Source organism: Frateuria sp. GZRe12 (assembly GCF_051900535.1).
Classification (GTDB): domain Bacteria; phylum Pseudomonadota; class Gammaproteobacteria; order Xanthomonadales; family Rhodanobacteraceae; genus Frateuria_A.
Window position 1 is genome coordinate 57672 of record NZ_JBHZGI010000007.1, and the last position, 109443, is coordinate 167114.

Sequence of the window (109443 nt, forward strand, 5' to 3'; positions counted from 1 at the left end):
ACATCGCCACCCACTACGCCTTGCTCGCTCCGAAACCCGGCGGTTCGGCCGATGCCAGCTCGCGCGGCGCACGACTGTTTCTCACCGGCGATCCCGATCGCGGCATCCCGCCCTGCCAGGGCTGCCATGGCAGCGATGCGCTCGGCCCCCGCGTGCAGCCCGTCCGCTCGCCTCACCCGCCCTGGTCGACCATCCCGCGCCTGCGCGGGCAGTCGGCGATCTACCTGACGAAACGACTGACCGACTTCCGCAACGGTGTGCATCCGGGCAGCAGCAACACGCGGATCATGGAAGGCGTCGCCAGGACGCTGGGCGACGACGACATGCAGGCGCTGGCGGCCTACCTTTCCAGCCTGTGAGTCACGCGTCACCCTCCGTCGCCGTCCAAGCCGCTAGTCTTCCGCCGGTCTGACGCGAAGCCGGAGGCTTCGGAATGAAAAAGAACCAGCGGCTACGGCAGCTCAGCGTTGCCCAGCGCCTGGCGCTCTTCCTCGTGCTGGTGCTGTTGCCACTGGTCGCGTTGAGCGTGGTCAGCGTGGCCGTGCTCAACGAGCAGGAGGCAGGCTTCAGCGAATCGGTCGAAGAGTCGGTGACCATGCTGTTGCCGCTGAGCACGCTCGAACACTATCTGCAGCGCGCGCTGGTCGACGAACTGGAGGAACAGTCGGGCCAGTCCTCGCCCAACTTCGCGGCGCTGGCGGACACGATCGACAAGACCTTCGCCAGTATCGAGTCGGTCGACCAGGGCACGGCCATCGCCCCGGAGGTCGGCGAGGCCGAACAGGCCTGGGTCAGCGCCCGTCCCTCGGTGCGTCGGTTGATCGAGCAGGTCAGGCCGTTGGCCCCCGGGCAGGCCGATGCGATCGCCGACGCCCGCGCCCGGGCAGAACTGCAGGCGGCCATCGACGAGATCGCCACGGCCCGGCGGCAGCTCACGGCCGTGGTCAAGGCGCGCTATCTGCGCGCGATCGCCCAGCGTCACCAGCAGTTGCGCTGGTTGGTGGCCGGCTGGGCGTTGACGCTTATCGCCGCCGCGCTGATGGCGGCCGCGCTGGTGCGTTCGCTGCTGCGGCCGATCCACGAGCTGGGCCGCGCCGCGCGCAGCATGGGCGAGGGCGTCCCCGGCGTGCGCGCGCCGGTCACAGGCAGCGACGAGCTGACGCTCCTGGCCGAGCGCTTCAACGAGATGGCCGCCTACTGGGAGGCCTCGCGCCAGAGCCTGCTGACCGAAGCGGCGCAGGACCCGCTGACCGGCGTGCTCAATCGCCGCGGCATCCTGGCTGCGCTGGAAGCGGACCTCGCCACGCATGCCCGCGAGCAGGCGCCGCTCAGCCTGTTCATGATCGACCTGGACCGCTTCAAGGCCATCAACGACCAGTTCGGGCACAGCGCGGGCGACCGCGCGCTGGTGTGGGTGGCGACGCGCCTTCGCGAGATGCTGCGCGAGGGCGACCGGCTGGGCCGCTACGGTGGCGACGAGTTCCTGATGGTGCTTCCGCGCACCACGCTGGCACAGGCCGGGGAGATCGCTGGCCGCATCGAGGCCAGCCTGAACGAAGCCGCCGCGCGCGAGTCGGCCCGGCCCGGCGCCAGCATCGGCATCGGTGCTGCTCCCGAACACGGCTGGGCCGCCGCGGCGCTGATGGAAGCGGCCGACCGCATGCTCTACGCCCACAAGGGCCAGCGACGCACGGATGCGGGTGCGGGCTTGCGGCCAACCTCTGCCGCCGGCTGAGGGCGCTAATCTGCGCGCACCCTTGTCGCCTTCCTCCGCCCCATGACGGATTTCCAGGTCCAGACCCTGCTCAGCACGCCGCTGGTCGACGTGCACGACGTGGTCTGTGCAGGCACCTGTCGACACCGGGGCGAGGTCGAGCGCGCCAGCCGCACGCACCTGGTCTTTCCCTATCGCGGCACCTACGTGCGCCATGTCGGCAATGACGACGCGGTAGCCGATGCCAGCCAGGTGCTGTTCTTCAACGCGGGCGAGGACTACCAGGTCAGCCATCCCAATCCGGGCGGCGATGCCAGCTTGTCGATGACCCTGGACGAGGTGCTGCTGCGCGAGATCGCGCCGGCCGAACTGGTGTTCCCGGAGGAGCCGCTGCGTTTCCGCGAAACGCGCCTGCGCATCGATCCACGCGCGCAGGCGCTGGTGGCGCTGCTGCGCCATTCGCTGCGCGAGGGCGTCGCCGAGCCGCTGGAGGGCGAAAGCCTGACGCTGACCCTGGTGCACCGCGCCCTCGCGCCGCGCACCACCCACGCGGCCGCTTCCAGCCACGGCCGCCAGCGTCTGGTCGACCGCGCCAAGCTGGTGCTCTCGCGCGACCTGGCGCGCCGCTGGTCGCTGGCCGAGGTGGCGGCGGAAGTCGGCGTGTCGGCGGTCTACCTCACCCAGAGCTTCCGCCAGGTCGAGGGCGTGCCGCTGTACCGCTACCAGTTGCGCCTGCGGCTGGCGCGCGCGCTGGACCTGCTGCGTGACTACGACGACCTCGCCGCGCTGGGCGTGGACCTGGGCTTCTCCAGCCACAGCCACTTCAGCGCCGCGTTCCAGAAGATGTACGGGCGCACGCCCAGCGAGTTCCGGCAGATCGCGCTGCATCGCTGATCGCTAAAGTTTTCGACAGCATCCGGAACCCGCGCGGGGTCTACTGATCACGCCCACCCCGGGCGACACCCGCCTTCGATCCGCAACGCCCGTGCAAGAGCGTGCGGCTCGCGCGAAAACGAATGCCGAGGGTGTTCCACCAATGGCTAGGAGGATCTGACATGAGCGAGCGAACCTGCGCCGCGTGCGATTACCCGCTGGACGAAAGCGCCATCCAGGTGCGGATCGGCGGACAGACCGTCGAGGTCTGCTGCGACGACTGTGCCGTCAAGCTGAAGGAGGCGCACGCCTCCGCGATGGCGTCGAAGCCGGCGTGATGCCGGCCCCCGAACCGTACCGTCCGGACGTGGCGGTGCGGTTCCGTTTCCCACGCACGCCGGCTGCAAAACCTTCTGCATCGCCGCGTGCGACCCCGATGGAGTGACAGATGACTTCGCAGAACGACAAGGCCCGGCTGTTCCATTCCCTGCACGTTAAAGGCCAGCCGCTGGTGCTCTTCAACGCCTGGGATGCCGGCAGCGCGCGCGTGGTGGCCGAAGCCGGCGCCGCGGCGATCGCCACCGGCAGTTGGTCGGTCGCGGGCGCCAACGGCTTCGAGGACGGCGAGCGCATGCCGTTCCCGCTCGCCCTGGACAACCTGCGCCGCATCGTCGGCGCGGTCGCGCAACCGGTGACCATCGACCTGGAGAGCGGCTACGGCGAGACGCCCGGCGAGGTGGGCGCCACCGTCGCCGCGGCGCTGCGTGCCGGGGCGGTCGGTTGCAATCTGGAGGACAGTTTTCCGGCGAACGGCCGCCTGCGCGACACGGCCGCGCAAGTCGAGCGTCTGGCCGCCGCGCGTGCGGCCGCTGACGAGGCGGGCGTGGCGATGTTCATCAACGCTCGCACGGACGTGTTTTTCCAGAAGCCGGCCGACGCGCACGACATGGCGATGGTCGAGGAAGCGTTGCAGCGCGCCCGCGCCTATGCCGATGCCGGCGCGAGCGGGTTGTTCGTCCCCGGCGTGGTTGCCGAGCCGCTGATCGCGCGCCTCGCCGAAGCCTCGCCGCTGCCGGTCAACGTCATGGTGATGCCCGGTGTACCTGGGCGTGCGCGGCTGGCCGAGTCAGGCGTGGCGCGCATCAGCCACGGTCCCGGTCCCTGGCGCGGCGCGATGCAGTGGCTGGCCGAGGCGGCCAGGGCCGCCATGGCATGACGTTCCGCCTGGGTGCGCATCAGTCCACCGTTTCCTGTCGGACATCGGTGGACTGAAGCCCGCCCTACGGCGCCAGCGCGGGGCGAGCAGCCATTGGGCTGTCCACCCTCGGTACCTGCGCATCCGATGCCGCCAGCCGACGGGCCAGTTGCTGTGCGGCCACGCGGATCTCCGCCATGGCGCTGCACTCCCACAGGTTGCCCCGCAGCAGCGCGCCGATCGCGTACAACCCGACCTGCAGCTCACCGCGGGCGTTGAGCAGTTGCCCGTCCGGATGCGCGGCCACGCCCAGCTGCAGCGGGTCCGGCGTGGCCAGTCCATCGCGCAGCAGTCGCGAAAGCAGCGTGTGCTCGGTGAACGCGACGGCGGTGTCCAGCCCGGTGGCCTGGATCACCAGGTCCGCGCCAAGCGTGTCCAACTGCTGCGTGGCGCGGTGGCGCACGCGGACCTGCAGCGGCCCGTGCCCGTCGACGCCGAGCACGCGCGCCGCATGTACCTGCAGCCGGCCTTGTTCGAGCATCGCGTCCAGCGCCCTGGCGGAGGCCGGGGCGACGCGATGGCGCGCCGCTTCCCACAGCCAGCGCAGGTGGCGCAGGAACTGCCGCCGTTGTTTCGCCTCCAGCCGCCGCCACAGGCGCGCGTTGATCGGGCGCATGCCGTCGAGCAGGCTGCGCCAGTCCGTGTCGGGCGCGCCTTCGATGGCCGCGTGCACGTGCCTGAGCATGGCGAGCGGGGTCTCGCAGGCAAGCAGGGCGGTGTTGAGCGCCGACTGCCGCGCGTACGGCGCCGACGGCCGCGCAGTGTGCTCAAACGGAAACTGTCCGTGGCGGGACAGCGCCACCAGTTCGGCGTCCGGCCAGCGCTCGGCGGCGGACAGCAGCGTGTCGACGGCGGTCAGGCCGGTACCGATCACCAGCACGCGGCGCGGCGCCGGTTCCCGCCGCGCCATGCGCCAGGGGTCGAGCACATAGGCGCCGCTCTGCAGTGCCTCGCGCGTGACCGCCTTCAGCGGTCGCGGCGCCAGCGCACCCATCGCCAGCACGACCGCGTCGGCCTTGATCAGCACGCCGCTGGCCAGGCGCACCGCATAGCCGCCGTCGCACAACGGCTCGATCTGGACCGCGTCCTCACCGTGGATCTGGAAGCGCCGGTCTTGCTGCAGGGCCTGGTCGGCGCAAGCGCGAACCTGTGCCTCGATGAAGTCGCCGAACAGCCCGCGCGGGAGGAAATCGTCGCCGCCCACGCCGTCGACCTGCTGCGCGGCGAACCGCAGGAACTCGCCGTCGCTGCCGGCGAACAGGCCTATTGCGTGCGCACGCACGTTGAGCAGGTGCCGGTCGCTGCCGGCGGCATAGGCCACGCCCCGTCCGGCCACCGTGCGGTCGCCGGTGATCCAGTGCACGCGCGCGCCGCGTCGCAGCAGCTCGCCGAAAAGCGAGGCGCCCGCAGCGCCGCCGCCAATGATCGCAATGTCAGCCATACGCACTCCTGTCGGGGACGACCCGGCAGCGCCCTGCCTCGGGGCAGGGCGGGAAGGGTGGGGGGATGGGATAAGACGGCCCGACCTGGCGGTCAGGCGCGGCGGGCAGGGCGCTCCGTGGATGCCGTGCGATGCGTGGTCTGCATGGGGCTCACCTGCGGCCGGTAGGTTGGCTGCCACTCGAACACAGCATCCGTTAAGGAACGGCTAGGGCCCCGCAAGTATCGGGTTTGTCAGGGCGAGCACGAAACGTAGACGAAAGGCGTGACCGCCCCGTGGGTAGGGTGAACTTCAGCCCACCATCCGGCCCCGAAGTACCAGCCTCATCGACTACGCCGGGCGCAGCGCGTCGGGCTTCTCGCCGCCGCGACGTCGTGCGCCGGATGCTGGCCGCCCCTGCACAGGGAGCCCGAGGCCATGAACAGACAGCGCAACCCTGACGAATCCGGACGACGCGAAGCGCGCCCCGGCGCGGGCGCCGACCATCCGGCCGACGAACCGGCACGCGCCGGCGAAAACGGCGGTGACGTACGGCGCGACCGCCTGGATACCATCGAGTGGGCAGACGACCGCACACGGGCGCTCGATCGCCACGCCGGCATGGAGGAAACGCCGATCGAGGACCTGATGGACGGTGGCGAGACCGACGCGGATTACCGCGCCGAAGCGAGAAAGGCGACGCCCACGCTTGATCCGGAAAGCGAGCGCGGGGACGAAGGCGCCTAGTGCGCCGGCGAGGCTTCCGCCGCGGCCATCGACTGGCGCGGCCGGAGCAGCAATCCCCCCAGCAGCGCAGCCAATACCGCGAAACCGGTCCCGGCCAGGAACGCGGCGCGATAGCCTGAATTGAGCGCGGCCGCCTGCGCGAGACCGGCGTCCAGCGCCGTTCCGGTGCGCGCCGCCGCGAGGCTGGCAAGCACCGCCAGGCCGAGCGCGCCGCCCATCATGAAGGCGGTGTTGACGATGCCCGAGGCCAGTCCCGAATCGCGCGGCTCAACGTCGTTCATCGCCGCCAGCAGTACCGGGTTGAAGGCGATGCCCGCGCCCAGGCCGAGGAGCACCATGCCCGGCAGCACGTCGACGAGAAAATGCCCGTCGGCCGGTGCGCGCGCGAACAGTGCCAGCCCGATCGCCGCGACCAGCAGGCCGCCGGCCAGCGGACGGCGGATGCCGAAGCGCATCACGATGCGCGCCGAAAGCCCCAGCGAGCACGCAGCCATCACAAGGTTGCCGGGCAGGAACGCCAGGCCGACTTCCATCGGCCCGTAGCCCAGCACCAGTTGCAGGTACAGCGCGGACAGGAAGAACCACGCGAACATCGCGCCGGCCCACAGCACGCCGACCACGTTGGCGATCGCCAGGTTGCGAAGGCGGAACAGCGTCAGCGGCACCAGCGGCGCGCGCACGCGCGTCTCGATGAAAAGGAACAGCACGAAAAGCCCCGCCGCCACCGCGAGCATGCCCAGTGTGCGCGCCGACAGCCAGCCGGCCAGATTACCGTCGACGATCGCGTAAACCGCCAGGATCAGTGCCGCGGTAATGGCGAGTGCGCCGCCGACGTCGAGGTGGCGCACGTCGCTGCTGCCGTGCACCGCCGGCAGCAGCCTGATCGAGGCGACGAACACCGCCAGGCCGATCGGCAGGTTGACCAGGAACACCCAGTGCCAGCTCAGCGTGCTCACCAGCAAGCCGCCGAGCAGCACGCCCACGCTGCCGCCGCCGGCACAGACGAAGCCATACACGCCCATCGCCTTGGCCCGCTCGGCCGGCTCGGTGAACAGGTCCATGATCAGCGACAGCGCCACCGCGGTGACGACCGCGCCGCCCAGGCCCTGGATGCCGCGCGCGATCACCAGCCACTCGCGCGAGCCAGCCATGCCGCAAGCCAGCGAGGCGGCGGTGAACAACACCAGGCCCAGCAGGAACAGCTTGCGGTGTCCGAACAGATCGCCCAGCCGGCCGCCCAGCAGCAGGAAGCCGCCGTAGGTCAGCACGTAGGCGTTCACCACCCAGGCGAGCGTGGCCTCGGAGAAGCCGAGGTCGGCGCGGATCGAGGGGAGCGCCACGTTCACGATGGTGGTATCCAGCACGATCATCAGCACGCCCAGGCAAAGCACGGTGAGGGCGAGCCAGCGGCCGTCGCGGGCGTGGGAGGTCGGGGTCGGCATGTTCAAGCGGGAGCTCCTTGGCGGACGCGAAGCATGGCAGGGATTGCCGGGTTTCATCAGCTGCCATGACGACGATTTGCCAGCGCCCGGATCGACAACCGACCGCCCGGTCAGGGGCATGCGAGAATTCCCCGCATGAACCTGCTAGCCATCGAAACCAGCACCGAAGCCTGCTCCGTCGCCCTCGTGCACGGGCAGGAAGTGATCGCCCGCAGCGAACTGGCCCCGCGCCGCCACGCCGAACTCGCGTTGCCCATGGCCGACGCGCTGCTCGCCGAAGCGGGCCTGGGACGACACGCGCTGGACGCGATCGCGGTCGGCCGTGGCCCTGGCGCATTCACCGGCGTGCGGCTGGGCGTGGCGCTCGCGCAGGGCATGGCGCTGGCGCTGGACCGGCCGGTGGTGCCGGTGTCCTCGCTGGCCGCGCTGGCGCTGGAGGCGCCGGAGGACGAGGCGACGATCCTGGCCGTGATCGACGCGCGCATGGGCGAGATCTATGCCGCCTGCTATCGCCGCGACGGCAACGGGGGCCTGGTGGCGCTGGACGAGGAGCGCGTCTGCGCGCCCGATGCCCTGGTGGTCCCGCAAGCCGAGGCGTGGAACGTGGTCGGCAGCGGCTGGACCACGTACCCGGACCTGGTTGGCGGACACCTCACCGGCGAGCTGAAACACGCCGACGGCGAGCGCTATCCGCAGGCCCGCCACGTCGCCGAACTGGCCGTGCGCGCGTTCCAGGCCGGTGGTGCCGTCTCGCCGGAACTGGCCCTGCCGGTATATTTGCGCGACAAGGTGGCGCTGACGCTGGCGGAGCAGGGCAAGGCATAAAGACCCTTCCCGCGGTCGCTCTAAAGCCGCCCGATCGCCAGCTGCACCAGCAGGCTGCTCACCGCCACCGCGACCCACACGCCGAACCCCAGCAGGATCGGCCGCGGCCCGCTGGAAATCATCCTGCGCAGGTTGGCCGAAAGCCCGATCGCGGTCAGCGCCGTGATGATCAGGAACTCCGCCAGCCGATGGATCAGCGGCTGCGCCGCCACCGGCACCAGCCCCGCCGTGCGCAACGCCGAGGCGACCAGGAACCACAGGATGAACCAGGGAAAGATGCGCTTGAGGCTGAAGTCCGCCGCGCCTTTCTTTTTCTCTCGCATCGCCACCATCACCGCCAGCGTGATGCACACCGGGATGATCAGCGTGGCACGGGTGAGCTTGACGATGGTGGCGTAGTCGCCGGCCGCGTGGCTGTAGCTGTAGCCGGCCGCGACCACCGAGGAGGTGTCGTTGATCGCCGTGCCCGCCCACAGTCCGAACCCGAGGTCGGACAGGTGCATCAGGTGTCCCAGCAGCGGGAACAGCAGCACCGCCACCACGTTGAACAGGAAGATGGTCGAGATCGCGAACGCAGTGTCGTGCTCGTCCGGCTTGATGATCGGCGTCACCGCCGCGATCGCCGAGCCACCGCAGATCGCCGTGCCGACGCCGATCAGCACTTTCAGCTGGTCGTGCACGCCGAGCAGCCGGCCCAGGCCCCACGCCGCCACGAACGCCGCGCTCATCGTGATCAGCGTCACCGACAGCGATTCGAGGCCCGTCTTCGCCACCTGGTCGAGGCTGAGCCCGAAACCCAGCGCGATAATCGACCATTGCAGCACCTGCTTGCCGGCAAACTGGATGCCCGGCGTGAAGCGCGCGCCGGGCGACAGCGTATTGCGCACCAGGATGCCGAGCACGATGCCGATCACCGGCCCGCCGACCAGCGGCGCCAGATGACCCAGCCACAGCGCTACCAGCGCGATGGCGAGCGCGAGGCCCAGGCCGGGCAGGCGGACGGACAGGGTCGGTGCGGGTGTGGCGGCGGCGCTCATCGCAAGCTCGAGTGGGGCGAGATCCGCCCATTGTCCCGGCACATCACCATCAGCAAAACTTTGCATGATTGATGGCTGGTATAAGCTTCACTGAATGCTCAATATCACGCCCCGCCAGCTCGACGTGTTCGTACAGACCGCGCTGCACGGCAGCCTGCGCGCGGCCGCCGAGCGCGTGCACCTTACCCAGCCGGCCGCGAGCATGGCACTGGCGGAGCTGGAGCGGCAGCTCGGCGCGCCGCTGTTCGACCGCGAACGCGGGCGGCTGCACCTCAACGCACGCGGACGCGAACTGCTGCCGCGCGCGCAGGAACTGCTCGAGCGGCACTCGGAACTCGCCCGCTTCGGGCAGGGCGATGCGCAGGCACTGGCGGGCGAACTGCGCATCGGCGCGAGCAACACGGTCGGCAACTACCTGGTTGGCGAACTGCTCGGCGGCTTCGTGCGCGCGCAGCCGCAGGTGGCGATCCGGCTGCGCGTGGCCAATACCGACACCATCGCCTCGCAACTGCTCGACCATGCGCTCGACGTCGGCTGCGTGGAGGGTCCGGTCGCGCATCCGCAACTGGAGCTCAGGCCCTGGCGCGAGGACCGGCTGCGCGTGTGCGCGGCGCCGGAGCATCCGCTGGCGCGCAAGCGTGCGCTCCGGCCGGCGGATTTCGCCGGCGCCCGCTGGGTGTTGCGTGAACCCGGCTCGGCTACCCGCGCCACCACCGAGCGTGTTCTCGCGCAACTGCCGCCGGGCGAGACGGTGCTGGAGCTCGACCAGATCGAAGCGATCAAGCAGGCCGTCGCCGCCGGCCTCGGCATCGCCTGCCTGCCGGAAGTGGCGCTGGTCGATGCGCTGGCGACCGGACGGCTGGTGGTGCTGAAGACGCCGTTTCTCGATCTCAGGCGCATGCTCTCGCTGCTGCTGCATCGGCGGAAATACCGCGGCGCGCTGCTCGAAGCCTTCCTGCAGACCGTCACCTAGGTGGGCTCAATCCCACCCTGCGAGGCGGGCAGCTTGCCGGCAGGTTCACCCCGCCGGCGCTAGCGTCCGCTGGCTATGCCAACGCGTTCCGCCAGCAAACCCTTCGGCGTCCCGCTTGCCAAACCGGTGGACGAGGTGCCGGCAGGCACCCTCGCCACGTTGCGGCGCCGAGCGCGCGACTGCCACGCCTGTCCGCTGTGGCGCTACGGCACGCAGACGGTGTTCGGGCAAGGCCCGGCTTCGGCGCGGGTGATGTTGATCGGCGAACAACCCGGACTGCACGAGGACCGCGAAGGCGTGCCGTTCGTCGGACCCGCCGGGCAACTGCTCGATCGCGCGCTGGGCGAAGCGGGGCTGGACCGCACCGCCTTGTACCTGACCAACACGGTCAAGCACTTCAAGTACGAGACGCGCGGCACGGCCAAGCTGCACAAGCGCGCCAATGCCGCCGAGCAGGCCGCCTGCCGCATGTGGCTGGCGGCCGAGCTGCTGCGGGTGAAGCCGAAGCTGTTGGTGGGCCTGGGCGCCATGGCGGCGCAGACGATGTTCGGCAACGCCTTCCGCATCACCCGCGAGCGCGGCGTGTGGCGGCCGTTGGGCGAAGGCGCGCAGGGACTTGCAACCTGGCATCCGTCGGCCGTTCTGCGCATGCCGGAGGAAGACAAGCGGCACCAGGCGTTCGACGAACTGGTCGCGGATCTGCGGGCGGTCGCCGGAGCGCTCGGAAAGCTGGCGTAAGGTGGGCTTCGGCCCATCGCACGCAGCCTCAATGGAAATCCCGCGAGCGCACGTCCAGCTCCCCCAGCAACGGCGTGAAGTCTTCCAGGGTGTGCGCGATCAGGTGCTGCACGCCGTGCTGGTTTTCCAGGTGGCCCTCCACCGCCAGCAACCGTGAAGCGAGCAGCACGCGGCGCTGGCGCTGCGCGACGCGGTTCCAGACCACCACGTTGACCATGCCGTGTTCGTCTTCCAGGGTCAGGAAGATCACGCCGCTGGCGGTGCCCGGCTGCTGGCGCAGGGTGACCAGGCCGGCGAAGCGTACCGGCCGGCCACTGGGCAGGGCCGGCAGTTCGTTGGAAGCACGGCAGCGCCGCGCGCGCAGGCGCGCACGCAGGAAATCCAGCGGGTGACGGCCGAGCGTGGTGCCGGTCAGCGCGTAGTCGGCTCGCAGGTCTTCGCCCGGCGTGGGCAGGGGCAGCACGACGGCATCGGCTTCGGGCGAGGCGCCGGGAAACAGCGGCAACTGGGGTTCCACCCCGGCGATCGTCCAGCGAGCACGATGGCGGTGGCCGGCCAGCGCGCGCAGCGCGCCGGCGTCGGCGAGCAGCGTCTGGGCGCGCCGATCCAGGTTCGCGCGAGCGCACAGGTCGGCCACGTCGTGGAAAGGACGCTGCGAACGGACGTGCACGATCGCGTGCGCTACCGGCTCGGAAAAGCCGCGGATCAGGCGCAGGCCCATGCGGATCGCCGGCTGCAGACGCGAGTCGCGCTCGGGCTCCAGCGTGCAGTCCCACGCACTGTGGCGCACGTCGACGGGCAGCGTGCGGATGCCGTGGCGGCGCGCGTCCTGCAGGATCTGGTCAGGCGAATAGAAGCCCATCGGCGCGGAGTTGATCACCGCGCAGGCGAACGCGGCCGGCTCATGGCACTTCAGCCAGCAACTGACGTAGGCGATCAGCGCGAAGCTGGCCGCGTGCGATTCGGGAAAGCCGTAGCTGCCAAAGCCCTTGATCTGCTCGAACAGGCGCTCGGCAAAGGCCGCATCGTGGCCCCGCTCGAGCATGCCCTTGATGAGTTTCTGGCGGTGGTGCTCCAGGCCGCCGTGGCGTTTCCACGCGGCCATCGAGCGGCGCAGCTCATCCGCTTCGCCAGGGGTGTAGCCGGCCGCGTCCACCGCGATCTGCATCACCTGTTCCTGGAACAGCGGCACGCCCAGCGTGCGCTTGAGCGCGTTCTCGAGCGCCTTGCTGGGGTACTCGACCGCCTCCTCGCCGGTACGGCGGCGCAGGTAGGGATGCACCATGTCGCCCTGGATCGGGCCGGGGCGCACGATCGCCACCTCGATCACCAGGTCGTAGAAGCACGCCGGCTTCATCCTCGGCAGCATCGCCATCTGCGCGCGCGACTCGATCTGGAACACGCCGACGGTGTCGGCACGGCCGATCATCTCGTAGGTGGCGTGATCGGTCGGATCGCGGTTGAGGCTGGCCATGCTGTGCTCGCCGCGACCATGCTCGCGCAGCAGTTCGAAGGTCTTGCGCACGGCGGTGAGCATGCCCAGCGCGAGGCAGTCGACCTTGAGCATGCCCAGCGTGTCCAGGTCGTCCTTGTTCCACTGGATCACGGTGCGGTCGTCCATCGCGGTGTTTTCCACCGGCACCAGCGTGGACAGCGGATGCTCGGAGATCACGAAGCCGCCCGGGTGCTGCGAGAGGTGCCGGGGAAAGCCGATCAGCTGCGCGGTCAGCGCGACCACCTGGTGCAGCAGCGGCGAGTCCGGGTCGAAGCCGCGCTCGCGCAGGCGGTCGGGCAGCGGCACCTCGCCGCTCCAGCGGTCGAGCGTGGTGGCCAGTTCGCCGGCGAGTTCCGGAGGCAGGCCCAGCGCGCGGGCCACGTCGCGGATGGCGCCGCGGCCGCGGTATTCGGTCGCCACCGCCGTGAGCGCGGCGCGATCTCGGCCATAACGCCGGAACACGTACTGCAACACTTCCTCGCGGCGTTCGTGCTCGAAGTCCACGTCGATATCCGGCGGCTCGTCGCGCTCCATCGAGATGAAGCGTTCGAACAGGAGTTCCATCGTGGATGGATCCACTTCGGTGATGCCCAGCACGAAGCACACGATCGAATTGGCCGCCGAACCGCGGCCCTGGCAGAGGATGCCGACCGAGCGCGCGTAGCGCACGATGTCGTGCACGGTGAGGAAGTAGGACTCGTAGCGCTTGGTGCCGATCAGGGCGAGCTCATGCTCGATCTGGCGGCGTGCCTTGTCCGGCATGCCCCCCGGCCAGCGCCAGCGGGCGCCGTCCTCGACCAGCCGGCGCAGCCAGGTGGCCGGGGTGTGGCCTTCGGGCACCAGTTCGCGCGGATAGGTGTAGGTGAGTTCGTCCAGCCTGAAGGTGCAGCGCCGCGCGATGGCGATGCCCTCGGCCAGCAGTTCGGACGGATAGATGGCCGAGAGGGCACGACGCGTGCGCAGGTGGCGCTCGCCGTTTGGGAACAGCCGGTGGCCGGCCTGCGCCACGGTGGTGTGGAGGCGGACCGCGGTCATCACGTCCTGCAGCGGGCGCCGGGCGCGCACGTGCATGTGCGCGTCGCCGGTGGCGACCAGCGGCAGGCCGAGGCGTCCGCCGACGGCGCGCAGGTCCGCCAGGCGCGCATCGTCGTCGGGACCCCGGTGCAGCTCGACCGCGAGCCAGCAGCGATCGGGGAATCGCGCCTTGAGCCACGCGCCTTCGGATGCGTCAGGCTCCGCGCCCGGCAGCCACAGTGCGAGCAGGCCTTCGGTTTCGCCCAGATCCTCGCGCAAGGATTCATAGCTGCCCTTGGGAGTGCGGCGGCGCGCGGTGGTGATGAGCTGGCACAGCCGTGCGTAGCCTTGCTGGTTCTCGACCAGCAGCACGCACTTCGGTCCGTCGGCGAACTGGAACTCGCTGCCGACGATCAGCTTGATGCCGGTTTCGCGTGAGGCTTCCAGGGCGCGCACGATCCCGGCGAGAGTGCATTCGTCGGTGATGGCGAGGGCGCTGTAGCCCTGTTGTTTCGCGCGTTCGAACAGTTCGATCGCCAGCGAAGCCCCGCGCTGGAAGCTGAAGGCGGAGAGGCAGTGGAGTTCGGCGTAGTCGGGGAAGGTCACTGTCGCCCTCCTCTTACGCATCGCAAAGACAAGGCCTGAGGCGAACCCCGGCCCCTCACCCCGGCCCTCTCCCCCATCCTTGATCGAGACCGGGGGAGAGCGAGCAAAGACGTGTTCATGCGAACCACCCATGCAACATGAAGCCTTCGCGCTCGCCGACCGGGCAGTAGGCCCAGGCGCGCTGGCCTGCGGAGGTTTCGACCACGTAGTAGTCGCGCCGCACGTCGCCGTCCCACCAGCCGCTTTCGACGCGCTCGGGACCGGCCAGGATGCGCAGCTCGCGATCGCGCAGCGGGATCGGTTGGGGCAGCAGCCAGCCGGGGCGGGGCAATGGCGGGGCGCCGGCGCTCTCGCCATGGTCGCGCCAGGCGCGCTCGGGGCGGTGGTCGGCGTGGATCGAAAGGCCGTGCACGGCGTCGTCGCCCAGGCGCGCGCGCAGGCGTTCACGCAGTTGTTCCCACGGCACCGCCTGCTGCGGGCGCACGTCGAACAGATCGCGGCCGGCCGGCACGAACGGCGGCAGTTCGCGCGCGATCAGTTGCAGGGCGCGCACCGGCGCAGCCAGTTGCACCAGATCGAGACGGCCGCGGGCCAGTTCGAACAGCATGCCGGCGTCGCGTTCGGGGGCCAGCAGGCCGACCGGCACTTCGGTGGCGGCGCTGCGCTCGTGTTCCAGTCGCAGCACGAAGCGCTGCACCCCGCCGTCGCGACCGGCGAGATACGCCGCAAGGTCGCCGGTCATGCGGCGCAGCGGGAACAGCAATTGTCCCGTGGCGCCGACTTCGTAGTTGAACTCGATGCGCGATTCGAAATGATCCGGCGGCTGGTAGCAGTCCAGCGGCGTGGCGAGCGCGCCGGTGAGGCGGTCGAGCTGGTCGAGGGTGTCGGTGCCCACGCGCCGGCCCAGTGCCGCGCGCGGCAACGCGTAGACCTGGGCGAGCCGGCGCAGGCCCATGCGGCGCAGGCTGTCGGCCGCCTCCGGCGGAAGTCCCGCGCGTTCCACCGGCAATTGGCCGAGGGCTTGATTCAGCGGTGCATCGCGGGTGATCGCCAGGCCGTCGTGCACGCCGGCCAGCGCGCGCGCGGCCCACGGATTGGGCGCGAGCGCGATGCGGTGGCGGAAGCCGAGCGCGACCAGGTCCTCGCGCAGCAGCGCTTCCATCCGAGGCCATGGCCCGAACAGGCGGAAGCTCGCTTCCACTTCGATCAACAGCGAGGCCGGCATCTGCCGGCTGACCTGCGCGCCGTAGCGGTAGGCCCAGGCGGCGAGGAAGTCGTGCCAGCGCGTGGTTTCGGCCGGATCGTGCTCGACCACGGCGAAACGCGCGCAGATCGCCTGCGCGGTGGCCAACGGCAGGCCCGCGCGCAGGCCCTGCGCCTTCGCCGCGGCGTTGACCGCGCGCAGCACGCGCCGCTGCACCGGGCCATCGACCAGCACCAGCGGTTCGTCCGGACTGGCGTGGCGGCGCAGCACGCCGTCCAGTGCCAGCTGCGGCAACAGGATGCAGGCCCACAACATGCCGTGGGCCTCAGGCGCGATCCGCGACAGTCGCGGCGGGACTGTCCGGTATCGGTTCGGGAGGCGCGCCGGTCGGCAGCGGCCAGGGCAGCGGCTGCGCCGGCGGGTTGCCGCCCCGGCACTTGAGCACGCGCAGGCGCGCGGGACGGGTTTCCAGCACCAGGCGCAGCGCCGCGGGCGAGGCGTGGGCCGCCGCCGATGCAGGGCGCATCGCGATGCCGAGGCACTGACCGGTTTCCGCTGCCAATTGCAGGCGGCGCAGCGTGCGGTCGTCGGCCTGGTGCGGCCAGCACAGTACGGCGGCGCAGGCGGCCGAGCGCAGGCATTGTTCGGTCACCCACGGCACGTCGCGCGCTTCGGCGCGAATGACCTGAAGGCGGTCGAGGCGCACGCCGGCGTTGGCCCAGGCGGCGGGGAAGGGCAGGTAGGGCGGGGCGACCAGCGCGATCCGCCCGCCGGCCTGCGTCAGGCGCGCGAGCGTGGGCCACAGCAGGCCGAGTTCGCCGATACCGTCGAGCGGCAGCAGCACTTCGCTCAGCGCGCCTTCGGGCCAGCCGCCGCTGGGCAGCGCGGCGTCAAGCAGCGGGAAACCGGTCGACTGGCGCGAAGGCGCGCGCGCCTGCGGCTGGCCGCGCCAGAGGCGGCGGGCGTCGAACAGGTGATCGAGGGCGACCACGTTGCTCATGGGCACGCGGCTCCATGATGGGCCTCAGCCCACCAGGGACATACGGCGTGGAGGGATGAAGCCAGCCTTGCCGCACGGTTCATGGCGATGATGGTGTTCATGATGGTGTTACTTCGCTTCGAGCGGGGTGCGAGGCCAGCCTTGGCCCCTCACCCCAGCCCTCTCCCCGAAGGGGAGAGGGAGCAGTGCGCAGGCGTTCATCAGCCTGGCCTCACCAGCCCCGCGAACAGACCTTCGATGGCGAAGTCGGTGGCGCGCGGGTCCACCTCGATCGGGGCATAGGCCGGGTTGCGCGGCAGCAGGCGGATATGGCCGTCCCTGTGCTCGAAACGCTTGACGGTGAACTCGCCCTCCAGTCGCGCCACCACGGTCTGGCCGTGGCGCGCCTCGGGCGTGCGGTGCACGCCGATCAGGTCGCCGGGGAGGATGCCGTCGAGCAGCATCGATTCGCCCACCACTTCCAGCAGGTAATCCGGCTTGAGGTGGAACAGCGAAGCATCCAGCGCGACTTCGCGGCGCACCTCGGCGTCCGATCCGATCGGCCGGCCCGCCGCCACGCGGCCGAGCAGCGGCACGGCGAGTGTGGATACCGGCTCGCTGCGACGCAGGCGGATGCCGCGTGCCTGGCCTGGCACCAGTTCGATGTGGCCCTCGCGCGCCAGCGCTTCCAGGTGCATCCGCGCCGAGCGGTTCTGCTTCAGGCCCAGCGCGGCCGCGATCTGCAGCTGCGACGGCGGATAGCCGTGCGCCGCGATGTGTTCTCGCAGGTAGGCGAGCAGGGCTTGGCGAATGGGGGTCAAGGTCATGGTACTAATATTAGTACATCGGGGAAGGTCGCGGCAGGGGGATGCTTTTGGCATCATTTCGTGAAGGGGAATCCGGCGGTTTGCCGAAAGCGTGAAGTCCCGGGGGACAGCGATGCGTCCGCGAAGGACTTCAGGCGTGTGGGGGAAGCACATGGTGTCCGCTTTGCTGCTGGGCGTTGGCTTGCTGCTGGGTGTGCCCGCGACGGGCGCCAGCGTGCCGGCCTCCGCTCCCGCCGGGGCGGCCCCGAACAGGGTCTTGCCGACGCCGCAGTTCCGCCGCTACGGCAGCGCCGATGGCCTGCCCAGCAGCCTGGTCTATACCGCGGTGCAGGCACCGGACGGCACCATGTGGTTCGGCACCAAGAACGGCATCGCGCGTTTCGACGGCGTGGAATTCCGCAATTTCCGCCATGTTTCCGGCGACCCCGATTCACTGGCCGGCAACGGCATCTCCTCGCTGCTGATCGACAAACAGGGACGGTTGTGGGCCGCCGGCCTGGATGCGGGCCTGAACCGGCTGGATGCCGCCAGCGGCAAGTTCAGGCACTGGAAGCACGATCCGGCCGATCCCGGTAGTTTGGTCAGCGAGAAAGTCTGGACGCTGGCGCAGACGGCCGATGGCAGCCTCTGGGTGGGCACCCGCTTCGGGCTGGACCGCATGCGCGCGGATGGCAGCTTCGAGCACGTCGTCAATCCCTTGCTCGGTCCGGCGCCGACGGACTTCGGCGAAGTGGCCGCGCTTTACGTCGATCCCCATCAGCGCCTGTGGGCCAGCAGCGCCCATGGCCTGTTCCGCCGCGATGCCGACGGCAGCTGGCACCAGGTGCTCCCGGCCGACCCGGCGCAGACGGTCGACGCCTGGCGCATCGACGGCAACGGGGAAGAGGTGCGAGTCGCCACCGTGCGCGGGCTGCTGGTGATCGGGGCCGACGGCCGCGCGCACCGTTTCGTCCGCGACGCCCTGCCGGACACCAACGTGATGGTCAGCACCCGCGACCACGCCGGACGTTTGTGGATCGGCACCCAGCGGGGCCTGTTCCTGCAGGAACGGCCGGACGGTCCGGTCCTGCCGGTGATGAACCGCCCCGTGCTCTACGGCAACCTGCCCGGCACCTGGGTGTGGCAGCTTTACGTCGACCGCGAAGGCGGCCTGTGGGTAACCACGCTGGACGGTGGCGTGGCTTATCTGGCGCCGGGCTGGTACAGCTTCAGCCGCTACACGCACGTACCGGACAATCCGGCCAGCCTGCGCGATTCGGTGGCAACCACCATGGCGCGCGGCCGCGATGGCCGGCACATCTGGGTCGGCGAGCGCGACGGGCGTGTGGACCGGCTCGATCCGTACACCGGCGCAGTCGAACACGTGCTGTCCGACCTGCACGGCGACGTGCTCGGCATGACCGAAGGCGAGGGCGGCCGCCTGTGGGTCGCGGTGCAGGGGACGCTCTACCGCACCCAGGGCTCGCACGCCGTCGCGGTCGACCCAGAAGGCCAGATGTTCCGTCGCCCGCTGGAGGTCGAACCCGGCCCGGACCATCGCCTGTACGTACGCACTTTCCGCGAAGGCCTTTTCCGCGTGGATCCGGACACGCTCGCCGTGAGCCGCGTGCCGATGCACCAGGCCGACGACAAGATGCTGTGGGGCGCGCAGATGACGCTCGACGACCGTGGCACGTTCTACTACGCCAGCGAAGGCGGGCTGATGCAGCTCGATCCCACGCACAGCTTCTTCGAGCCGGTACCGGGCGGTCCCACCGGCATCTCGGTGGAAGCTTTCAGCTTCTCCCCCGATGGCCTCTGGCTGGCCACGCCAGACGGCCTGGAGCAGTACCGCTACCACGACAAAGGACTGGCGCTGGTGCGCCACGTGGACATGGCGCATGGCTGGCCCTCGGTCGGCGCGGTCGACATGCGCGTGGATGCGCGGGGGCGGGTGTGGATCTTCGGTACCGATGGTCTGTGGCGCTTCGATCCGGATTCGGGCCGCTTCCGTTCCTTCGGCTTGCAGGATGGCCTTAGCAACACCGAATTCTTCCGCGGGTTCGCCTTGATGCCCGACGGCAACCTCTATGCGCCGACGCTCGGCGGCGTGGTCGCCTTCAATCCCGATCGCGTGTGCGAACAGGCCACCGTGCCGCAGCTGGCGCTGACTCGCGTGCGGGTTCGTCGACATGGCCAGTTGACCGACCTTCCGCTGGGCCCGGGCCCGGTCGAGGTGGACTGGCGCGACCGCGAGCTGGGCGTGGAGGCGCGGGTGTTTTCCTTCGTCGATCCGTCCGCCAACCGCTACCGCTTCCGGCTCGACGGCCTGGACAGTGGCTGGGTCGACGTCGATAGCCGTGGCGAGCGCGATTTCGCCGGACTGGCCGCGGGCGATTACACCTTGCGCGTGATGGCGGTCGGCGCCGGAGGCGCCTGGGCGCACCTTGCCGCGCCGCTGCGCATCCGCGTCGAGGCGCCGCCGTGGGCTCGCTGGTGGGCCTGGCTGACCTACGCGATCACCCTGGGGCTGGTCGTGTGGACGGCGCTGCGGGTGTGGCGCCGGCGCATCGCGCAGCGCCATCGCATCGCACTGTCCGAGCAGCAGCGCTGCCTGGCCGAGGAAGCCAGCGCGGCCAAGACCCAGTTCCTGGCCACCCTGAGCCACGAGATCCGCACGCCGATGACCGGCGTGATGGGCATGGCCGAACTGCTGCTGACCACGCCGCTCAAACCCGAGCAGCGCGACTACACCCTGGCCATGCAGCGCTCCGGCGGGATGCTTCTCAAGCTGCTCAACGACGCGCTCGACCTTGCGCGCATCGAGGCCGGCCGGCTCGATCTCGAACTCGCGCCGTTCGATCCGCGCCAGCTGGTCGAAGACGTGGCGCAACTGCAGCTGGGCCATGCCCAGGCCAAGCGCCTCTCGCTCGCCGTGGAGCTGGCCGACGACCTGCCGCCCAAGGTCGTTGGCGACGCCGTGCGCATCAAGCAGGTGCTGCTCAACCTCACCCACAACGCACTGAAGTTCACCGAATACGGCAGCGTGAAGCTGTGCGCGCAGCGCTATGCCGACGGCCTGGTCTTCAGCATCGCCGACACCGGTCCCGGCATTCCCGACGCGGCGCAGGCACGCCTGTTCCAGCGCTTCGAACAGGTCGACGGTCCGCAGCGACGCGCCGGCAGCGGCCTGGGACTGGCGATATGCCGCGAGCTGGTCGGCATGATGGGCGGCGATATCGAACTGGAGTCGCGCGTGGCCCAGGGCACGACCTTCCGCGTGCGCCTGCCGTTGCAACCGCCCGAAGGCGCCGTCGGCGCGATCGCCGCCGCGCACGCACCGATCGGCCGCTCGCTGCACGTGCTGCTGGTGGAAGACGACGCCATCGTCGCGGCTGTGATCCGCGGCCAGCTCGAACGCCAGCGCCACCGCGTCTGCTACGTCGCCAACGGCCTGGGCGCGCTCGCCGAACTGGACCAGTCGCGCTTCGACGCGATGCTGCTGGACCTGGACCTCCCCGGCGTCGACGGCTTCCAGGTCGCGCGCCTGATCCGCCAGCGCGAAGAACCGGGCCTGCGCATTCCCATCGTCGCCGTCACCGCCCGCTCCGGCGGTGACGAGGAGGCGCGTGCACGCGAAGCGGGGATGGATGCGTTCCTGCGCAAGCCGTTCAGCGGCGAGGATTTGGCGGAATTGTTCGTCGAACTCGTGCCGCAATCGGACGTGCCTGCAACCACGGCGATCGATCCGGCCTGATCAGGTAGACAAGTGCCGGGGAACAAAAAAACCCGCAGGCATGACCTGCGGGCTTTTTTGTTTTGCTGGTGGCCGGGGACGGAATCGAACCGCCGACACGGGGATTTTCAATCCCCTGCTCTACCAACTGAGCTACCCGGCCGGGAAGAGGTTCCACGCATGGATGCGTGCTACGTGGAGCCGCGCATTTAAGCGGATGCGAACGCGGGCGTCAAGGCTCGCCGGGGGCGACGTAGCCGGCGGGTTGGGCCACCTCGCCGCCGAAGAAGTACTTCTCCATCTGCTCGCCGAGGAACTGGCGGGTCTTCGCTTCCAGCGGATTCAGGCGGTATTCGTTGATGAGCATGGTCTGGTGGGCGAGCCATTGCTGCCACGCCTGCCGCGAGACGTTTTCGTAGACGCGCTGGCCGAGCGGGCCGGGCCAGGGGGCGAAGTCGAGGCCTTCGGCGTCGATGCCGAGTTTGGTGCAGTGGACGGTGCGGGACATGTGCTTTTCCGGTGTTGCTCAGATGTCGTTCGCGCTGAGCGTAGCTTGCGCGGCAAGCGGAGTCGAAGCGTACGCGATGTGGCGCTCTTTCGACCTCGTCCTGCGGCCTTGCCCAGGACGAACGATTTTCGGTGGTGCGGCTCACTACGAGCGTTGTGGTTCGTGCGCCAGCGATTCCAGCAAGGTGCGCACCGGGGCGGGCAGGCCAAGGTCTGGCCATGCGTCGCGGGCGTACCAGCGCAGTCCCGCATTATCGGCGATGGCGGGGTGGGCTGTCGCGCCGTCGAACAGCAGCGGCTCGATGTTGAGGCGGTAGTGGCTGAAGACGTGGACGAAGGGCGTGAGCGGCTGCGCGTCGTCCAGTTGCGCGTGGGTCTGCGCCAGGCGCCAGGCCGCGTCGTGGTCGGCGGCCTCGGGCAGGCTCCACAGGCCCGACCACACGCCGGTCGGGCCGCGCCGTTCGAGCAGCACGCAACCTTGCGCATCGCGCAGTACCAGCATCGTCGTGGCGCGCGTGGGCAGCGTCCTGCCGGGTTTGGCTGTAGGCAGTTGCGCAGTGCGGCCGTCGCGACGGGCGACGCAGGTTTCGGTCAGCGGGCAGGCCAGGCAGAGCGGGCGCGAGCGGGCGCAGACGGTCGCGCCCAAGTCCATGATGGCCTGCGTGTAGTCGGCGACGCGCTCGTGCGGCGTGTGCGCCTTGGCGCGTTCCCACAACTGCTTCTCGACGGCACTCTGGCCGGGATGGCCTTCTATGCCGTGGTAGCGGGTGAGCACGCGCTTGACGTTGCCGTCCAGGATCGGGAAGCGCAGGCCGTGCGCCTGGGCGAGGATCGCGCCGGCGGTGGAGCGGCCGATGCCCGGCAACGCGGCGAGCGCGTCGAAGTCGCGCGGCAGTTCGCCGTCGTGGCGTTCCACGCACAGCTGCGCGGCGCGATGCAGGAATCGTGCGCGGCGGTAGTAGCCCAGGCCGGACCACAAGGCGAGGACGCGGTCTTCGTCCGCGGCGGCGAGGTCGGGCAGGGTGGGCAGCGCGTCGGTGAAGCGCAGGAAATAGGGGATGACGGTGGCGACCTGGGTCTGCTGCAGCATCACTTCGGACAGCCATACGCGGTAGGCGTCACGGCGTCCGTCCGTGGCCGCCTGCCAAGGCAGGTCGTGGCGGCCGTGGCGGTCGAACCAGGGCAGCAGGTCGGCGGCGAGGGTGGAACTCATCGGGCGTCGCTGCTGGCCGATGCCGCGGGCGTGCCGGCGCTCGATGCCGCGGCGGGCGTGAGTTCCAGTTGCAGGCCTTCGACGTGTACGCCGGCCACGTCCAGCGTGGCCGCATCCACGCGGCCACTGCCGGGTGGCACGCCGAGCCGCGGACCTTCCTCGTCGCCGATATGCGACCACCAGCGCGCCACGCCCAGTGGCGGCAAACGCAGGTCGAGATGGTTGCCGGGGCCGTCGAGCTTGAGCGCCAGCAGCAGCGGGTCACTCTGGTTAGCCGGGGTCAGCTGCAGCGAGATGTCGTAGCGGCCGGCGTCGGCCTGGTCGAGGGATCCGGCGAGCGTGGCCGCGGCATCGGCGGCGCCGTGCCAGTGCGCCTCGCCAGTCAGATCCATCGCCAGCGTGACGCCACGTGTGAAGTCCAGATCGATGTCGTTGAGCTGCAGCGCGTTGCCCTGGATGCGTGGCGTGGCGGTCAGGCGTAACTGCATCGGCGTGCCGCCGGCATCCTTGGCCGAGATCACCAGCGGGAACGGCTGGCCGGAAAGCAGGTGGCCGGCATCGAGCGAGAAGTCGCGCAGCAGCAGCTGGTTGCCGCTGACGATCGTGCCGCGCGCGATACGCACGCCGGTGTCGATGCGCGGGATGTTGGGCGCGCCGGCGCCGCCGGAAGGCAGACTGGACAGCCAGGCCTGCAGTGCATCCAGGTCCACGCGCGGCGCGTCGATCTCCAGCCGCGAGATCACCGTCGGTCCGCCGAACAGCGTGCTCCAGGGCAACGCGAGCCGACCGTTGGCGGCCAGCAGGATCGGCATGCTGGCGCCCTGCGCGGTGAGCGTGAGCCCTTCCAGCTCAAGCGCCGGCCGCGGGAACAGGGTGGGACTGGCCGGGTTGGCCAGGCTCAGTTCCAGCCCGGCCTGGTGCGCCTGTTCCTGCAGCATGGCGGTGAAGCGCTCCGGCTGCAGCAGCAGGTAGACAGTCACCAGCGACGCGACCAGGCCGGCAACGAGGATGCCGGCGAGGCTGAGCAGCGCGATGCGCAGGCGCCGCGTCATAGCCGCTCAGGCTCGGGCCAGCGTGGCCGGCAGCAGGCCGTCGACGAAGGCGCGCGCGTCGAACTGGCGCAGGTCCGTGGCGCTCTCGCCCAGGCCGACGAAGCGGATCGGCAGGCCGAACTCGCGTGCCAGCGCGAACATCACGCCACCCTTGGCGGTGCCGTCCAGTTTTGTCACCACTAGGCCGGTCACGCCCACGATCTGCTGGAACTGGCGCAGCTGGCTGATCGCGTTCTGGCCGGTGGTGCCGTCGATCACCATCAGCACCTCGTGCGGTGCGTCGGGGTCGATCTTCTTGAGTACGCGGGCGATCTTGGACAACTCGTCCATCAGCCCGCCCTGGGTGTGCAGGCGGCCGGCGGTGTCGGCGATCAGCACGTCGGCGCTGCGCGAGCGGGCCGCCTGCAGCGCATCGAAGATCACGCTGGCCGAATCGGCGTCCTGGCCCTGCGCGATCACCGGGACGTTGTTGCGTTCGCCCCAGGTCTTCAGCTGCGCCACGGCGGCAGCTCGGAAGGTGTCGCCCGCGGCGAGCAGCACCTGGCGACCTTCATCGCGCCAGCGGCGTGCGAGCTTGCCGATCGTCGTGGTCTTGCCCACGCCGTTGATGCCCACGGTCAGCACCACGAACGGCTTGCGACCGGCGATCTCGAGCGGTTGCTCCACCGGCACCAGCATCGCCACCAATGCCTCGCGCAGCGCCGCCAGCAGTGCGTCGGCATCGGCGAACTCGCGCTTGTGCATGCGCTTGCGAAGGCCCTCGACCAGCGTGGTGCTGGCTTCCACGCCGACGTCGGCAGTGATCAGCAGGGTTTCGAGGTCGTCGAGCAGGTCGTCGTCGAGCTTGGGGTGGCGTACGAACAGCGAGCTCAAGCCCTTGGCGAAGCCGCTGCCGGAAAGGCGCTCGCGCCAACCGCGCTTGGTCGGAGCGGGCTCCGGAGCGGTCGCTGGGGGCGGCGGTTCGTCGACGATCGCCGGCTCGGCGGGGGCGAGTTCGGCGCGGGCTTCGTCCAGCACCGGGCTGGCGTTGTCCATGGCGGCGGCGTCGGTGGTGTGCTCGTCGGCCGGTGGCGTCTGGCCTTGCTCGGCCGGTTGCTCCGAAGTCGTTTCGGTGGGTTTCTTCTTCCAGAATTTGAGCATTGCGGCGGCGTTTCCAAGACAATGCGCGGATGCTATCACCCGCTACCAGACTGGCCGCTGAGGGCCACCCGCACCTGCGTTTTCGCTGCGCGGGAACGATTTTCGCCGCGTGTAGGACGGCGCGCGCGCACAGGGTGCGCTCATGCAGGGGAATGCGGGCGTGACGGGCCGCATCCGCATCATCGGTGGCCGCTTGCGCAATTCGCGCCTGGATGTGCCCGAGCTGCCCGGGCTGCGGCCGACGCCGGAGCGCGTGCGCGAGACGCTGTTCAACTGGCTGGCGCCGGTCATCGGAGGCGTGCAGGCGTTGGACCTGTGCGCCGGCACCGGGGCGCTCGGGATCGAGGCGCTCTCGCGCGGAGCCGCTTCGGTGCGCTTCGTCGAACGCGACGCCCGCGCGGCCAAGGCCCTGCGCGAGAACCTGGCGCGGCTGAAGACGGAGGGCACGGTGACCGTTGCCGATGCGGCGGCTTTCCTGGAGGGCGCGCCCGTTGCGTTCGGACTGGTGTTCCTGGACCCGCCGTTCGCCGCGGACCTGTGGACGCTGCTCGCGCAGCGGCTGGAGACGGGGGGCTGGTTGACCGCGCAGGCCTGGATCTACGTCGAGTCCCCACGCGATCAGGTAACTTCGCTGCCGTCCAACTGGGCACTGCACCGCGAGGGCCGGGCGGGCGAAGTGCGCCATGCGCTCTATCGCCGCTGCGCGGAGCTTCCGTTAAGCTAATCGCCACCTTTGCGCCGCAGCCCCCACGTGAACAAAGTTCCGGTGAACAAGCGCCTGGCCGTGTATCCGGGCACCTTCGACCCGATCACCAACGGCCATGCCGACCTGGTGTCGCGCGCCGCGCCGCTGTTCGAGCGCGTGGTGGTGGCGGTGGCGGAGAGTTCCGGCAAAGGCCCGGGCTTCAGCCTGGACGAGCGCATCACGCTGGCGCGACTGGCGCTGGCCGACCTCCCGAACGTGGAGGTGCGCGGGTTCAACTGCCTGCTGGCCGATTTCGTCGGCGAGGTGGGCGCGGGGGTGATCATCCGCGGCCTGCGCGCGGTGTCCGACTTCGAATACGAGTTCCAGCTGGCGAGCATGAATCGCCATCTGATCCCGCAGGCGGAGACGCTGTTCCTCACGCCCGCGGAGCAGTACAGCTTCATTTCCTCCTCGCTGGTGCGCGAGATCGGTCGCCTTGGTGGCGACATCTCCAGTTTCGTGCATCCGGCGGTCCAACAGGCCATGCGGCAGCGCTGGCGCAAGTAAGGATGTCCCGCTCCATTTGACGCACCCTGCGTAGAATGGATCAGGACATCTTCGAATCCACTCACAGGGAGACACCCATGCGTAAGTTCCTGATCGCCGCAACCCTCGTCCTCGCCGGCACCCTGGCCCTGTCCGCCTGCAACAACCAGGACGAGAGCCAGCAGAACACCCAGCAGGCTGCCGCTCCCAAGCCGACCAACCCGAACGATGCCCAGGCGTGGAACGCCTACCTGGGCCAGATCGTGCAGAACAACATGCAGGGCATGACCGCCGAGCGTCCGTACGCCTACCTGGTGCCGGCCGGTGACGACGAGGACGCCAAGGCCAAGTACGACCGCCAGCTGACGAACGTGCAGGACGTCATCGCCCGCGGCGTGCTGCCGGGCAACCTGCTGGCCTTCGCCGGCCCGAACTCGGCCAAGACCGCCGATTTCATCATCGCCGCCTTCGCAGGCGCCAAGCCCGGTACCTTCAAGGACGTGATCGTGCTGTTCATCGGCGACCAGGCGGACAAGGACCGTGTGACGACCGCGCTGCAGGCGACCGGTGCGACGGTGCGCTTCGTCGCCATGTAAGCAGCTCGCGCGAACGCGCTCGATGCGCCCGCGATGCCGGAAGGCATCGCGGGCGTTTTCGTTTGCGGGCTCCCGTGGGTGGGCTGGAGTCCACCCGCGCTTGCCGCGGGAACGTATCGCCCGGGTAAGGATGGTCGCTCCGCGCTACCATTGACGCCATGTCCCTGAAGATCCTCGACACCTGCGTCAACTGCGACGTCTGCGAGCCCGCGTGCCCCAACAAGGCAATCTCGATGGGCGAGGACTACTACATCATCGATCCGGCCCTGTGCACCGAGTGCGTGGGCCATCACGACGAGCCGCAATGCATGGTCGTCTGCCCTGTCGAGTGCATCATCATCGATGCCGACCTGGGCGAGACGCGCGAGCAGCTCGAACTGAAATACCGCCAGTTGATGGCCAAGGAGACCACGGCATGAGTTTGTCCCCGCGTTGGCGAGTCCTTTTGCTGAGCCTGCTGCTGACCAGTACCGCCGCCTTCGCAACGGACCCGCCCGCCCGGGCGACGCCTGCCAGTTCCGCCCCCGCGCTGGCGCAGAAACCTGGCCACGCCGCCATCGCCAGCGCCAACTTCCTGGCCACCAACGCCGGGCTGGACGTGCTCGCCAAGGGTGGCAACGCGTTCGACGCGGCCGTGGCGGTGGCTTCCACGCTGTCGGTCGTCGAGCCGGAGAGCTCGGGGCTGGGCGGCGGTTTCATGGCCGTGCTGCGGCGGGCCTCGGATGGGCGCGAGGTGTTCATCGATGCGCGCGAGGTCGCGCCGGCGGCGGTCGATCCGAAGGATTACGTCAATGCGGATGGCTCGCCCAACCGCGACGCCGCGCTGACCGGCCCGCTCTCGGCGGGCATCCCCGGTGAACCGGCGGGCCTGGCCTGGTTGTCCGCGCACTACGGCAAACTGCCGCTGTCAGCCTCGCTGGCCCCGGCGATCCGCACCGCGCGCGACGGCTTCCAACCCGACAGCCGCCTGCGCAACGCCATCGCCGAGCGCGCCGACGACCTCAAGCGCTGGCCAGCCTCGGCCGCCAAGTATCTCGTCGACGGCAAGACCCCGGCGGAGGGCGTGATCTGGCGCGACCCCGACCAGGCGCGCACCCTCGAGATCCTCGCCCGGCAGGGCCGTGACGGTTTCTACCAGGGTGAGGTGGCGAAGAAGCTGGTGGCCGCCGTGCGCGCGGCCGGCGGCAACTGGTCCGAGGCGGACCTGGCTGGCTACCGCGTCAAGGAACGCGCGCCGATCAGCGTCGACTATCGCGGCTACCGCATCGTCACCGCGCCGCCGCCGTCTTCCGGGGGCGTGGCGATCGCCGAGATCCTCAACATCCTGCGCGGCGTGGACATGGACAAGCTCGACCGCGCCCATCGCGTGCATTACGTGGTGGAGGCGATGCGTCGTGCCTTCCGCGACCACAACGATTACCTCGGCGACCCGGACTTCGTGAAGATGCCGCTGGACATGCTGCTGTCGCCGTACTACGCCGACGGCCTGCGCCAGAGCATCCTGCCCGATCGCGCCACGCCTTCCTCGATGCTGCCGCACACCGGCGCATCCGATCCGGGCCCGCACACCACGCATTTCTCGATCATCGACAAGGACGGCAACATGATCGCCGTCACCTCGACGGTGAACTACACGCTCGGTTCCACCTTCGTCGCCGCCGGCACCGGCATCCTGCTCAACGACGAGATGGACGACTTCGCGCTGGTGCCCGGCAAGCCCAATGTGTACGGCCTGCTCGGCAGCGCGGCCAATGCGCCGGTCGGCGGCAAGCGAATGCTCTCCTCGATGTCGCCCAGCCTGGTCATCGGGCCCGACCGCACCGCCGTCATCGGCTCGCCCGGCGGTTCCACCATCATCACCCAGGTGCTCGAAGGCATCCTCGCCTTCATCGACGGCAAGGACGCGGGCGCCATCGTGGCGCAGAAGCGCTTCCACCATCAGTTCATGCCCGACCGCGTGGACGTGGAGCAGGGCGTGTTCGACCCGGCCACCGCGCGCGAGCTCGAGTGCATGGGCTACACCCTGCACCCGCGCGATCCCTGGGGCTTCATGAACGTGGTGACCTGGGACCATCGCAGCAATACGCTGCAGGCGGCCAGCGATCCGCGGCGGCCTTCGGGCCTGGGCAAGGTGCAGTAGGAGCCTGCGCCGGCGGCGCGGCCAAGGGCGACCCCCGTCGCACCGTTGCGCGCGCCGGCCGCGTGTCCCAGAGTCGCGGCGCAGTGCGGGGAGACAGCCCCGGTCCCCCTGCGTAAAATCGGGCCATTCTTTGACAGGGGCGACGTGTCATGCAGCTGTGGTCCCTTGAGGGCAACACCCAGAAACTCGACGGCGGCGCGATGTTCGGCAACGCGCCGCGGGCCATGTGGGCGCGCTGGATCGAGCCGGACGCGGAAAACCGTATCCCGCTGGCCTGCCGCTGCCTGCTGGTGAAAGACCTGGACGGCCGCAACGTGCTGTTCGAAACCGGCATCGGCGCCTTCTTCGAGCCAAAGCTGCGCGAGCGCTACGGCGTGGTCGAGGACCGCCACGTGCTGCTGGAGTCGCTGGCCCAGGCTGGTCTTTCCCACGAGGACATCGACGCGGTCGTACTCTCGCACCTGCACTTCGACCACGCCGGCGGCCTGCTGGCGCCATGGACCGAGGGCCAGCCGCCGCGCCTGCTGTTCCCCAACGCCACCTTCCTGGTCGGTGCCGAACACTGGCGCCGCGCGCAGTCGCCGCACCCGCGCGACCGCGCCTCGTTCATTCCGGAACTGGCCGGGCTGCTGGAGGCCAGCGGTCGGCTGGAACTGGTCGAAGGGCCGTATTCGAAGGCGCTGGGCAAGTCGGTGCGCTTCCATTTCTCCGACGGCCATACCCCGGGGCTGATGCTGGCCGAAGTCGGTGGCGTGGTGTTCTGCGCCGACCTGATCCCCGGTCGCCCGTGGGTGCACCTGCCAATCACCATGGGCTACGACCGCGCGCCGGAAACCCTGATCGATGAGAAGCGCGCGTTCCTCGAAGACAAGCTCGCCCGGGGCGTGCGGCTGTTCTTCACCCACGACCACGCCTGCGCGCTGGCCCAGGTGACCCGCGACGACCGCGGCCGCTTCGGCACGACCGCGGAAAAGGCGAGCCTGCACGGCGAACCTGCCGGGGCGGTGGGGTGAGGCGGCCACTGCGCGTCGGCACGCGGGCCTTGCTGCTGCGCGGCGGCGGCGCGGTGCTGCTCATCGCCGGCCTGGGGCTGGCGGCGGTCACCGAGCGCGGCCTGCTGGTCCATCATCTGGCCGCCGTGCGCCACGGTGGCGACGTGGTCCAGGCGGGCTCGCGCGGGCCGCAGCCGGGGCAACACGGCAGCATGGTGCTGGTCTCGGGCACACCCGAAGTGATCGAGGCGCCGCACGACGCGGACTTCAACCTCACCGTACCCACGCCGCTGCTGTCCCGCCGCGTGGAGATGTTCCAGTGGCGGGAGGTGCACGTGGGCAGCGACGTGCATTACGAGCTGGACTGGTCGGACGAATTGCAGGACACCGGCAAGTTCGAGCAACCACGGGGACACGCCAACCCCGGGACGATGCCGCTGCGCAGCCAGCGATTCATGGCGGGGAAGGTGCAGGTGGGCGGCTTCACGCTGGGGCCGTTGCTGCTGCGCGCGCTGCCGGGCACGCAGGTGGTGGCCCCGGATCCCTCGCGCCTGCCGGCGAACCTGGCCGCCAGCTTCAGCCTGTACCACGATTACCTCACCACCAGCGTCGATCCCGGTTCGCCGCGGCTGGGCGACGTGCGGGTGAGCTGGCAGGCGGTGCCGGTGCAGCCGGTGACGATCTTCGCCCGCGTGGATGGCGACCGGCTGGTGCGCGCCAGCCAGGCGGACGACCAGGGTTTCCAGGTGCAGGTGGGCGAGCGTTCGCTCAGCGACGTGCTGCCCGATGTGCCCGATCCACCGGAATTCACCCTCGCCCGCCGTGCTGGCGCGATCCTGCTTGCCGCGCTGGGCGCCTTCCTGCTGCTGTGGGAGCGTAGACGGCACATCGGCGACGTGGCGCTGGCGCTGGCGGTGGGCGTGACGGCGATCGGCGCGGTGTCCTGTGCTTCCTGGCTCGGCGGGGAGTGGTCGCCCGTGCTGAGCTGGCTCGCCGTGACGGCAGCTGGCGTGCTGGTGGTGGTCGTGCTCCACCGGCGGATGGCCAGGGTCTGATTCCGGGCGGTATTTCCTGTTGCGGCTGACGTTTGGTCAGCCGCTGCGCCCCAAGGCTCACCTGTTGGCACCCTCTCCCGGCGGGAGAGGGGTTTGAACGAGTCGTCCCGGGGACGCCTTCGACTCGGGCGCCGCACGCCCCTGTTCGGTGCGGACGGGATTTACGCGCGCGGATCCAGCGTAAACGGAAGTCGAAGTCCCGTTACGCCGCGGCGGCTGGCGCCTTGGGCTCGGCGAAGGCATAGACCTGGTCCGCCCACTGGGTGGCTTCCAGGTAGATGCCGGCCATGCGCTGGATCTGCGCGGGCTGGGCCTGGACGCTCAGGTGGCCGGCTTCCCAGGCGTGGATCTGCTCCAGCAGCGGACCAAACGGGCCGCGGTTGCCGATCAGCGCCTCGCGGATCTCCGGCACCAGCGGCAGTTGCTCCAGCACGAACTCCATCGGCGCGCACATCAGCGTGTCCAGCAGCGAGAACAGGCCGACGGTGAAGGCCATTTCCTTCTGCGGACGGGGCATGTGCGAGGCCAGCTGTTCGCACATGTGCGCGCGGATCAGCGCGGTGCGCAGCAGTTCCGGCGGACGGTCGTCCATGCCGCCGAGCGACATGGTGTAGATCCAGTTGCGCATGCGGGTGACGCCGAAGAAGATCGCCGCCTGCTGCACGGACTTCAGCTGCTTGGGAAGGCCGAAATAGGCCGAGTTCACGCAGCTCAGCAGCTTGTACGAAAGGATCGCGTCGTTGCGGATGATGTCGCCCAGTTCCACCGGACCGGGGCTGTTTTCCTGCAACTCGCGCATCAGGCGCAGCATCGACAGGCGGTTGGCCGAAAGCACCGGCACTTCCACCTGGTCGGGGATCAGCAGGTAACGGCCCTGGATCGCCTGCAGCGGCAGCTCCAGGCAGCGGTGGTAGGTGGCGTGGTCGTCGACGTGGCCGGCGATCACCCAGATGCCGCGTTCGTGCAGGTACTGGGCGCGCTCGCGCAGCTGCTCGGGCGTCAGTGCCCGGGCGTCCAGCCGCACGAACTGCACGATCTGAAGAAGCGACTCGAAGGCGACCGATCCGTGAAGATCGATGGCGCCGGCGTCCAACATCAACAGGCAGCCGCGCTGGGCCATCTTGTTGAGCCGGTCCATCAGCTCGGCGTCATCGGCCATCGCCGGCTGCAGCACCACGCCGAAGCGCGGCTGGTGCAGCAGGACGTCGGTCTGGTCCAGCAGCAGTTCGCGCGAGAGGGTGAGGAAAGTGCGGTTGCCGCGCACCAGGCGGGTGAGCGCGCCATCGGCCAGGGTCGAGAGCACGCGCTGCATCAGCGTCTGCTCGTCGCCGGCGTGGCGGTGGAACATGACTTCGTAGGCGAACAGCTCGCGTTTCTGGTCCAGCATCGGCACCCGTACCACCGGCAGCGGGATGTCGCGGTTGCCGGCAAGGCGGGACTGGGCGGAAGCGGTGGCGGTATCGCTCATGTCTTGATCTGCTCGCGGGCTATCCCGCCTGGGGTGGATCGCCACCGGCCTTGCGGCGCGGTGTCCGTAAGGCTCTCTCTTTCGGTCAGACCGAGCCCAGGTGGTGCGAGCGCAAGGCCGTGCGCACTTCGCCACCGGGTCCGTACACACTGCGCACGTCGCCGCCCTGGCCGCTCAGCACGGCCAGCGCCTCGCGCACCTGCGCCAGCCGCTGGCTGACCAGGCTGCCGTTGCGCTGGTTCATTTCCTGGCACCCGCGGATCACCTCGAGTACGTCGCGCCAGCGCGGTTCGACCCGGGCGGCTGCGCTCGGCTCGAGCTTGAGCATCTGCACGCGTTCGGCATCGAGCTCTTCCAGCCGCTGCATCAGCGCCTGCTTGCGTGCGCCGGCGCGGTCCAGCGCGGCCGCGTCGGCGGCGACGAGCGCGTCGCGTTCGGCGACCAGCGAGGCGGAAAGCTCGGTGGCGGCCCGATGCAGGTCCTCCACCACCGCGTCCAGCGCGGCCTCGAGCTCGTGGTGCAGCAGCTTGCCCATGGCGTTCGGTTACGGCTTCGCCGGTCCGGCGATCTGCGCGTCGAGCGCGATCATCTTGTCGGCGATGGCGGCCGGATTGACCTGGTAGCTGCCATCGGCGATCGCCTGGCGGATCTTCTCCACCCGCTTGGTATCGATCGCGGCCTGGCCGTCCACCTTGGCGGCGTCCTGCAGCGCGCGCGCCGAGTCGGTCAGGCGGACGCTGTCGTCCTTGCCCGACACGGTGGCGGGGGCGTCGGTCGCGGCATTGCCGTTGCCGGCCGCCGTGCCGTTGGCCTGGTTGCCCGGTGCCTGGGGCAGGAGCGGCAAGCCGTTGTTGGAAATGGTCGTGTTCATCGGTCCTTCTCGAGTCGGTTAGGCCCTGTCCCTTGGGGAATCGGCCGGGCTGGAGAAAACTTTAGTGTCTTGGGGAACATGGATTTTCGGCGACCGTTCTAAGGTAACGCCACGACCACGCCGGGGCCGCGCACGATGGCGTCCACGACGCGGCCGGAGCTGCCGTTGCGCACCCGCAGGCGGGCGCCCGAGTCGCCGCTGCCCAGGGCCACGCCCTCGGCGCGCACCGCGATCCCGTCCAGTTCGGCGAGCAATTGCACGTGATCGCCCGCGCGCACGGTCTGCCGTCCGCCCAGCGCCCCGGGGGTAAGCACGTTGCCGGAGGCGACCGGGCGCGACAGGCTGCGCTCGGCGACCTGGTCGAGGCTGGCGACATAACCGTAGGGCAGGCGGGTGACGTCGCGCTCCTCGGCGTGCACGTCGGTCGCCACGATGCCGTCGCCACGGATCAGCGGGCGATTGGCCACCAGTACCTGGCGCCAGACTTTCAGCGTCACCGGCACGCGCAGGGTCCAGCCATCCGCGACCGGGCAGCGCATCACGACGCTCAGCCTGGGCGTCATGCGCAGTCCGCCGGGGAGGCTGGCGGCCAGTGGCACGGCACAGTCGGCGACGTGCAGGCGCGGATCCAGCGCTTCGGACTTCACCTCGACCCGGCTACCGGGCGCGGCGTACTGCTGTGCGACGAAGCGTTCGGCCTGGGCGCGCAGATCCGCTTCCGACAGCGGCGCGGCAAGGGCCGGCAGGGCCGTCCCGAGCAGCGCGAGCAGCAGGCAGCGGCGCGCCAGGGTCATCAGGCGGTAGCCAGCAACGCGGCGAGGTGGGTGACTACCGCCTCGCGTTCGGACTCCAGCTGCTGGCTCAGCTGCTGGGCCTGTTCGATCTGTCCATTGCAGAGCAGGCCGACGAAGGCGTTGCCATGCTCGGACAGCCGCGCGCCCGCCTCGCTGAGCGCGCTGGCGGCCGGCTGGTCCGGATGTTGCGCGGCGAGCCGGCGCACGGTGCGCTCCAGCGCATCGGTGTCGAACCAGCGCCGGTCCAGCGCGCCCGGTTCGAGCAGCGCCAGCTCGGTTGCCTGGCGCAGACCCTGCGCCGATTCGCGCACCGCGAGGCTCAGGCTGGCGGGGTCGTTACCGGCTTCCTGTTCCAGCCAGCCGAGCGCCAGGCGATGGGCCAGCAACGCGGCGCGGCTGAGCGCCTCGCTCTGCCGGCGCGCCTCGGTACTGCGCCTCTGCAACGCGCCGAGCGCCGCCTGCGCCGCGGCGGCGCGGGCCTGCTGCACGTCCTGGCCCTGCCGAAGCTGCGCGACCTTCTCGCTGGCGCTGGAAAGCGCCTCGGCGCTCCTGCCCATGGCGCTGTTGGCCTGGCTGACGCCGGACTGTGCGTGCTCCAGGCGCTGCATGCCCTGCTGCACGTCCACGTCCAACTGGCGGGAGAAATCCCCGATGGAGCCGGTGACCGTCTCGATCTCGGTGGTGGCCTGGGTGGTCTTTTCGGCCAGTTGCTTGACCTCGTCGGCGACCACCGCGAAACCGCGGCCAGCTTCGCCCGCGCGGGCGGCCTCGATGGCAGCGTTCAGCGCGACCAGATTGGTCTGGTGGGCGATCTCCTGCACCGCGCCGGTGAGCTTGCGGATCTGCCCGACCTGCTCGGCCAGGCGCGCCTGGTTGCGGTTCATCGCCGACAGCGCGCTGCGCAGGAGGCGCAACTGGCCATCCAGCTCGCTCACGCCGGCGCTGCCGGTCTGGCGGGCCTGCTCGACCTGCGCCAAGCCGTTGGCGACCTGCTGCAGGGCCGTCGAGATTCCGGCGCTGGCGTCCGTCAAGCGGCCGACGCCATCGCGGCTTTCCTGGGTGGCCTTGTCCAGCGCGGACTGCTCGCGCCCCAGGACCTGCGCGGCGGCCAGCACCAGTCCCTGCTGCTCCAGGGTCTGCAGCGCCAGCGCGGACGGCTGGCCGGCGTCGAGACGGGCCAGCAGCGGGGCCAGCGCGCGGGCGACCGCCGGATGCTGGTTCGACAACTGTTCGAGGCGGGCCTCGTCGCCAGCGGCGGCCGCTTGGACCAGCGCGGCCAGGGACTGGCTACGGATCAGGCTCATGTGGATTGCGGTTCCTGCGGATGAATGTTCAGGACATCGTCTGGATGCGTCGAAACTTGAACAAGCAATGCATGTGCCACCGGCGCTTGTGCGCGTCATCCGGAAAAACATGGCGCAGCCGGGCGGTTGCGGGCCGAACCTCAAGAGCCGGGCCAGGCCGCCGATACGCAGGGGCTAGTCCTTACTTTGCTGGAGACACGCATGGCCGGCGCGCTGCTGGAAAACGTCGAACGCCAGACCCGCCTGGCCGGGCACAACCGGGTGGCGATGCTGCTGTTCCGGCTGGGCGATGCGCAGCTGTTCGGCATCAACGTGTTCAAGGTGCGCGAGGTTCTGCGCCGCCCGCCACTGGAACGCATGCCGGGCGCACACGCGCTGATCGCCGGTAGCTGCGACTACCGCGGGCAGACCATCCCGGTCATCGACCTGGCCGCCGCGCTGGGTTATCCGGCGCTGGTCGACGAGCCGTCCGCGCACCTGATGGTCACCGAGTTCAGCCGCACGGTGCAGGGCTTCCTGGTATCCGATCTGAAGAACATGGTCCATTGCGAGGGCGAGTCGCTGGTCGCGCCCAGTCCCGCGCTGGGCTTCGGCCCGCGCGTCAACGCGGTGACCCGGATCAACGGCGCGCTGGTGGCGGTAGTGGACGTGGAACACGTGCTGGCGAGCATCGACGGCGCGCCGGGCGAGCTGTCCACCCAGATGCAGCGCGCTGCCGGCGCCCACACGCTGCGCCCGCGCCGCGTGCTGGTGGCGGACGATTCGGTGGTCGCGCGCCGCCGCCTGATCAGCATCTTCCAGCAGATGAACATCGAGTGCGTGGTGGCCCAGGACGGCCGCGAGGCGCTCGATCGGCTGAACGAGCTGGCCGCGGCACCGCCGGGGGAGGGCGTCAACCTGGTGGTATCGGACATCGAGATGCCGCGGCTGGACGGTTATGCGCTGACCCGCGCGATCCGCGAGACACCCACATTGCGGCGGCTCAAGGTCGTACTGCACAGCTCGCTGAGCGGCCTGTTCAACGAGGCGATGGTGCGCGAGGTCAACGCCGACCGCTTCATCGCCAAGTTCCAGCCGGACCTGCTGGCCCAGGCGGTGATCGACCTGCTGCCCGAGGAAGACCTCGCGTAGGGTCCGTCAGGCCTGCGCTTCCGGCGGCCTGATGGCGCGCAAAAGCCCGCCCTGAAGGGCCGTCGGAAAACCGACTCCGCGGCGGAGGCGACATCCCGCCGCCCCGCGTAAAGCCAGCCACGGCAAGGCTTTGCGCCCCCATGGCACACAACTTGCCTCAAGCCCCGTGCGGACGAATCGACCGCGCGGAGGCAAGCGATGAGCCAACCCATCGACAACCTGTTCGGCATGCACACCGGCGCGCTCGCGCTGTGGCAGCGCCGTACCGAGGTGCTGGCCAGCAACCTGGCCAACGCCGACACGCCCGGCTACCTCGCCCGCGACGTCGACTTCCGCAAGGCACTGGCCGCCGCCGGCGGCAATAACGACGGCAGCCTGCCGCTGGCCGCGCCGACCCAGGGCCAGATCGATCCGGTGGCGCAGGCGCGCGACACGCTGTCCTACCGCGTGCCGACCCAGCCGAGCATGGACGGCAACACCGTCGACGCACAGCAGGAGCAGGCCGCCTTCGCCGCCAACAGCGTCCACTACCAGGCAAGCATGGCCTTCATCACCGCGCAGATCCGCATGCTGCGGACCGCCATCACCGGAGGCCAGGGCTGATGTCGCTGTTCAACATCTTCAACGTCGCCGGCTCCGGCATGGCGGCGCAGTCCACCCGGCTCAACACCGTGGCCAGCAACCTGGCCAACGCCGACAGCGTGGCGAGTACGCCCGATGCCGCCTACCGCGCCAAGGAGCCGCTGTTCGCCGCGATCCGCAACGGCCTGGACGGCCAGCCGGCCGAAGCCGGCAGCGAGGGCGTCAAGGTGCTCGGCGTCACCGAGAGTCCGAATGCCATCACCAGCCGCTACGAGCCGGGCAACCCGCTGGCCGATGCCGACGGCTACGTCTACCAGAGCAACGTCAACCCGGTGGACGAGCTGGTCAACATGATTTCCGCCTCGCGTTCGTACCAGAACAACGTCGAGGTGATGAACACCGCGCGCCAGCTGATGCAGAAGACGCTGGACCTCGGGAAATAAGGAACGGCCATGAGCGACCTCGCGATCAATTCCAGCAATGCCGCCGGTGCCGCCGGGGCACTTGGCCAGACCAAGACCCTAAGCCAGGCCGACTTCCTGAGCCTCTTGATCCAGCAGATGCGCAACCAGGATCCGACCCAGCCGATGGATTCCTCGCAGATGGTGAGCCAGCTGGCACAGATCAACCAGGTCTCGGCCACGCAGAACCTGCAGACCTCCTTCGACGCGCTGTCGCAGTCGATGCAGGGCAACCAGTTGCTGCAGGCCTCCAGCATGGTAGGGCGCAACGTGACCGTGCCTTCGGCGGTCGGGCGCCTGCAGGGCGGCAGTCTCGATGGCGCGGTGAACGTGCCCGATGGCGGCGGCCGCACGCTGGTGCAGATCGTGGACAACGCCGGCGACGTGGTGCGCACGATCGACCTGGGCACGCAGACCGCGGGCCTTGCCGACTTCCACTGGGACGGCACCGGGAACGACGGCCAGCCGCTGCCCCCGGGCACCTACGGACTGGCCGCGCAGACCGGCAATACCGCGGTGGCCACCTATGTCACCGGCAAGGTCGCCGGCGTGGGCATGACCGGCGCCGACGGCGCCTACCTGGACGTGGACGGTTTCGGCGGCGTGCTGCTGAGCCAGGTCGCGCGCGTCAACTGACACATCCATTCACGGACATCACACCCGTACAGGGGAAACAACGATGGCTTTCAATATCGCGCTGAGCGGCCTGAACGCGGCTTCCAAGGACCTGGAAGTCACCGCCAACAACATCGCCAACACCGGCACCACCGGCTTCAAGGGCTCGCGCGCCGAGTTCGCCGAGTTGTACAACTCGGCCGGCCGCAACCTCTCGGCGACGTCCATCGGCAGCGGCGTGCGGCTCGCCGACGTGGCGCAGCAATTCGCCGCCGGCAACGTGGAGAACACCGGCAACAGCCTGGACTTCGCCATCAGCGGCGATGGCTTCTTCACCATGCGCGACGGCAAGGGTTACTCCTACACCCGCGCCGGCGCCTTCCAGCAGGACAACAACGGCTACGTGGTCAACGCCAGCGGCCAGCACCTGCAGGTGTTCCCGCCGGCCGGCAATGGCTTCGACACCAGCACGCTGGTCGACCTTCAGATGACGACGGCGCAGAGCGCGGCCAAGGCCACCAGCAACGTGGAGATGTCGCTCAATCTGCCGTCCGACGCGACGGTGCCGACCACCGCGCCGTTCAGCCCGACCGATGCGCTCAGCTACAACCAGGCCACACCGTTCACCGCCTACGATTCGCTCGGCGCCACCCACAACGGCACCGTGTACTACGTCAAGGGCGCGGCGCCGAACAGCTGGAATGCCTACCTGTACGTCGACGGCGTATCCGCCGGCGCGCCGCAGGCGCTCTCCTTCACCAGCAGCGGCGCGCTCGCGACGCCGGCCGGCGGCAAGCTCAACTACCCCGCGCTGTCGGTCAGCCCCGGCGCCGCCCCGATGACGCTGTCGATCGACGTCAACAAGGCCACCCAGTTCGGCAATGCCTACGCGCTGAGCTCGATCAACCAGGACGGCTACCCGAGCGGCACGCTTTCGGGCATCGACGTGTCCAGCGAAGGCGTGGTGCAGGCCAAGTATTCCAACGGCCAGGCCATCTCGCTCGGCCAGCTGGCCCTGGCCAACTTCAACAACCTCAATGGCCTGCGCCAGCTGGACAACACCGGCTGGGCGGCCTCGTTCGACTCGGGCACCGCGACCATGGGCGTGGCCGGGCAGGGCACCTTCGGCGCGGTGCAGTCCGGTGCGCTGGAGGCGTCCAACACCGCCGACCTCACGGCCCAGCTGGTGAACATGATCAAGGCGCAACGCAACTACCAGGCGAACGCGCAGGTGATCTCCACCGACGACAAGCTGACCCAGACCATCATCAACATCCGCAACTGACGCTGACGTCCGAGGCCTAAGCAATGGATCGTTCGCTTTACGTCGCCATGACCGGCGCCACGCAGATGATGCGGGCGCAGACGGAAGTGGCGCACAACCTGGCCAACGCCGACACGGTCGGCTTCAAGGCGCAGATGTCGGCCTTCCAGGCGCTGCCGGTGCAGGGCCCGGGCATGCCCACGCGGATCAACGGCGTGGCGCAGGGCGAGGGCGTGGACCTTCGCGGCGGCGCCGAGATCCAGACCGGCCGTGAGCTCGACGTTGCGGTACAGGGCGACGGATGGCTCGCGGTGCAGGCCGCCGACGGCAGCGAAGCCTACACCCGCGCCGGCAACCTGCAGCTCACCGCCGACGGCCTGCTGACCGATTCGCGCGGCAACCTGGTGCTCGGCGACGGCGGCCCGATCAGCCTGCCGCCGGCCACGCAGGTGAGCATCGGCAACGACGGCACCGTGTCGGTGGTACCGACGGGCCAGGGCCCGGAAACGATCGCCTCGGTCGGCCGCCTGAAACTCGTCAACCCGCCGGCGAACCAGCTCGCGCTGGGCAGCGACGGCCTGATGCACCTGGCCGGCGGCGCCACCGCGCCGAGCGATCCGGCGGTGGGCATCAAATCCGGCGTGCTCGAGTCGAGCAACGTCAACCCGTCGCAGACGCTGGTGCAGATGATCGAGCTCTCGCGCCAGTACGAACTCCAGGTCAAGGCGATCAAGAACGCCGACGACAACGCGCAGTCGGCGACCCGCCTGCTGTCGCTCACCTGATTTACTAGGAGACAACCATGTTCTCTTCCCTGTGGGTCGCCAAGACCGGCCTCGATGCGCAGCAGACGCGCATGGACGTGGTCTCGCACAACCTCGCCAACGCCAACACCACCGGCTTCAAGAGCTCGCGCGCCTCGTTCCAGGACCTGGTCTACCAGAACCTGCGCCAGCCCGGCGGCCAGACCACCGAGCAGACCAACGCCCCGTCCGGCCTGATGCTGGGCACCGGCGTGCGCGTGGTCGGCAACGAGAAGCTGTTCACCCAGGGCAACATCGAGCAGACCGGCAATTCGCTGGACCTGGCGATCCAGGGCCGCGGCTTCCTGCAGGTGACCCAGCCCGACGGCACCATCGCCTACACCCGCGACGGCTCGCTGCACATGGACCAGAACGGCCAGGTGGTCACCGCCAACGGCTACGCGGTCGATCCGGCGATCACCATCCCGGCCAACGCCCAGTCGATCACCATCGGCAGCGACGGCACGGTCAGCATCACGCTGCCCGGCCAGGCCGCGCCGCAGCAGGTCGGCACCGTGCAGCTGGCCGACTTCATCAATCCGGCCGGCCTGCAGCCCAACGGCGACAACCTCTACTTGGAAACCGCCTCGTCGGGCTCGCCGCAGATCGGCCAGCCGGGCCTGAACGGCCTGGGCACGCTGGCGCAGGGCGCGCTGGAAAGCTCGAACGTCAACGTGGTCGAGCAAATGGTCGACATGATCGAGACGCAGCGGACCTACGAGATGAACTCCAAGGCCATCTCCGCCGCCGACCAGATGCTGCAGTTCCTCACCAACAAGACCTGAGCGCGATTGCGATGTCACTGTTCCGCCTCTCCACCGCCGCCCTCGCGCTGGCATTGCTTGCCGGTTGCATGGCCATGCCCGCGCGCGACGACGGCCAGTGGGCGCCGACCCCGCCGATGCAGCCGGAGGTCGCCGCCGCGCCTGCCGACGGCGCGATCTACCACGACAACCAGAACATGGAACTGTTCTCCGATGCGCGCGCGCATCGGGTGGGCGACATCCTCACCATCGTGCTGGTGGAAAGCACCCAGGCCAGCAAGAAGGCCAGCACCAGCACCAGCAAGAAGGACAAGGCCGACGTCGCCGCGCCCACCATCATGGGCAAGGACCTGACCATCAACGGCAACCCGCTGAGCGTGGGGCTGGACAGCGAACGCAACTTCGACGGCAGCGGCTCGTCCAGCCAGTCCAACCAGCTCACCGGCCAGATCACGGTCACCGTGGCGCAGCGGCTGTCCAACGGCAACCTCATCGTGCGCGGCGAGAAGTGGCTGACGATCAACCAGGGCCAGGAGCTGGTGCGCATCGCCGGCATCGTGCGCCCGCAGGACATCGGCCAGGACAACACCGTGCCCTCGACCCGCGTCGCCGACGCGCGCATCAGCTACACCGGCCGCGGCACGCTGGCCGACGCCAACACGCAAGGGTGGCTGTCGCGCTTCTTCAATTCCAAGTGGATGCCGTTCTGATGAAGGCCCAGCTGCCCGTCCCGCCCGAGTCGATGGAGGAAACCCCCGAGGTTTCCGCGATCCCGGCGCTTTCCCCCAACGGCGAGCCGTACGACCACTCGCGCGCCCAGGAAACCCGACGCACCGCGCTCAGCTGCGCACTGCAGCGCTGGCGCAGCTTCGGCCTGCACGTGGTGGCCGCGCTGGTGGCGATGCTCGCCTGTGCGCCGCTGCACGCGGACAAGATCCGCGACCTGGCTTCGGTCGGCGGCGTGCGTTCCAACCAGCTGATCGGCTACGGCCTGGTCGTGGGTCTCGACGGCAGCGGCGACCAGACCACGCAGGCGCCGTTCACCACGCAAAGCCTGGAGAACATGCTCCAGCAGTTCGGCATTACCGTCCCGCCGAACGCGCGCCCGCAGCTCAAGAACGCGGCGGCGGTGACCATCACCGCCGAGCTGCCGCCGTTCGCCAAGCCCGGTCAGGCCATCGACGTCACCGTCGCCTCGATCGGCAACGCCAAGAGCCTGCGTGGCGGCGAACTGCTGATGTCGCCCCTGCGCGGCGCCGACGGCAACGTCTACGCGATCGCGCAGGGCAGCGTGGTGGTCGGCGGCATCAGCGCGCAGGGCAAGAGCGGCTCCAGCGTGCAGGTGAACATTTCCGCCAGCGGCCGCATTCCCAACGGCGCCTCGGTGGAGCGCAGCGTGCCCAGCGCGTTCAGTGGCGCAGGCGACCTGATGCTCAACCTCAACACCCCTGACTTCACCACCGCCGCGCGCGTGGCGCAGGCGGTCAACACCGCCTTCGGCGCGGGCACCGCCACCCCGGTCGACGGCGGCACCATTTCCGTGCGTGGCCCGCAGGATCCGGCGCAGAAAGTCGCCTGGCTCGGCATGATCCAGAACCTGGACGTCACTCCCGGCGATGCCCCGGCGCGCGTGGTGGTCAATTCGCGCACCGGCACCGTGGTGATTGGCTCGGACGTCAAGGTCACCGCCGCCGCGGTGGCGCACGGGGCGATCCAGGTCACCATCAGCGAGCAGCCGCTGGTCAGCCAGCCGCAGCCGTTCTCGCGCGGCCAGACCGCGGTGGTGCCCAGCTCCGACGTGCAGGTCAGCGAGGACGGCGCGCACATGTTCAAGTTCGGCCCGGGCGTGAGCCTGGACACGATCGTGCGCGCGGTGAACCAGGTCGGCGCAGGTCCCAGCGACCTGATCTCGATCCTGCAGGCGCTCAAGCAGGCTGGCGCGCTTCATGCAGAGCTCGTGGTGATCTAGCGACACGCGACGGAAACATGACGCCCGCCAACGCCTCCCTGCCGGCACTCGACACCTGGACCGACCTGTCCGGGTTCAACCAGCTGCGCGCGCAGGCCAAGGGCGACGACAAGGCGGCGCTGCCGAAGGTCGCCAAGCAGTTCGAGGCAATCTTCACCCAGATGATGTTGAAGTCGATGCGCGAGGCGAATGCCAGCTTCGGCGACAACGACGTCGGCGACAGCCAGCAGGGCAAGGCCTACCGCGACCTGTTCGACCAGCAGCTTTCGCTCTCGCTCTCGCAGGGCAACATCGGCCTGGGCATCGCGCGCATGCTGGTGCGCCAGCTCGGCGGCAAGGATGCCGAGCCCAAGCCCGCGCCGACGACGGACAACAAGGCGCTGCTCGCCAGCGTCGCCGCCGGCGCGCTGCCGGGCACCGCGGCCGCCAGCCTGTTCGGGCCCCTTGCCGCGGGCGCCGAGGCCGGTACCCGCGCGCTGCTGCACCTGGGCGAAAGCGTGGCCGGGCAGGGCGACGGCCTGCTGCCGCTCACCGCCGATGCGAACGCGGCGCCGGACTGGCGCGCCACGCTCGGCCAGCTGGCCCAGGGCGCGGTCAATGTGGCCAGCAAGTTCATCCCGGGCGATCCGGCCGGGTTCGTGCGCGCCATGGCGCCGCACGCCCAGGCCGCGGCCGACAAGCTCGGTGTCTCGGTGCGCGCGCTGCTGGCGCAGGCCGCGCTGGAAACCGGCTGGGGCAAGCACCTGCCGCACCGGCACGACGGCTCCAGCAGTTTCAACCTGTTCGGCATCAAGGCCGGCGGCAGCTGGGACGGCGACAAAGTCAGCGTGCCGACGCTCGAGTACGAAGGCGGCGTGGCGGTGCGCAAGCGCGACAACTTCCGCGCCTACGACAACCCCTCCGAAGCTTTCGCCGACTACGCCCGCATGCTGGCGGACAACCCGCGCTACGCCCACGCGCTGGGAAAAGGCGAGAACATCGCCGGCTTCGCGCATGCGCTGAGCCGCGGCGGCTACGCGACCGATCCGTCCTACGCGGCCAAGCTCACCACCATCGCCAACAGCCCGCAGATGCGCGAAGCACTGGCGGCGCTGGATGCCGGGACGCTCAAGTGATGCGTCAAACGGCCGTCACAGCGGGCATGACCCATGCCCTGATTCCGTCGCGCGGTCTCATGCGGGGCCGCACGTCGCGGCCCGCGGCCCGTCCGCGCGCCAACCATCCGGGAAACCCTCATGGCTGACCTGCTTTCCACCGGCGTCTCCGGCCTGCTCGCCGCCCAGGTAGGCCTGAGCACCACCGGCCACAACGTGTCCAACGCCAACACCGACGGCTACAGCCGCCAGCAGGTGAGCTTCGCCGCGCGCGCGCCGCAGGCGCAAGGGCAGTACTACGTGGGCACCGGCGTGGATACGCAGGCCGTGCAGCGCGCCTACAGCCAGTACCTCAACACGGCGCTGTGGTCGGCCTCTTCCTCCAAGGGACGCGCGGACGCCTACCAGGCGCTCACCGACCAGCTCAACAACCAGCTTTCGGGCAGCAGCAACCTGCAGGCCTCGCTGGACACCTTCTTTGGTGCGGTGCAGGACATGGCCAACGCGCCAGCCGATGCCTCCGCGCGCGGCGTGCTGCTGGCCCGCGCCGGTGCGCTGGCAAGCACCTTCCGTGCGCTGTCCGGCCAGTTCGGCAGCCTCGATGGCCAGGTGCAGCGCCAGCTCACCGACACCGTCGCCTCGATCAACAGCGACAGCGCCGCGATCGCCAGGCTCAACGAACGCATCCGCTCTTCCACCGGCGCGCAGCCCTCGGACCTGCTCGACCAGCGCGACGCGCTGATCAAGAAGCTCTCCGGCGAAGTAGGCATCAGCGTGGCGACGCAGAACGACGGCACGCTGAGCGTATTCGTCGGCAACGGCCAGGCGCTGGTCAGCGGCACGCAGTCCTACGAACTGGGCACCGCGCCGAACGCCTACGACGCGACCCGGCTGGAAGTGGTCGACAAGGGCACCGGCGCGGTACTGAGTGGACGCATCGGCGGCGGCACGCTGGGCGCGCTGCTGGACTTCCGCGGCAACGTGCTCGACCCGGCGCAGAACCAGCTCGGCCGCGCCGCGCTGGCGATGGCCGACGCGTTCAACGCCCAGCACGCGCAGGGCGTGGACCTCAACGGCCAGCTCGGCGGCGATTTCTTCACCGTCGCCGGTCCGGCCGTGCAGGCCGCCAGCGGCAACGCCGGCAGCGCTACGCTTTCGGCGGGCATCGCCGACCTCGGCGCGCTGGGCAGCCAGGATTACACGCTGTCCTTCGACGGCACGGCCTGGAACCTGCGCGACGGCAGCGGCGCCGCGGTGACGATGAGCGGCACCGGCACCGCGGCCGATCCCTTCCTGGCCGGGGGCTTGAGCTTCGTGGTCGGCGGCGGCGCGGCCAGCGCGGGCGACAGCTTCCGCATCCAGCCCACCCGCAACGCGGCCGGCAGCATGGCCGTCGCGATCACCGATCCGAACAAGATCGCCGCCGCCGTCCCGCTCCTTGGCAGCGCGGCCAGCGCCAACACCGGCAGCGCGGGCGTGGGTGCGCTCACGGTGGTCGACGGCACCGATTCCAACCTGTTCACCACGTCCAGCATCGTGTTTTCCTCGCCCACGTCCTACAGCATCGACGGCGGAGCGGCGCAGACCTTCACCGCCGGCACGCCGATCGTGCACAACGGCTGGAGCCTGACCCTGGATGGCGCGCCGGCCGCGGGGGACACCTTTGGCGTCAAGACAAACGCGAACGCGCGGGGCGACAACGCCAACGCGCTCAAGCTCGGCGCGGTCGCCAACCTGGGCGTGCTCGATGGCGGCGCCACCAGCGTCGGTCGCGCCTATGGCCAACTGGTCGGCCAGGTCGGCAGCGCCGGTTCGCTCGCCGACGACGCAGCCAAGACGCAGACCGCCGTCTACAACCAGGCCATGGCATCGCAGCAGAGCGTCAGCGGCGTGAACATGGACGAGGAGGCGGCCAACCTGGTGCGCTTCCAGCAGGCCTACCAGGCGTCCGCGCAGATCATCACCGCCGCCAACACCGTGTTCAACGCTCTGCTGGGCGCGTTCAAGTAAAGGATCGGGGTCATGCGAGTCTCCACCAACTGGATGCAGCAGCAGTCGGTCAACACCATGATGGAGCGGCAGGGCGACCTGTCCGACATCCAGACCCAGATGGGCACCGGCAAGCGCATCAACCAGCCCTCCGACGATCCGGTCGGCGCCGCACGCGCGGTCGAGCTCACGCACCTGGACGCCGACACCGCGCAGTACCAGCGCAACATCACCTCGGCCAACGCGCGGCTGGGCCTGGAAGACCAGACCCTGTCGTCGGTGAGCAACGTGCTGGACCGCATCCGCACGCTGACCCTGGAGGGCATGAACGGCACCCAGACCGACGAGTCGCGTACCGACATCGCCGCCGAAATGGTCCAGTTGCGCAGCCAGTTGATGGGCATCGCCAACAGCAAAGATTCCCAGGGCGACTACATCTTCGCCGGCAACCGCACCGGCGCGGCGCCATTCGTGTCGCAGGCCGGCGGCGTGAGCTACGTGGGCGACGAAGGCCAGCGCATGGTCGCGGCCGGGCCCGGCCTGCAGGTCGCCACCGGCGATCCGGGCAGCACCATCTTCATGGATGTCCCCACCGGCAACGGCACGTTCGTCGTCGACGCCACCGCCGGCAATACCGGCACCGCGGTGGCCGGCGCGACCAGCGTGACCGACGCCAGCGTGTGGGACGGCGGTACCTACCAGATCAGTTTCACCGCGCCGGATGCGTATGAAGTGCGCGACAGCGGCGGCACGCTGGTGGCGAGCGGCGCCTACGACACGCAGAAGGGCGGCATGGTGGCCTTCAACGGCGTGCAGGTGGCGCTGTCCGGAGCGCCGGCGGCAGGCGACAGCTTCACGGTCGCGCCCTCCTCGACGCAGAGCGTGTTCGCCACGATGGACGCGATCATCGCCAGCTTCACCCAGACCAACAGTGGCGGCACCGACGCGCAGAACGCGCTCAACGGCCAGCTCGCCAACCTCGACCAGTCGATCGGCTCGCTGACCCGCGCACGCGCGGCGGTCGGCGCGCGCATGAACGCGCTGGACCAGCAGCAGGCGCTCAACGACGACCTGACGCTGCAGTACAAGACCGCGTTGTCGGACGTGCAGGATCTCAACTACTACGACGCGGTAAGCAAGCTCAGCCTGCAGAGTTCCGCGCTGCAGGCTGCGCAGCAGACTTTCAGCAAGCTGCAGAACCTTTCGTTGTTCAACTACATCAAGTAAATCGCCAGGCCCTGCGCGAAAAGCACGGCTCTTCGCCTTCACTCGCAAAAAAAACCATTGACCTGCTCAAGTTTCCATGATCGACGTCGAAACAGGCTCTGAGGCGGCGGTGTACCAACCGGCATCCCGCTGACAACCACCGCCGACAAACGGCAACGACCCGATACGGAGCAAATCCCATGGTCATGAGCGTTCTCACCAACATCAGCTCGCTGAATGCCCAGAACAATCTGGCGAAGTCGCAGAGCAAGCTGTCCACCGCCATCGCCCGCCTGTCTTCCGGCATGCGCATCAACAGCGCCAAGGACGACGCCGCCGGCCTCGCGATCGCCACGCGCTTCACCACCCAGATCAATGGCCTGAACCAGGCCGTGCGCAACGCCAACGACGGTATCTCGCTGTCGCAGACCACCGAGTCGGCGCTGGACGAAGTCACCAACAACCTGCAGCGCATCCGCGAGCTGGCCGTGCAGTCGGCCAACGCGACCAACTCCGAGAACGACCGCTCCGCCCTCGACGCCGAAGTGCAGCAGCGCCTGGCGGAAGTGACCCGCATCTCGCAGCAGACCACCTTCAACGGCCGCCACGTGCTTGACGGTTCGTTCGGCCAGGCCGCCTTCCAGGTCGGCGCGAACGTCGGCGAGACCATCTCGGTCGACCTGACCAAGGGCACCCGCGCGGCCGACATCGGTGCGGTCGCCACGCAGGCCAGTGACGTCAGCGGCGCGTTCGCCACCGCCGGCACGGCCGCGACCGCCTCCGTGGCCACGGCCGCCAACGGCAGCGGCGTCGACTTCAGCTCGACGAACAAGGACTTCACCATCGACGGCAACGCGGTCTCGCTGACCACGGCCTATGCCGACCAGGCCGCGATGGTCACTGACATCCAGTCGCAGTTGGATGCCAGCGCCTCCGGTGCCTACACCGTCGCCGCCAGCGGTGCCGACGGCTTCACCATCACCACGACCGCGACCGGCACCGCCAGCGCGATTACGGTGGCTGGTACGGACGCTGCTTTCATCACCGGCAACACCTCCGGCGCCGACGCCGTCGCCTCGACGGCCTCGACTCTGACCCTCGCCGCTGGCGACTTCAGCATCAACGGCACCGCCATCACCGGCACCTTCAAGGATGCCAAGTCGCTGGTCGACTCGATCAACAGCTCGGGCATCAGCGGCGTGTCGGCCTACATCGACGACGCCGGCAAGCTGGCGATCGACTCGCAGGACGACCTGGTCCTGGCCGGCGCCAACACGACGCTCGGCTTCACGGCCGGCACCACGACCGCCTCGGGCGACCTGACCACGGCGAACGTCAAGACCGTCGCCGGCGCGAACGAGACGATCAACCGCATCGACTCGGCCCTGCAGTCGATCAGCTCGATCCGCAGCGACCTCGGCGCGGTGCAGAACCGCTTCGATTCGACGATCGCCAACCTGCAGACCATCTCGCAGAACCTCGACTCGTCGCGCAGCCAGATCCAGGACGCCGACTTCGCGGCCGAAACGGCCAACATGTCCAGCGCGAACATCCTGCAGCAGGCCGGTGTCTCGGTGCTGGCGCAGGCCAACTCCACCACGCAGAGCGTGCTGAAGCTGCTGCAGTAACAGCGGCGACAACCCAAGGGAGGCGGCCGTGGCGACACGGCCGCCTTCCCCTTAAAAGGATTCCAAGACCATGGCCATAACCGTCGGTTCCACCAGTTCCTCCAGCGCGCTGTTCTCCGCCGCCGGCATCGGATCCGGACTCGACGTCGAAACCCTGGTCGGCCAGCTGGTGGCGGCGAAGAAGAAGCCCCAGCAGGACCAGATCGACAACCAGACGCAAAAGGCGCAGACGCAGATCTCGGCCCTGGGCCAGGTCAGCGCCGCGCTTGCGGCACTGAAGTCGGCGCTCAGCCCCCTGAGCGACGGCAGCGCCCTGGCGGCGCACTCGGTCGCCATCGGCGACAGCGACGTGCTGTCGACTACCGCTCGTACCGACGCCGTGAACGGCACCTACAAGATCGACGTGACCAAGCTCGCCGGCGCCATGAAGGCGTCGTCCGGCGCGTTCGCAGACAGCGATGCGACGGTTGGTACCGGCACGCTGACGATTGCCGTCGGCGACAAGCAGATGAGCCTGGACATCGATTCGGCGCACGCCTCGCTCGCGCAGATCCGCGACGCGATCAACAAGTCCCCGGACAACCCCGGCGTCAGCGCCACCATCGTGACCGGCACCGACGGCGCGCACCTGGTGCTGCGCGGCACCCGTACCGGTACGGACAACGGCTTCAGCGTCAGCGCGAGTGGTGGCGACGGTGGCTTGGCCGCGCTCAGCTACGATCCGAACGCGGCCTCCGGCAACGGCTTCACTGTCATCGACCCGGCGCAGGACGCCGAATACACCATCGACGGTCTGCCCGGCCACAGCGCCGGCAACAGCATCAGCACGGCGATCGACGGCCTGACGCTCAATCTGACGGCCGAAGGCACCAGCACCGTCACGATCAGCAGCGACACCGCCAAGGCCACCAGCGCGGTCACCAACCTGGTCAACACGTACAACAGCTTCGTCGGCATCTACAAGAACCTGACCCTCTACGACGCGGCCACGGAAACGTCCGGCGCGCTGATCGGCGACGCCACGCTCAACAGCATCAAGAGCACGCTGGCCGCGGTCATGGGCGGCGTCGCCAACGGCGGCACGCTGAGCGACATCGGCGTGACCCTGCAGCTGGATGGCACGCTGAGCCTGGACAGCGGCAAACTGAGTGGTGCCCTTTCCGGTGGCGGCGCGGCGGTTGCTTCGCTGTTCGGTGGCGATGGCGGCCTCGGCAGCAAGCTCGGCAGTGCGCTGGACAAGTGGGTCGGCAGCGACGGCATCCTGGAAACCCGCGCCGACAACCTCAACAAGCAGCTTTCCGACCTGGACGACCGCCAGAGCGAGCTCGACAGCCGCATGCAGGCGCTCACCACGCGCTACACGCGCCAGTTCAGCACGCTCGACACGCTGCTGACCAAGCTCAACAGCACCAGCAGCTACCTCACCCAGCAATTCGACGCGCTCACCGCGGCGAACAAGAACAAGTAAGTCGGAGGAAACCCCACCATGGCATTCGGACAGGGCGCCAACGCCTACCAGCAGGTCCGCTCGCACGGCGGCGTCGAATCGGCCGATCCGCACGGCCTGATCACGCTGCTCATGGACGGCGCGCTGGAGCGCCTGGTCACCGCGCGTGGCCACATGCAGCGCGGCGAGATCGCGCCCAAGGGCGAAGTGATCGGCCGCGTCATCGAGATCATCGGCGGCCTGCGCGACGCGCTCGACCCGAAGGTCGAGAGCCCGCTGGTCGGCCAGCTCGATGCGCTCTACGACTACATGGGCCGCCGCCTGCTGCACGCGAACCTGCGCAACGACGTGGCCGCGCTCGACGAGGTCAGCGCCCTGCTGCAGAAAGTCCGCAACAGCTGGGTGATGGTGCCGATGGAGGCACGCCGCCCCGCCGGCGCCGCTGCATGAACGAAGCGCGGCCGCTCGCGATGGCTCTGGCGCTGACCCGCGCCATGCTCGAGGCCGCCCGCGCAGGCGAGTGGGAACAACTGGTCGCGCTGGAGGCCGAGCGCCACCCGCTGGTGATGCGACCGGTGGCGCAGGACGAGGACAGCGTGCGCCAGCTGGGTGAATTGCTGGCGATCGATCGCGAGTTGAACGCGCTGGTCACCCAGGCCCGCGACCAGGCCGGCGAGCAATGGCAGGCCGGGCAGGATCGCGCGCGCGCGATCGCGGCCTACGGCGGCTAGCGCTCGGCTTCCTCTCTCCTGCGGGGGAGAGGGCTGAGGGGCCAAGGCTTGCGGGAACAACCGGGAGCACGTGGCGCCCTCTCCCCACCGGGGAGAGGGATGGGGTGAGGGGCCAAGGCTTGCGGGAAGATCCTTACGAGCCAGATCAGGTCTAGTTGTCGGGACGAACATCAGGTGGGCTCGGACAGGGCTCCCCGCGAGCCCGGCCCCTCACCCCAACCCTCTCCCCCGGCTTCCATCAAAGATGAGGGAGAGGGGGCGAACGTCGTCCTGCGGACGGCTTCATCTCATAAGAGCCGGCCCGCAGTTTGCATATTCACCGCCGATGAAAGCCTCCGTCGGAGAAACGACATGACCGCCAGCGCCTGGAACGAGTTCGAGCAGCGCCTTGCCTGCGAGGACAGTTGGCACGCGGACAGCCAGGCGCTTGCCTGGCCGCTGCCGGAGGGACTCGCCCAGCGACTGGCCGAGCGAAACACCGCCGCGCTCGCTTCGGTCGCGGCACTGGAGGAACGGCGCGCCGAAAGCGCTGACGACGACAGTCCGGTCATGCAGGAACTGTCGAGGCTGGATGCCAAGCTCAATGCGTTGATCGACATGGTCAACCGCCTGGCGATGCCCGCCGAAACGCTGCCGCCCCGCCAGTCCTTGCGCTTCAACGCGATCGGGGCGGTGTTGCCCGCGGCGATGGTGCCCGCGGGGGACGCCTTGCTCCTGCGCCTGCGTTTCGACGCCTGCCCGGGCGTACCGCTGGAGCTGCCCGCGCACATCGAACGCCGCTTCGCCGACGGCGGCGCATTCGTCGCCTTCCAGGCACTGGGCGATGGCGTCGCCGCGTCACTCGAAAGGTTCGTGTTTCGTCAACACCGACGCAAAGTGGCAGGTGCGCGTCAGTCCGCCCCGTGAGTGAAGGTCGGCACGACGTGAAGCGGTGCGCGGGTCACGCGTGAAGCACTTCACACTTTCGCGAGGTCGCGCGTCGTCCGTTTGACGGTCGCCGACGTCGCGGTGTCGTGGCGTGTCACTCCTTCGACGGGCGCGTGGCGCCAGCAAACCGTCGCCGCTGCGCGGTTCTCGCCTAACACCCTTTCGACACAATCTTCACATGTGACGCATTAGGGCCATCCGCCCGTCCGCGGACAGCCGCAACGGCCGCCTGCGCTGGCCTTCTTCTTGCTCCCTCCCTCGCGTGACCGGTGACGGAAAGCCGGCGGACCAAGAAGTACGAACACTGCAGGACAGCCGGCGGTTCGTCGTTCAAAGCGTCAAGTGGAGGGCATACATATGAGCAAGGTCGATTTCCTGGTGATCGAGTCGAACGAGGCGCGCGCCGAGTCCATCCTGTCGGCGCTGCACTTTCTCGGTTACCACCCGCAGCGGGGCGAGGATTGCACCGCGGTGGAGGAATCGACCCACGCCTGGCGCGCCGTCTACGTCGGTACGGTCGAGGACGCTTCGGAAGCCGAGCGCCAGTTCGCGCTGCTGGGCGACGCCGCCAGCCACGTGCCGGTGCTGCTGGCCAGCGACTCGGCCTGGGCCGCTCGCCTGTGCGCTGCGAGCTCGCCCTTCGCCGCCCGCGTGGGGATGGTCGAGTTCCCCCTGCGCTACGAGCAGCTGGCCGAGGTGATGCGCAGCCTGTACGCGCGCTTGCTCGGCGGCCGTCGCGGCGAGCTGCGCTTCGTCGGCGAGTCCGCGCCGATGCGCCGCGTCAACGCGCTGATCCGCCAGGTCGCGCCATTCGATTCGTCCGTGCTGGTGCTGGGCGAGTCCGGCACCGGCAAGGAAATGGTCGCGCGCACCATCCACGAGTGTTCGCCGCGTCGCGACAAGCCGTTCGTGGCGATCAACTGCGGCGCGATCCCGGCCGAGCTGCTGGAGAGCGAGCTCTTCGGTCACGAGAAAGGCGCCTTCACCGGCGCGATCAGCACCCGCAAGGGCCGCTTCGAGATGGCCGAGGGCGGCACGCTGTTCCTGGACGAGATCGGCGACATGAGCCTGACCATGCAGGTCAAGCTGTTGCGCGTGCTGCAGGAGCGCGTGTACGAGCGCGTCGGCGGCACCAAGAGCCAGCGCTGCGACGTGCGCATCATCGCCGCCACCCATCGCAACCTGGAGCAGGCCATCGCCAACGGCCAGTTCCGCGAGGACCTGTTCTATCGCCTGTCCGTGTTCCCGCTGGAAATGCCCGCGCTGCGCGAGCACCTGGACGACCTGCCGGTGCTGATCGGCGAATTCAACCAGCGCCTGGCCCGCCGCGGCCTGGGCAGCGTGCGCTTCTCTGCCGGCGCGGTGAATGCGCTGCATCAGTACGGCTGGCCGGGCAACGTGCGCGAGCTGTGCAACCTGGTCGAGCGCCTCGCGATCCTCTACCCGCACGGCGAGATCCGCGCCAGCGATCTGCCGGAGAAGTACCGCGGCCGCCAGGCCGTGGAGGAAGCGCAGGGCGCCTCGCTGCTGGCGCTGATGGATGGCGCGCCGATGCCGGCGTCGATGGCCGCCGCCGTGGCGGTGTCGCCCGACGCGACGCTGCTGCCCGAGGGCGGGCTGGACCTCAAGGACCATCTGGCCGACATCGAAGTGGGCCTGATCCGCCAGGCGCTGGACGTCACCGGCGGCGTGGTCGCCCACGCGGCCAAGCTGCTGCACATGCAGCGCACCACGCTGGTGGAAAAGCTGCGCAAGTACGGCCTGCAGAACAGCCTGGCTGCGTAAGACGGGGAGCGGGGAACGACGGCCGCGCGTCGGTTCGTCGACCCCGTATTACCCAACACCCGCTTCCGCCTGGCCACTGCCCGCGACGCACTCCGCCTGAACTGCACGCTCCCGTTCCCTGTTCCCTCCTCGTGGCACGCCTCGTGCAGTCACACCTCCGAACCCCGCCACGCGCCGGAAACCCGACATGAGCACGATCGACGTCAACAACCTGCTCGCCCAGATGCGCCAGATCTCAAGCCAGGTGCGTCCGGCGGAGAGCGCGCTGAAGGCGGCGCCAGCGGCGAAGGCGGACTTCGGTGCGCTGCTGAAGGAGTCGATCGGCAGCGTCGGCCAGAGCCAGCAGCAGGCGGGCCAGATGGCGGCGGCATTCGAGCGCGGCGATCCGGGCGCGGACCTGGGCCGCACGATGGTGGCGATCCAGAAGGCCGACCTCTCGCTGCGCACGATGACCGAAGTGCGCAACAAGCTGGTCGATGCCTACAAGGAAATCATGAACATGCCGGTGTAAGCGCCGGCACCACGTTCTCCCCTTTTGCTTTACGGATGATTCGCTCCCATGGCTGACAACGCCATCGCCACCACCGACAGCTCTGCCAGCCGCTTCGACCTCAAGCAGCTCGCGCGCAGCCCCGCCTCGCGCCAGTTGCTGCTGCTGGTCGGCATGGCCGCGGCCGTCGCGCTGGGCGTGGCGGTGGTGCTGTGGTCGCGCGGGCCCAACTGGGGCCTGCTCTACGCCGGCCTGGGCCAGCAGGACGCCGCCGCGATCACCCAGGCGCTGCAGTCGACCAATACCCCCTACCAGCTCGGCAACGACGGCAGCTCGATCATGGTGCCGGCCTCGGACCTCGCCGCGGTGCGCCTGCGCCTGGCCGGGCAGGGGCTGCCGCAGGGCACCGCAACGAACACCGTGCCGCAGGCCGATTCGCCGTTCGGCATGAGCGATCTGGCCGAGCGCACGCGCTACCAGCAGATGCTGGAGACCGACCTGGGCAACACCATCGGCAGCCTGCAGGGCGTGCGCGCCGCGCGCGTGCACCTGGCGCTGTCCAAGCCGTCCGCCTTTATCCGCGACAGCCGCGAGGCCAGCGCCTCGGTGCTGGTCACGCTCTATCCGGGTCGGCAACTGGACGCAAGCCAGGTGGCGGCGATCGTGCACCTGGTCGCCGCCTCGGTACCCGACCTGGACGCCAGGCAGGTGTCGGTGATCGACCAGCAGGGCCAGCTGCTCACCGGCAGCGATCCGGACAGCGCGGCCGCGGTCGGCGACAGCCGCCTGCGCCTGGCCACGCGGATCGAAAACAGCTACGCGCAGCGCATCGAGGAACTGCTCACGCCGCTGGTCGGCCCCGGCAAGGTGCACGCGCAGGTCTCGGTGGACCTGGACTTCAGCGCCACCGAAAAGGCCAGCGAAACCTTCGACCACGAACACCCGGCCCTGCGCAGCGAACAGACCAGCAGCGAACACCACGCCGACGGCACGGCCGCCGACGGTGGCGTGCCCGGCGCGCTCAGCAACCAGCCGCCGGTCATGGCCGCGCAGCCGACCGCGGCCAATCCCAACGCCGGCGGCAAGGCCGCCGTAGCGCCGGCCACCGCCACCGCGCAGACCAACACCGGCGACAGCTCCTCCAGCGCCACCCGCAACTACGAACTGGACCGCACCATCAGCCACACCAGCGATCCGGCCGGACGGCTGGCGCGCCTGAGCGTGGCGGTGGTGGTCGACAACAAGACCGTGAGCGGCCCCAAGGGCGACGCCAGCGTGCCGTTCACGCCGCAGGAACTGGACCACCTCACCCAGCTGGCCAAGAACGCGGTCGGCTTCGACCAGGCCCGCGGCGACAGCGTGAGCGTCATCAACCAGGCTTTCCGTACCGCCCCGGCCGCCGACGCGCCCGAGCAACTGCCGCTGTGGCAGCGCCCCGGCGCGCTGGACCTGATCAAGCAGGCCATCGGCGTGCTGATCGCGTTGATCGTCGCTTTCGGTCTCCTGCGCCCGCTGCTCAAGGGGCTGATGCGCAGCGCGCCGCAACCGGCACTGGCCGGCGCCGGCCGCGTGCCTACGGTTTCCGTGCGGATTGCCGATGACGATGACGAGGGGAACCGGCTGTCGGGTCCACAGGTGATCGGATATGAGCAGAAAGTGGGCCTGGCCCGACGCATGGTCAGCGACAACCCCAAGCAGGTGGCGCAAGTGGTCAGGAACTGGGTCGGCGAGGATGGCGGCTAAGCGTCGATGAAACAGGAACCGCAAATCACCGGTGCGCAGCGCGCCGCGATCCTGCTGCTCACCCTGGGCGAGCAGGACGCCGCCGAGGTGCTCAAGCATCTGTCCGCGCGCGACGTGCAGGCGGTCGGCCAGGCCATGGCCGTGCTGACCAGCGTGTCGCGCGAACAGGTCGACAAGGTGCTCACCCGGCTGCACGACGACATGGGCTCGCAGACCGCGCTCGGCGTCGGCACCGAGGACTACATCCGCAAGATCCTCACCAACGCGCTGGGCGAGACCAAGGCGGGCAACCTGATCGACCGCATCCTGCTGGGCCGTTCCAGCAAGGGGCTTGAATCGCTCAAATGGATGGAAGGTCGCGCCATCGCCGAGATGGTTGGCCAGGAACATCCGCAGATCATCGCGCTGGTGCTGGCGCACCTGGAACACGACCAGGCCGCCGAAGTGCTCGGCTACCTGCCGGGACGCACGCGCTCGGACGCGATCATGCGCATCGCCACGCTCGATGGCGTGCAGCCGCACGCGCTCAACGAGCTGGACGAAATCATGGAGCGCCAGTTCTCCGGCAACACCAACAAATTGAAGTCCGCCAGCGTGGGTGGCCTCAAGGCCGCGGCCAACATCCTCAACGCGATGGAATCGAGCCGCGAGGCCGAGCTGATGGCCGCCATCCGCAGCCACGACCCCGGCCTGGGCAGCAAGATCGAAGACCTGATGTTCGTCTTCGACGACCTGGTGGAACTGGACGACCGCTCGATGCAGGCGCTGCTGCGCGAAGTGCCCTCGCCGCGCCTGATCGTGGCGCTCAAGGGCGCCGAGCCGTCGATCCGCGAAAAGATGTTCGCCAACATGTCCAAGCGCGCCGCCGACATGCTGCGCGACGACCTGGAAGTGGCCGGGCCCGTGCGCGTGTCCGAGGTGGACGCCGCGCAGAAGGAAATCCTCGGCATCGCCCGGCGACTGGCCGACGCCGGCCAGATCACCCTCGGCGGCTCGGATGACCTGGTCTGATGAGCGCCGTCCTCAACCGCGATGCGGTGGCCGGCTACCAGCGCTGGGAGCCGCCGCAGATGGGCGACGTGCCGGCGCAGGCTCCGGCCGAGCCGGCGAACCATCCCACGGTCAGTGACCTGGAGACGCTCCAGCAGCAGGCACGTGAGGAAGGCCATGCGGCCGGCCTCGCCCAAGGCCTCGCCGAGGCGCGCGCGCAGGGGCGCGAGCGCATCGCACGGCTGGAGGCGATCTGCGCCCAGGCGGCGCGTCCGCTCGAAGCGCTCGATACCGCGGTGGAACAGGAGCTGGCGCAACTGGCCCTGCTCGTCGCGCGCCGCGTGATCGCCGCCGAACTGGCAACCCGGCCGGACCTGATCGTGCAGGCCGTGCGCCAGGCCGCCGCCGCGCTGCCCGCCGCCACGCGCGAGCTGCGCGTGCGCCTGCATCCGGACGATCTGGCGCTGGTGCGCGAGCTGGAGGCGGCCGAGACGCACTGGCAACTGGTGGCCGATCCCGCCCTCAAGCGCGGCGACTGCCTGCTCGAAAGCGAACGATCGCGGCTCGATGCGCGGCTGGAGTCGCGCCTTGCCGTGATGATCGACGCCGTGCTGGGTGACGAGACCGGCGCATGAGCCCCCGACGCCAGCCGCTTTCCAGCAAAGAGCCCGCGGCATGAACGGCTGGTCGCAGCAGATCGCCCGCCGCCGCCAGCGCGCACAGGCAGCCCACACGCTCACGGTCGAAGGCCGCCTGCGGCGCGTGGTCGGCCTCACGCTCGAGGCCGAAGGCTGCGAAGCCGCGCTCGGCGCGCGCTGCCTGGTCGACACCGCCGACGGCAGCCAGCTCGACACCGAGGTGGTCGGCTTCGCCGACGAGCGCCTGCTGCTGATGCCTGTCGGCGAGATGCACGGCGTGCTGCCCAACGCCCGGGTGCGCCCGCTCAGCGATGCCGGCGGACTGCCGGTGGGCGCCGGGCTGCTCGGCCGCGTGATCGGCGCCGACGGCGTGCCGCTCGATGGCATGGGCCCACTGGACACCGGCGAACACGCCGCGCTCAAGGCCGAACCGATCAACCCGATGGCGCGCAAGCCTATCGACACGCCGCTGGACACTGGCGTGCGCGCGATCAACGCGCTGCTCACCGTCGGCCGCGGCCAGCGCCTGGGGCTGTTCGCCGGCTCCGGTGTGGGCAAGTCCACGCTGCTGGGCATGATGACCAAGTACACCGATGCCGACGTCGTGGTCGTCGGCCTGATCGGCGAGCGCGGCCGCGAGGTGAAGGAATTCGTCGAGCATACGCTGGGCGAGGAAGGTCGCCGCCGCGCGGTGATCGTCGCCGCCCCGGCCGACGCGCCGCCGCTCAAGCGCCTGCGCGGCGCGCAGTACGCCACCGCGATCGCCGAGTGGTTCCGCGACCGCGGCCAGCGCGTGCTGCTGCTGATGGATTCGCTCACCCGCTACGCCCAGGCACAGCGCGAGATCGCGCTGGCGATCGGCGAGCCGCCGGCAACCAAGGGTTATCCGCCGTCGGTGTTCGCGATGCTGCCGGCGCTGGTCGAACGCGCCGGCAACGACGCCGGGGGTGTCGGCTCGATCACCGCCTTCTACACCGTGCTGACCGAAGGCGACGATTACCGCCATGATCCGATCGCCGACGCGGCGCGCGCGATCCTGGACGGCCACATCGTGCTCTCGCGCGACCTGGCCGAGGCCGGCCACTACCCGGCGATCGACATCGAGGCGTCGATCAGCCGCGTGATGCCGGCGGTCACCGCCCGCGAGCACCAGCGCGCCGCGCAGCGTTTCCGCCAGGTCTATTCGGCCTACCGCCAGCAGCGCGACCTGATCGCGGTGGGCGCCTACCAGAAGGGATCCGACCCGCAGGTCGACCAGGCCATCGTGATGTGGCCCCGCCTGCGCGCGTTCCTGCAGCAGGAAGTGGACGAACCGATGAGCCTCGCCGACGGCATCGCCGCCCTTAACGCCCTGGCCGCCGAGGCCACGCAGTGAGCAAGCGCGCCGACCGCCTGCAGCCGGCCGCCGACCAGGCCAAACAGCGCAGCGAAGATGCGGTACTGAAGCTCGCCGAGCAGCAGCAGCGGCTGGCCAAGGCCGAGCGCCAGCTTGCCGAACTGCGCGGCTACCGCCAGGAGTACGCCAGCCCCGGCGTCGGGGGTTTGACGGCCGTTGCGCTGATGAACCGCCAGCAATTCGTCGAGCGCATCGACCGCGCGATCGACCAGCAGGTGCTGGAGATCGAACGCCAGCGCCAGTTGCTCGACCAGATGCGCGGGTCCTGGCGCGACGCGCATGCCCGCGAAGCCGCGCTGGACAACGTGATCGACCGTTACCGCGAGCAGGAACGCAAGAGCGAGGAGCGCCGCGAGCAGAACGACATCGACGAGCGCATGCAGCATCGGCGACCCGCCCGATAGGCCTTGGCGCGAAGTTTGCTGGCCTGACTCGACGCATGCCGTTTGAAGCCTTGATGAGGAAGTGCCCATGAGCGCGACCACCGCCGCCGTGAACCCCGTCCAGCCGGCTCCGCCGCCGGCCCGCCCTGCCGCGGACCCCTCCGCCCGGTCGGACGACAGCCGCTTCGACCGCCACCTGGACGCCGCCCGCCAGCAGCACGGCCAGTCGCAGGACAAGCCGGCGCAGGACGATGGCAAGCATGAGGTGGCCACGGCCAAGGGTTCACCGAAGACCGACACCGACAAGCAAAAGCCCGCCGACGCAAGCGCGAAGGACCAGGGCGACCCGGACGCCGCCGCGTTGGCCGCGGCCATGCTCGCGCTGATCGGCCAGGCCGCGCCGGCCAAGCCGCTCGCCGCGGCCGGCATGGTGGCGCATGCGGCGACCAAAGCCATCGCCGATGGCACCGCCGCCAAGGCACCGGCCGCGCTGATGTTGCTCGCCAACACCGCGGCCGCGGCGGCGACGGCCAAGCCAGCGATCAACCTCGACGCCAATGCGTTGGCGCCGATGCTGGCCAGGCCGGCCGAGCAGAAGGACGCGTCGATCGATGTCGCGCAGCTGGGCAGCCTGTCCGCCAACCCGGTGCCGGTGCCCGACGCCGGCACGACCGCGGCGCCGGCGCACAACCTCAACCTCGCCAGTCCCGCCGGCACGCCCGCGTTCGCGCAGGAACTGGGCCAGCACGTGGTCTGGCTTGGCCAGCAGGACGTCAAGCAGGCGCGCATCCGTTTGCATCCGGAAGATCTCGGCACGCTCGACGTCAAGGTCAGCCTGAACCATGACCGCGTCGACGTGAGCTTCGCCGTGCAGCATCCGGCGGCCGTGCACGTCGTGCAGCAGACCCTGCCGCAGCTGGACGCCCTGCTGGCGCAGCATGGCCTGGCGCTGGGCCAGGCCGACGTCGGCCAGCGCCAGCAGCAGGGCGAAGGTGGTCGCGGTGGCGAGACGGCGGGGGCGATCGGAGAGATCGACGCCGAACCGGCCGCGATGGCCAGCATGCCGGTGGCCGCGCTCGGGATGCTCGATACCTTCGCCTGACGGGGATATCCCCTCGACTCCGGCCTGCGGCCTGCGCCCACGGTGAACCGGGTTTAGGGCGTCCCTTCCCGCAACATTCCCATCCCGTTCGCGCCGGGCGCAGCGGGCAGCGCGGACGTCGAAACGCCTCCCTCGAACCCCACGGCCGAATCCTCTGCCGCCGGGCGAACTGCCGTCAGGCGGGTGAGGGTTCGGGCGGCAAGGGCGCATCGGCGCCATCGAACCCCTCCCTGACCACTCTCCCGATGGGCGAGGGGCTCAGTTCATGTGCCCCGCACATTCCGTTCGCGCCGAGCGCGAATGCACTGCGCCGGAATCGCAGCGCCCCCTTGCCCCGCCGGTTTCCAGACACCCGTCGTGATCGCGACGCGGCCGATCCCCGGCACGCGTCAAGAAAGCGCCGCGCCTGCCGCAAACCAAGCAGGGCCAAGCCCTTCCGCCGTGGCACGCGGATTGCAACGAGGTCCCTGCAAGGTGGCGCCCCCGGGAGCCAACAAGAAAAACAACACCGAGGTTTTGAGGCATGGCAATTACGGAAGAAGAAGCGGTAGCGGTGGCGGCGCCGAAGAAAAAGCGCTCGCTGCTGGTCATTGGCCTGGTGGTGGCGCTGCTGGCGGTGTCCGGCGCGTGCGCGTACCTGTTCGTATCGCACGGGCAGCACAAATCCGCCACGGCGGCGACCGGCAAGGACGCCGGCGACGCCCAGCCGGCCAAGGTCCAGCCCGAATACTTCCTGCCGCTGGATCCGGCCTTCGTCGTCAACTTCCGCGACGACGACGCCATGCGCTACCTGCAGGTCGGCGTGACCCTGATGTCGCACGACCAGGCCGCGCTGGACACCGTCAAGGGTGTCGACCCGGTCGTGCGCAACGCGCTGGTGATGCTTTTCAGCCGGCAGAGCTACTCGATCCTCAGCGACCCCATCGGCAAGCAGAAGCTGCAGGCCGATGCGCTTGAGGCCGTGCGCAAGATCGTCGCGGCGCGCACCGGCAAGCCCGGCATCGACGCGTTGTACTTCACCAGCTTCGTGATGCAGTGAGGCCCTGAGCGCCCATGAGCGATCTTCTTTCCCAGGACGAAATCGACGCGCTGCTCGACGGCGTCACCGGCGGCAGCGTCGCCACCGGCGAGGACGAGCCGCCGCCGACCGAGGCGGTGCAGTCCTACGACTTCACCCAGCAGGACCGCATCGTGCGCGGCCGCCTGCCGACGCTGGAGATGGTCAACGACCGCTTCGCGCGCTTCTTCCGCCTGGGCGTGTTCAACGTCCTGCGCAAGAGCTGCGAGGTGTCGGTACTCGGCGTGAAGATGGTGAAGTTCGCCGAGTACGTGCACAGCCTGGCGGTGCCGAGCAACCTCAACCTGGTCAAGATCAAGCCGCTGCGCGGTACCGCGCTGGTGGTGTTCGAGCCGCGGCTGGTGTTCACCGTGATCGACAACTTCTTCGGCGGCGACGGTCGCTTCCACGCGCGCATCGAGGGTCGCGATTTCAGTGCGATCGAGAACCGCGTGATCCAGATCATGCTGACCGAGTTGTTCGCCGCCATGAGCGAGGCGTGGAACCCGGTGCTGCCGCTGGAGTTCGAGTACATGAACTCCGAGATCAACCCGCAGTTCGCCAACATCGTCAGCCCGACGGAGACGGTGGTGATCTCGCGCTTCCACGTCGAGCTCGATGGCGGTGGCGGCGAGATCCACCTGACCCTGCCGTACGCGATGGTCGAACCGATCCGCACGCTGCTCGACGCCGGCGTGCAGAGCGACCTGGCCGACCGCGACGACCGTTTCACCGAGCACCTGCACGAGGAAGTGCTCGACGCCGAGGTCGAGATCAGCTCGCTGCTGATCGAGGCGCAGCTGTCCATCGGGGATTTCCTGGGCCTGCGCCCGGGCGACGTGATCCCGGTGACGCTGCCCGAGCTTTGCACCGTCTTCGCCGAAGACGTGCCGGTGTTCCGTGGCCGCTACGGCCAGGCCAACGGCCACACGGCGATCCAGTTCCAGGCCCAGGTCGGCCGGCGCGAAAGGCGCGCGGCCGGCGAATTCATCGAGAAGAAAAGCGCATGAACGCCAACGACGCCGCGGTCGCCGACCGCATCGACCCCGACACCCTGGCCGGCTTCGCCAGCGAAACCGGTGACGTCAACCTGGACATGATCCTGGACGTGCCGGTGACGCTGGCCATGGAGGTCGGCCGCACCAAGATCAGCATCCGCAACCTGCTGCAGTTGAACCAGGGTTCGGTGGTGGAGCTGGACCGCGCCGCCGGCGAACCGCTGGACGTGTTCGTCAACGGCACCCTGGTCGCGCACGGCGAGGTCGTGGTGATCAACGAGAAGTTCGGCATCCGACTGACCGACGTGGTCAGCCCGGCCGAGCGCGTGCGCAAGCTGCGTTGATCCGATGCTCGCGCTGATCTTCGCCGCGCCCGCCGCCACGTCCGACATCAACGTCGGCGGGGAGTTGTTGCGGGTGCTCTTGAGTCTCGCCGCGGTGATCGCGCTGATCTTCGTGGCCGGCTGGATGAGCCGCCGCCTGCAGGCACGCACGCTGCCGGGTGGCCGGCGCCTGCGCTGCGTGGAGACGATGTCGGTGGGCGCGCGCGAGCGCGTGCTGCTGATCGACGCCGACGGCAAGCGCCTGCTGGTCGGCGTGGGGCAGGGCGGCCTGCGCACGCTGCACGTGTACGAAGGCGCGGCTCCGGCCGACGCCAACCCGCCGGCACCGCTGCCGGCCGCTCCCAACTTCGCGCAGCTGCTGTCGCGCTGGAAAGGTAAGTCGTGAAATTGTTTTCGTTCCGTGGCGCGCGCTGGGTGCTCGCGCTGATGCTGATGCTGTTGCCGCTGTTCGCCGTCGCCGAACCGCAGGCGGCGCCCGCGCCGGCCGCGCCCGCGCTGAGCATGCCGGCCAGCCCCGCGATGCCGGGTGGCATCCCCGTGCTGACCGTGCACGACGCGCCCGGCGGCGCGAAGAACTGGACGCTGTCGCTGCAGTTGCTGGGCCTGATGACGGTCCTGACGCTGCTGCCGGCGATTCTGCTGATGATGACCTCGTTCACGCGGATCATCATCGTGCTCGGCTTCCTGCGCCAGGCGCTGGGTACGCAGTCGACGCCGCCCAACCAGGTGCTGCTCGGGCTGGCGCTGTTCCTGACGATGTTCGTGATGGGCCCGGTGTTCAACAAGGCCTACAGCGATGGCGTCAAGCCGTACATGGACGGCCAGATGACCGCCGAGCAGGCGCTGCCCGCCGCCAGTGCGCCGTTCAAGCGCTTCATGCTGGACCAGACCCGCGACGCCGACCTGCAGCTGTTCACCCAGCTGGCCAAGGAGAAGCCCTACGCCGGCAAGGACGACGTGCCTTTCCGCGTGGCGATGCCTGCGTTCCTGACCTCGGAACTGAAGACCGCGTTCCAGATGGGCTTCCTGCTGTTCATCCCGTTCCTGATCATCGACCTGGTGGTCGCCAGCGTGCTGATGTCGATGGGCATGATGATGGTCTCGCCGATGATCATCTCGCTGCCGTTCAAGATCATGCTGTTCGTGCTGGTGGATGGGTGGACGCTGTTGATCGGGACGCTGGCGGGGAGCTTCTACACGTGACCCCGGAATCCGTCATTCAATTCGGCCAGCACGCCCTCTACATCGCGATCCTGGTCGCCGCGCCATTGCTGCTCACCGCGCTCGCGGTGGGCCTGCTGGTCGGCGTGATCCAGGCGGCCACGCAGATCAACGAGATGACCCTCTCGTTCATTCCCAAGCTGATCGCCATGGCGGTGGTCGCGCTGATCACCGGCCCGTGGATGCTGCGCACGCTGGTGCAGTTCACGCGGCAACTGATCGAGGGGCTGCCCGGTGCAGTCAAGTAAGGGGGCAGTGAAATGACCACGGTGGACCTCGCCCAGCTGGAGAACTGGCTGGGCGGCCTGCTGTGGGCGCTGGGCCGCGTCGGCGGCCTGTGCCTGATCGCGCCGGTTCTGGGCTCCGGCGTGATTCCCGCACGCATCCGCGTCGGGCTGGTGGTGATGCTCACGCTGGTGCTGGCGCCGCTCGCGCCGGCGGCGGTCGATCCGCTGAGTGCGGCGGGCGTGGCGACCATGGTCAGCCAGATCCTGATCGGCGCCTCGGTCGGCTTCGTGCTCAAGCTGGTGTTCGAGGCGGTGGCGTTCGGCGGCGAGCTGGTGGGGCAGGGCATGAGCCTGGGCTTCGCCGAGGTGGTCAACCCGGGCGGCGGCGGCAGCACGCCGGTGCTGAGCCAGTTCTACATGGTGCTGGTGACCTTGCTGTTCCTGGCGCTGAACGGCCACCTGCGGCTGATCCAGCTGCTGGCCGACAGCTTCCAGACGCTTCCGCCCGGACCCGTCGCGATCAATGCCGAAGGCCTGCACGCGGTGGTGCTGTTCGGCACGCATCTGTTCGCCGGCGCGGTGCGCGTGGCGCTGCCGGCGGTCACGGCGCTGCTGGTGGTGAACATCGGTTTCGCCGCGATCAGCCGCGCGGCACCGTCGATGAACCTGTTCGCGGTCGGCTTCCCGATCACCCTGTGCCTGGGTTCGATCGCGTTGTGGTTGGGCCTGCGCGCGTTGCCGGGCGCGTTCGAGACACTCCAGGACAGCGCGTGGTCGCTGATGCAGCAACTGGTCGGAGGCTGATCCATGGCCGAGAACGACGACCAGGAACGCACAGAACAACCCTCGGAAAAACGCCTTAAGGAAGCCCGCGAGAAAGGCGACGTCCCCCGATCGCGCGACCTTTCCGGCGCGCTGGTGGTGCTGGCCGGCGTGGCGGCGCTGCTCTCCGGCAGCGAAGGCGCGATGGCGCATGCCCGGACGATCTACAGCCTGGGGCTTTCCTACAGTCGCGACGCGCTTTTCTCCGACGCTCTGCCCGCCCGCGTGCTCGGCATGGCGGTGCGCGAGGCGCTGATGCTGTTCATGCCGGTGGCCGTGGCGACCGTGCTGGCGGCTTTCGCGGGCCCGATGCTGCTCGGCGGCATCAGCTTCAGCGGCCAGGCGTTGCAGCCGAAATTCGATCGGCTCAACCCGGTCGCCGGCCTGGGCCGTCTGGTTTCCATGCGCGGGCTGGTCGAGCTGGTCAAGTCGCTGGTCAAGCTGCTCTTCATCGGTGGCGCGCTGGCGCTGCTGCTCAAACACTCGGTGGACGAGCTGCAGGCGCTGGGCCGTGCGGACGTCGCGCTCGGCGTGGCGCGCGCGATGTCGCTGCTGGGTCGCTCGGCGCTGCTGTTCGGTGCGCTGCTGGCGCTGATCGGCGGCGCGGATGCCCTCTACCAGAAGTTCGACCACGCCAAGCGCCTGCGCATGACCCGCCAGGAGCTCAAGGACGAGGCCAAGGAGACCGAGGGCAACCCCGAGCTCAAGGGCCGCATCCGCCAGGTGCAGTTCGAGATGTCGCGCCGCCGGATGATGCAGGAGCTGCCCAAGGCGGACGTCATCGTCACCAATCCGACCCACTTCGCCGTGGCGCTCAAGTACGACGAGAACGGTACCGGCGCGCCACGCGTGATCGCCAAGGGCGTGGACGTGCTGGCCCAGCAGATCCGCCTGGTGGCCAGCGGCCACCGCATCCCGATGGTCGAGGCCCCGCCGCTGGCACGCGCCTTGTATGCCACTACCTCGCTGGGCCGGGAAATCCCGGTCTCGCTGTACGTGGCGGTGGCCCAGATCCTGGCCTACGTCTACCAGCTGAAGCAGGCGACGGCACGTGGCGACGAGCCGCCGCCGGCGCCGCAGCCCCAGGTCGATCCGGACCTGATGGGCCCTTACAAGATCTAAGGGGAACACCGCATGGCCGCCGCTGGCGCAATGGAAAGTCTCAAGCAGCTCGGGCGCCGTGGCGTCGGCGCGCCGGTGGTCATGCTGGCGATGCTGGCGATGGTCATGCTGCCGATGCCGCCGTTCCTGCTGGACATGCTGTTCAGCTTCAACATCGCGCTGTCGCTCGTCATTTTGTTGGCGGTGATCTACGTCATGCGGCCGCTGGAATTCGCCGCTTTTCCGACGGTCGTGCTGATGGCGACGCTTTTACGTCTCGCCCTGAACATCGCCTCGACCCGCGTGGTGCTGCTGCACGGCCACGACGGCCCGGGGGCGGCCGGCAAGGTGATCGAGGCGTTCGGCGAGTTCGTGATCGGCGGCAACTTCGCCGTCGGCCTGGTGGTGTTCGCGATCCTGACCATCATCAACTTCGTGGTGGTCACCAAGGGCGCCACCCGCGTGTCGGAAGTGACCGCCCGCTTCACCCTGGACGCGATGCCCGGCAAGCAGATGGCGATCGACGCCGACCTCAACGCCGGCCTGCTCACCCAGGAGCAGGCCCGCGAGCGCCGCCAGGAAGTGCGCGAGGAAGCGGACTTCTACGGCTCGATGGACGGTGCGTCCAAGTTCGTCCGCGGCGACGCCACCGCCGGCATCCTGATCCTCTTCATCAACATCATCGGCGGCTTCTTCGTCGGCATGTTCCAGCACGGGCTGGGCGCCGGCGAATCAGCCAAGACCTACACGCTGCTGACCATCGGCGACGGCCTGGTCGCGCAGGTGCCGGCGCTGATGCTCTCGATCGCCACCGCGGTGATCGTCACCCGCGTGTCCAAGTCGCAGGACATGGGCAAGCAGGTGATCGGCCAGGTGTTCGGCCAGCCGCGCGCGCTGGCGGTGGCCGGCGCGGTGCTGGGCGTGATGGGCCTGATCCCGGGCATGCCGAACCTCGCCTTCCTGCTGCTGGGCGGTTGCTGCGGCGGTGCGGCCTACCTGATGATCAAGCGCGAGCGCGAGACGAAGGAAAAGCTGGCCGAGGCGATTGCCGAGCCGGCCGCCGCGCCTGCCATTCCCGCCGAGCGCATGGAACTGGGCTGGGACGACGTCGCCAGCGTCGATCCGCTGGGCCTGGAGGTCGGCTACCGGCTGATCCCGCTGGTGGATACCCACCAGGGCGGCGAGCTGATGGGCCGGATCAAGTCGGTGCGGCGCAAGCTCTCGCAGGAATTCGGCTTCCTGGTGCCCGCGGTTCACATCCGCGACAACCTGGACCTGGGGCCCAACACCTACCGCGTCACCCTGATGGGCGTGCCGATGGGCGAGGCCGAGGTGCACAGCGAGCGTCTGATGGCGATCAACCCCGGCCGCGTGCACGGGCCGCTGCAGGGCATCCAGACCAAGGACCCGGCGTTCGGCCTGGAAGCGGTGTGGATCGAACAAGGCCAGCGCGAGATGGCGCAGAGCCTGGGCTACACCGTGGTCGACCCGGCCACCGTGGTGGCCACGCACCTGTCGCACATCCTGCAGACCCACGCGCACGAACTGATCAGCCACCAGGACGTGCAGCAGCTGCTCGACCGCCTGGCGCAGACCGCGCCCAAGCTGGTCGAGGACCTCGTCCCCAAGCGCATGGCGCTGGGCGTGGTGGTCAAGGTGCTGCAGAACCTGCTGGCCGAGCGCGTGCCGATCCGCAACATGCGCACCATCGTCGAAACCTTGGCGGAGCACGCGGGCCAGAGTCAGGATCCCGGCATGCTCACCGCCGCCGTGCGCGTCGCGCTGGGCCGGCAGATCGTGCAGGAGATCACGGGACTGGGCACCGAGGTGCCGGTCATCACGCTGGCGCCGGAGCTCGAGCAGATCCTCATGAACTCGCTCTCCGGCGGTGGCGTGGCTGGCGCGGCGGTCGAGCCGGGCCTGGCCGACCGCCTGCAGCAGAGCGTCGCCGACGCCGCGCGCCGCCAGGAAATGAGCGGCGAAGCGGCCGTATTGCTGGTCGCGCCGCAGCTTCGTCCCTGGCTCGCGCGCTTCACCCGCCACGTGGCACAGAACCTGCACGTACTGGCCTACAACGAGGTGCCGGACAACCGCAGGGTGCGGCTGGTCCAGGCGCTGGGACGTTAAAGGCCGGGAGACGGGCATCGTGATTCGCCAGTTGCACATGCAGACAGCGCTAGGCCTTCGGGCCGCCGCGGCGATGGACACGATGGCCGCCACCCGCTTGCGGAGCAGGCAATGAAGATCAAACGTTTCGTGGCGCCGGACATGCGCCAGGCGATGCGCGAAGTGCGCGAGGAGCAGGGGCCCGATGCGGTGATCCTGTCCACGCGCAAGCTCGACGAAGGTATCGAAATCATCGCCGCCGTCGATTACGACGAGGCGCTGGTGCGTGAGGCGGCGCGCCATGGCGCGACCCCCGTGCCGGCCGCCGAGCCGCCGGCATTGCCGCCGCGCGCTGCCGCGGTGCCGCCGCCGGTGCGCGAGGCGCGCGTCGAAACGCTGGCGCCCGCCAATCGTCCGACACCGATCGAGAGCGCCCCGAAGGTCGCGGCCTTGATCGCGCCGGAGGAGAGAGAGCCGAAGCCGGTGCGTGCCGAAGCGCGCGCTCCGCACGTCGCGCCGCGCGCCCAGGCCGAAGGCCTGGTCCAGGCAAAGGCGCCACCGTCGCAACCGCAGCAGGCTTCCGAGGCTCCGGCCGAGCCGGCGGTCCATCCGCTGATCGAGCGCGCCGCGCAGGACACGGTGCGCATGCGCGCCGAGCTGTCCAGCCTGCGCGAGATGCTCGAGATGCAGCTCTCCAGCCTCGCCTGGAACGACATGGAACGCCGCCAGCCGATGCACACCCGCGTGCTGCGCGAACTGACCCGGCTCGGCATCGATGCCGACGTCGCCCGCGCGCTGGCCGATGAACTGCCGCCGCAGATGACGCCCGAACAGGCGCGCTACCTGCCGCTGGGCATGCTGAGCCGTGGCATCGCCGTCAGCGGCCGCGGCCGCTCGGACGAAGCCGGCGTCACCGCGCTGGTCGGCCCGACCGGCGTGGGCAAGACCACGACGCTGGCCAAGCTGGCCGCGCGCGCGGTGGTGCGCCACGGCGCCTCGCAGGTCGCGCTGGTGAGCACCGACCACTACCGCATCGGCGCCGCCGCGCAGCTGGAGCACTACGGTCGCCTGCTCGGCGTGCGGGTGTATCCGGCCTACGACGCGCAGAGCCTGCGCCAGGTACTGGAACTGCTGAAGGGCTGCCACACCGTGCTGGTCGACACCGCCGGCCTGGCCGGCAACGACCCGCGGCTGGCCGAACAACTGGAGGCACTGGGCGAGGCCGGCGAGCTGCGTGTCTGCCTGGTGCTGGCCGCCAATGCGCAGGCGCAGTCGCTCGAGGAAGCCGTGCGCGCCTACCTGCCGGCCAAGCCGCACGCGGCGATCCTGACCAAACTCGATGAGGCGCCCAGCCTCGGCGGCGCACTGTCGGTGCTGATCCGCCACCAGCTGGCGCTGGACTACACCACCGACGGCCAGCGCGTGCCCGAGGACATCGCTGCCGCCGATGCACGCCTCTTGGTGTGCCGCGCCGCGCAGGCGCTCAAGGGCAATGCGCCGGCCGCGGACGAGGCGGTGCTGGCCGAGCGTTTCGGGACGATGGTGGCCCAGGCATGAGCGGAATCCTTGCAATGAATCAGGCGTGGGGCTTGAAAGACATGTTCAACGCGATCACGGGCGAGCGCGACAGCGCGCCGCCCGCACCGCACCGGCCGCACCAGGCGGCCAACGCAGGCGCGCCGCGCCGCCGCTGCCGCGCGATCGCGGTGGCCGGCGGCAAGGGCGGGGTGGGCAAGACCACCGTGGCGGTCAACCTGGGCATGAGCCTGGCGATGGCCGGGCGCGAGGTCATGCTGCTGGACGCCGACATGGGCCTGGCCAACGTCGACGTGCTGCTCGGCCTGGCGCCCTCGCGCCACCTGGGCCACCTGCTGGACGGCACGGCCACGCTGGAAGAATTGGTACTGGACGCCCCGCACGGGCTGAAGGTTATCCCCGGCGGCTCCGGCGCGCGGCGCCTGGCGCAGCTGGGCAACGGCGAGCATGCCGCGGTGATCCGCGCGTTCGACGAGTTGCCGCGGCCGCCCGACTACCTGCTGGTCGACACCGCCGCGGGCCTGTCGGACAACGTGGCGATGTTCGCCGCGGCGGCCGACGACGTGGTGCTGGTGGTCTGCGACGAGCCGGCCTCGCTCACCGACGCCTACGCGTTGATCAAGGTCCTCTCCCGCGACTTCGGCGTGCGTCGCTTCCGCTTCGTCGCCAACCTGGTGCGCAACCTGGGCGAGGCCCGCGCGCTGCACCAGAAGCTGGCCAAGGTCAGCGACCGCTTCCTGGACGTGGTGCTGGACTTCATGGGTTTCGTGCCGCAGGACGAGCGGCTCAAGCAGGCCATCCGGCGCCAGAACGCGGTGGTGGACATGTGGCCGGCGGCGCGTTCGTCGCAGGCATTCAAGCAATTGGCAGGTGCGGTCGATAACTGGGAGGAACCCGCGCGCGCGGGCCTGGACCGCATCGCATTTTTCGGTGGCCAGGCCGTGACGGCGTCGGGGTGGTGACATGAGCGTGGCATCGGAATATCTCCAGCTGCAAAAACAGAGTGCAGATGAGTTGGTGCGCCAGCACGCGCCACTGGTGCGTCGTATTGCCTATCACCTGATGGGTCGTCTTCCCCCCAGCGTGGACGTGGGCGACCTGATCCAGTCCGGCATGATCGGCCTCCTCGAGGCCGCGCGGCACTACGCCACCGACCGCGCCGCCAGCTTCGAGACCTACGCCGGCATCCGCATCCGCGGGGCCATGCTGGACGAACTGCGCAAGACCGACTGGACCCCGCGCTCGGTGCATCGCAAGGTGCGCGAAGTCGCCGAGGTGGTGCGCCAGATCGAGATCGAGACCGGCGCCGACGCCGAAGATGCCGAAGTCATCAAGCGCCTCGGCGTGAGCGCGGAGGACTATCACCAGATCCTCGCAGACGCCGCCAGCGCGCGCCTGCTCAGCCTCACCGCGCCGGACGACGGCGACGGCGCGCCGGCTTTCGACGTGGTCGACCAGGGGGCCTTGGGGCCGGCCGAGAGCATCGAGCAGGAGGGCCTGCGCCAGGCTTTGATCGACGGCATCTCCGGCCTGCCCGAGCGCGAGCAGCTGGTCATGTCGCTGTACTACGAGCAGGAATTGAACCTCAAGGAAATCGGCGCCGTGCTCGGCGTGACCGAGTCGCGCGTGTGCCAGATCCATGGCCAGGCGATCGTGCGGCTGCGTGCGCGCATGGGCGACTGGCGCGACGGCGTGCAGGGGGAGCCGGAAACCGGCACCCGCAAGGGCAAGGGCCGCCGCGCTTCCTCCGACCGTTCCGTCTCCCGCTGACCCCTTCGACTTCCGACCCTTCGATCCCCATTCCCTACCAGAGGAACCAATGGACAAGAACATGAAAATCCTCGTGGTGGACGATTTCTCCACCATGCGGCGCATCGTCAGGAACCTGCTGGTGGAGCTGGGCTTCACCAACACGCTGATCCAGGAAGCCGACGACGGCAACAACGCGCTGACCATGCTCAAGAGCCAGCCGTTCGACATGGTCGTGACCGACTGGAACATGCCCAACATGACCGGCATCGACCTGCTGCGCGCGATCCGCGCCGAGCCCTCGCTCAAGGGCCTGCCGGTGCTGATGGTCACGGCGGAGAACAACCGCGACCAGATCATCGCCGCGGCCCAGGCGGGCGTGAACGGCTACATCGTCAAGCCGTTCAACGCGGTCACGCTGAAGGAGAAGCTCACCAAGATCTTCGAGCGCCTCGCCGCCGCGGGGGCCAGCGCATGAGCGCCGTGCTTTCCACCTTCGACGAAACCGCGCTGCCGCAGGAGCTGCAGAACCTGCTCAACAGCGAAGACGGCGCCGCGTTCGAGCACGCGCTCGATGCACTGGTGCGCCAGCGCGAGCAGCACCTGTTCCGCGCGCTGGGCCTGCTCGCGCGCGACCTGCATGGCGCGGTCAGCCGGCTCGGCAACGACCTGGCGCACGAAGGCGTGCCGGGCAGGGTCGCCGACGTGCGCAAACATCTGAACGACGTGCTGGAGATGAGCGCCCAGGCGGCCCATCGCAGCATCGATTTCGCCGAACGCATGAGCCCCGAGGCCGACGCGCTGGCGCAGAGCGCCGAACAGGTGCTCGCCTCGGCCGCCCCGTACGATCCGGTCGCGGACCTGGCGCGCCAGGCCGGCAACTTCGCCGGCGCCTGCCGCGAAGGCCTCAACGACATGGTGATGGCGCAGTCCTGGCAGGACCTCTCCGGCCAGCGCATCAAGAAGGTGGTCAATTTCATCGAGTCGGTGGAGTCGTCGCTGCTGGAGCTGGTCCGCCTGACCGGCGCGCTGTCCGGGCGCGAGCCGCCGCCGGTGGTGGAGAAGATCTCCGGCCAGGACGAGGCGGACCGGCTGCTCAGCGAATTCGGCTTCTGAGCGCGGCGGGATGAGCATGGATCCCTCGCTCGACGCCGAACTGCGCGACGATTTCCTGGTCGAGGCCGGGGAACTGGTCGAGCGCCTGTCGGAACAGCTGGTCGAGCTGGAGGCCAGCCCGCGCGACGCCGACCTGCTCAACGCGGTGTTCCGCGCGTTCCACACGGTCAAGGGTGGCGCGGGTTTCCTCGCCATCGAGCCGATGGTGCAGCTGTGCCATCACGCCGAGGACCTGCTCAACGTCGCCCGCAACGGCGCGCTGGTGCTCGATTCGGCCAGGATGGATGCGCTGCTGGAAGCGCTGGACCTGCTCAACGCGATGATGGATGCGCTGCGTGGCGGCGCCGCGATGGCCATGCCGCCGCCGGCGCTGCTCAAGCGGCTGACGCCGGGCGCCGTGGCGCCCGCACCTGCACCCGCCCCGGTGGCGGCGCCGGCCCCCGCGCCGGCCGACGGCAGCATCGACGACAGCGAATTCGAAGCGCTCCTGGACAGCCTGTACGGCACGGCGGCACCAGGCACGGTCGCGCCGGCGCCTCCGGCGCCTGCGACCATCAACGACGACGAGTTCGAGGCGCTGCTGGACAACCTGCACGGCACGGGAGCGCCCGGCGCCACCGCCGCGCCGGCACCGAGCACGACCATCGGGGACGACGAGTTCGAGGCACTGCTCGACAACCTGCACGGCAAGGGCGGCACGCCCGGCGCCGCGCAGACGCCGGCTTCGGTACCGGCCCCGGCGCCCGCTCCGGCACCGGCACCGGCCCGTGCCGCCGCGCCCGCCGAGACCAGCGTGCGTGTCGACACGGGCCGGCTCGACGCGCTGGTCAATCGTGCCGGCGAACTGGTGCTGGTCCGCAATCGCCTGCAGAGCCTGGCCCAGAAGAGCGGCGACGAAATGCTGGCGCAGGCCGCGGCTGAACTGGACCGGGTCGCCGACGAGATGCAGGGCGCGGTGCTGTCCATGCGCATGCAGCCGGTCGGCCGCCTGTTCCAGCGCTTTCCGCGCATCGTGCGCGACCTCGCCCGCCAATTGGGCAAGGAAGTGGACCTGGTCACCGAAGGCGAGGGCACCGATCTGGATCGCAGCCTGGTCGAGGCGCTCGCCGATCCTCTGATCCACCTGTTGCGCAACGCACTGGACCACGGGCTGGAGATGCCCGAGGAGCGCGTCAAGGTCGGCAAGTCGCGTCGCGGCAAGGTGCGCCTGTCCGCCAGCCAGCGCGGCGAGCGCATCGTCATCGCGGTGAGCGACGACGGCCACGGCATGAACCCCGAAGTGCTCAAGCGCAAGGCGGTCGAGAAGGGCGTGATCGACGAGGCCCAGGCCGCGCGCCTGAGCGAGAACGAGTGCTACGAGCTGATTTTCCGCCCGGGCTTTTCCACCGCCGCGCAGATTTCCGACATCTCCGGCCGCGGCGTCGGCATGGACGTGGTCAAGACGCGCGTGGCCGAACTAGGTGGCACCCTGCAGGTGCGCTCGAAGCTCGGCCAGGGCAGCGAATTGCAGCTGACCGTGCCGCTGACCCTGGCGATCCTGCGCGTGCTGATGGTGCGCGTGGGGCCGCGCCTGTTCGCGCTGCCGCTGTCCAACGTGGAGGAAGTGTTCGAACTGTCGGCCGGCCAGGACCGCATGCTCGATGGCCGGCTGGTCGCCAACCACCGCGGCCGGGCCTTGCCGCTGGGCGATCTGGCCGGTTGGGCCGGCGTGGTCGGCGCGGCGCCGCGCCACGTGGTGGTGCTGCACATCGGCCACCAGCGCATCGGCTGCCTGGTGCACGAGGTGCTCGGCCGCGAGGACGTCATGGCAAAGCCGCTGGGCCCGTTGTTCGAGGGCCTGCCGGGCATCGCCGGCGCCACTGTCACCGGCGACGGTGCCCTGGCGCTGGTGCTGGACCTGGCCGGGCTGGCCGACGACGGCGGGCAGCTCCTGCCGTCACTGAGGGCGGCGGGCTGACATGGACGTGGTGAGCCTCGTCGGCACGATCCTGGCCTTCCTGGTCATCATCGTCGGCACCATCCTCAAAGGCTCCACGGTCGGCGCGCTGGTCAATCCCGCCGCGTTCGTGATCGTCTTCGCCGGCACCATCGCCGCCCTGATGGTGCAGACGCCCGGCAGCGTGCTCAAGCGCGCGCTGGGCATGTTGCCGATGGTCTACCGCCCACCGGTGTTCCAGCCCTCGGACCTGATCGCCCGGATCATCGGCTGGAGCGAGATCTCCCGCCGGCAGGGCCTGCTCGGCCTCGAGCCGAGGATCGACGAGGAAAGCGACGGCTTCGTGCGCAAGGGCCTGCAGATGCTGGTCGACGGCGGCGAACCTGACGCGATCCGAGGCGTGCTGGAGGTCGAGATGGAGGCGCGCGAGCACAACGAGCTGGTCGCGGCCAAGGTGTTCGAGAACGCCGGCATCTACTCGCCCACCATGGGCATCATCGGCGCCGTGATGGGGTTGATGGCGGTGATGCAGAACCTCGCCGATCCCAGCAAGCTGGGTCACGGCATCGCCGCGGCTTTTGTCGCCACCATCTACGGCGTGGCGCTGGCCAACCTCCTCATGCTGCCGATGTCCGCGCGACTGAAGGGCCTGGTGCGCAAGCAGACGCAGATGCGCGAGATCCTCGTCGAGGGCCTGGTGTCGATCGCCGAAGGGGACAACCCGCGGCAGATCGAGGCCAAGCTGCAGGGGTATCTGTCGTGAAAAAAAAGCACCACCACGAGGACCACGTCAACCACGAGGCCTGGGCGATCCCCTACGCCGACCTGATGACGCTGCTGCTTGCCTTCTTCGTGGTGATGTACGCGGTGTCGGTCGTCAACGAGGGCAAGTACCGCGTGATGTCCGAGTCGATCATCGAGGCGTTCAACGGCTCCAGCCACGTCATCGCGCCGATGCCGGCACAGAATGCGAAGCCGCACAACGTCGATCCGGCCATCGCCGCGCCACGGGGCCAGCCCGGCGCGGCCGTCGCGCCGGTGGCCGTACCGATCCCGTTGCGCCCGGCGCCGCGGCGGATGATCGCCGAACGCGCCCCGCACGAGACCCTGCGCGACGTGCAGGCCGCGCAGGAAGCGCAGCGCCAGGCCAACCTCACGCGCATCCAGCACGAGGTGGAAAAGGCGCTGCAGCCGCTGATCGACAGGCAGCAGGTCGTCGTGCGCCGCACGGCCAACTGGCTGGAGATCGAGATCCGTACCGACATCCTGTTTCCCAGCGGCGTGGCGCAGCTCTCGCACCAGGCCGATGCGGTGCTTAGCAGCCTGGGCGGCATCCTGGCGCCGTTCGGCAACCCCTTGCGCATCGAGGGCTACACCGACGACAAGCCGATCAACACGGCCGTCTTTCCGTCCAACTGGGAATTGTCTGCCGCCCGCGCCGCCAGCGTGGCGCGGCTGTTCACCGAGCACGGGGTGAGCCCCTCGCGGCTTGGGATCATCGGCTGGGGCCAGTTCCGCCCGGCGGCCGACAACGTCACCGTCGAAGGCCGCAACCGCAACCGCCGCGTCCTGGTCGTGGTGCTGAGCGACCATGCCACGCCCACGCGCTATTCCGGCGACGCAGACCGGCTCGGTCAGCTTGCCGATGTCGTGCCGCCCGTCGAAGCGCCCGCAACACCCCTCCCGCCGGGCGCGGGATTGGCCAGGGCCGGTGCCGCGGAAAGCGCGGCCAAGGCCGCGGTCCACATCGTCGAGCCGCCACTGATCGTCACGCCCGGGCACGGCAAATGAGCCGCGCCGCCACCACCATGAAAACCAAGCCATGAATGCTCCGGCCAACCCGAACACCCAGCACTGGCTCACCTTCCAACTGGACGGCCAGGCCTATGCCGCGCCGCTGGCCCAGGTAAGCGAGGTGATCCGCGTCGGCGAGGTGACGCCGGTTCCCGGCGCCGCTTCGGACCTGCTCGGCATCCGCCATCTGCGCGGACGCGTGGTGCCGGTGCTGGACGGCCGCCGCCGGCTCGGCCTGCCGGCGCGCGATGGCGACACCGACAGCGTGCGCGTGGTGATGCTCAACCATGCCAGCCATGCGGTCGGCCTGCGCGTGGATGCGGTGGGCGAGTTGCTGTTGCCGGGCGCCGATACGGTCGCACCGCCGCCGCCGGGTCGTGCGGCGCGGGTGGACGATCCGGTCATCGGCGTGCTGCCCTGGAAGGGTGGCTTCGTCGCGTTGCTGGACGTGCGCCGGCTGTGCCGGTTGCCGGAGGCGGATGCGGCGTGAGTGCGGGCTTGCCGCAAGGCTGCCCGCAGGGGAAGGTGCCGACCTGGCCTGATCAGTCCGGCTCTTTGGGCACCTCGCCGTAGCCTGCCGCCTGAAGTTCTTCGCGCGTGGTCAGCGCCGACAGCGCCAGCTTCATGCCCGGCCGGATGTTGGCGGCGACGAAGTTCTGGTGCCCCAGCGCCTGCCCGCACACCACCATGTCCACGTTGGCCTTGTGCAGTTGGCTGAGCAAGCCGGCGTTCGGGTTGGGATGTCCGAACTTCCTCTGGTAGGCCGCGTCCGACAGCGCGAGGTCGACGCCTTGTCCGTAGAACAGCACGACCACGTGCACCTTGTCGTTGGGCACGCCCGCCAGCGCATAGAGGTTCAGCAGCTTGGCCGCGGTATGCAGACGCCGGTTGACCTCGCCGTGGCTGGGTTCGTCGCTGTCGATGTCGATGTACAGGCGATGGTCGGCCCGGGTCGAGGGCATCAGCGCGTCCGAGCCCACCGGCAACACGCCACCGGCGCCGTGGATGCGCGGGTAGGTGAGGCGTGGGTCGGGGCGCGGGCGCGAGACCGTGAAGGCAACGGCCGCGGCACAGGCGACCAGCAGCAGGACGAGGCCGCTCCAGGCCAGCATGCGGCGGATCGGCGAAGGGGCGAGATCATCGTCGGACATGGTGGTCGCTTTGCTTTGGGACATCCCTGAGTGGTCTCCTCCGCCGGGTCGCCCCGGCTCGCAAGATGCGCCAGTCAGTGTAGAAGCGGCGCGTGAAGTGGCAGGCAAGAAGCAGGGCCCGCATGGGTGGTTGTGACGCCGTGCACACTGCGCGGCCGGTCGCTCAATGCGCCGGTTGCGCGCCCAGCAGGTGGCCGTTGACGCGCTGGCCATACAGCGACATCGGCGTGTCGTGGAAGGCCTTGCGCGTGGCAGCCAGGTCGCCGGTGAAGCGCGGATCCTGCGGGCGCTCGTGCGCATCCATGAACATCGCCACGTCCCAGGCTTCCTGGTCGCTCAGGCTACCGCCGCGGCTGAGCGGCATGTTCGCCTTGATGAACGCGCTGGCCTTGTCCAGCTCGTGCATGCCGGCGCCCCAATTGAACGAGTCCGGTCCCCACAGCGGCGGGAAAACGTAGTCGCCGGCAACCTTCTGGCCCTGGCCATTCGCGCCGTGGCAGAGCGCGCAGTCGCGCTGGAACACCGCCTGGCCGCGCGCGTAGTCCGGTGTCCTTGCCGGCGCCGGAACCTTGGGGTAACCGGCGCCCGCGAGCTCCACGCCGTGCGGCGCGCCTTGCGCCATCCAGGACGAATAGGTTTCCAGCGCGAGCATGACCTTGTCGTCCAGCGGCGGGGCCTTGCCGTTCATGCTGTACCTGAAGCAGCCCTGCAGGCGTTCGCCGTAGCTGTTCACATGGTGGTTCTTCTTGCGGTACTGCGGATACATGCCATAGGCCGCCCAAAGCGGGGCCGCATCGGCGAGCCGTCCCGCATCCAGATGACAGTTGACGCAGGCGAGCCCGTTGCCGACGAAGGCTGGCGCGTTCCTTCGCGTGTGCAGGAAGATTTCGCGGCCCAGCCGGACCATGTCGCCGTACGGCCCTTGCGGGATCGCCGATTCGGGCGGCGGCGCGAAGGCCGGTGGCCTGGTCGATGGCGCCGTGGCTTCGGCGGCGTGCGCGTCCATCGGACCGCGATCGGCGCATCCGCCGAGCGCGAGCGTGGCCAACAGCAGCAGGCAGAGGCGCTTGCTCATCGTCCGTCGCCCCCGGCCGGCAGCGGTTGCGCGGCGAACCATTTCGCCACCGCGGCGATGTCGGCGGCGCTCAGCGCACGGCTCAGGTGCTGCATCAGCTGCAGCGGATCGTTGCGCCGCGTGCCCTGCTGCCAGGCTTTGAGCTGCGCCTCGATGTAGCTTGCCGGCTGTCCGGCCAGCGGCGGGAAATGCGTGCCCACGCCGACGCCTCCGGGCCCATGGCATTGCTCGCAGGCCGGTACCCGTTGCGACCAGCGCCCGCGCGTGGCGAGCGTCGCGCCCAGGTCGTTCGCCGCCGGCTGCGACGCGGCCGGGACGGCCGGCACGGGCAGGCCGCTGTAGTAGGTGCCGATCGCCTGCCGCTCCTCGTCGGACAGGGCACGCGCGATCGGTTGCATCACGGCGTTGGCGCGAGTGCCGGCGGCGTAGTCGGCCAGTTGCCTGGCGACATAGCTGGCATCCAGCCCTGCCAGGCGTGGAAAGGCCGCCGCTGCCTGGCCGGCGCCGTCCGCGCCATGGCAGGACTGGCACGGCGGTGCGCCATGGCCGTTGCCCCGGCTGACGAGTTCCTGCACCGACGCGGCATGCACCAGCAGTGGCCATGCCCCCGCGAGCAGCGCGCTCCCCAGCACGCGCCTGGTCAATCCCCTGCGCACTCTCGCACCCCCGACATCCCGATCGTTCCCGCGGGCAGGCAGTCCCCCCGGTTCCAAGGACGTGAGGAATAGCGAGAGCCGCGTGCAGAAAACGTCAGCAGCCTGGACAGTGGCCGCCCGGCTGTGCGCGAGCATTGGCCCCGGCCGACGGTGCGAAAGCAAGGTCGCGAGGGCGGTACGGTGTGACATTGCCGCGAAGGAACTGACTTGTCGCGGCGCAGCGAAGGGCGGGCTCGGCCTGCCGCAGGCTCAGGCGGAGGACTCGTCGCTCGCGTCGTACACGCTCGCCAGCACTGCGGCGGCGGCGGCGTAAAGCAGCACCGGCACATCCTCGCGCAGCCGCAGGGCGGCCAGCACCGCGGCGATCTGCGGATCATGGTGCAGCGGCAGGCCCAGTGCGCGGGCGCGGGCCAGCAGCAGGTCGAGCGCTTCGGGCGGCATCGGCGCCGGCTTGGCCTCCGGACCGGCCAGGCGCAGGGTGACGCGTCGCTGCGGCGGCGGCAGGCCGGTGCTCATGCGGTGGCCTTCAGCAACAGGGCGCTGGCGTGGCTGCGGCCTTGCGGCAAGCCGGTCTGGCAGCTCAGCTGCTCCAGCTGCAGGCCGCTGGCGGCCAGGCGCTGGCGCAGCGGGGTGAACTGGCGTTCCAGCCGTTCGGTGGTGGCGCTGCGCTCGGCCCACAGGCGCACGTTCAAATGCAGGTCGCGCAGTTGCAGTTCGCCCTGCAGCGGCCCGAGCGCGGGCAGGTCGATGGCGAAGCCCAGGGTCCATGTGCCGGCGCCGGTCTCGGCGTCCTGGCCCTGTTCGAGATGCAACTGCAGCACGTCGCGTCCGTCGGGACCCTGCAGCGGGATGTCGATCATCCAGGCCTGCGCGCCGGCGGCGTCCAGCTGGGCGATTTCCAGCCGCGCGAGCGCGGCGTGCACGTCGCCGCGCAGGCGGCCGAGCAACTGGTTGACGTCCTCGTCCGCGGGCGGGTCGGCGAACGGCATGGCCAACGGCGCGCGCGGCTGGGCCTGCAGGCCGCGCTGGCGCAGCGGCGGCGGCGTGTCGGCATGACTGGACGGCACGTGGGCCGGCAGGCGCGGTTGCCGGTCGAGCAGCGCGGCCAGGCGCAGCAGTACGGCCTTGAAGTCTTCGTCGCCCAGCGGCATCGGGTTGCTGCGCGGGCGCGCCAGTTGCGATTCCAGGAACAGGCCGCTGCGGGCGATCGCCTCGCGCAGGCCTTCCGGGCGGCTGATGTCCTGCGGCGTGCGCACGCCCTGGTCGAGGAGCGCCAGCGCGGCGCGCACGGCCGGTGGCAGCTGCCGCACCACCGGCCGCTGCGCGAGTGCACCGAGCGTGGCCAGCAGCGGAGCGTAGCCGTTCTGTTGCGGCAGGCGTTCGCGCAGCGCCTGTTGCACGCGCGGATCGGTGGCGGCGCCGGTAAGGATCTCCAGCAGCGGCGGGTTGCCCATGGCGAGCACGCGCACCTGGAATTGCGAGGGCAGCGGGATGCCCAGCGGGTCGGTTTCGACCGTGAGTGCGCCGATCTGCAGCACCATCCGGCCCTGGTCGCCCATGCCCAGCGGACGCGCGGGCAGCACCGCGCCCACGCGCCAGCTCTCCGACGCGGCACCGGTGGCGGCACCCGCCCAGGTCATCGCAGCGAGGCTGGTGGGTTGGATGATCACGCGGGTCTCCTGCCTGCCGGCCGGGCGGTTTGGCCGGTTCCGTGCAGTCGGTAAAGGAATCGGCGGGATAGACGATAACTTGAGTGCGCGGCCCGGTACGTCCTGCAGAGGCGACCGCCGTCCCGGAAATGCCGCTAAAGCCGTCGCCGCTCGCGCCGATAAGCCTCTGGCAGGGGCCCGGTACGACGCGGAGGTAAGCATGGGCAGCAAACGAGAGCTCAAACAGCCCAGAACGGTCGAAATCGGTTTGCCGGCCGACTGCCGCATGGCGGCGCAGTCGGCCTTGCTGGCCGATCTGCTGGGCGCGCTGGACGCACCATCGACGCAGATAGACGGCAGTGCCGTCGAGCGCGTGGACACGGCCGCGCTGCAGCTGCTGACGTTGTTCCGTCGCGAGGCGCTCTCGCGCGGCTGCGAGGTGAGCTGGCGGGGCGCGAGCAGGACATTGTGCGAGGCGGCGGACACGCTGGGCCTCGTCAAGGCACTTGATCTACCGGTCGCCGCGGCGGCCTGAAACAACTGAGGAAAGACGATGGCAAAGATTCTTGCGGTGGACGATTCGGCGTCGATGCGCGGCATGGTGGCCTACACCCTGCGCGGCGCCGGACACGAGGTGACCGAGGCGGAAAACGGCCAGCTCGCGCTGGACGCCGCGGCCGCCAGCGGGTTCGACCTGGTGCTGGCGGACGTCAACATGCCGGTGATGGACGGCATCAGCATGGTGCGCGAGCTGCGCACGCGCCCGGCCTACAAGGGCGTGCCGATCCTGATGCTGACCACCGAGTCGCACACGGACAAGAAGATGGAAGGCAAGGCCGCCGGCGCCACCGGGTGGCTGGTCAAGCCGTTCGATCCGGACCAGCTGCTGGCCACGGTCAAGCGCGTGCTCGGCTAAAGCCGCGGAGAAACACCCATGAGCAACGCGGGCCTGGCGCAGTTCCAACAAGTATTCATCGAGGAGAGCCTGGAAGGGCTCGACACAATGGAATCCTCGCTGCTCGCGCTGGACGAGGGCGGCGACGGGGAACTGGTGCACACCATCTTCCGCGCGGCGCACTCGATCAAGGGCGGCGCGGCCACCTTCGGCTTCCCGGAGATGGCCTCGTTCACCCATGAGGCCGAGTCGCTGCTGGACGAGGTGCGCGGCGGCAAGCGGGCGATCGACAAGCCGATCGTCGAGCTGTTGCTGCGCTCGGTGGATTGCCTGCGTGGCATGTTCGACCGCGCCAGGGCCGGCCAGCCATTGAACGACACCGTTTCCGACGGCGTGCGTGGCGAACTGGCGGCAATGATGGGCCGCGAGGCGCCCGCGCAGGCGGGCCCGGCCCGCCGTGCCGGCGACCAGGCCGAGGCCTGGACGATCCGTTTCCAGCCGCACGCGGGCATGCTCGCGGGCGGCAACGATCCGCTGCGGCTGATCCGCGAGCTGGCCGGGCTGGGCGAACTCGCCATCGAGGCCGACCTCTCGCGCCTGCCGGCGCTGGCCAAGCTGGACCCGTCCGAATGCCACCTGGGCTGGAACATCGAGCTCAAGGCCCCGGTCAAGCGCGAGGACATCGCGGCGGTGTTCGACTGGGTCGAAGGCGAGTGCGACCTGACCATCGAGGCCATGCCGAGCGCGGTGGTGGCGCCCGCCGCGGCCCCGGCGCCTGCCCCGGCGAACATCGCCGATGCGGCTGCCGCGCGTGGCACGCGCGAGGCGAGCGCCGAATCGAGTTCCGTGCGCGTGGCGATCGACAAGATCGACAGCATGATCAACCTGGTGGGCGAGCTGGTGATCACCCAGTCCATGCTCGACACCTTCCGCGAGGATTTCGACCCGGCCCGGCTGCCGTTGCTGCAGCAGGGCCTGGTCCAGCTTGCCCGCCATGCGCGCGAGCTGCAGGAAAGCGTGATGGGCATCCGCATGCTGCCCATCGCCTCGGTGTTCAACCGCTTCCCGCGGCTGGTGCGCGACCTGAGCCAGAAGCTGGGCAAGCAGGTGAAGCTGGAGCTGCACGGCGAGCAGACCGAACTGGACAAGACCGTGCTGGAAAAGATCGGCGACCCGATGGTGCATCTGGTGCGCAACGCGATCGACCACGGCCTGGAAATGCCCGACAAGCGCCGTGCCGCCGGCAAGCACGAGATGGGCACGCTCAAGCTCGACGCCTTCCATCGCGGCGGCAACATCGTGGTGGAGGTGTCCGACGACGGCGCCGGCCTCAACCGCGAGGCGATCGTGAACAAGGCGATCGAGCGCGGCCTGATCGCCAGCGGCGAAGGCCTGAGCGAGGAGGCGGTCGGCGAGCTGATCTTCCAGCCGGGCTTCTCCACCGCCGCCGTCACCACCGACCTTTCCGGCCGCGGCGTGGGCATGGACGTGGTCCGCCGCAACGTTTCGGACCTCGGCGGCACGGTGACCATCCGCAGCAAGCCGGGGCAGGGCAGCGTGTTCACCATCACCCTGCCGCTCACGCTCGCGATCATCGACGGCCTCACCGCCGCGGTGGGCCAGGAGCGCTACATCGTGCCGCTGGTGTCGATCGTCGAATCGGTGCAGCTCAAGCCCGAGGCGCTCAAGACCGTGGTCGGCGGCGGCGAGTTGTTCCGCTTCCGCGGCGAATACCTGCCGGTATTGCGCCTGCACGAACTGTTCGGCTGCGACGGTGCCAAGCGGTCGATCGAAGATGGGCTGCTGATCGTGGTCGAGGGCGACGGTTCCCGCGTGGGGCTGTTCGTCGACGGCCTGGTCGGGCAGCAGCAGGCGGTGGTCAAGTCGCTGGAAGCGAACTACCGCCGCGTGCAGGGCGTCTCCGGCGCAACCATCCTGGCCGATGGCGCGGTGGCGCTGATCGTCGACATCGCCGGCTTGGTGCGCCTGCACAGCCGCCGCAAAGCCGCCTGACCCCCGGATTTCCCGTAGGGCGCCCTTGGGCGCGACCGCGATGCCACGCAGGCATGTTGGTCGCGCCAAGGGCGCTCCTGTGTCCGGAAACCGCGACGCGCGCACGTTCCTCTGCTCAAGAACCCCGCCCGGCAGCCGATAGACCCTTGTCTCGGTATCTCACCGCGGAAACGCAAATGAACCATCCAGCGAACCCCGCCGCCCCGGAAACGGCCGCAGCGGTCCAGTACCTCACCGTGAACCTCGCGCACGAGGAATACGCGATCGACATCCTGGCCGTGCGCGAGATCCGCGGCTGGACGCCGGTCACGCGCATTCCCCAGGCGCCGCACTACGTGCTCGGCGTGCTCAACCTGCGCGGCGCCATCGTGCCGGTGCTGGACCTGCGCCTGCGCTTCGGCCTTGCGCGCGAGGAGTACACGGCGACTACCGTCACGGTGATCGTCACCGTCGCCGAGCGCCTTTTCGGCGTGATCGTCGATGCCGTCTCCGACGTGCTGGACGTTAGCCCGGACCAGGTGCGCCCGGTGCCGGACATGGGCACCACCGTGGACACCGAATACCTGAAGGGACTGACCGCCGTCGAGGAGCGCATGGTGCTGCTCCTGGACGTGGACAAACTGCTGCAACCGCAGGACGCGCAGATGCTGGAAGCCGCCTTGCCCGCGGCCAATGACGTTAAAGCCGTGGCCTGACAGGAACCACCGATGAAAATGCCCAAGTTCAAGTTCAAGATTCCCTCCCTCACCGTGCGCGGCCGGCTGCGCCTGGTCATGGGCATGCTGATGCTGATGCTGGTCGGTGGTGCCGTGATCGGCATCGGCTCGATGCAGCTGCAGAACGAAAGCATGCGCGCGACCTACGAGAACGAGATCGTTCCCGCCCAGATCGTGGCGCAGTTGCAGCAGAGCTCGCTGTTGTCCTTCATCGTGCTGGGCGAGGCGGGCAACCTGGTCGGCAAGCCGGCGCTCAAGCAGAAGCTGACCGAATTCGGCGAGCACCAGGCGAACGTGGTCAAGTACAAGAAGATGCTCGAGGGCTTCCCCAAGAGCGAGGCGATCGCCAAGCAGTACAAGGACTACCTGTCGACCAACGAGGACTACCAGAGCGCCAAGAAGGACATGCTGGACGCGCTCAACCAGAACGACACCGGGGCGCTGGACGTGCTCGACATGGAAGTGCGCCCGTTGCTGATGCTGCGCCAGCAATCGCTGGCGAAGCTGGCCGACCTGCAGCGCGCTGAAGCGCAAGGCATCTACGAGACGCAGGTCGGCCGCTTCAAGCTGATCCGCGCGATCAGCATCGGCGCACTTGTCGCCGGTCTGCTGATCGCCGCCTGGATGGCGCTTTCGCTCAGCCGCTCGATCGTCGGCACGCTGGCCTATGCCGGCCGGGTTGCCCGCGAGATCGCCCAGGGCAAGCTTGGTCACGCCATCGAGGTCAAGCGCAACGACGAGCTGGGCCAGTTGCTGGAAGCCTTCCGCACCATGGACGAGCGCCTGTCGGCGATCGTGGGCGAGGTTCGCCACGGCTCCGGCGCGGTGAGCACCGCCGCGCAGCAGATCGCCCGCGGCAACGACGATCTTTCGCAGCGTACGCAGGAACAGGCGTCCAGCCTGGAGGAAACCGCCTCCTCGATGGAGGAGATGACCTCCACCGTGAAGCAGAACGCCGAGAACGCCAGCCACGCCAACCAGCTGGCCCGCGGCGCCCGCGAGCAGGCCGAGCGTGGCGGTGAGGTGGCTTCGCAGGCGGTCGTGGCGATGAAGGAGATCAACGCCTCCAGCCGCAAGATTTCCGACATCGTCAGCCTGATCGACGAGATCGCCTTCCAGACCAACCTGCTCTCGCTCAACGCGGCCGTGGAAGCGGCGCGCGCCGGCGAGCAGGGCCGCGGCTTCGCGGTGGTCGCCACCGAGGTGCGCAACCTGGCGCAGCGCTCGGCCGGCGCGGCCAAGGAGATCAAGGCGCTGATCAACGACAGCGCGGAGAAGGTCAAGGCCGGTTCCGACCTGGTCGACCAGTCGGGCAAGGCGCTCGCCGAGATCGTCGACAGCGTCAAGAAGGTCACCGACATCGTGGCCGAGATCGCCGCGGCCAGCCAGGAGCAGTCCGCCGGCATCGACCAGGTCAACCACGCCGTGCTGCAGATGGACGAGATGACCCAGCAGAACGCCGCGCTGGTGGAGGAGGCCGCCGCGGCCGCCCGCGCCATGCAGGAGCAGGCGGGCGAGCTGTCGCGCCAGGTCGCGTTCTTCCGCCTCGAGGGCGACGCCGCGCCGGCGCCCGCGCCGGTGAAGCCGCAGTCGTCCGTGGTCGCCGAGGCCGAGGCGGTGTTCGCCGCCGTGCGCAACACGCCGCCGGTGCGCGCCATGCGCTCGGCCGAACCGGCCGCGGTGGCTGCCGACGCGGGCGTGTGGAAGGAGTTCTGAGCGATGAACGCGGTCGCCAGCCAGGACCATGCGACGGCCGGCCTCACCGGCCCCGCGCTCGGCGATGACGAGTTCCAGTTCCTGCGCACGTTTGTCTACCAGCACTGCGGCATCGCGCTCAGCGAGCAGAAACACCAGCTGGTGCAGGGACGCCTGGTGCGTCGCCTGCGCGCGCTGGGCCTGAAGGGCTTCGATGCCTACTGCCAGCTGCTGCGCACCGACCCCGACAGCGAGCTGGGCGAGCTGGCCAGCGCGATCAGCACCAACGTGACGGCGTTCTTCCGCGAGGTGCATCACTTCGAGGCGCTGACGAACGAGATGCTGCCGCGCTGGCTGGAGCAGAAGCGTCGCGAAGGCGACCGCCTGCGCATCTGGTCGGCCGGCTGTTCCAGCGGCGAGGAGCCCTATTCGCTGGCGATGGTGCTGGCCGAAGCGCTGGAACGCTGCGGCCGCAGCATCGACGCGAAGATCCTGGCTACCGATCTTTCGCCCGCGGCGCTGGCCGCGGCACAGAAGGGCGTCTATTCCATCGAACGGCTGGAAGGCGTCAGCGCCGAACGCCGCCATCGCTGGTTCCTGCGCGGCGAGGGTGAGTACGCCGGACTGGCCTGCGTGCACCCGAAGCTGCGCGAGCTGGTCACCATCGCGCCGCTCAACCTGCTGCACGACTGGCCGATGCAGGGGCCGTTCGACGCGATCTTCTGCCGCAACGTGGTGATCTATTTCGACCAGCCGACCAAGCAGAAGCTGTTCCGCCGCTTCGCGCGGCTGCTGCCCGCGGGTGGCCCGCTGTTCCTGGGCCATTCCGAATCCATGCACGGTCTCTCCGACGAATTCGAACTGATCGGCCGCACCATCTATCGGAAAAAGACTGCATGACCCAGGTCGTCGCGAGGCTGCCCCTGGGCCAGGCCGTCGCACCCGCTTTACCCGGTTTCGAGCATCTGCGCAGGTTCTGGGACCCGACCCACCAGTGCGTCACCGCGAAGGTGTTGCCCGGCGAGTTCTACGTGTGCACGCAGGAGGAAATGATTTCCACCGTGCTGGGTTCGTGCATCGCCGCCTGCATCCGCGACCGCCGCCGGCGCGTCGGCGGCATGAACCACTTCATGCTGCCCGAGCCGGTGGGCGAGCGCGACGGCTGGTCGGCCGCGGTCGGCCGCGCGGCGCGCTACGGCTCCGACGCGATGGAGCAGTTGATCAACGCCATCCTCAAGGCCGGGGGCCATCGCGAGGACCTGGAGGTCAAGGTCTTCGGTGGCGGCCGCGTGCTGGCGCAGATGACCGACGTCGGCCGGCGCAACATCGAATTCATCCAGCGCTACCTCGCCACCGAAAAACTCGAGGTGGCCGCCTCCGACCTCGGCGACGTGTATCCGCGCCAGGTCCAGTACTTCCCGGCCAGCGGCAGGGTGCGCGTGCGCCAGCTGCGCGGCACGCGCGACGCGGCGCTGGTCGACGGCGAGCGTGGCTACCTCAAGCGTTTGGCAAACGATCCGATAAAGGGAGAGGTGGAGCTGTTCTGACCTCCGGTGGCGCTGGGCCGTGGGGGCGCGGCATCCGCCGTCCGGCGGCGCCCACTTCCGGTGCAGACGGATCAACGCCCTCACGACCCAGCGCCATCGCTCCACTTCATTCACAGGCAAGCTTCGAGACATAACGGCATGGACAAGGTGCGAGTTCTGGTAGTCGACGATTCCGCACTGGTGCGCAAGCTCCTGTCCTCCATGCTTGCCTCCGATCCGCAGATCGAGGTGGTCGGCACCGCCGCCGATCCGCTGATCGCGCGCGACAAGATCAAGCAGTTGAACCCGGACGTGCTCACGCTCGACGTCGAGATGCCGCGCATGGACGGGCTGACCTTCCTGGAAAACCTGATGCGCCTGCGGCCGATGCCGGTGGTGATGGTGTCCTCGCTGACCGAGCAGGGCGCCGATATCACCCTGCGTGCGCTGGAACTGGGCGCGGTGGATTTCTTCACCAAGCCGTCCAGCGACTTGGCGAACGTATTCGCCGCCAGCGCGCAGGACATCTGCGCCAAGGTGAAGACCGCCGCGCGCGCGAAGCCCCGCGCGCGCGCCACCGTGCGCAAGCTGGACGTGGCGCCGCGGCTGTCGGCCGACGCCGTGCTCCCGCTGTCGCAATCGGCCGGCACGCGCGGCGGCAGCCCGATCATCGCGATCGGGGCGTCTACCGGCGGTACCGAGGCGATCCGCGCCGTGCTGGAGGCGATGCCGCCGGATGCGCCGCCCATCGTCATCACCCAGCACATCCCCGCCGCCTTCAGCGGTCCGTTCGCCACGCGCATGGACAACTGCTCGGCGATGCGCGTGTGCGAGGCGCGCGACGGCCAGCCGATCCAGCAGGGCCACGCCTACATCGCGCCGGGCTCGCAGCACCTGCTGGTGATGTGGGACGGCGCCAAGTATGTCTGCCGCCTGCACGACGGTCCGCCGGTGAACCGGCACAAGCCCAGTGTCGACGTGCTGTTCCGCTCGATGGCGGCCAGCGTCGGCAAGGCCGCGGTCGCCGCGCTGCTCACCGGCATGGGCGACGACGGTGCGCGAGGGCTGCTGGAGCTGTCCCAGGCCGGTGCCGCGACGCTGGTGCAGGACGAAGAAAGCTCGGTGGTGTGGGGCATGCCCGGCGCCGCCTGGAAACTCGGCGCCGCCCGCGAAGCGCTACCGCTGGACCAGATTGCCGCGCGCCTGCTGAAGCTGGCGCGCCAACCCCTCGACAGCGCCCCGCGCGTCGCCGCCCTTTGAATGCGGACGAACCCATGAACACCATCCTCTCCTTCTTCCATACCCGCCACCTGGTCGGCTTCTCGGCCAGCGCCGTGGCGCTCCTGGTCAGCCTGCTCTGGCATCCGGCCTGGCTCGCGCCGGTGCTGGTGATCGCGCTGGCCGCCGCCTGGATCGTCGAGGCCCGCCGCAGCGCGGCCGCCGTCGAGGCGGTCGTGCCGGAGGCGGTCGATTCCACGCCCGTGCGCGAGGCGCTGGAAGACGTGCGCAGCGCGCTGGTCGACGAACTGGGCCACGCTACCCGCGAACTGCACCAGGGCCTGGACCTGCTGCGCGACGCGGTGCAGGAACTGGGCGGCGGCTTCGACGGCCTGTCGCAGAAGACCGGCCTGCAGCAGTCGCTGCTCAAGCAGATCATCGACGCGCAGAACGGCGGCGTATCCGTGCAGGACTTCGCCGCGCGCACGTCCGACCTGCTGGAACACTTCGTCGGCATGATCGTGCAGATGTCGCGCGAGAGCCTGCGCATCGTCTACCGCATCGACGGCATGGCCAAGGAGATGGACGCGGTTTTCGGCCTGCTCAAGAACGTCAACACGATCGCCGAGGAAACCAACCTGCTTGCTCTCAACGCGTCGATCGAGGCGGCGCGCGCGGGTGAATCCGGCCGCGGTTTCGCGGTGGTGGCGGGCGAGATCCGCAACCTCGCCAGCAACTCCAACCAATTCAACGAGCAGATCGGCAGCCACGTCGAGCGCGCCCGCGCCGCGATGGAACAGTTGCGCGGGCTGGTCGGCACGATGGCCTCGCAGGACCTGAACGTCGCGCTGTCGGCCAAGGGCGGCATCGACGCGATGATGGCGCACGTCACCGAGTCGGACGCGCGCACCAATGCGGTCGCCGACCAGGTGGTCGAGATCAACCGCGGCCTGGGTTCGGACGTCTCCACCACGATCCGCTCGCTGCAGTTCGAAGACATCCTGAGCCAGCTCCTGCAGCAGACCCGCTCGCGCCTGGTCGAACTGCAGGAAATCACCGCCGACTGCACCCGCGACATCGAGGAGCTGGCCTGCAGCAAGATCGACGCGGCGGCGCTGGAGGCCCGAGCCCAGCGCGTGCGCGCCCGCCTGGCGGTGCAGCGCGAGAAGGCCCGCCTGCGCTCGCGCGGCCCGGCGCTGCAGAGCTCGATGGACGCCGGCGAGATCGAACTTTTCTAAGGAACCTGGGCCATGAGCATCAACGTCCACCACGACAGCGACACCGACTGCCTGACCCTGCACCTGGGCGAGCACTTCGACTTCAGCATGCACCGCGACTTCCACGACGCCTGCCTGGGCTCGGGCCTCAAGGCGCGCAGCTACGTGATCGACCTGGGCGAAGTCACCCGCATGGACAGCTCCGCGCTGGGCATGCTGTTGTTGCTGCGCGAGCACGCCGGCGCCGACCGCGCCGAGATCCGCATCGTCAATGCCCGCGACGAACTGCGCGGCACGCTGCGCGTGGCCGGCTTCGACAAGCTGTTCGTGCTGCACTGACGTATCTGGCTCCCTGCCCCCTGCGGAAAGAGGGTTGGGCGAGAGGGCGGGCTCGCCGGAAACCCTCTTTAGCGGGTCGGGCTTCGGCCGGCCAGCGCAGAGACGTTCATAAGAAAAAGGGTGGGCAAAAGCCCACCCTCTTGGCCCTGACAGGGCTCTCCGCGAGCCTCGGCCCCTTTCTTTCCCCGGAGGGAGAGGGAGCGGAGCAAGGGCTCAGGCCAGCTTCCGCGCGATCGCGTAGAACACCAGGTTGCCCAGCCCGGTCGCGCCGGCGAGCACGGCAACCATGCCGGGTGTCAGGTCCTGCCAGCCGAACGCCTGGATCAGGCCGAAGCCGATCGCCAGCGCCACCAGCACGATGCCCCAGTGCAGCGATGAATGGCGGCGACGCAATTCGTCGCCCTGCAATACCGAGCGCACCAGCTCTTCCGAACCGCCCACGGTCACCATCTGCCGGCGTACCCGTGCGTCGACGATCACCTTGATCGCGTAGACGATGCAGATGAAGAGGGTGATGGGGATGAGAATCTCGAAGTTCACGGCGTTGCTCCTGTGGTGAAGGGGTTCGGCACAAGAGAGACGACGACCGCCTCGACGGTTGCACTCCGGCACTTGCAACCGTTTGGCCCTCGCGCGTATCCCATGGGCGATGGACGAACGCTCTGCAACCAACCCGGACCGCGAACTGGTCGATGCCGTGCTGCGCGGCGCGCCCGGCGCGTTCGAGCGTCTCGTGCGCGCCTACCAGGGCCTGTGCTGGCACATCATCTACCGCATGGTCCGCCACCCGGAAGACGCGCGTGAGCTGTGCCAGGAGACCTTCCTTCGCGTGCACCAGTGCCTGCACCAGTACCGCTACGAGAGCGCGCTGAAATCCTGGATCGGGCAGGTCGCCTACTCGATCGCGCTGCGCCACCTGCAGCGCAAGCGCATCCCGTTGTTCGAGCCGGTCGCGGACGAAGAGGCCACCTCGCCGCTGGAAAACCTGGGCGGGGATTTCGACCTGGAGCAGGCCTTCGGCGACGCGCAGGTCGCGCGTCGCCTGCACGCCGCCATCGACGCGCTGCCGCCGGTGCAGCGCACGGTGCTCACGCTCTACCATCTGGAGGAGGCCAGCATCCCGGAGATCGGGACGATCACCGGCCTGGCCTCCGGCACCATCAAGAGTCACCTGTTCCGCGCGCGCCTGCGCCTTCGTGGCGTACTGGAAGGCCCGCTGGGAGTCGCCGTATGAACCACGATCCGCGTTTGTCCCCCTCGGAAGAGTACGAATGGTCCTTGCAGGAACGGGCGCTGGCCGACCAACGCGCCGGCCTCGATCCCACGGGGGGCGATGCGTCCCTGGGCACCTACCGCCTGATGGCACAGCTGCTTGCGCAGCCACCGGAGGACCAGTTGCCCGCCGATTTCGCCCGGCGCGTGGCGCGGCAGGTGCAGCCGGGCGCGCGCCTGGACACCCGCCTGGAGCGCGGCCTGCTCGGGCTGCTCGTCGTGACGATGGCCGTGGCAGGATTCGCCGTGGTTGTCATCTACGGCGGCGCGTGGCTGCCCGCGCTCGACCAGGGCATGCTCGGTGCATGGCTGGCCAAGCCCTGGGCCTGGGTCCTCGTGGCCTGCCTGGGCCTCTCCCGCATGTCCCGGCACTGGCTGCACCACGACCAGCCCGCTTGACCATGCCCACTCCCTCTCCCCTCCGGAGAGGGGCCGGGATGAGGGGCGGGGCTCGCGTAAAAGCCACCCGGGCCCTTGCCGTAGTCCGTTCGTGGGCCATGGCTTTCCGCGACCGTCGACGCACGGGTCGCCCCGCACGCAGGCCTCCTGCGGACGCTCGCCTGACCCCGGGACCAGCTTGACTAGCCCAGAGGTCATGCACGCCCCTTTGCCGGTTCGCGGCTATCGTGGGCGCCTGTTTCGGCGTGGAGCGAAGGCTATGCAAGCGATGCGATGGATGGTGGCGACCGCACTGCTGTGCGGTTCGGCGGTGAGCGCGGGGGCGTTCGCGGCGGCGGCCCAGCAGGGCAAGGCGCCGGCGGGCATTCCGGCCGGTGGCGCGATGGGCGTGGACCTGGCCGGCATGGACCACTCGGTCAAGCCGGGCGACGATTTCGACAACTTCGCCAACGGCACCTGGCGCAAGACCGCGGTGATCCCGGCCGACCGCGCGAGCACCGGCATTTTCCTGCAGGTGTTCCAGAAGGCCGAGAAGCGCAACGCGCAGATCATCCGCGAGGCCGGCGCCGGTCATCCGGCCGCAGGCAGCGACCAGCGCAGGATCGCCGACTACTACGCCGCTTTCATGAACGAGGCGGCGATCGAAAAGGCGGGCCTGGCGCCGCTCAAACCGGAACTGGACAGGATCGCCGCGATCCGCGACCGCACCGATCTTTCGCGCGTGCTCGGCGGCCAGTTGCGTGCCGACGTCGACCCGATCAATGCGACGAACTGGGAGACCGAGCATCTGTTCGGCCTGTTCGTCACGCAGGGCCTGGAAGATCCCTCGCACAACATCGCCTACCTGCTGCAGGGCGGCCTGGGCATGCCCAACCGCGACTACTACCTCAGCGACGACAAGGAGATGGCCGGCTTCCGGGACAAGTACAAGGCCTACATGGCCGCCACGCTGCAGCGCGCGGGCGTGGCCGACGCGCAGGCCAAGGCCGACGCCATCTTCGGGTTGGAGATGAAGATCGCCAAGGCGCAGTCGAGCCTCGTCGAGAGCGAGGACGTGCACAAGGCGAACAACCCCTGGCCGGCCAGCAGCTACGCGCAGAAGGCGCCGGGCATGGACTGGAACGCCTACTTCGAGGCCGCCGGCCTCACCGGCCAGCCAGTGGTCGACGCGTGGCAGCCGGAGGCGATCAAGGGCCTCTCGGCGCTGGTCGCCAGCGAGCCGCTGGAGACCTGGAAGGACTACCTCACTTTCCACACCATCAACGAGAGCGCCGGCCTGCTGCCCAAGGCCTACGCCAACGCCAGCTTCGAGTTCTACGGCCACACGCTGACCGGCACGCCCAAGCAGCGCGACCGCTGGAAGCGCGCGATCGGCGCGGTCAACAACGACCTGGGCGACGCGGTCGGCCAGATCTACGTCAAGAAATACTTCCCGGCCTCGTCCAAGGCCGAAGTGCAGGACATGGTCAAGAACATCCTGGCCGCGTTCGACGAGCGCGTGGACCAGCTGGACTGGATGACCGACGCCACCAAGCAGAAGGCCAAGGCCAAGATCGAATCGCTGAAGGTCGGCGTGGGCTACCCGGAAACCTGGCGCGACTACAGCGCGCTGGTGATCAAGCCGGACGACGCGCTGGGCAACCACCTGCGCGCGGTCGAGCAGGAGTTCCGCCACCAAAAGGCCAAGCTCGGCCAGAGCGTGGACCGTGGCGAGTGGTGGATGACGCCGCAGACCGTCAACGCGGTGAACCTGCCCTTGCAGAACGCGCTCAACTTCCCGGCGGCGATCCTGGAAGCGCCGTTCTTCGATCCGAAGGCGGACGCGGCGGCCAACTACGGTTCCATCGGCGCGGTGATCGGCCACGAGATCAGCCACAGCTTCGACAACACCGGCGCCGAGTTCGATGCCCAGGGCCGCCTGGCCAACTGGTGGACGCCCGAAGACCTGGCCCACTTCAAGGCTGCCGGCCAGAAGCTGGTCGAACAGTACAACGCCTACGAGCCGTTGCCCGGGCTGCACATCAATGGCCAGCAGACCCTCGGCGAGAACATCGCCGATGTCTCGGGCCTGACCGCTGCCTGGATCGCCTACCAGAAATCGCTGGGCGGCAAGCCGGCGCCGGAGATGCACGGGCTGAGCGGCGCGCAGCGCTTCTTCCTGGCCTTCGCGCAGTCCTGGCGCAGCAAGACCCGCGACGCGGCGCTGCGCCAGCAGGTCATCACCGACGGCCACGCGCCGGGTCGCTTCCGCGCACAGACCGTGCGCAACATCGACGCGTGGTACCAGGCGTTCGATCCCAAGCCGGGGCAGAAGCTCTACCTCGACCCGAAGCAGCGCGTGCACATCTGGTAGCGGACCAAGCTCCCTCTCCCCTGGCTCTGATCAAAGATGGGGGAGAGGGTTGGGGTGAGGGGCCGGGGCTCGCCAGAATGCCCGGGTGCCGAACGACGATTCGAAGAAATCCTGGATCGCAGGCAACAAAAAGGCCCCAATCGGGGCCTTTTTGCTGGTGCATCCAGTCCGATGCTTACCAGGTACGCACGTTCGCCACGCCGGCGGTAAAGCTCTGCATGTCCGACTGGTAGCGGAACAGGCGGCCCAGGTCGAAGTCGACCGACTGACCCGGGGCGATATTGGCGGTACCGGCCGGCCAGCCCTTCTTGCTCGCCAGCACCTTGCCGCTGGAATCCTTGGCGTCGATGGAAATCTGGGCGGCCGCGGGCTCGGCGCAATGGTTGACCAACTGGCCCTTCAGGCTCAGGCGGCCGCCGCTGGCGGCGATCTTGAAATCCTGCACGGCGAAGTCGGTCGGCGAGCAGGCGGCATGCGCGGCCATCGGCGCGAGCAGGAACAGGGCGGAGGCGAACAGGATTTTCATGGCGGATTCCGTGGCATTAGGGATGTCGATAGGAGGCGACACCCTCGGGAATCGGCCGCTGCCGCGAAATCTTTAGCCCGTATGCCCCGTCCGGGACCCGGCCTGGGCTGCGTGTTCCAGGAACCACAGGCCGGCAAATAGCTTCGGGTCGATCGAATACCCTTCCGCCGCCCGGGCGAACAGCCAGGCGCCAGCCTCCTGGCGTGGCACTTCATGGACCACGATGTTCTCGCTCTCGTCCCCGCCGCCGGCGCCTACCCGGACCAGGTCGTGGGCGCGCACGAAGGCGATCATCTCGGTGCTCATGCCCGAGGAAGAAGGGCCCTCGTGGATGAACTCCACCTGCCCGCAACGGTAGCCGGTCTCTTCCTCCAGCTCGCGCGCGGCCGCCAGCAGCGCACTTTCGTCCGACTGGTGGGCCAAATCGCCCACCAGGCCAGCCGGCATTTCGATGGTGTGCTTTAGGATCGACACGCGGTACTGCTCGACGAACAGCACGCAATCGTCCGGCGTCAACGCCACGATGATCACCGCCCCGCCGGGGTTGTTGCGCTCGGCGTACTCCCAGCGCCCGCGCTTGCGCAGGCTCAGCCAGCGGCCTTCGCAAAGGGTTTCGACGGGGGCGCGGGCGTCGTCGGGAATGCGGTTGTCGTTCATGGGGCTATCGGCGCAAGAAGTACGGCATGGTGCCGCGCTTGGCTTGACCGGGCAATCGCCTCCGCTTTCGGCCGCGAGCAGGACACGGACGCACGCCCAATCAACTGCCTTAATACCCTTCATCGAGCCATGTAGAAATCCAGGGGGATCAGCTCAACGGCCCATCCGCCTTCTTCGCCCACCGTGGCGGCCGGATGCATGGATGCGATGCCCAGGGCCTCGTCGAGGCTGTCCGCCTCGATGATGAAGAGGCCGCCCACCACTTCCTTCGACTCGGTGTAAGGCCCGTCGCTGATCTGCGTCTTGCCGCTGCGCGGGCGAAGTGACCTCCAGCCGTCCAGATCGCCGAGCGACGCGGAAACCAGGACCTTGCCGGTAGCGTGCATCTTCTCGTCCAGTGCCGGGCATTGGCTGACCAATGCCTTGACATCGTCCGGCGCCAGTTCGGCGAATTTTTCGGGGGTGAAGTAGGCCAGGCCGAGGTATTTCATGGGAACTCCTTTGTCTGTGATGCATTGACGACGAAGAGGTTGCCCCGAAATCGACAATGCCCGGGAAGGGTTGGTACCTGGCGGCCAGCGTTGCGGATCGATAACGGACATCGCCCCGCCATCGCGTGGGGGGAATTCAATCCGTGCCGAGGCCCGCCAACGCTCGCAACCGCGAGCGGGTCAGCGGCCCGAGGCGCAGCTGATCGCACACCGCCTCCAGCTGTCCGTTGCCCGCCCGTCGGCGCAGTGCATCGGCGGTCGGCGCGACGGGTGCATCCAGCGCGATACGGGTGAGGCGACGGCACAACAAGGCCAGCTCCGCATGCTCGCGCAGCCGTGCGGCGCAGGCGGCGGCGCCGCGGATGCGCAGGAAGGCGACCTCGTCGACGCGTTCCAGCAGCACGTCCAGGCTGCCGAAGTGGGCCAGCAGGGCGGCCGCGGTCTTTGCGCCGATGCCGGGCACGCCAGGAATGTTGTCCACCGCGTCACCGCACAGTGCCAGGTAGTCGGCGACCTGGTGCGGGTGCACACCGAGCTTCTCGTGCACGCCGGCCGGGCCCCAGCGCATGTTGCGGGCGAAGTCCCATTGTTCGTCGCGTTCGCCCAGCAACTGCCCGAAGTCCTTGTCGGCCGAGACGATCACGCTGTCCAGGCCGTGGCCACGCAGGCTCCACAGCGCGCTGCCGATCAGGTCGTCGGCTTCGTAGCTGTGGTCGATCAGCACGGTGATGCCGAGCGCCTCGGTGATCGCGCGGCAGAGCACGAACTGGCGCTCCAGGTCCGGCGGCGGCAGTTCGCGGTTGGCCTTGTACGCCGGGTAGATGGCGTTGCGGAAGGAACTGGTCAGCGAGGCGTCGAAGGCCACCGCGACGTGTTCGGCGCGGCTCTTTTCCAGCAGCTCGCAGAGGAAACGGGTAAAGCCGTGCACGGCATTGACCGGATGGCCGTCGGCATCGTGGAACTGGTCGGGCATCGAGTGCCAGGCGCGGAACACATACAGGCTGCCGTCGACCAGATGGACAGCGGGCGTCGCGGAGGTCATGGCGTCCACGTCGACAGCACCTGGGCGACCGTCGGCCGTTCGCGATCGGGCACCTCGATCTGCGGCGTGCCGATGTGCACGAAGCCGATCACCCGTTCGTTGCCAGCAAGCCGCAGGATCGCGGCGACGGCCTCGTCGTACGCCGCCCAGCCGGTCAGCCATTGCGCGCCGTAGCCCAGCGCATGCGCGCCCAGCAGCAGGTTGTAGGCCACGCAGCCGGCGGCGATCTCCTGCTCGATCGGCGGCACCTTGCTGCCCGCGGTGACCCGCGCGACCACGACCAGCACCAAGGGGGCGAAGGCGTAGCGGGTGCGCTCTTTCTCGCGCTTGGACTCGGACAACGCCGGGTTGCGCGCGGCGATCGCGGCCAGCTGGTCGCCGAACGCCTGCTTGGCCTCGCCGCGCAGTTCGATCAACCGGAACGGCACCAGCTTGCCGTGATCCGGAACGCGCACGGCGGCTTCCAGCAGTGCGTGCAGTTCGGCACCCTGCGGCGCCGGCTCGCCGAGCTGGCGCGAAGGGACGGAGTGGCGCTGCATCAGCAGCTCGAGCGCAGGGGGCATGGCGGGCTCGGAAAAGGGCGGGTCGCCCATGATAGCCGCCACGGCCGGGTGAGGTCCGTGTGCGCAGGGTCGGCATCTGCCCCGCGCTCGCGCGGGCGGTGGAAGCGAAGCCCATCCCGCGCTGCGCAATATCAGGGAAGGCGGAACGAGCCGGGCAGCAGCTGACCGACGGTGGTCTCCTCCAGCGCATCGGCGAGGTTGCCCATCAGCACCGGCATGGTCTCGTCACAGAGTTCGGCCATCACCTGCCGGCAGGCGCCGCAGGGGCTCACCGGCCCGGGCGTGTCGGCGATCACCGCCAGTTGCACGAAATCGCCAGGCCGGCAGCCGGCCGCGACGGCGCTGAACAGCGCGGTGCGCTCGGCGCAGTTGCACAGGCCGTAGGAGGCGTTTTCCACGTTGCAGCCGGTGAAGATGCGGCCATCGCGGGTGGTGACGGCGGCGCCGACGCGAAAGTTCGAATAGGGCGCATACGCCAGCTTGCGCGCCTCGCGGGCGGCGAGCATCAGCGGATCGACGACGGGAACGGGCATCGGAGTAACCATGGGATCTCCCTTGCAAAGACCCCGTGTGCGCCAGCCGTGGCACTGCCGGTGGGCCAGTCTACTGCGCCTGGCTCGGCGCCGGTCAAGCGGGCCAGTGCTTGCGGCCCTGGCCGTTGGGCTAGGATGAGCCGTCAGTTCCCGGGGGGACCGTATGGCGATCACGGTAGGCGCGTTGCGCGAGGTGGCGGCGGGCGAGCGGCGGGTGGCGATCACGCCCGAGATCGCGCGCAAGCTGCGCGGCAAGGATGTGAGGGTGCTGCTGGAGCGCGGCGCAGGGGCAGCCGCGGGCTTCCCGGACGCGACGTATGTCGATGTCGAGTTTGCCGATGCTTCGCAAGTGCTCGCGCAAGCGGACCTGCTGGCGTGCGTGCTGCCGCCGGCGGACGAGGCGCTGGGACAGTTGCGCGAGGGCGCAGTCGTGGTCGGCCAACTGCGCCCGCACGGCGCGGCCGCGCGCATCGTGGCGCTGGGCAAGCGGCGGCTCACCGCTTTTGCGCTGGAACTGCTGCCGCGCACCACCCGCGCCCAGGCGATGGACGTGCTCAGTTCCCAGGCGGCGGTGGCCGGCTACCGCGCGATGTTGATCGCCGCCGAAGCCTGCCCGAAGTTCTTTCCCATGCTGACCACGGCCGCCGGGACCATCCGTCCCTCGCGTGTGCTGGTGATCGGCGCCGGTGTGGCCGGCCTCCAGGCGATCGCCACGGCGCGGCGGCTTGGCGCGCAGATCGAGGGCTACGACGTGCGGCCCGAAACGCGCGAGCAGGTCGAATCGCTGGGCGCCAAATTCCTCGATCTTGGGGTCAGCGCCGCCGGCAGCGGCGGTTACGCGCGCGAGCTGTCGGAAGATGAGCGCCGCGCGCAGCAGCAGGCGCTGGCCGAGCATTTCAAGGTCGTGGACGTGATCGTGAGCACCGCGGCGGTGCCCGGTCGCCCGGCACCGAAGATCCTGACGGCGGCGATGGTCGAAGGCATGAAGCCGGGCGCGCTGATCGTGGACCTCGCCGCCGAAAGCGGCGGCAACTGCGAGCTGACCCGGCCGGGCGAGCGCGTGGATCATTCGGGGGTCACCATCCTCGGGCCGCTCAACCTGCCCGCCGGCGCACCGTTGCATGCGTCGGAGATGTATGCGCGCAACGTGTTCAACTTCGTCGAGCTGCTGTTGCGCGATGGTGCACTGGAGCCGGATTTCGAAGATGAGCTGGTTGCCAGGACCTGCCTGACGCAGGATGGCGAGCCGCGGTTTCCTGGTCAGGCGGCGTAACCACCGCACACCCTCCAAAGGGGATGTCCGGAACGCCGGGCTCGCGGCTCACTCCCGATTAATGGGGTGCCGGGGCAGGGATGGATTCCAGTCAGTGGCCTGGCGGACGCCGGGGCGGCGGAGGCGGCGCGGGCGGAGGCGGCCCCGGCGGATGCTCAAGCCCCTGCAACCGCTGCTCGATCGTCTGCGAGCGCCACTGCCGCAGCAGCCGCTCGCGTTGGTCGGGCGGCATGTGCTGGAACTGCTCGTAGGCCTCGTGCAGTCGCGCGCGTTGCTCCGGCGGCAGGCGGTGGAACTTGTGCATGTTCTCGCGGGCGCGTTCGCGCTGCTCCGGCGACATCGTCTGCCAGCGGGCGATGCGCTGACGGATTTCCTCGCGCCGGTCAGGCGGCAGGGTGACCCAATGTTCGGCGCGCTTGAGCATGTGCGCCTGCTTGCGTGGCGACATCTCGTTCCAGTGCCCGCGCAGTGGGGCGAGCACGTCCTGCTGGGCCGGATCCAGACTCTGCCAGGGGCGCGGAGCCGCGGGCGCGGAAGATGCGCTGGGCGGCGGCGCGTCCTGCGCTTGCAGCGGCGCGACGCCGGCCAGGGCAAACAGCAGTGGGAGCAGTGCGAAGCGGATCATGGTTCAGCGACGTACCTTCACGCGGTCGTTGGCGGCCAGCCAACCGTAGAAATCGAGGTTTTGATACAGCTGCGGATCGGCGCTGTCGGCGTCCGGCGGCAGGTCGCTGTCGGCGTCGACGGTAGTCGCCGCCGGCACCGCGTGCGAAGGCGCGTGGTCCATGTTGCGCAGCGGTTGCCAGATCATCAGCGTGGCCAGCGCGAGCACCGCGAAGGCGCCGGCCGGCAGCAGCAGGCGCGGGACCAGACGGGCGGGCGCCGGTCGCGCGGCCTCCAGCGCCTGCCGGCGCGCGGCGCGCAGGCGGCCGGCGGTGGCCGGGTCGAGTTGCCGGCTGGCATCCAGGTACAGCGCACGGGCGCGCCGAGCCAGCTTGTCCGGATCGGGCCTGTCAGGACGGGACTTGTCGGGACGGCACTTATCGGGATCGGGCGTCATTGCCAGTCCTCCAGTTGGTCGCGCAGATGGTGCATGGCGCGCGACAGGTGGGTTTTCACGCTGCCTTCGGAGCAGCCCATGGCCTGGGCGGTCTGCGCCACGTCCAGGCCTTCGAGCATGCGCAGCAGGAACGCTTCGCGCTGGCGCTGCGGCAGGCGCTGCACCGCGGCGGCGATGTCGGCCCAGGACTGGCTGTCGTGCAGCCGCTGCAGTGGGCTCGGGCCGTTGTCGGGCGGCTCCCACGCGGGGAGGTCCTCGCCCTCGTCGTCGCGCCCACCAAGCCAGCCGACCACGATCGAGCGCACCTTGCGGCGACGCTGCAGGTCCACGATCCGCCGGCGCAGGATGCCCCAGAACAGCGGCGTCCATTCCTGCGCGGGCTTGTCCCGGTAGCTCCTGACCAGCCGCAGCATGGCGTCCTGCACCGCATCAAGCGCGTCCTCGCGATGGCCCAGCTGCAGTTCGGCCAGGCGGAAGGCGCGGCGTTCCACGTCGGCCAGGAACGCGTCCAGCGTCGCCGGCACGGCGCGCTCCTGGGGTGCCAGCAGGTCGCTGTCCAGGGTGCCTGCAAGGCTGTTCATGGCATCGAGATCCGCGTCATCGGCGCGCTGGCCCGGTTCCGGTTCGGTCGGATGCTTCAACGCGGCACGCTCGCACGGGTTGACGCGCGACCGTATGATGCGGTCGCAACCGCTCGAAGGGGCGTGCGAACAGGGGAAGGGGTCATGCTCGACGGTTTCCTGGCGCTGTATGTCTTCATGCTCGCGGCCTTTACCGGCTACGAGATCATCGCGCGGGTGCCGGTGATCCTGCACACGCCGCTGATGTCCGGTTCGAACTTCATTCACGGGATCGTGCTGGTCGGCGCCATGATCGCGCTGGGGCACGCGCAGACACCACTGGAAATCGGTATCGGCTTCGTCGGCGTGCTGCTGGGCGCCGGCAACGCGGCAGGCGGCTACGTGGTCACCGAGCGGATGCTGGAGATGTTCAAGTCCAGCCGCCCCGGCGGCGGGGAGTCTCGCTGATGGCCTGGCTGCCGGGGGTGATCAAGGGCTGCTACTTCCTCGCCGCGTTGCTGTTCATCCTGGGCTTGAAGCGGATGAGTTCCCCGCGCAGCGCGCGCGGCGGCATCGTGTGGGCCGGCGTGGGCATGGCGCTGGCGGTGGCGGCGACTTTCGCGTTGCCGGGACTTGCCAACCGCGGACTGATCCTGGCCGCGTTGCTGCTGGGCACACTGGCCGCGTGGTGGTCCGGACGCCGCGTGGCGATGACCGCCATGCCGCAGATGGTGGCGCTGTACAACGGCATGGGCGGCGGCGCCGCGGCGGCGATCGGTGCGGCCGAGCTGGTCGCCTTCTCGGGTGCGGCGGTCACCCTGCTCGACGGCGGCCGCTTCAGCGCTGACGGGCAGGCGCCTGGCACCGTGCAGCTCGCGCTGGCCGTGCTGGGGGCGTTGATCGGTGCGGTGAGCTTTTCCGGTTCGTTGGTCGCCTTCGCCAAGTTGCAGGGTTGGCTGGACCGGCGTTTCGTGTTTCCGGGCCAGCGCGCGTTCAACCTGCTGTTGCTGGTGCTTGCCATCGCGCTGGGCGCGGTACTGGTCACCGGCACGCTTGCGCCGTGGGCCATTGCGGGGTTCTTCGCGCTGGCACTGCTGTTCGGACTGATGATGACGTTGCCGATCGGCGGCGCCGACATGCCGGTGGTGATCTCGCTGTACAACGCGTTCACCGGGCTGGCGGTGGCGTTCGAGGGTTTCGTGCTGGGCAACGAGGCGATGATCATCGCCGGTACCGTGGTCGGCGCTGCCGGCACGCTGCTTACCCAGCTGATGGCCCGGGCGATGAATCGCTCGCTGGGCAACGTGCTGTTCGGCAGTTTCGGCGCCACCACGGGTGCGGCGCAGGTGATCGGCGGCGCGCAGAAACCGGTCGAGGCGAGCGACGCGGCCGTGATGATGGCCTACGCCGAGCGCGTGGTGATCGTGCCCGGCTACGGCATGGCCGTGGCGCAGGCGCAGCACAAGGTGTGGGAGTTCGCGCGGCAGCTGATCGAGCGCGGCGTCAAGGTGAAGTTCGCCATTCATCCGGTGGCCGGGCGCATGCCGGGACACATGAACGTGCTGCTCGCCGAGGCCGGCGTGCCGTACGACCTGATCGCGGACATGGACGAGATCAACGCCGAATTCCCCAGCACCGACGTGGCGCTCGTGATCGGCGCCAACGACGTGGTCAACCCGCTGGCCAAGACCGATCCGGCCTCGCCGATCTACGGCATGCCGATCCTGGACGTGGCGGCGGCGCGGAACGTCATCGTGGTCAAGCGCGGCAAGGGCACCGGTTTTGCCGGCATCGAGAACGCGCTGTTCTACGCGGACAACGCGCGGATGCTGTACGGCGACGGGCAGGCCGTGGCGGCGGAGCTGGTGGCGGCGCTCAAGACGCTGGACGCGTAGTGGCGTTGGGTGGGCGCCAGCCCACCAGGGATCGTGAGCGAGGCGCTGGCCGAAGCCCGTCCTTACGAAGCCTTGCGCGGCTGGCGACTGGCGATCCAGGCGGCCAGCAATGCGCCGGCCAGGGTGAACGCGATACCGGTCGGTCGTACCGCCAGTTCGGCCAGCGACAGCAACATCGTCAGGCCGGCCCCGCGCAGCGCGTCGAGCAGGCCCATGCCCATGGAGCCGGCGATGCGCGCGGCAGCGGTCAGCACGTCCACGTAAACGGCAGCGAGCACGGTCGCGCCCGCGGCCAGCACGGCCGCCACGCGCCCGGCCGGTCGCACCCAGCTGCGGATGGCCAGCGCCAGCAGGGCGCCGACCAGCAGCGCAAGCGCGGGCAGCGGGCGTTGCAGCGCCATCGTCGGAAGCATCCAGACCGCACCGGCAGCGAGGCCCAGCATGGCCGCGCTGAAGGCGGCGAACAGCACCGGGATCAGGCGCACGGGCACAGACCATGCGGTGGTGGAAGGTGGAACGGCATGCGGCTCCCGGATCGTCGAAACAAACGCACATGATAACCCGCGCAAGCGTCCAGCCTGGCTGGGTGCGCCTGCCCATCGCTTGAGATCGGCCGCTCTGGCCTGATCTTGATCAGCGGCTTACGCCGCGGGCGCGGCATAATAGGCCGCTTCCGCCGCGTCCCCGCGCGGCCTCGAGTATCGGCAGGATCGGCATGAGTGGTTTCAGTCTGAGCAGCGAACCCTTCACCCTGGAACGCGACTGCATGGCCGTGATGGTCCCGCAGGGCGAGAGCGTGACGCTGCCGGCCGGCCAGATCGGCTACATCACCCAGGCCCTGGGCGGCAGCTTCACCGTGTACGTGGAAGGCAACCTGTTCCGCATCGCCGGCCACGACGCCGACGCGCTGGGCAAGGAGCCGCCGCCACCGATCGAGCTGGCCGCCGATGCGAGCGACCAGGACGTGGAGAAGCTGGTCTGGCAGCAACTGCGTACGGTGTTCGACCCGGAGATCCCGATCAACGTGGTGGAACTGGGGCTGGTCTACGACGTCTCGATCGAAGCGGGCGACAACGCAACGCGCAAGGTCTACGTAAAGATGACACTGACCGCGCCCGGTTGCGGCATGGGCGATATCCTGGTCGACGACGTGCGCACGAAACTGGAGCTGATCCCCACAGTCGGCGAGGCGGATGTCGACCTGGTATTCGATCCGCCGTGGAATCATTCGATGATGTCGGATGCGGCAAAGCTCGAGACCGGCATGCTCTAGCGAACCCTTCGCAAACCTTCCCAAAGCCCGGCATGTCCGGGCTTTTTTATTGCGTGTGCGATGCATGATCGACAGGCCTGTAAGCGGCCCCGCCACGCGGTTTTCGCGCAGTGCTAACAGCGACCATCACAATTCGGTTACCTAGGAAAAATTCACTCTTGACCCCTCCGCAAGCGGGCTCTTAATGTCGACGAATCCGTTGGCGGGGAGGTTGACGGATGGTCCTGCAGCGACGCTAAGGGGTTCCTGCGTTGCCCTCGCATGATGAGCCCGCGTACTGCCCTCGCATGGAAGAAAGGGAGAAGCAGCGCGCATCGGGATGCAGCCGGGACCGTTGGCAAACAGTGGCGCCGTGCCCCGCACGGCTAATTCACGCATGGGGTCCGAAGTGACCGCATCAGGTTCGCTCGCCCCGAATTTCTCTTTTATGGAGTACCTGAAATGCCAAGTAATGTCCGTCTGAAGCTTCTGGTTGCCGCCATCGGTATGGCGTGTGCCTCCACCGCGATGGCAGCAAACAGCGAGCGCGTGAACGTGCAAAACCTCGGTGCGGTGCCGGCCGGCAGCCTCGCGACGCGTTTGAACCTCGGCGCGAACATGTCGCTGACCGCACGCAGCACCGCGCACCTGCCCAACGGCAAGCAGGTCGTGCGCCAGCAGCAGATGTACCGCGGCGTGCCGGTATACGGCCGCAGCGTTGCGGTGGAACAGGACGCGCATGGCAACGTGCTGCACGCGTCCGGCAACGTGATGAAGCTGCCGGCCAACCTCGCCGCGCCGCTCTCGGTCACCCCGAAGCTGAGCGGCGCCCAGGCCATCGCCAAGCTGCAGGCCCACGCGCACACCACGCTGGCCGGTGGCGCGTCCATCTACAACAAGAAGGCCGACCTGTTCGTCTATCCGCAGGAAAACGGCTCGCCGCGCCTGGTCTACCTCACCTCCTACGTCGTCGGTGGCCAGCATCCGAGCCGCCCGACCGCGATCGTCGATGCGCACACCGGCGCGGTGATCCAGAGCTGGGATGGCCTGACCGACGCCACCGCCAACGGTCCCGGCGGCAATCAAAAGACCGGCGAGTACTACTACGGCACCGACTACCCGGCGCTGCAGGTCACCCAGTCCGGCAGCACCTGCACCCTGCAGAACACCAACGTCGTCACCTACAACCTCAACCACGGCACCAGCGGCGGCACCCTGGTCAGCTTCACCTGCCCGACCAGCAACACCGATCCGATCAATGGCGCCTACTCGCCGGTCAATGACGCGCACCACTTCGGCGGCGTGGTCCACGACATGTACGTTGCGTACAACGGCGCGGCCCCGCTCAACATGCAGCTGCGCATGAACGTGCACTACAAGAGCAATTACGAGAACGCGTTCTGGGACGGCACCGCCATGTACTTCGGCGATGGCGCCAGCACCTTCTATCCGCTGGTCTCGCTCGACGTGACCAGCCACGAGATCAGCCACGGCTATACCGAGCAGAACTCCGGTCTGCAGTACAGCGGCCAGTCGGGCGGCATGAACGAAGCCTATTCGGACATCGCCGGCGAAGCGGCCGAATTCTATGACCGCGGCCAGGCCGACTTCCTGGTGGGCGCCGACATCATGAAGAGCGGCACCGCGCTGCGCTTCATGTGCAACCCGCCGCAGGATGGCGGCTCGATCGACAACGCGGCCGACTACACCAGCGGCCTGGACGTGCATTATTCCTCCGGCGTCTACAACAAGGCGTTCTGCCTGCTCGCAAAGACGTCCGGCTGGGACGTGAAGAAGGCCTTCCAGTCGTTCGCGCTGGCCAACAAGTCGTACTGGACCGCGACCTCCAACTTCAACGACGGCGCCTGCGGCGTGGAGTCGGCCGCGACCGCCCTCGGCTATAGCTCGACCGATGTGGCGTCCGCCTTTACCCAGGTTGGTGTCACCTGCCCGAGCGGCGGTGGCGGTGGCGGCGGTGGCAGCACGGTCGAACTGCAGAACGGCGTGGCCGTGACCGGCGTGTCCGGTTCGGCGGGCCAGGACCATGACTACCTGATCAAGGTGCCCTCGGGCGCCTCCAACCTGGTGATGTCGATCTCCGGCGGCAGCGGCGATGCGGACCTGTACACCAAGTTCGGCTCCGCGCCGACGCTGAGCAGCTACGACTGCCGTCCGTACAAGACCGGCAACAGCGAGAGCTGCTCGGTCTCCGCGCCGCAGGCGGGCACCTACTACATCAAGGTGCACGGCTACTCCTCGTACTCGAGCGTGACGGTGAAGGCCTCCTACAGCACCGGCGGCGGCAGCGGCGGCGGCACTACCACGGTGAACCTGCCGACCGTGAGCACCGGCAACTGGTCAGCGACGTATACCGAGACGGTGCAGGCCGGTCAAACGGCGAAGTTCGCCATCTCCGGCGGCACCGGTGATGCGGACCTGTACGTCCGGGCAGGCTCCGCGCCGACCACCACCAGCTACAGCTGCCGCCCGTACCTCACCGGCAACAACGAGAGCTGCACCTTCACCCCGTCGACGACCACCACCTATTACATCAAGGTGCGTGCGTACCAGACGTTCTCGGGTGTGACGCTGACCGAAACGCTCAACTGAGGTCCGACCCGGGTCCGCGTCGGGCAACCGACGCGGACCTCCTGAGCCCCAAGAGACGACCCCGGCTCCGGCCGGGGTTTTTTTTCATGCCCGTTGCCTGGGAAACGCGAAGGACGCGACTGGCCGCGCAACTTGCCGATTTGACCTGGCATCTTCCGGCGGGCAAACGGTGAGCAGCCTGACCGTCCGCCTCCCCGCCAGCGTCACCGACAGCTACGCGTCCATTGCATCGCGCTTGTCGGAAGCCGCAACCAACTGCACGGCTAGCAGCCCTGGTTAGGTGGCGCATAAGGCGCATGGTGCCGTACATCGGGATGATGGAGCATCCGCTTCCTCGGGCCCCGGGGCTATTCGCAGTACGCGCGTTGCGCCGGATGACGCCATGCAGGCCGTGCAGTGGCGCAAACGACGAGGGGCCGCCTTGCGGTAGCCCCTCCTTCCACATCCTGCCGTTCGCTCAGGCCTGCTCGAAGCGATTGGCGTCGCGGTTCTTGCGCACCTTGGCGGGATCCCACACGCGGCCGTTCATGGCGATGTAGACGCCGTCCGGCAGCGTCTGCACGGCGGCCACGGCGCAGCCGATGTTGAACACCGCATCGGAACCCTGGAATCGCGCCGGGTTCAGCGCGCCCGTCAGCACGATCACCTTGCCCGGGATGGACGCCAGTTCGCGCGCGGTCTCGACCATCGTGTCCGTGCCGTGGGTCACCAGCACATGCCGGTGCGGCTGCGCCTCGATGGTTGAGCGCACCAGCGCGCGGTCCTCGGCGCCCATGTGCAGGCTGTCCTTGCGCAGGATCGGGATCACGTCGAACGCGAACGCCACGCCGAGCTGGCCGAGAATCTCGCCGATCTGCGGCGCGCCGATCTTGTAGTCCGACTTGTCGTCGAAATAGATCTTGTCGATGGTGCCGCCGGTGGTGACGATGGTCAGGTGCTGCATGGTGGCTTCGAGGGCAGGTGGGGTGGGTAGTTTAGCGGCTCGCGGTGGGGCGGGCGGAAACCCGTCACAACAGCAGCCGCGTATCGGCCAGGTCCGCCGCCGCCAACCGGTCCAGGCCGTGCGCGACGAAGCACCGCAGCGCCGCACCCGGGCGCATGTCGCAGCGTCCGCGGGCGAACGTGGACTGGCGGGCGAGCAGGGCGGCCGCGGCACAGCGCGCCAGCGTGAGCGCCAGCCCGCGGGCCGAGGCTTCCAGGTCCGCGCGATCGTTGCGCGACGCCTGCAGTTGCCGCGACGCGGCCTCGAAAGCGGCATGGATCGGCGCCACGGCTTCGGGCTCGTGGCAGCCGTCGACCCAGCCGGCGATCGCGGTGCGCAGCGCGTCCAGGCCCTCGCCGAGCGCGCGCAGGCTGTCCAGCGCGAGCACGTTGGTGGTGCCTTCCCAGATCGCGTAGACCTGCGCGTCGCGCAGCAGTTGCGGCAGGCCGGTGTCCTCGATGTAGCCGGCGCCACCGAAACACTCCAGCGCCTCGGAGCAGAGCGCTACCGCAACCTTGCCGGTCCACAGCTTCGCCAGCGGCGTGAGCAGGCGCAGCAGCGCGGTTTCGTGCGGCGCGGCGAGGCCCTGTTCCACGCGACCCAGCAACTGAACGACCTCGAAGGCCAGCACGAACGCGCCCTCGAACTCGGCGCGCATGTCGGCCAGCGTGCGCGCATGCAGCGGCTGCTCGATCAGCGGACGGCCGAATGCCTCGCGGTGCGCCGCGTAGTCGCACGCCAGCGCCAGCGCGCGAGCCATGCTCGCCACCGCGCACACGGCGTTCCAGGTGCGCGTGACGTTGAGCATCGGCGCGACCTGGCGTACACCCTGGGCGAGCTCGCCCAATGGCCAGGCGGGCAGGCCATGGAGATGGGTCTCGGCGGTGGGCAGCTCGCGGGTGCCGAGCTTGTCCTTCAGGCGGTCGACGACGAGCTCCGGTTTGCGCGCTGCGCCGTCCATCGTCTCGACGTAGAACAGGGCCAGGGCGGCAGTGCCGTCGCCGGCACCTTCCGGGCGCGCGAGCGCGAGCGCCGCCTCGCCGACGACCGCCGAGCTGAACCACTTGCGTCCGTGCAGGCGCCACTGGCCGGCTTCGTCCCGTCGCGCGACGGTGCCGGTGTGGCCTACGTCCGAGCCGCCGGCGGTCTCGGTCATCCATTGTCCGCTCAGCCAGAAGGTGGCCGGATCGCGGCTCAGGAAATGCGGCAGCGCGCGGTCGATCAGCGCCTGATTGGCTGAAGCCTTCAGCGCCGCGATGGCGCCGTCGGTCATCGCCACCGGGCAGGTGTAGAACTCGCTGGCCAGGTGGTAGAGGTAGACGCGTGCGAACTGCTCCAGCCGCGCGTGCTCGTGCGGCTCGTGGCCGGCGGCCAGGATGGCGTGACGGGTGGTCAGGCCGGGTCCTTCCTGCCAGGCCGCGGTCAGTTCGATGCGGTCCACGCGTCGACCCCA

General features: G+C 69.3%; 112 protein-coding genes and 1 tRNA gene (2 of these 113 running past the window's edge). 78 read left to right on the forward strand and 35 right to left on the reverse strand.

The features are described 5' to 3' along the window. From ACFWZ4_RS14580 to ACFWZ4_RS14600, 5 genes are all read left to right on the forward strand, one after another. Positions 1–359: the final stretch of a c-type cytochrome gene (locus ACFWZ4_RS14580; protein WP_439705398.1), read on the forward strand. 361 nt of this gene lie to the left of the window's left edge; 359 of the gene's 720 nt are visible here — the last part of the coding sequence; the start codon falls outside the window, past its left edge; it ends in the stop codon at positions 357–359. Between the two features lie 74 nt (positions 360–433). Next, a complete protein-coding gene (locus ACFWZ4_RS14585) occupies positions 434–1735 on the forward strand; it encodes a diguanylate cyclase (protein ID WP_439705399.1) in 1302 nt (433 codons plus the stop codon). Between the two features lie 42 nt (positions 1736–1777). Then, the gene (locus ACFWZ4_RS14590; RefSeq protein WP_439705400.1) at positions 1778–2608 is read left to right on the forward strand and encodes a helix-turn-helix domain-containing protein; all 831 of its coding nucleotides are present in this window, start codon (positions 1778–1780) and stop codon (positions 2606–2608) included. A gap of 161 nt (positions 2609–2769) precedes the next feature. Further along, entirely contained in the window at positions 2770–2925 is a 156-nt protein-coding gene (locus ACFWZ4_RS14595; RefSeq protein ID WP_439705401.1) for a hypothetical protein, read from the forward strand. A gap of 110 nt (positions 2926–3035) precedes the next feature. Then, the gene (locus ACFWZ4_RS14600; protein ID WP_439705402.1) at positions 3036–3803 is read left to right on the forward strand and encodes an isocitrate lyase/PEP mutase family protein; all 768 of its coding nucleotides are present in this window, start codon (positions 3036–3038) and stop codon (positions 3801–3803) included. A gap of 64 nt (positions 3804–3867) precedes the next feature. Here ACFWZ4_RS14600 and ACFWZ4_RS14605 read toward each other — a convergent pair whose 3' ends face one another. Beyond that, the gene (locus ACFWZ4_RS14605; protein WP_439705403.1) at positions 3868–5283 is read right to left on the reverse strand and encodes an FAD/NAD(P)-binding protein; all 1416 of its coding nucleotides are present in this window, start codon (positions 5281–5283) and stop codon (positions 3868–3870) included. Between the two features lie 417 nt (positions 5284–5700). On the opposite strand from ACFWZ4_RS14605, the gene ACFWZ4_RS14610 reads away from it, so the two are divergent. Next, the gene (locus tag ACFWZ4_RS14610) at positions 5701–6009 is read left to right on the forward strand and encodes a hypothetical protein (protein WP_439705404.1); all 309 of its coding nucleotides are present in this window, start codon (positions 5701–5703) and stop codon (positions 6007–6009) included. Here the strand turns inward: ACFWZ4_RS14610 and ACFWZ4_RS14615 are convergent. Continuing rightward, the gene (locus ACFWZ4_RS14615) at positions 6006–7451 is read right to left on the reverse strand and encodes a DHA2 family efflux MFS transporter permease subunit (protein WP_439705523.1); all 1446 of its coding nucleotides are present in this window, start codon (positions 7449–7451) and stop codon (positions 6006–6008) included. The genes ACFWZ4_RS14610 and ACFWZ4_RS14615 overlap by 4 nt on opposite strands. A gap of 135 nt (positions 7452–7586) precedes the next feature. On the opposite strand from ACFWZ4_RS14615, the gene tsaB reads away from it, so the two are divergent. Beyond that, complete coding sequence (gene tsaB / locus ACFWZ4_RS14620; protein WP_439705405.1) at positions 7587–8276, forward strand: tRNA (adenosine(37)-N6)-threonylcarbamoyltransferase complex dimerization subunit type 1 TsaB; 690 nt, start codon at positions 7587–7589, stop codon at positions 8274–8276. 20 nt (positions 8277–8296) lie between these two features. On the opposite strand, the gene ACFWZ4_RS14625 is transcribed toward tsaB, so the two are convergent. After that, positions 8297–9313, reverse strand: a complete 1017-nt coding sequence (locus tag ACFWZ4_RS14625) for a YeiH family protein (RefSeq protein ID WP_439705406.1) — start codon at positions 9311–9313, stop codon at positions 8297–8299. A 94-nt stretch (positions 9314–9407) separates the two neighbouring features. Here ACFWZ4_RS14625 and ACFWZ4_RS14630 point away from each other — a divergent pair, with 94 nt between their 5' ends. Continuing rightward, positions 9408–10286 carry a LysR substrate-binding domain-containing protein gene (locus ACFWZ4_RS14630; protein ID WP_439705407.1) on the forward strand — a complete coding sequence of 293 codons (879 nt, stop codon included), beginning with the start codon at positions 9408–9410 and terminating at the stop codon, positions 10284–10286. 75 nt (positions 10287–10361) lie between these two features. After that, on the forward strand, positions 10362–11024 hold the full coding sequence (locus ACFWZ4_RS14635) for a UdgX family uracil-DNA binding protein (RefSeq protein ID WP_439705408.1): 663 nt from the start codon (positions 10362–10364) through the stop codon (positions 11022–11024). Positions 11025–11052: 28 nt separating this feature from the next. On the opposite strand, the gene ACFWZ4_RS14640 is transcribed toward ACFWZ4_RS14635, so the two are convergent. The 4 genes from ACFWZ4_RS14640 to lexA all read right to left on the reverse strand — a co-directional run bounded on the left by ACFWZ4_RS14640 (position 11053) and on the right by lexA (position 17149). Beyond that, the gene (locus ACFWZ4_RS14640) at positions 11053–14139 is read right to left on the reverse strand and encodes an error-prone DNA polymerase (RefSeq protein ID WP_439705409.1); all 3087 of its coding nucleotides are present in this window, start codon (positions 14137–14139) and stop codon (positions 11053–11055) included. A 115-nt stretch (positions 14140–14254) separates the two neighbouring features. Next, positions 14255–15658: a Y-family DNA polymerase gene (locus ACFWZ4_RS14645; protein WP_439705410.1), complete on the reverse strand. Its 1404-nt coding sequence runs from the start codon at positions 15656–15658 to the stop codon at positions 14255–14257. A 10-nt stretch (positions 15659–15668) separates the two neighbouring features. Then, positions 15669–16343, reverse strand: a complete 675-nt coding sequence (gene imuA / locus ACFWZ4_RS14650; protein ID WP_439705411.1) for a translesion DNA synthesis-associated protein ImuA — start codon at positions 16341–16343, stop codon at positions 15669–15671. Between the two features lie 200 nt (positions 16344–16543). Next, positions 16544–17149: a transcriptional repressor LexA gene (gene lexA, locus ACFWZ4_RS14655; RefSeq protein WP_439705412.1), complete on the reverse strand. Its 606-nt coding sequence runs from the start codon at positions 17147–17149 to the stop codon at positions 16544–16546. 256 nt (positions 17150–17405) lie between these two features. Here lexA and ACFWZ4_RS14660 point away from each other — a divergent pair, with 256 nt between their 5' ends. Next, positions 17406–20885 (forward strand): two-component regulator propeller domain-containing protein, encoded by a 3480-nt coding sequence (locus tag ACFWZ4_RS14660; RefSeq protein ID WP_439705413.1) that lies wholly within the window; start codon positions 17406–17408, stop codon positions 20883–20885. 66 nt (positions 20886–20951) lie between these two features. Here the strand turns inward: ACFWZ4_RS14660 and ACFWZ4_RS14665 are convergent. The 5 genes from ACFWZ4_RS14665 to ftsY all read right to left on the reverse strand — a co-directional run bounded on the left by ACFWZ4_RS14665 (position 20952) and on the right by ftsY (position 24776). Further along, positions 20952–21027: transfer RNA gene (locus ACFWZ4_RS14665), tRNA-Phe, on the reverse strand. Positions 21028–21096: 69 nt separating this feature from the next. Continuing rightward, positions 21097–21372 (reverse strand): oxidative damage protection protein, encoded by a 276-nt coding sequence (locus tag ACFWZ4_RS14670; protein ID WP_439705414.1) that lies wholly within the window; start codon positions 21370–21372, stop codon positions 21097–21099. Positions 21373–21516: 144 nt separating this feature from the next. Continuing rightward, the gene (mutY, locus tag ACFWZ4_RS14675; RefSeq protein ID WP_439705415.1) at positions 21517–22584 is read right to left on the reverse strand and encodes an A/G-specific adenine glycosylase; all 1068 of its coding nucleotides are present in this window, start codon (positions 22582–22584) and stop codon (positions 21517–21519) included. Then, entirely contained in the window at positions 22581–23636 is a 1056-nt protein-coding gene (locus ACFWZ4_RS14680; RefSeq protein ID WP_439705416.1) for an AsmA family protein, read from the reverse strand. The genes mutY and ACFWZ4_RS14680 overlap by 4 nt, the downstream gene beginning before the upstream one ends. A gap of 6 nt (positions 23637–23642) precedes the next feature. Then, positions 23643–24776 carry a signal recognition particle-docking protein FtsY gene (gene ftsY, locus ACFWZ4_RS14685; protein WP_439705417.1) on the reverse strand — a complete coding sequence of 378 codons (1134 nt, stop codon included), beginning with the start codon at positions 24774–24776 and terminating at the stop codon, positions 23643–23645. A gap of 142 nt (positions 24777–24918) precedes the next feature. Here ftsY and rsmD point away from each other — a divergent pair, with 142 nt between their 5' ends. From rsmD to ACFWZ4_RS14720, 7 genes are all read left to right on the forward strand, one after another. Beyond that, on the forward strand, positions 24919–25500 hold the full coding sequence (rsmD, locus tag ACFWZ4_RS14690) for a 16S rRNA (guanine(966)-N(2))-methyltransferase RsmD (protein ID WP_439705418.1): 582 nt from the start codon (positions 24919–24921) through the stop codon (positions 25498–25500). A 27-nt stretch (positions 25501–25527) separates the two neighbouring features. Beyond that, positions 25528–26028, forward strand: coding sequence for a pantetheine-phosphate adenylyltransferase (gene coaD, locus ACFWZ4_RS14695; RefSeq protein WP_439705419.1), 501 nt, complete (start codon positions 25528–25530; stop codon positions 26026–26028). 77 nt (positions 26029–26105) lie between these two features. Next, positions 26106–26603 (forward strand): hypothetical protein, encoded by a 498-nt coding sequence (locus ACFWZ4_RS14700; protein ID WP_231323955.1) that lies wholly within the window; start codon positions 26106–26108, stop codon positions 26601–26603. Between the two features lie 158 nt (positions 26604–26761). Continuing rightward, positions 26762–27022, forward strand: a complete 261-nt coding sequence (locus ACFWZ4_RS14705) for a YfhL family 4Fe-4S dicluster ferredoxin (RefSeq protein WP_231323957.1) — start codon at positions 26762–26764, stop codon at positions 27020–27022. Then, entirely contained in the window at positions 27019–28743 is a 1725-nt protein-coding gene (gene ggt, locus ACFWZ4_RS14710) for a gamma-glutamyltransferase (protein WP_439705420.1), read from the forward strand. The genes ACFWZ4_RS14705 and ggt overlap by 4 nt, the downstream gene beginning before the upstream one ends. 149 nt (positions 28744–28892) lie before the next feature. Beyond that, positions 28893–29756, forward strand: coding sequence for an MBL fold metallo-hydrolase (locus ACFWZ4_RS14715; protein ID WP_439705421.1), 864 nt, complete (start codon positions 28893–28895; stop codon positions 29754–29756). After that, a complete protein-coding gene (locus ACFWZ4_RS14720) occupies positions 29753–30790 on the forward strand; it encodes a TMEM43 family protein (RefSeq protein ID WP_439705422.1) in 1038 nt (345 codons plus the stop codon). The genes ACFWZ4_RS14715 and ACFWZ4_RS14720 overlap by 4 nt, the downstream gene beginning before the upstream one ends. 202 nt (positions 30791–30992) lie before the next feature. Here the strand turns inward: ACFWZ4_RS14720 and ACFWZ4_RS14725 are convergent, their stop codons facing one another. The 5 genes from ACFWZ4_RS14725 to ACFWZ4_RS14745 all read right to left on the reverse strand — a co-directional run bounded on the left by ACFWZ4_RS14725 (position 30993) and on the right by ACFWZ4_RS14745 (position 35227). Further along, complete coding sequence (locus ACFWZ4_RS14725) at positions 30993–32258, reverse strand: EAL and HDOD domain-containing protein (protein WP_439705423.1); 1266 nt, start codon at positions 32256–32258, stop codon at positions 30993–30995. An 85-nt stretch (positions 32259–32343) separates the two neighbouring features. Beyond that, positions 32344–32793, reverse strand: coding sequence for a flagellar export chaperone FlgN (gene flgN, locus ACFWZ4_RS14730; RefSeq protein ID WP_439705424.1), 450 nt, complete (start codon positions 32791–32793; stop codon positions 32344–32346). A gap of 9 nt (positions 32794–32802) precedes the next feature. Further along, positions 32803–33129 (reverse strand): flagellar biosynthesis anti-sigma factor FlgM, encoded by a 327-nt coding sequence (flgM, locus tag ACFWZ4_RS14735; protein WP_439705425.1) that lies wholly within the window; start codon positions 33127–33129, stop codon positions 32803–32805. A gap of 98 nt (positions 33130–33227) precedes the next feature. After that, on the reverse strand, positions 33228–33923 hold the full coding sequence (gene flgA / locus ACFWZ4_RS14740; RefSeq protein WP_439705426.1) for a flagellar basal body P-ring formation chaperone FlgA: 696 nt from the start codon (positions 33921–33923) through the stop codon (positions 33228–33230). Further along, entirely contained in the window at positions 33923–35227 is a 1305-nt protein-coding gene (locus tag ACFWZ4_RS14745; RefSeq protein ID WP_439705427.1) for a methyl-accepting chemotaxis protein, read from the reverse strand. The genes flgA and ACFWZ4_RS14745 overlap by 1 nt, the downstream gene beginning before the upstream one ends. A gap of 201 nt (positions 35228–35428) precedes the next feature. Here ACFWZ4_RS14745 and ACFWZ4_RS14750 point away from each other — a divergent pair, with 201 nt between their 5' ends. The 43 genes from ACFWZ4_RS14750 (at position 35429) to ACFWZ4_RS14960 (ending at position 76862) form a co-directional block, all read left to right on the forward strand. Then, positions 35429–36358 carry a chemotaxis protein gene (locus ACFWZ4_RS14750; RefSeq protein ID WP_439705428.1) on the forward strand — a complete coding sequence of 310 codons (930 nt, stop codon included), beginning with the start codon at positions 35429–35431 and terminating at the stop codon, positions 36356–36358. Positions 36359–36556: 198 nt separating this feature from the next. Then, complete coding sequence (gene flgB / locus ACFWZ4_RS14755; RefSeq protein ID WP_439705429.1) at positions 36557–36961, forward strand: flagellar basal body rod protein FlgB; 405 nt, start codon at positions 36557–36559, stop codon at positions 36959–36961. Then, complete coding sequence (gene flgC / locus ACFWZ4_RS14760; protein ID WP_439705430.1) at positions 36961–37383, forward strand: flagellar basal body rod protein FlgC; 423 nt, start codon at positions 36961–36963, stop codon at positions 37381–37383. Before flgB ends, flgC begins: the two co-directional genes overlap by 1 nt. A gap of 9 nt (positions 37384–37392) precedes the next feature. Continuing rightward, complete coding sequence (locus ACFWZ4_RS14765; RefSeq protein WP_439705431.1) at positions 37393–38037, forward strand: flagellar hook assembly protein FlgD; 645 nt, start codon at positions 37393–37395, stop codon at positions 38035–38037. Positions 38038–38080: 43 nt separating this feature from the next. Next, complete coding sequence (flgE, locus tag ACFWZ4_RS14770) at positions 38081–39301, forward strand: flagellar hook protein FlgE (protein WP_439705432.1); 1221 nt, start codon at positions 38081–38083, stop codon at positions 39299–39301. Between the two features lie 23 nt (positions 39302–39324). Continuing rightward, complete coding sequence (gene flgF / locus ACFWZ4_RS14775; protein WP_439705433.1) at positions 39325–40065, forward strand: flagellar basal-body rod protein FlgF; 741 nt, start codon at positions 39325–39327, stop codon at positions 40063–40065. Between the two features lie 17 nt (positions 40066–40082). Continuing rightward, positions 40083–40868: a flagellar basal-body rod protein FlgG gene (gene flgG, locus ACFWZ4_RS14780; protein ID WP_439700108.1), complete on the forward strand. Its 786-nt coding sequence runs from the start codon at positions 40083–40085 to the stop codon at positions 40866–40868. Positions 40869–40879: 11 nt separating this feature from the next. After that, positions 40880–41557 carry a flagellar basal body L-ring protein FlgH gene (gene flgH / locus ACFWZ4_RS14785; RefSeq protein ID WP_439705434.1) on the forward strand — a complete coding sequence of 226 codons (678 nt, stop codon included), beginning with the start codon at positions 40880–40882 and terminating at the stop codon, positions 41555–41557. A gap of 191 nt (positions 41558–41748) precedes the next feature. Next, positions 41749–42816: a flagellar basal body P-ring protein FlgI gene (locus ACFWZ4_RS14790; RefSeq protein WP_231325881.1), complete on the forward strand. Its 1068-nt coding sequence runs from the start codon at positions 41749–41751 to the stop codon at positions 42814–42816. A gap of 17 nt (positions 42817–42833) precedes the next feature. Then, positions 42834–43931 carry a flagellar assembly peptidoglycan hydrolase FlgJ gene (gene flgJ / locus ACFWZ4_RS14795; protein WP_439705435.1) on the forward strand — a complete coding sequence of 366 codons (1098 nt, stop codon included), beginning with the start codon at positions 42834–42836 and terminating at the stop codon, positions 43929–43931. A 120-nt stretch (positions 43932–44051) separates the two neighbouring features. Then, on the forward strand, positions 44052–45920 hold the full coding sequence (gene flgK / locus ACFWZ4_RS14800) for a flagellar hook-associated protein FlgK (protein WP_439705436.1): 1869 nt from the start codon (positions 44052–44054) through the stop codon (positions 45918–45920). A gap of 12 nt (positions 45921–45932) precedes the next feature. After that, entirely contained in the window at positions 45933–47126 is a 1194-nt protein-coding gene (flgL, locus tag ACFWZ4_RS14805) for a flagellar hook-associated protein FlgL (protein WP_439705437.1), read from the forward strand. 179 nt (positions 47127–47305) lie between these two features. Next, entirely contained in the window at positions 47306–48733 is a 1428-nt protein-coding gene (locus ACFWZ4_RS14810; RefSeq protein ID WP_439705438.1) for a flagellin N-terminal helical domain-containing protein, read from the forward strand. Between the two features lie 70 nt (positions 48734–48803). Further along, the gene (gene fliD, locus ACFWZ4_RS14815) at positions 48804–50201 is read left to right on the forward strand and encodes a flagellar filament capping protein FliD (protein WP_439705439.1); all 1398 of its coding nucleotides are present in this window, start codon (positions 48804–48806) and stop codon (positions 50199–50201) included. An 18-nt stretch (positions 50202–50219) separates the two neighbouring features. Further along, complete coding sequence (fliS, locus tag ACFWZ4_RS14820; protein ID WP_439705440.1) at positions 50220–50630, forward strand: flagellar export chaperone FliS; 411 nt, start codon at positions 50220–50222, stop codon at positions 50628–50630. Beyond that, on the forward strand, positions 50627–50911 hold the full coding sequence (locus tag ACFWZ4_RS14825) for a flagellar protein FliT (protein WP_439705441.1): 285 nt from the start codon (positions 50627–50629) through the stop codon (positions 50909–50911). The genes fliS and ACFWZ4_RS14825 overlap by 4 nt, the downstream gene beginning before the upstream one ends. Before the next feature lie 351 nt (positions 50912–51262). Continuing rightward, on the forward strand, positions 51263–51817 hold the full coding sequence (locus ACFWZ4_RS14830) for a PilZ domain-containing protein (protein ID WP_439705442.1): 555 nt from the start codon (positions 51263–51265) through the stop codon (positions 51815–51817). Between the two features lie 378 nt (positions 51818–52195). Then, positions 52196–53623, forward strand: coding sequence for a sigma-54 dependent transcriptional regulator (locus ACFWZ4_RS14835; RefSeq protein WP_439705443.1), 1428 nt, complete (start codon positions 52196–52198; stop codon positions 53621–53623). 187 nt (positions 53624–53810) lie between these two features. Continuing rightward, on the forward strand, positions 53811–54134 hold the full coding sequence (gene fliE, locus ACFWZ4_RS14840; RefSeq protein ID WP_209615922.1) for a flagellar hook-basal body complex protein FliE: 324 nt from the start codon (positions 53811–53813) through the stop codon (positions 54132–54134). 48 nt (positions 54135–54182) lie between these two features. Beyond that, positions 54183–55856, forward strand: a complete 1674-nt coding sequence (gene fliF, locus ACFWZ4_RS14845) for a flagellar basal-body MS-ring/collar protein FliF (protein WP_439705444.1) — start codon at positions 54183–54185, stop codon at positions 55854–55856. 6 nt (positions 55857–55862) lie between these two features. Continuing rightward, the gene (gene fliG / locus ACFWZ4_RS14850) at positions 55863–56867 is read left to right on the forward strand and encodes a flagellar motor switch protein FliG (protein ID WP_231324011.1); all 1005 of its coding nucleotides are present in this window, start codon (positions 55863–55865) and stop codon (positions 56865–56867) included. Continuing rightward, positions 56867–57481, forward strand: coding sequence for a FliH/SctL family protein (locus ACFWZ4_RS14855; protein ID WP_439705445.1), 615 nt, complete (start codon positions 56867–56869; stop codon positions 57479–57481). The genes fliG and ACFWZ4_RS14855 overlap by 1 nt, the downstream gene beginning before the upstream one ends. A 40-nt stretch (positions 57482–57521) precedes the next feature. Then, complete coding sequence (gene fliI / locus ACFWZ4_RS14860; protein ID WP_439705446.1) at positions 57522–58859, forward strand: flagellar protein export ATPase FliI; 1338 nt, start codon at positions 57522–57524, stop codon at positions 58857–58859. Beyond that, positions 58856–59284, forward strand: a complete 429-nt coding sequence (fliJ, locus tag ACFWZ4_RS14865; RefSeq protein ID WP_439665569.1) for a flagellar export protein FliJ — start codon at positions 58856–58858, stop codon at positions 59282–59284. Before fliI ends, fliJ begins: the two co-directional genes overlap by 4 nt. A gap of 67 nt (positions 59285–59351) precedes the next feature. Next, complete coding sequence (locus ACFWZ4_RS14870) at positions 59352–60365, forward strand: flagellar hook-length control protein FliK (protein ID WP_439705447.1); 1014 nt, start codon at positions 59352–59354, stop codon at positions 60363–60365. A gap of 523 nt (positions 60366–60888) precedes the next feature. Next, positions 60889–61404, forward strand: coding sequence for a flagellar basal body-associated FliL family protein (locus ACFWZ4_RS14875; RefSeq protein ID WP_439705448.1), 516 nt, complete (start codon positions 60889–60891; stop codon positions 61402–61404). A 14-nt stretch (positions 61405–61418) separates the two neighbouring features. Further along, positions 61419–62432, forward strand: coding sequence for a flagellar motor switch protein FliM (gene fliM, locus ACFWZ4_RS14880; RefSeq protein ID WP_439705449.1), 1014 nt, complete (start codon positions 61419–61421; stop codon positions 62430–62432). Then, a complete protein-coding gene (gene fliN / locus ACFWZ4_RS14885; RefSeq protein ID WP_439705450.1) occupies positions 62429–62764 on the forward strand; it encodes a flagellar motor switch protein FliN in 336 nt (111 codons plus the stop codon). Before fliM ends, fliN begins: the two co-directional genes overlap by 4 nt. Before the next feature lie 4 nt (positions 62765–62768). Continuing rightward, positions 62769–63149 carry a flagellar biosynthetic protein FliO gene (gene fliO, locus ACFWZ4_RS14890; RefSeq protein ID WP_439705451.1) on the forward strand — a complete coding sequence of 127 codons (381 nt, stop codon included), beginning with the start codon at positions 62769–62771 and terminating at the stop codon, positions 63147–63149. Positions 63150–63190: 41 nt separating this feature from the next. Continuing rightward, entirely contained in the window at positions 63191–63967 is a 777-nt protein-coding gene (fliP, locus tag ACFWZ4_RS14895) for a flagellar type III secretion system pore protein FliP (protein ID WP_439705524.1), read from the forward strand. Continuing rightward, positions 63964–64233 carry a flagellar biosynthesis protein FliQ gene (gene fliQ / locus ACFWZ4_RS14900; RefSeq protein ID WP_209615958.1) on the forward strand — a complete coding sequence of 90 codons (270 nt, stop codon included), beginning with the start codon at positions 63964–63966 and terminating at the stop codon, positions 64231–64233. Before fliP ends, fliQ begins: the two co-directional genes overlap by 4 nt. Positions 64234–64245: 12 nt before the next feature. After that, the gene (fliR, locus tag ACFWZ4_RS14905) at positions 64246–65016 is read left to right on the forward strand and encodes a flagellar biosynthetic protein FliR (protein ID WP_439705452.1); all 771 of its coding nucleotides are present in this window, start codon (positions 64246–64248) and stop codon (positions 65014–65016) included. A gap of 3 nt (positions 65017–65019) precedes the next feature. Then, positions 65020–66156 carry a flagellar biosynthesis protein FlhB gene (flhB, locus tag ACFWZ4_RS14910; RefSeq protein WP_439705453.1) on the forward strand — a complete coding sequence of 379 codons (1137 nt, stop codon included), beginning with the start codon at positions 65020–65022 and terminating at the stop codon, positions 66154–66156. A 12-nt stretch (positions 66157–66168) separates the two neighbouring features. Then, positions 66169–68262, forward strand: coding sequence for a flagellar biosynthesis protein FlhA (gene flhA / locus ACFWZ4_RS14915; RefSeq protein WP_439705454.1), 2094 nt, complete (start codon positions 66169–66171; stop codon positions 68260–68262). Between the two features lie 111 nt (positions 68263–68373). Beyond that, positions 68374–69798: a flagellar biosynthesis protein FlhF gene (gene flhF, locus ACFWZ4_RS14920; RefSeq protein WP_439705455.1), complete on the forward strand. Its 1425-nt coding sequence runs from the start codon at positions 68374–68376 to the stop codon at positions 69796–69798. Then, positions 69795–70739, forward strand: a complete 945-nt coding sequence (locus tag ACFWZ4_RS14925) for a MinD/ParA family protein (protein ID WP_439705456.1) — start codon at positions 69795–69797, stop codon at positions 70737–70739. The genes flhF and ACFWZ4_RS14925 overlap by 4 nt, the downstream gene beginning before the upstream one ends. A gap of 1 nt (position 70740) precedes the next feature. Next, positions 70741–71547 carry an RNA polymerase sigma factor FliA gene (locus tag ACFWZ4_RS14930; protein WP_439705457.1) on the forward strand — a complete coding sequence of 269 codons (807 nt, stop codon included), beginning with the start codon at positions 70741–70743 and terminating at the stop codon, positions 71545–71547. A 49-nt stretch (positions 71548–71596) separates the two neighbouring features. Beyond that, positions 71597–72004, forward strand: a complete 408-nt coding sequence (locus ACFWZ4_RS14935) for a chemotaxis response regulator CheY (RefSeq protein ID WP_231324039.1) — start codon at positions 71597–71599, stop codon at positions 72002–72004. Continuing rightward, on the forward strand, positions 72001–72642 hold the full coding sequence (locus ACFWZ4_RS14940; RefSeq protein ID WP_439705458.1) for a protein phosphatase CheZ: 642 nt from the start codon (positions 72001–72003) through the stop codon (positions 72640–72642). The genes ACFWZ4_RS14935 and ACFWZ4_RS14940 overlap by 4 nt, the downstream gene beginning before the upstream one ends. Before the next feature lie 16 nt (positions 72643–72658). Continuing rightward, positions 72659–74599 (forward strand): chemotaxis protein CheA, encoded by a 1941-nt coding sequence (locus ACFWZ4_RS14945; RefSeq protein ID WP_439705459.1) that lies wholly within the window; start codon positions 72659–72661, stop codon positions 74597–74599. 1 nt (position 74600) lies between these two features. Next, positions 74601–75341: a flagellar motor protein gene (locus ACFWZ4_RS14950; protein WP_231324044.1), complete on the forward strand. Its 741-nt coding sequence runs from the start codon at positions 74601–74603 to the stop codon at positions 75339–75341. Then, the gene (motD, locus tag ACFWZ4_RS14955) at positions 75338–76369 is read left to right on the forward strand and encodes a flagellar motor protein MotD (protein WP_439705460.1); all 1032 of its coding nucleotides are present in this window, start codon (positions 75338–75340) and stop codon (positions 76367–76369) included. The genes ACFWZ4_RS14950 and motD overlap by 4 nt, the downstream gene beginning before the upstream one ends. Positions 76370–76400: 31 nt before the next feature. Continuing rightward, the gene (locus tag ACFWZ4_RS14960) at positions 76401–76862 is read left to right on the forward strand and encodes a chemotaxis protein CheW (RefSeq protein ID WP_439705461.1); all 462 of its coding nucleotides are present in this window, start codon (positions 76401–76403) and stop codon (positions 76860–76862) included. A 52-nt stretch (positions 76863–76914) separates the two neighbouring features. Here the strand turns inward: ACFWZ4_RS14960 and ACFWZ4_RS14965 are convergent, their stop codons facing one another. The 5 genes from ACFWZ4_RS14965 to ACFWZ4_RS14985 all read right to left on the reverse strand — a co-directional run bounded on the left by ACFWZ4_RS14965 (position 76915) and on the right by ACFWZ4_RS14985 (position 80924). Continuing rightward, positions 76915–77547 (reverse strand): DsrE family protein, encoded by a 633-nt coding sequence (locus tag ACFWZ4_RS14965; RefSeq protein ID WP_439705462.1) that lies wholly within the window; start codon positions 77545–77547, stop codon positions 76915–76917. 139 nt (positions 77548–77686) lie between these two features. After that, positions 77687–78598, reverse strand: a complete 912-nt coding sequence (locus tag ACFWZ4_RS14970) for a c-type cytochrome (RefSeq protein ID WP_439705463.1) — start codon at positions 78596–78598, stop codon at positions 77687–77689. Further along, positions 78595–79254 (reverse strand): c-type cytochrome, encoded by a 660-nt coding sequence (locus ACFWZ4_RS14975; RefSeq protein ID WP_439705464.1) that lies wholly within the window; start codon positions 79252–79254, stop codon positions 78595–78597. Before ACFWZ4_RS14975 ends, ACFWZ4_RS14970 begins: the two co-directional genes overlap by 4 nt. Before the next feature lie 249 nt (positions 79255–79503). Further along, positions 79504–79770, reverse strand: coding sequence for a flagellar biosynthesis protein (locus ACFWZ4_RS14980; protein WP_439705465.1), 267 nt, complete (start codon positions 79768–79770; stop codon positions 79504–79506). Next, on the reverse strand, positions 79767–80924 hold the full coding sequence (locus ACFWZ4_RS14985; RefSeq protein WP_439705466.1) for a flagellar hook-length control protein FliK: 1158 nt from the start codon (positions 80922–80924) through the stop codon (positions 79767–79769). The genes ACFWZ4_RS14980 and ACFWZ4_RS14985 overlap by 4 nt, the downstream gene beginning before the upstream one ends. 199 nt (positions 80925–81123) lie before the next feature. On the opposite strand from ACFWZ4_RS14985, the gene ACFWZ4_RS14990 reads away from it, so the two are divergent. The 10 genes from ACFWZ4_RS14990 to ACFWZ4_RS15035 all read left to right on the forward strand — a co-directional run bounded on the left by ACFWZ4_RS14990 (position 81124) and on the right by ACFWZ4_RS15035 (position 90522). Beyond that, on the forward strand, positions 81124–81438 hold the full coding sequence (locus ACFWZ4_RS14990; RefSeq protein ID WP_439705467.1) for an STAS domain-containing protein: 315 nt from the start codon (positions 81124–81126) through the stop codon (positions 81436–81438). Between the two features lie 18 nt (positions 81439–81456). Further along, positions 81457–81819: a response regulator gene (locus ACFWZ4_RS14995; protein ID WP_439705468.1), complete on the forward strand. Its 363-nt coding sequence runs from the start codon at positions 81457–81459 to the stop codon at positions 81817–81819. 18 nt (positions 81820–81837) lie between these two features. Next, a complete protein-coding gene (locus ACFWZ4_RS15000; RefSeq protein ID WP_439705469.1) occupies positions 81838–83811 on the forward strand; it encodes a chemotaxis protein CheA in 1974 nt (657 codons plus the stop codon). Between the two features lie 176 nt (positions 83812–83987). Beyond that, positions 83988–84506, forward strand: coding sequence for a chemotaxis protein CheW (locus ACFWZ4_RS15005; protein ID WP_439705470.1), 519 nt, complete (start codon positions 83988–83990; stop codon positions 84504–84506). 12 nt (positions 84507–84518) lie between these two features. Continuing rightward, entirely contained in the window at positions 84519–86243 is a 1725-nt protein-coding gene (locus ACFWZ4_RS15010; protein ID WP_439705471.1) for a methyl-accepting chemotaxis protein, read from the forward strand. Between the two features lie 3 nt (positions 86244–86246). After that, complete coding sequence (locus ACFWZ4_RS15015) at positions 86247–87122, forward strand: CheR family methyltransferase (protein ID WP_439705472.1); 876 nt, start codon at positions 86247–86249, stop codon at positions 87120–87122. Further along, positions 87119–87769: a chemoreceptor glutamine deamidase CheD gene (cheD, locus tag ACFWZ4_RS15020; RefSeq protein ID WP_439705473.1), complete on the forward strand. Its 651-nt coding sequence runs from the start codon at positions 87119–87121 to the stop codon at positions 87767–87769. Before ACFWZ4_RS15015 ends, cheD begins: the two co-directional genes overlap by 4 nt. A 138-nt stretch (positions 87770–87907) precedes the next feature. Continuing rightward, the gene (locus ACFWZ4_RS15025; protein WP_439705474.1) at positions 87908–89008 is read left to right on the forward strand and encodes a protein-glutamate methylesterase/protein-glutamine glutaminase; all 1101 of its coding nucleotides are present in this window, start codon (positions 87908–87910) and stop codon (positions 89006–89008) included. A 14-nt stretch (positions 89009–89022) separates the two neighbouring features. Continuing rightward, complete coding sequence (locus ACFWZ4_RS15030) at positions 89023–90204, forward strand: methyl-accepting chemotaxis protein (RefSeq protein WP_439705475.1); 1182 nt, start codon at positions 89023–89025, stop codon at positions 90202–90204. 18 nt (positions 90205–90222) lie between these two features. Next, positions 90223–90522 (forward strand): STAS domain-containing protein, encoded by a 300-nt coding sequence (locus ACFWZ4_RS15035; protein WP_327473266.1) that lies wholly within the window; start codon positions 90223–90225, stop codon positions 90520–90522. Between the two features lie 213 nt (positions 90523–90735). Here the strand turns inward: ACFWZ4_RS15035 and ACFWZ4_RS15040 are convergent, their stop codons facing one another. Further along, the gene (locus ACFWZ4_RS15040) at positions 90736–91062 is read right to left on the reverse strand and encodes a hypothetical protein (RefSeq protein WP_439705476.1); all 327 of its coding nucleotides are present in this window, start codon (positions 91060–91062) and stop codon (positions 90736–90738) included. Positions 91063–91171: 109 nt separating this feature from the next. Here ACFWZ4_RS15040 and ACFWZ4_RS15045 point away from each other — a divergent pair, with 109 nt between their 5' ends. The 3 genes from ACFWZ4_RS15045 to ACFWZ4_RS15055 all read left to right on the forward strand — a co-directional run bounded on the left by ACFWZ4_RS15045 (position 91172) and on the right by ACFWZ4_RS15055 (position 94546). After that, on the forward strand, positions 91172–91756 hold the full coding sequence (locus ACFWZ4_RS15045) for an RNA polymerase sigma factor (RefSeq protein ID WP_439705477.1): 585 nt from the start codon (positions 91172–91174) through the stop codon (positions 91754–91756). Then, a complete protein-coding gene (locus ACFWZ4_RS15050) occupies positions 91753–92193 on the forward strand; it encodes a hypothetical protein (RefSeq protein WP_439705478.1) in 441 nt (146 codons plus the stop codon). Before ACFWZ4_RS15045 ends, ACFWZ4_RS15050 begins: the two co-directional genes overlap by 4 nt. Before the next feature lie 259 nt (positions 92194–92452). Next, positions 92453–94546 carry a M13 family metallopeptidase gene (locus ACFWZ4_RS15055; protein ID WP_439705479.1) on the forward strand — a complete coding sequence of 698 codons (2094 nt, stop codon included), beginning with the start codon at positions 92453–92455 and terminating at the stop codon, positions 94544–94546. 175 nt (positions 94547–94721) lie between these two features. Here the strand turns inward: ACFWZ4_RS15055 and ACFWZ4_RS15060 are convergent, their stop codons facing one another. The 6 genes from ACFWZ4_RS15060 to cdd all read right to left on the reverse strand — a co-directional run bounded on the left by ACFWZ4_RS15060 (position 94722) and on the right by cdd (position 98358). Further along, a complete protein-coding gene (locus ACFWZ4_RS15060) occupies positions 94722–95072 on the reverse strand; it encodes a hypothetical protein (protein WP_439705480.1) in 351 nt (116 codons plus the stop codon). A 72-nt stretch (positions 95073–95144) separates the two neighbouring features. Further along, a complete protein-coding gene (locus ACFWZ4_RS15065; RefSeq protein ID WP_439705481.1) occupies positions 95145–95729 on the reverse strand; it encodes an NUDIX hydrolase in 585 nt (194 codons plus the stop codon). A 119-nt stretch (positions 95730–95848) separates the two neighbouring features. Next, positions 95849–96220: a YciI family protein gene (locus ACFWZ4_RS15070; protein ID WP_439705482.1), complete on the reverse strand. Its 372-nt coding sequence runs from the start codon at positions 96218–96220 to the stop codon at positions 95849–95851. 136 nt (positions 96221–96356) lie between these two features. Beyond that, entirely contained in the window at positions 96357–97262 is a 906-nt protein-coding gene (locus ACFWZ4_RS15075) for a 5'-3' exonuclease (RefSeq protein ID WP_439705525.1), read from the reverse strand. Beyond that, positions 97259–97825, reverse strand: a complete 567-nt coding sequence (locus ACFWZ4_RS15080) for a nitroreductase family protein (protein WP_439705483.1) — start codon at positions 97823–97825, stop codon at positions 97259–97261. The genes ACFWZ4_RS15075 and ACFWZ4_RS15080 overlap by 4 nt, the downstream gene beginning before the upstream one ends. A 131-nt stretch (positions 97826–97956) precedes the next feature. Continuing rightward, positions 97957–98358: a cytidine deaminase gene (gene cdd, locus ACFWZ4_RS15085; RefSeq protein WP_439705484.1), complete on the reverse strand. Its 402-nt coding sequence runs from the start codon at positions 98356–98358 to the stop codon at positions 97957–97959. Positions 98359–98521: 163 nt separating this feature from the next. Between cdd and ACFWZ4_RS15090 the strand changes: the two genes are divergently transcribed. Beyond that, positions 98522–99631 (forward strand): NAD(P) transhydrogenase subunit alpha, encoded by a 1110-nt coding sequence (locus ACFWZ4_RS15090; RefSeq protein ID WP_439705485.1) that lies wholly within the window; start codon positions 98522–98524, stop codon positions 99629–99631. 91 nt (positions 99632–99722) lie between these two features. Here ACFWZ4_RS15090 and ACFWZ4_RS15095 read toward each other — a convergent pair whose 3' ends face one another. Genes ACFWZ4_RS15095 through ACFWZ4_RS15105 form a run of 3 tightly spaced genes read right to left on the reverse strand, consistent with a single transcriptional unit; the run spans position 99723 to position 101272 of the window. Continuing rightward, the gene (locus ACFWZ4_RS15095; protein WP_439705486.1) at positions 99723–100256 is read right to left on the reverse strand and encodes a DUF3106 domain-containing protein; all 534 of its coding nucleotides are present in this window, start codon (positions 100254–100256) and stop codon (positions 99723–99725) included. A 3-nt stretch (positions 100257–100259) separates the two neighbouring features. After that, the gene (locus ACFWZ4_RS15100) at positions 100260–100691 is read right to left on the reverse strand and encodes a hypothetical protein (RefSeq protein WP_439705487.1); all 432 of its coding nucleotides are present in this window, start codon (positions 100689–100691) and stop codon (positions 100260–100262) included. Next, on the reverse strand, positions 100688–101272 hold the full coding sequence (locus ACFWZ4_RS15105; RefSeq protein ID WP_439705488.1) for an RNA polymerase sigma factor: 585 nt from the start codon (positions 101270–101272) through the stop codon (positions 100688–100690). Before ACFWZ4_RS15105 ends, ACFWZ4_RS15100 begins: the two co-directional genes overlap by 4 nt. Positions 101273–101416: 144 nt before the next feature. On the opposite strand from ACFWZ4_RS15105, the gene ACFWZ4_RS15110 reads away from it, so the two are divergent. Next, positions 101417–101719, forward strand: a complete 303-nt coding sequence (locus ACFWZ4_RS15110) for an NAD(P) transhydrogenase subunit alpha (protein ID WP_439705489.1) — start codon at positions 101417–101419, stop codon at positions 101717–101719. Beyond that, positions 101719–103146 (forward strand): NAD(P)(+) transhydrogenase (Re/Si-specific) subunit beta, encoded by a 1428-nt coding sequence (locus tag ACFWZ4_RS15115; RefSeq protein WP_439705490.1) that lies wholly within the window; start codon positions 101719–101721, stop codon positions 103144–103146. The genes ACFWZ4_RS15110 and ACFWZ4_RS15115 overlap by 1 nt, the downstream gene beginning before the upstream one ends. A gap of 62 nt (positions 103147–103208) precedes the next feature. On the opposite strand, the gene ACFWZ4_RS15120 is transcribed toward ACFWZ4_RS15115, so the two are convergent. After that, entirely contained in the window at positions 103209–103631 is a 423-nt protein-coding gene (locus tag ACFWZ4_RS15120) for a hypothetical protein (protein WP_439705491.1), read from the reverse strand. 230 nt (positions 103632–103861) lie between these two features. Here ACFWZ4_RS15120 and sufT point away from each other — a divergent pair, with 230 nt between their 5' ends. Together sufT and ACFWZ4_RS15130 are read left to right on the forward strand one after the other, a co-directional pair. Continuing rightward, positions 103862–104419, forward strand: coding sequence for a putative Fe-S cluster assembly protein SufT (sufT, locus tag ACFWZ4_RS15125; protein WP_439705492.1), 558 nt, complete (start codon positions 103862–103864; stop codon positions 104417–104419). Positions 104420–104860: 441 nt separating this feature from the next. Then, positions 104861–107008: a M4 family metallopeptidase gene (locus ACFWZ4_RS15130; RefSeq protein WP_439705493.1), complete on the forward strand. Its 2148-nt coding sequence runs from the start codon at positions 104861–104863 to the stop codon at positions 107006–107008. Positions 107009–107465: 457 nt separating this feature from the next. On the opposite strand, the gene ACFWZ4_RS15135 is transcribed toward ACFWZ4_RS15130, so the two are convergent. Together ACFWZ4_RS15135 and ACFWZ4_RS15140 are read right to left on the reverse strand one after the other, a co-directional pair. After that, positions 107466–107951, reverse strand: a complete 486-nt coding sequence (locus tag ACFWZ4_RS15135) for an asparaginase domain-containing protein (RefSeq protein WP_439705494.1) — start codon at positions 107949–107951, stop codon at positions 107466–107468. A gap of 64 nt (positions 107952–108015) precedes the next feature. Beyond that, positions 108016–109443, reverse strand: partial view of an acyl-CoA dehydrogenase family protein gene (locus ACFWZ4_RS15140; RefSeq protein ID WP_439705495.1) — the 3' portion only. Its footprint extends 207 nt past the window's final position; the window shows 1428 of its 1635 coding nt (coding positions 208–1635); the start codon falls outside the window, past its right edge; it ends in the stop codon at positions 108016–108018.

What these genes read in the sequence shown, in the direction of transcription:
- ACFWZ4_RS14585 (WP_439705399.1), top strand. Translation starts at nt 434, where the DNA reads ATGAAAAAGAACCAGCGGCTACGGCAGCTCAGCGTTGCCCAGCGCCTG.
- ACFWZ4_RS14590 (WP_439705400.1), top strand. Translation starts at nt 1,778, where the DNA reads ATGACGGATTTCCAGGTCCAGACCCTGCTCAGCACGCCGCTGGTCGAC.
- ACFWZ4_RS14595 (WP_439705401.1), top strand. Translation starts at nt 2,770, where the DNA reads ATGAGCGAGCGAACCTGCGCCGCGTGCGATTACCCGCTGGACGAAAGC.
- ACFWZ4_RS14600 (WP_439705402.1), top strand. Translation starts at nt 3,036, where the DNA reads ATGACTTCGCAGAACGACAAGGCCCGGCTGTTCCATTCCCTGCACGTT.
- ACFWZ4_RS14605 (WP_439705403.1), bottom strand. Translation starts at nt 5,283, where the DNA reads ATGGCTGACATTGCGATCATTGGCGGCGGCGCTGCGGGCGCCTCGCTT.
- ACFWZ4_RS14610 (WP_439705404.1), top strand. Translation starts at nt 5,701, where the DNA reads ATGAACAGACAGCGCAACCCTGACGAATCCGGACGACGCGAAGCGCGC.
- ACFWZ4_RS14615 (WP_439705523.1), bottom strand. Translation starts at nt 7,451, where the DNA reads ATGCCGACCCCGACCTCCCACGCCCGCGACGGCCGCTGGCTCGCCCTC.
- tsaB (WP_439705405.1), top strand. Translation starts at nt 7,587, where the DNA reads ATGAACCTGCTAGCCATCGAAACCAGCACCGAAGCCTGCTCCGTCGCC.
- ACFWZ4_RS14625 (WP_439705406.1), bottom strand. Translation starts at nt 9,313, where the DNA reads ATGAGCGCCGCCGCCACACCCGCACCGACCCTGTCCGTCCGCCTGCCC.
- ACFWZ4_RS14630 (WP_439705407.1), top strand. Translation starts at nt 9,408, where the DNA reads ATGCTCAATATCACGCCCCGCCAGCTCGACGTGTTCGTACAGACCGCG.
- ACFWZ4_RS14635 (WP_439705408.1), top strand. Translation starts at nt 10,362, where the DNA reads ATGCCAACGCGTTCCGCCAGCAAACCCTTCGGCGTCCCGCTTGCCAAA.
- ACFWZ4_RS14645 (WP_439705410.1), bottom strand. Translation starts at nt 15,658, where the DNA reads ATGTTGTGGGCCTGCATCCTGTTGCCGCAGCTGGCACTGGACGGCGTG.
- imuA (WP_439705411.1), bottom strand. Translation starts at nt 16,343, where the DNA reads ATGAGCAACGTGGTCGCCCTCGATCACCTGTTCGACGCCCGCCGCCTC.
- lexA (WP_439705412.1), bottom strand. Translation starts at nt 17,149, where the DNA reads ATGACCTTGACCCCCATTCGCCAAGCCCTGCTCGCCTACCTGCGAGAA.
- ACFWZ4_RS14670 (WP_439705414.1), bottom strand. Translation starts at nt 21,372, where the DNA reads ATGTCCCGCACCGTCCACTGCACCAAACTCGGCATCGACGCCGAAGGC.
- mutY (WP_439705415.1), bottom strand. Translation starts at nt 22,584, where the DNA reads ATGAGTTCCACCCTCGCCGCCGACCTGCTGCCCTGGTTCGACCGCCAC.
- ACFWZ4_RS14680 (WP_439705416.1), bottom strand. Translation starts at nt 23,636, where the DNA reads ATGACGCGGCGCCTGCGCATCGCGCTGCTCAGCCTCGCCGGCATCCTC.
- ftsY (WP_439705417.1), bottom strand. Translation starts at nt 24,776, where the DNA reads ATGCTCAAATTCTGGAAGAAGAAACCCACCGAAACGACTTCGGAGCAA.
- rsmD (WP_439705418.1), top strand. Translation starts at nt 24,919, where the DNA reads ATGCAGGGGAATGCGGGCGTGACGGGCCGCATCCGCATCATCGGTGGC.
- ACFWZ4_RS14700 (WP_231323955.1), top strand. Translation starts at nt 26,106, where the DNA reads ATGCGTAAGTTCCTGATCGCCGCAACCCTCGTCCTCGCCGGCACCCTG.
- ACFWZ4_RS14705 (WP_231323957.1), top strand. Translation starts at nt 26,762, where the DNA reads ATGTCCCTGAAGATCCTCGACACCTGCGTCAACTGCGACGTCTGCGAG.
- ggt (WP_439705420.1), top strand. Translation starts at nt 27,019, where the DNA reads ATGAGTTTGTCCCCGCGTTGGCGAGTCCTTTTGCTGAGCCTGCTGCTG.
- ACFWZ4_RS14715 (WP_439705421.1), top strand. Translation starts at nt 28,893, where the DNA reads ATGCAGCTGTGGTCCCTTGAGGGCAACACCCAGAAACTCGACGGCGGC.
- ACFWZ4_RS14725 (WP_439705423.1), bottom strand. Translation starts at nt 32,258, where the DNA reads ATGAGCGATACCGCCACCGCTTCCGCCCAGTCCCGCCTTGCCGGCAAC.
- flgN (WP_439705424.1), bottom strand. Translation starts at nt 32,793, where the DNA reads ATGGGCAAGCTGCTGCACCACGAGCTCGAGGCCGCGCTGGACGCGGTG.
- flgM (WP_439705425.1), bottom strand. Translation starts at nt 33,129, where the DNA reads ATGAACACGACCATTTCCAACAACGGCTTGCCGCTCCTGCCCCAGGCA.
- flgA (WP_439705426.1), bottom strand. Translation starts at nt 33,923, where the DNA reads ATGACCCTGGCGCGCCGCTGCCTGCTGCTCGCGCTGCTCGGGACGGCC.
- ACFWZ4_RS14745 (WP_439705427.1), bottom strand. Translation starts at nt 35,227, where the DNA reads ATGAGCCTGATCCGTAGCCAGTCCCTGGCCGCGCTGGTCCAAGCGGCC.
- ACFWZ4_RS14750 (WP_439705428.1), top strand. Translation starts at nt 35,429, where the DNA reads ATGGCCGGCGCGCTGCTGGAAAACGTCGAACGCCAGACCCGCCTGGCC.
- flgB (WP_439705429.1), top strand. Translation starts at nt 36,557, where the DNA reads ATGAGCCAACCCATCGACAACCTGTTCGGCATGCACACCGGCGCGCTC.
- flgC (WP_439705430.1), top strand. Translation starts at nt 36,961, where the DNA reads ATGTCGCTGTTCAACATCTTCAACGTCGCCGGCTCCGGCATGGCGGCG.
- ACFWZ4_RS14765 (WP_439705431.1), top strand. Translation starts at nt 37,393, where the DNA reads ATGAGCGACCTCGCGATCAATTCCAGCAATGCCGCCGGTGCCGCCGGG.
- flgE (WP_439705432.1), top strand. Translation starts at nt 38,081, where the DNA reads ATGGCTTTCAATATCGCGCTGAGCGGCCTGAACGCGGCTTCCAAGGAC.
- flgF (WP_439705433.1), top strand. Translation starts at nt 39,325, where the DNA reads ATGGATCGTTCGCTTTACGTCGCCATGACCGGCGCCACGCAGATGATG.
- flgG (WP_439700108.1), top strand. Translation starts at nt 40,083, where the DNA reads ATGTTCTCTTCCCTGTGGGTCGCCAAGACCGGCCTCGATGCGCAGCAG.
- flgH (WP_439705434.1), top strand. Translation starts at nt 40,880, where the DNA reads ATGTCACTGTTCCGCCTCTCCACCGCCGCCCTCGCGCTGGCATTGCTT.
- ACFWZ4_RS14790 (WP_231325881.1), top strand. Translation starts at nt 41,749, where the DNA reads ATGCTCGCCTGTGCGCCGCTGCACGCGGACAAGATCCGCGACCTGGCT.
- flgJ (WP_439705435.1), top strand. Translation starts at nt 42,834, where the DNA reads ATGACGCCCGCCAACGCCTCCCTGCCGGCACTCGACACCTGGACCGAC.
- flgK (WP_439705436.1), top strand. Translation starts at nt 44,052, where the DNA reads ATGGCTGACCTGCTTTCCACCGGCGTCTCCGGCCTGCTCGCCGCCCAG.
- flgL (WP_439705437.1), top strand. Translation starts at nt 45,933, where the DNA reads ATGCGAGTCTCCACCAACTGGATGCAGCAGCAGTCGGTCAACACCATG.
- ACFWZ4_RS14810 (WP_439705438.1), top strand. Translation starts at nt 47,306, where the DNA reads ATGGTCATGAGCGTTCTCACCAACATCAGCTCGCTGAATGCCCAGAAC.
- fliD (WP_439705439.1), top strand. Translation starts at nt 48,804, where the DNA reads ATGGCCATAACCGTCGGTTCCACCAGTTCCTCCAGCGCGCTGTTCTCC.
- fliS (WP_439705440.1), top strand. Translation starts at nt 50,220, where the DNA reads ATGGCATTCGGACAGGGCGCCAACGCCTACCAGCAGGTCCGCTCGCAC.
- ACFWZ4_RS14825 (WP_439705441.1), top strand. Translation starts at nt 50,627, where the DNA reads ATGAACGAAGCGCGGCCGCTCGCGATGGCTCTGGCGCTGACCCGCGCC.
- ACFWZ4_RS14830 (WP_439705442.1), top strand. Translation starts at nt 51,263, where the DNA reads ATGACCGCCAGCGCCTGGAACGAGTTCGAGCAGCGCCTTGCCTGCGAG.
- ACFWZ4_RS14835 (WP_439705443.1), top strand. Translation starts at nt 52,196, where the DNA reads ATGAGCAAGGTCGATTTCCTGGTGATCGAGTCGAACGAGGCGCGCGCC.
- fliE (WP_209615922.1), top strand. Translation starts at nt 53,811, where the DNA reads ATGAGCACGATCGACGTCAACAACCTGCTCGCCCAGATGCGCCAGATC.
- fliF (WP_439705444.1), top strand. Translation starts at nt 54,183, where the DNA reads ATGGCTGACAACGCCATCGCCACCACCGACAGCTCTGCCAGCCGCTTC.
- fliG (WP_231324011.1), top strand. Translation starts at nt 55,863, where the DNA reads ATGAAACAGGAACCGCAAATCACCGGTGCGCAGCGCGCCGCGATCCTG.
- ACFWZ4_RS14855 (WP_439705445.1), top strand. Translation starts at nt 56,867, where the DNA reads ATGAGCGCCGTCCTCAACCGCGATGCGGTGGCCGGCTACCAGCGCTGG.
- fliI (WP_439705446.1), top strand. Translation starts at nt 57,522, where the DNA reads ATGAACGGCTGGTCGCAGCAGATCGCCCGCCGCCGCCAGCGCGCACAG.
- ACFWZ4_RS14870 (WP_439705447.1), top strand. Translation starts at nt 59,352, where the DNA reads ATGAGCGCGACCACCGCCGCCGTGAACCCCGTCCAGCCGGCTCCGCCG.
- ACFWZ4_RS14875 (WP_439705448.1), top strand. Translation starts at nt 60,889, where the DNA reads ATGGCAATTACGGAAGAAGAAGCGGTAGCGGTGGCGGCGCCGAAGAAA.
- fliM (WP_439705449.1), top strand. Translation starts at nt 61,419, where the DNA reads ATGAGCGATCTTCTTTCCCAGGACGAAATCGACGCGCTGCTCGACGGC.
- fliN (WP_439705450.1), top strand. Translation starts at nt 62,429, where the DNA reads ATGAACGCCAACGACGCCGCGGTCGCCGACCGCATCGACCCCGACACC.
- fliO (WP_439705451.1), top strand. Translation starts at nt 62,769, where the DNA reads ATGCTCGCGCTGATCTTCGCCGCGCCCGCCGCCACGTCCGACATCAAC.
- fliP (WP_439705524.1), top strand. Translation starts at nt 63,191, where the DNA reads ATGCTGATGCTGTTGCCGCTGTTCGCCGTCGCCGAACCGCAGGCGGCG.
- fliR (WP_439705452.1), top strand. Translation starts at nt 64,246, where the DNA reads ATGACCACGGTGGACCTCGCCCAGCTGGAGAACTGGCTGGGCGGCCTG.
- flhB (WP_439705453.1), top strand. Translation starts at nt 65,020, where the DNA reads ATGGCCGAGAACGACGACCAGGAACGCACAGAACAACCCTCGGAAAAA.
- flhA (WP_439705454.1), top strand. Translation starts at nt 66,169, where the DNA reads ATGGCCGCCGCTGGCGCAATGGAAAGTCTCAAGCAGCTCGGGCGCCGT.
- flhF (WP_439705455.1), top strand. Translation starts at nt 68,374, where the DNA reads ATGAAGATCAAACGTTTCGTGGCGCCGGACATGCGCCAGGCGATGCGC.
- ACFWZ4_RS14925 (WP_439705456.1), top strand. Translation starts at nt 69,795, where the DNA reads ATGAGCGGAATCCTTGCAATGAATCAGGCGTGGGGCTTGAAAGACATG.
- ACFWZ4_RS14930 (WP_439705457.1), top strand. Translation starts at nt 70,741, where the DNA reads ATGAGCGTGGCATCGGAATATCTCCAGCTGCAAAAACAGAGTGCAGAT.
- ACFWZ4_RS14935 (WP_231324039.1), top strand. Translation starts at nt 71,597, where the DNA reads ATGGACAAGAACATGAAAATCCTCGTGGTGGACGATTTCTCCACCATG.
- ACFWZ4_RS14940 (WP_439705458.1), top strand. Translation starts at nt 72,001, where the DNA reads ATGAGCGCCGTGCTTTCCACCTTCGACGAAACCGCGCTGCCGCAGGAG.
- ACFWZ4_RS14945 (WP_439705459.1), top strand. Translation starts at nt 72,659, where the DNA reads ATGGATCCCTCGCTCGACGCCGAACTGCGCGACGATTTCCTGGTCGAG.
- ACFWZ4_RS14950 (WP_231324044.1), top strand. Translation starts at nt 74,601, where the DNA reads ATGGACGTGGTGAGCCTCGTCGGCACGATCCTGGCCTTCCTGGTCATC.
- ACFWZ4_RS14960 (WP_439705461.1), top strand. Translation starts at nt 76,401, where the DNA reads ATGAATGCTCCGGCCAACCCGAACACCCAGCACTGGCTCACCTTCCAA.
- ACFWZ4_RS14965 (WP_439705462.1), bottom strand. Translation starts at nt 77,547, where the DNA reads ATGTCCCAAAGCAAAGCGACCACCATGTCCGACGATGATCTCGCCCCT.
- ACFWZ4_RS14970 (WP_439705463.1), bottom strand. Translation starts at nt 78,598, where the DNA reads ATGAGCAAGCGCCTCTGCCTGCTGCTGTTGGCCACGCTCGCGCTCGGC.
- ACFWZ4_RS14980 (WP_439705465.1), bottom strand. Translation starts at nt 79,770, where the DNA reads ATGAGCACCGGCCTGCCGCCGCCGCAGCGACGCGTCACCCTGCGCCTG.
- ACFWZ4_RS14990 (WP_439705467.1), top strand. Translation starts at nt 81,124, where the DNA reads ATGGGCAGCAAACGAGAGCTCAAACAGCCCAGAACGGTCGAAATCGGT.
- ACFWZ4_RS14995 (WP_439705468.1), top strand. Translation starts at nt 81,457, where the DNA reads ATGGCAAAGATTCTTGCGGTGGACGATTCGGCGTCGATGCGCGGCATG.
- ACFWZ4_RS15000 (WP_439705469.1), top strand. Translation starts at nt 81,838, where the DNA reads ATGAGCAACGCGGGCCTGGCGCAGTTCCAACAAGTATTCATCGAGGAG.
- ACFWZ4_RS15005 (WP_439705470.1), top strand. Translation starts at nt 83,988, where the DNA reads ATGAACCATCCAGCGAACCCCGCCGCCCCGGAAACGGCCGCAGCGGTC.
- ACFWZ4_RS15010 (WP_439705471.1), top strand. Translation starts at nt 84,519, where the DNA reads ATGAAAATGCCCAAGTTCAAGTTCAAGATTCCCTCCCTCACCGTGCGC.
- ACFWZ4_RS15015 (WP_439705472.1), top strand. Translation starts at nt 86,247, where the DNA reads ATGAACGCGGTCGCCAGCCAGGACCATGCGACGGCCGGCCTCACCGGC.
- cheD (WP_439705473.1), top strand. Translation starts at nt 87,119, where the DNA reads ATGACCCAGGTCGTCGCGAGGCTGCCCCTGGGCCAGGCCGTCGCACCC.
- ACFWZ4_RS15025 (WP_439705474.1), top strand. Translation starts at nt 87,908, where the DNA reads ATGGACAAGGTGCGAGTTCTGGTAGTCGACGATTCCGCACTGGTGCGC.
- ACFWZ4_RS15030 (WP_439705475.1), top strand. Translation starts at nt 89,023, where the DNA reads ATGAACACCATCCTCTCCTTCTTCCATACCCGCCACCTGGTCGGCTTC.
- ACFWZ4_RS15045 (WP_439705477.1), top strand. Translation starts at nt 91,172, where the DNA reads ATGGACGAACGCTCTGCAACCAACCCGGACCGCGAACTGGTCGATGCC.
- ACFWZ4_RS15050 (WP_439705478.1), top strand. Translation starts at nt 91,753, where the DNA reads ATGAACCACGATCCGCGTTTGTCCCCCTCGGAAGAGTACGAATGGTCC.
- ACFWZ4_RS15055 (WP_439705479.1), top strand. Translation starts at nt 92,453, where the DNA reads ATGCAAGCGATGCGATGGATGGTGGCGACCGCACTGCTGTGCGGTTCG.
- ACFWZ4_RS15060 (WP_439705480.1), bottom strand. Translation starts at nt 95,072, where the DNA reads ATGAAAATCCTGTTCGCCTCCGCCCTGTTCCTGCTCGCGCCGATGGCC.
- ACFWZ4_RS15065 (WP_439705481.1), bottom strand. Translation starts at nt 95,729, where the DNA reads ATGAACGACAACCGCATTCCCGACGACGCCCGCGCCCCCGTCGAAACC.
- ACFWZ4_RS15070 (WP_439705482.1), bottom strand. Translation starts at nt 96,220, where the DNA reads ATGAAATACCTCGGCCTGGCCTACTTCACCCCCGAAAAATTCGCCGAA.
- ACFWZ4_RS15075 (WP_439705525.1), bottom strand. Translation starts at nt 97,262, where the DNA reads ATGACCTCCGCGACGCCCGCTGTCCATCTGGTCGACGGCAGCCTGTAT.
- ACFWZ4_RS15080 (WP_439705483.1), bottom strand. Translation starts at nt 97,825, where the DNA reads ATGCCCCCTGCGCTCGAGCTGCTGATGCAGCGCCACTCCGTCCCTTCG.
- cdd (WP_439705484.1), bottom strand. Translation starts at nt 98,358, where the DNA reads ATGCCCGTTCCCGTCGTCGATCCGCTGATGCTCGCCGCCCGCGAGGCG.
- ACFWZ4_RS15090 (WP_439705485.1), top strand. Translation starts at nt 98,522, where the DNA reads ATGGCGATCACGGTAGGCGCGTTGCGCGAGGTGGCGGCGGGCGAGCGG.
- ACFWZ4_RS15095 (WP_439705486.1), bottom strand. Translation starts at nt 100,256, where the DNA reads ATGATCCGCTTCGCACTGCTCCCACTGCTGTTTGCCCTGGCCGGCGTC.
- ACFWZ4_RS15100 (WP_439705487.1), bottom strand. Translation starts at nt 100,691, where the DNA reads ATGACGCCCGATCCCGATAAGTGCCGTCCCGACAAGTCCCGTCCTGAC.
- ACFWZ4_RS15105 (WP_439705488.1), bottom strand. Translation starts at nt 101,272, where the DNA reads ATGAACAGCCTTGCAGGCACCCTGGACAGCGACCTGCTGGCACCCCAG.
- ACFWZ4_RS15110 (WP_439705489.1), top strand. Translation starts at nt 101,417, where the DNA reads ATGCTCGACGGTTTCCTGGCGCTGTATGTCTTCATGCTCGCGGCCTTT.
- ACFWZ4_RS15115 (WP_439705490.1), top strand. Translation starts at nt 101,719, where the DNA reads ATGGCCTGGCTGCCGGGGGTGATCAAGGGCTGCTACTTCCTCGCCGCG.
- sufT (WP_439705492.1), top strand. Translation starts at nt 103,862, where the DNA reads ATGAGTGGTTTCAGTCTGAGCAGCGAACCCTTCACCCTGGAACGCGAC.
- ACFWZ4_RS15130 (WP_439705493.1), top strand. Translation starts at nt 104,861, where the DNA reads ATGCCAAGTAATGTCCGTCTGAAGCTTCTGGTTGCCGCCATCGGTATG.
- ACFWZ4_RS15135 (WP_439705494.1), bottom strand. Translation starts at nt 107,951, where the DNA reads ATGCAGCACCTGACCATCGTCACCACCGGCGGCACCATCGACAAGATC.